General features: G+C 67.6%; 103 protein-coding genes, 3 tRNA genes and 1 pseudogene (2 of these 107 only partly in view). 48 read left to right on the top strand and 59 right to left on the bottom strand.

Features of this window, described 5'->3' with window-relative positions; translation table 11 throughout:
- The 4 genes from V8Z74_RS08330 to V8Z74_RS08345 form a co-directional block, all read left to right on the top strand.
- A protein-coding gene (locus tag V8Z74_RS08330; protein WP_066477771.1) for a rhodanese-like domain-containing protein crosses the window boundary here: on the top strand, positions 1-387 show its 3' portion. The gene continues 21 nt to the left of window position 1, outside the view; 387 of the gene's 408 nt are visible here — the last part of the coding sequence; its start codon lies off the left edge, out of view; it ends in the stop codon at positions 385-387.
- Between the two features lie 105 nt (positions 388-492).
- A complete protein-coding gene (grxC, locus tag V8Z74_RS08335; protein ID WP_066477772.1) occupies positions 493-750 on the top strand; it encodes a glutaredoxin 3 in 258 nt (85 codons plus the stop codon).
- Positions 751-909: 159 nt separating this feature from the next.
- Complete coding sequence (secB, locus tag V8Z74_RS08340; protein WP_066477781.1) at positions 910-1365, top strand: protein-export chaperone SecB; 456 nt, start codon at positions 910-912, stop codon at positions 1363-1365.
- A 77-nt stretch (positions 1366-1442) separates the two neighbouring features.
- Positions 1443-2456, top strand: a complete 1014-nt coding sequence (locus tag V8Z74_RS08345) for an NAD(P)H-dependent glycerol-3-phosphate dehydrogenase (RefSeq protein ID WP_066477783.1) — start codon at positions 1443-1445, stop codon at positions 2454-2456.
- A 105-nt stretch (positions 2457-2561) separates the two neighbouring features.
- On the opposite strand, the gene V8Z74_RS08350 is transcribed toward V8Z74_RS08345, so the two are convergent.
- Together V8Z74_RS08350 and lysA are read right to left on the bottom strand one after the other, a co-directional pair.
- Positions 2562-3449, bottom strand: a complete 888-nt coding sequence (locus V8Z74_RS08350; protein ID WP_349708850.1) for a DMT family transporter — start codon at positions 3447-3449, stop codon at positions 2562-2564.
- Positions 3450-3552: 103 nt separating this feature from the next.
- Complete coding sequence (gene lysA / locus V8Z74_RS08355; RefSeq protein ID WP_349708851.1) at positions 3553-4800, bottom strand: diaminopimelate decarboxylase; 1248 nt, start codon at positions 4798-4800, stop codon at positions 3553-3555.
- Positions 4801-4906: 106 nt separating this feature from the next.
- Here lysA and V8Z74_RS08360 point away from each other — a divergent pair, with 106 nt between their 5' ends.
- On the top strand, positions 4907-5824 hold the full coding sequence (locus tag V8Z74_RS08360; protein ID WP_349708852.1) for a LysR family transcriptional regulator: 918 nt from the start codon (positions 4907-4909) through the stop codon (positions 5822-5824).
- A 100-nt stretch (positions 5825-5924) separates the two neighbouring features.
- Here V8Z74_RS08360 and V8Z74_RS08365 read toward each other — a convergent pair whose 3' ends face one another.
- From V8Z74_RS08365 to V8Z74_RS08385, 5 genes are all read right to left on the bottom strand, one after another.
- Positions 5925-6620: an amino acid ABC transporter permease gene (locus tag V8Z74_RS08365; protein ID WP_349708853.1), complete on the bottom strand. Its 696-nt coding sequence runs from the start codon at positions 6618-6620 to the stop codon at positions 5925-5927.
- Positions 6617-7372: an amino acid ABC transporter permease gene (locus V8Z74_RS08370; protein ID WP_349708854.1), complete on the bottom strand. Its 756-nt coding sequence runs from the start codon at positions 7370-7372 to the stop codon at positions 6617-6619. The genes V8Z74_RS08365 and V8Z74_RS08370 overlap by 4 nt, the downstream gene beginning before the upstream one ends.
- Before the next feature lie 232 nt (positions 7373-7604).
- Positions 7605-8429, bottom strand: a complete 825-nt coding sequence (locus V8Z74_RS08375) for an ABC transporter substrate-binding protein (protein WP_349708855.1) — start codon at positions 8427-8429, stop codon at positions 7605-7607.
- A gap of 251 nt (positions 8430-8680) precedes the next feature.
- Positions 8681-8911: a DUF3079 domain-containing protein gene (locus V8Z74_RS08380; protein ID WP_349708856.1), complete on the bottom strand. Its 231-nt coding sequence runs from the start codon at positions 8909-8911 to the stop codon at positions 8681-8683.
- 78 nt (positions 8912-8989) lie between these two features.
- Positions 8990-9439, bottom strand: coding sequence for a MaoC family dehydratase (locus V8Z74_RS08385; protein ID WP_066477799.1), 450 nt, complete (start codon positions 9437-9439; stop codon positions 8990-8992).
- A 60-nt stretch (positions 9440-9499) separates the two neighbouring features.
- Here V8Z74_RS08385 and V8Z74_RS08390 point away from each other — a divergent pair, with 60 nt between their 5' ends.
- Positions 9500-9889 (top strand): hypothetical protein, encoded by a 390-nt coding sequence (locus tag V8Z74_RS08390; RefSeq protein WP_157081971.1) that lies wholly within the window; start codon positions 9500-9502, stop codon positions 9887-9889.
- A gap of 130 nt (positions 9890-10019) precedes the next feature.
- On the opposite strand, the pseudogene panC reads toward V8Z74_RS08390, so the two are convergent.
- Together panC and panB are read right to left on the bottom strand one after the other, a co-directional pair.
- Positions 10020-10879: pseudogene (gene panC / locus V8Z74_RS08395) on the bottom strand (pantoate--beta-alanine ligase).
- Positions 10880-10925: 46 nt separating this feature from the next.
- Positions 10926-11810 (bottom strand): 3-methyl-2-oxobutanoate hydroxymethyltransferase, encoded by an 885-nt coding sequence (gene panB, locus V8Z74_RS08400; RefSeq protein WP_349708857.1) that lies wholly within the window; start codon positions 11808-11810, stop codon positions 10926-10928.
- Positions 11811-12040: 230 nt separating this feature from the next.
- Between panB and V8Z74_RS08405 the strand changes: the two genes are divergently transcribed.
- The 8 genes from V8Z74_RS08405 to yiaA all read left to right on the top strand — a co-directional run bounded on the left by V8Z74_RS08405 (position 12041) and on the right by yiaA (position 18306).
- On the top strand, positions 12041-12775 hold the full coding sequence (locus V8Z74_RS08405) for a Crp/Fnr family transcriptional regulator (RefSeq protein WP_349708858.1): 735 nt from the start codon (positions 12041-12043) through the stop codon (positions 12773-12775).
- Positions 12776-12906: 131 nt separating this feature from the next.
- A complete protein-coding gene (locus V8Z74_RS08410; protein ID WP_349708859.1) occupies positions 12907-13221 on the top strand; it encodes a DUF4148 domain-containing protein in 315 nt (104 codons plus the stop codon).
- Between the two features lie 219 nt (positions 13222-13440).
- Complete coding sequence (gene nadA, locus V8Z74_RS08415; protein ID WP_349708860.1) at positions 13441-14625, top strand: quinolinate synthase NadA; 1185 nt, start codon at positions 13441-13443, stop codon at positions 14623-14625.
- 73 nt (positions 14626-14698) lie between these two features.
- The gene (gene pabB, locus V8Z74_RS08420; RefSeq protein WP_349708861.1) at positions 14699-15913 is read left to right on the top strand and encodes an aminodeoxychorismate synthase component I; all 1215 of its coding nucleotides are present in this window, start codon (positions 14699-14701) and stop codon (positions 15911-15913) included.
- Between the two features lie 10 nt (positions 15914-15923).
- Positions 15924-16553: an aminotransferase class IV gene (locus V8Z74_RS08425; protein ID WP_349708862.1), complete on the top strand. Its 630-nt coding sequence runs from the start codon at positions 15924-15926 to the stop codon at positions 16551-16553.
- A gap of 108 nt (positions 16554-16661) precedes the next feature.
- Positions 16662-17243, top strand: a complete 582-nt coding sequence (locus tag V8Z74_RS08430) for a DUF4274 domain-containing protein (protein ID WP_349708863.1) — start codon at positions 16662-16664, stop codon at positions 17241-17243.
- A 26-nt stretch (positions 17244-17269) separates the two neighbouring features.
- Positions 17270-17788 (top strand): hypothetical protein, encoded by a 519-nt coding sequence (locus V8Z74_RS08435; protein ID WP_349708864.1) that lies wholly within the window; start codon positions 17270-17272, stop codon positions 17786-17788.
- The gene (gene yiaA / locus V8Z74_RS08440) at positions 17785-18306 is read left to right on the top strand and encodes an inner membrane protein YiaA (protein ID WP_066477836.1); all 522 of its coding nucleotides are present in this window, start codon (positions 17785-17787) and stop codon (positions 18304-18306) included. Before V8Z74_RS08435 ends, yiaA begins: the two co-directional genes overlap by 4 nt.
- 26 nt (positions 18307-18332) lie before the next feature.
- Here the strand turns inward: yiaA and V8Z74_RS08445 are convergent, their stop codons facing one another.
- The 9 genes from V8Z74_RS08445 to V8Z74_RS08485 all read right to left on the bottom strand — a co-directional run bounded on the left by V8Z74_RS08445 (position 18333) and on the right by V8Z74_RS08485 (position 25468).
- The gene (locus tag V8Z74_RS08445) at positions 18333-19046 is read right to left on the bottom strand and encodes a tRNA-uridine aminocarboxypropyltransferase (RefSeq protein WP_349708865.1); all 714 of its coding nucleotides are present in this window, start codon (positions 19044-19046) and stop codon (positions 18333-18335) included.
- A 90-nt stretch (positions 19047-19136) separates the two neighbouring features.
- Positions 19137-20345 (bottom strand): CynX/NimT family MFS transporter, encoded by a 1209-nt coding sequence (locus V8Z74_RS08450; protein WP_349708866.1) that lies wholly within the window; start codon positions 20343-20345, stop codon positions 19137-19139.
- 110 nt (positions 20346-20455) lie between these two features.
- Positions 20456-20815 carry a 5-carboxymethyl-2-hydroxymuconate Delta-isomerase gene (locus tag V8Z74_RS08455; protein WP_066477849.1) on the bottom strand — a complete coding sequence of 120 codons (360 nt, stop codon included), beginning with the start codon at positions 20813-20815 and terminating at the stop codon, positions 20456-20458.
- A 43-nt stretch (positions 20816-20858) separates the two neighbouring features.
- Positions 20859-21239, bottom strand: coding sequence for an aspartate 1-decarboxylase (gene panD / locus V8Z74_RS08460; RefSeq protein ID WP_066477851.1), 381 nt, complete (start codon positions 21237-21239; stop codon positions 20859-20861).
- A 73-nt stretch (positions 21240-21312) separates the two neighbouring features.
- The gene (nadB, locus tag V8Z74_RS08465; protein WP_349708867.1) at positions 21313-22965 is read right to left on the bottom strand and encodes an L-aspartate oxidase; all 1653 of its coding nucleotides are present in this window, start codon (positions 22963-22965) and stop codon (positions 21313-21315) included.
- 49 nt (positions 22966-23014) lie between these two features.
- Complete coding sequence (locus V8Z74_RS08470; RefSeq protein WP_349708868.1) at positions 23015-23422, bottom strand: 6-pyruvoyl trahydropterin synthase family protein; 408 nt, start codon at positions 23420-23422, stop codon at positions 23015-23017.
- Positions 23423-23560: 138 nt separating this feature from the next.
- The gene (gene queE, locus V8Z74_RS08475) at positions 23561-24199 is read right to left on the bottom strand and encodes a 7-carboxy-7-deazaguanine synthase (RefSeq protein WP_349708869.1); all 639 of its coding nucleotides are present in this window, start codon (positions 24197-24199) and stop codon (positions 23561-23563) included.
- A gap of 119 nt (positions 24200-24318) precedes the next feature.
- Positions 24319-25182, bottom strand: a complete 864-nt coding sequence (locus tag V8Z74_RS08480; protein WP_066477870.1) for a segregation and condensation protein A — start codon at positions 25180-25182, stop codon at positions 24319-24321.
- A gap of 79 nt (positions 25183-25261) precedes the next feature.
- Positions 25262-25468: a DUF3460 family protein gene (locus tag V8Z74_RS08485; protein ID WP_066477872.1), complete on the bottom strand. Its 207-nt coding sequence runs from the start codon at positions 25466-25468 to the stop codon at positions 25262-25264.
- Between the two features lie 188 nt (positions 25469-25656).
- On the opposite strand from V8Z74_RS08485, the gene V8Z74_RS08490 reads away from it, so the two are divergent.
- Both V8Z74_RS08490 and V8Z74_RS08495 read left to right on the top strand, forming a co-directional pair.
- A complete protein-coding gene (locus V8Z74_RS08490) occupies positions 25657-26154 on the top strand; it encodes a hypothetical protein (protein WP_066477874.1) in 498 nt (165 codons plus the stop codon).
- Positions 26155-26356: 202 nt separating this feature from the next.
- On the top strand, positions 26357-27022 hold the full coding sequence (locus tag V8Z74_RS08495) for a YitT family protein (RefSeq protein WP_349708870.1): 666 nt from the start codon (positions 26357-26359) through the stop codon (positions 27020-27022).
- 42 nt (positions 27023-27064) lie between these two features.
- On the opposite strand, the gene V8Z74_RS08500 is transcribed toward V8Z74_RS08495, so the two are convergent.
- From V8Z74_RS08500 to V8Z74_RS08515, 4 genes are all read right to left on the bottom strand, one after another.
- Positions 27065-27376 carry a hypothetical protein gene (locus V8Z74_RS08500; protein ID WP_349708980.1) on the bottom strand — a complete coding sequence of 104 codons (312 nt, stop codon included), beginning with the start codon at positions 27374-27376 and terminating at the stop codon, positions 27065-27067.
- Between the two features lie 104 nt (positions 27377-27480).
- Positions 27481-29628, bottom strand: a complete 2148-nt coding sequence (gene metG / locus V8Z74_RS08505) for a methionine--tRNA ligase (protein ID WP_349708871.1) — start codon at positions 29626-29628, stop codon at positions 27481-27483.
- A 216-nt stretch (positions 29629-29844) separates the two neighbouring features.
- Complete coding sequence (locus V8Z74_RS08510; protein WP_245633360.1) at positions 29845-31071, bottom strand: patatin-like phospholipase family protein; 1227 nt, start codon at positions 31069-31071, stop codon at positions 29845-29847.
- A gap of 124 nt (positions 31072-31195) precedes the next feature.
- On the bottom strand, positions 31196-31759 hold the full coding sequence (locus V8Z74_RS08515) for a restriction endonuclease (RefSeq protein ID WP_349708982.1): 564 nt from the start codon (positions 31757-31759) through the stop codon (positions 31196-31198).
- Between the two features lie 206 nt (positions 31760-31965).
- On the opposite strand from V8Z74_RS08515, the gene apbC reads away from it, so the two are divergent.
- Positions 31966-33057 (top strand): iron-sulfur cluster carrier protein ApbC, encoded by a 1092-nt coding sequence (gene apbC, locus V8Z74_RS08520; protein ID WP_349708872.1) that lies wholly within the window; start codon positions 31966-31968, stop codon positions 33055-33057.
- A gap of 64 nt (positions 33058-33121) precedes the next feature.
- Here apbC and V8Z74_RS08525 read toward each other — a convergent pair whose 3' ends face one another.
- Positions 33122-34006, bottom strand: coding sequence for a LysR family transcriptional regulator (locus V8Z74_RS08525; protein ID WP_349708873.1), 885 nt, complete (start codon positions 34004-34006; stop codon positions 33122-33124).
- A 50-nt stretch (positions 34007-34056) separates the two neighbouring features.
- Here V8Z74_RS08525 and V8Z74_RS08530 point away from each other — a divergent pair, with 50 nt between their 5' ends.
- Positions 34057-35004 carry a DMT family transporter gene (locus V8Z74_RS08530; RefSeq protein ID WP_349708874.1) on the top strand — a complete coding sequence of 316 codons (948 nt, stop codon included), beginning with the start codon at positions 34057-34059 and terminating at the stop codon, positions 35002-35004.
- Between the two features lie 147 nt (positions 35005-35151).
- On the opposite strand, the gene V8Z74_RS08535 is transcribed toward V8Z74_RS08530, so the two are convergent.
- From V8Z74_RS08535 to V8Z74_RS08550, 4 genes are all read right to left on the bottom strand, one after another.
- Complete coding sequence (locus V8Z74_RS08535; protein WP_349708875.1) at positions 35152-35634, bottom strand: low molecular weight protein-tyrosine-phosphatase; 483 nt, start codon at positions 35632-35634, stop codon at positions 35152-35154.
- Positions 35631-36041 (bottom strand): hypothetical protein, encoded by a 411-nt coding sequence (locus V8Z74_RS08540; RefSeq protein WP_349708876.1) that lies wholly within the window; start codon positions 36039-36041, stop codon positions 35631-35633. Before V8Z74_RS08540 ends, V8Z74_RS08535 begins: the two co-directional genes overlap by 4 nt.
- Before the next feature lie 345 nt (positions 36042-36386).
- A complete protein-coding gene (locus V8Z74_RS08545) occupies positions 36387-37382 on the bottom strand; it encodes a Bug family tripartite tricarboxylate transporter substrate binding protein (protein WP_349708877.1) in 996 nt (331 codons plus the stop codon).
- Positions 37383-37384: 2 nt separating this feature from the next.
- Positions 37385-38467: an adenosine deaminase family protein gene (locus V8Z74_RS08550; protein ID WP_066477912.1), complete on the bottom strand. Its 1083-nt coding sequence runs from the start codon at positions 38465-38467 to the stop codon at positions 37385-37387.
- Positions 38468-38537: 70 nt separating this feature from the next.
- Between V8Z74_RS08550 and V8Z74_RS08555 the strand changes: the two genes are divergently transcribed.
- Positions 38538-39452 carry a LysR family transcriptional regulator gene (locus V8Z74_RS08555; RefSeq protein ID WP_349708878.1) on the top strand — a complete coding sequence of 305 codons (915 nt, stop codon included), beginning with the start codon at positions 38538-38540 and terminating at the stop codon, positions 39450-39452.
- On the opposite strand, the gene V8Z74_RS08560 is transcribed toward V8Z74_RS08555, so the two are convergent.
- Positions 39417-40184, bottom strand: coding sequence for a sulfite exporter TauE/SafE family protein (locus V8Z74_RS08560; protein WP_349708879.1), 768 nt, complete (start codon positions 40182-40184; stop codon positions 39417-39419). The genes V8Z74_RS08555 and V8Z74_RS08560 overlap by 36 nt on opposite strands.
- Positions 40185-40261: 77 nt before the next feature.
- Between V8Z74_RS08560 and V8Z74_RS08565 the strand changes: the two genes are divergently transcribed.
- Positions 40262-42799, top strand: a complete 2538-nt coding sequence (locus V8Z74_RS08565) for an ABC transporter permease (protein WP_349708880.1) — start codon at positions 40262-40264, stop codon at positions 42797-42799.
- Between the two features lie 108 nt (positions 42800-42907).
- Here the strand turns inward: V8Z74_RS08565 and V8Z74_RS08570 are convergent, their stop codons facing one another.
- From V8Z74_RS08570 to V8Z74_RS08585, 4 genes are all read right to left on the bottom strand, one after another.
- Entirely contained in the window at positions 42908-44128 is a 1221-nt protein-coding gene (locus tag V8Z74_RS08570; protein WP_349708881.1) for a PepSY-associated TM helix domain-containing protein, read from the bottom strand.
- A gap of 4 nt (positions 44129-44132) precedes the next feature.
- The gene (locus tag V8Z74_RS08575) at positions 44133-46619 is read right to left on the bottom strand and encodes a TonB-dependent receptor (protein ID WP_502879491.1); all 2487 of its coding nucleotides are present in this window, start codon (positions 46617-46619) and stop codon (positions 44133-44135) included.
- Positions 46620-46988: 369 nt separating this feature from the next.
- On the bottom strand, positions 46989-47948 hold the full coding sequence (locus tag V8Z74_RS08580) for a FecR domain-containing protein (RefSeq protein ID WP_502879489.1): 960 nt from the start codon (positions 47946-47948) through the stop codon (positions 46989-46991).
- Positions 47945-48424, bottom strand: coding sequence for a sigma-70 family RNA polymerase sigma factor (locus tag V8Z74_RS08585; protein ID WP_349708985.1), 480 nt, complete (start codon positions 48422-48424; stop codon positions 47945-47947). Before V8Z74_RS08585 ends, V8Z74_RS08580 begins: the two co-directional genes overlap by 4 nt.
- A 306-nt stretch (positions 48425-48730) precedes the next feature.
- Here V8Z74_RS08585 and V8Z74_RS08590 point away from each other — a divergent pair, with 306 nt between their 5' ends.
- On the top strand, positions 48731-49135 hold the full coding sequence (locus V8Z74_RS08590; protein ID WP_349708883.1) for a group II truncated hemoglobin: 405 nt from the start codon (positions 48731-48733) through the stop codon (positions 49133-49135).
- A gap of 112 nt (positions 49136-49247) precedes the next feature.
- On the opposite strand, the gene V8Z74_RS08595 is transcribed toward V8Z74_RS08590, so the two are convergent.
- Positions 49248-50168, bottom strand: coding sequence for a LysR family transcriptional regulator (locus V8Z74_RS08595; RefSeq protein ID WP_349708987.1), 921 nt, complete (start codon positions 50166-50168; stop codon positions 49248-49250).
- Positions 50169-50339: 171 nt separating this feature from the next.
- Here V8Z74_RS08595 and V8Z74_RS08600 point away from each other — a divergent pair, with 171 nt between their 5' ends.
- The 4 genes from V8Z74_RS08600 to V8Z74_RS08615 all read left to right on the top strand — a co-directional run bounded on the left by V8Z74_RS08600 (position 50340) and on the right by V8Z74_RS08615 (position 56519).
- A complete protein-coding gene (locus tag V8Z74_RS08600; RefSeq protein ID WP_349708884.1) occupies positions 50340-51701 on the top strand; it encodes a DUF3100 domain-containing protein in 1362 nt (453 codons plus the stop codon).
- Positions 51702-51751: 50 nt separating this feature from the next.
- A complete protein-coding gene (locus V8Z74_RS08605; protein ID WP_349708885.1) occupies positions 51752-52921 on the top strand; it encodes a M20 aminoacylase family protein in 1170 nt (389 codons plus the stop codon).
- A 23-nt stretch (positions 52922-52944) separates the two neighbouring features.
- On the top strand, positions 52945-54327 hold the full coding sequence (locus tag V8Z74_RS08610) for an L-serine ammonia-lyase (RefSeq protein WP_349708988.1): 1383 nt from the start codon (positions 52945-52947) through the stop codon (positions 54325-54327).
- Between the two features lie 125 nt (positions 54328-54452).
- Positions 54453-56519 (top strand): bifunctional 2',3'-cyclic-nucleotide 2'-phosphodiesterase/3'-nucleotidase, encoded by a 2067-nt coding sequence (locus V8Z74_RS08615; RefSeq protein ID WP_349708886.1) that lies wholly within the window; start codon positions 54453-54455, stop codon positions 56517-56519.
- A gap of 132 nt (positions 56520-56651) precedes the next feature.
- Here V8Z74_RS08615 and V8Z74_RS08620 read toward each other — a convergent pair whose 3' ends face one another.
- The 3 genes from V8Z74_RS08620 to radC all read right to left on the bottom strand — a co-directional run bounded on the left by V8Z74_RS08620 (position 56652) and on the right by radC (position 59017).
- Entirely contained in the window at positions 56652-57548 is an 897-nt protein-coding gene (locus V8Z74_RS08620) for a spherulation-specific family 4 protein (protein ID WP_349708887.1), read from the bottom strand.
- Between the two features lie 135 nt (positions 57549-57683).
- On the bottom strand, positions 57684-58340 hold the full coding sequence (locus V8Z74_RS08625) for a Smr/MutS family protein (protein ID WP_066477952.1): 657 nt from the start codon (positions 58338-58340) through the stop codon (positions 57684-57686).
- Positions 58337-59017 carry a RadC family protein gene (gene radC, locus V8Z74_RS08630; protein WP_349708888.1) on the bottom strand — a complete coding sequence of 227 codons (681 nt, stop codon included), beginning with the start codon at positions 59015-59017 and terminating at the stop codon, positions 58337-58339. The genes V8Z74_RS08625 and radC overlap by 4 nt, the downstream gene beginning before the upstream one ends.
- A gap of 55 nt (positions 59018-59072) precedes the next feature.
- Between radC and V8Z74_RS08635 the strand changes: the two genes are divergently transcribed.
- Both V8Z74_RS08635 and ispH read left to right on the top strand, forming a co-directional pair.
- Positions 59073-59543 (top strand): FKBP-type peptidyl-prolyl cis-trans isomerase, encoded by a 471-nt coding sequence (locus V8Z74_RS08635; protein ID WP_349708890.1) that lies wholly within the window; start codon positions 59073-59075, stop codon positions 59541-59543.
- A 164-nt stretch (positions 59544-59707) separates the two neighbouring features.
- Positions 59708-60697 (top strand): 4-hydroxy-3-methylbut-2-enyl diphosphate reductase, encoded by a 990-nt coding sequence (ispH, locus tag V8Z74_RS08640; RefSeq protein WP_066477956.1) that lies wholly within the window; start codon positions 59708-59710, stop codon positions 60695-60697.
- A gap of 103 nt (positions 60698-60800) precedes the next feature.
- On the opposite strand, the gene V8Z74_RS08645 is transcribed toward ispH, so the two are convergent.
- Positions 60801-61568, bottom strand: coding sequence for a CBS domain-containing protein (locus V8Z74_RS08645; RefSeq protein WP_349708891.1), 768 nt, complete (start codon positions 61566-61568; stop codon positions 60801-60803).
- Between the two features lie 274 nt (positions 61569-61842).
- On the opposite strand from V8Z74_RS08645, the gene serS reads away from it, so the two are divergent.
- The 3 genes from serS (at position 61843) to V8Z74_RS08660 (ending at position 63410) form a co-directional block, all read left to right on the top strand.
- Positions 61843-63165 carry a serine--tRNA ligase gene (gene serS / locus V8Z74_RS08650; protein ID WP_349708892.1) on the top strand — a complete coding sequence of 441 codons (1323 nt, stop codon included), beginning with the start codon at positions 61843-61845 and terminating at the stop codon, positions 63163-63165.
- A gap of 76 nt (positions 63166-63241) precedes the next feature.
- A tRNA-Ser gene (locus V8Z74_RS08655) sits at positions 63242-63331 on the top strand.
- Positions 63332-63333: 2 nt separating this feature from the next.
- Positions 63334-63410 (top strand) — tRNA-Arg (locus V8Z74_RS08660).
- Positions 63411-63479: 69 nt separating this feature from the next.
- Here the strand turns inward: V8Z74_RS08660 and V8Z74_RS08665 are convergent.
- The 3 genes from V8Z74_RS08665 to xsc all read right to left on the bottom strand — a co-directional run bounded on the left by V8Z74_RS08665 (position 63480) and on the right by xsc (position 67430).
- Positions 63480-64511, bottom strand: coding sequence for a YeiH family protein (locus V8Z74_RS08665; protein WP_349708893.1), 1032 nt, complete (start codon positions 64509-64511; stop codon positions 63480-63482).
- The gene (locus V8Z74_RS08670) at positions 64508-65473 is read right to left on the bottom strand and encodes a bifunctional enoyl-CoA hydratase/phosphate acetyltransferase (RefSeq protein ID WP_349708894.1); all 966 of its coding nucleotides are present in this window, start codon (positions 65471-65473) and stop codon (positions 64508-64510) included. The genes V8Z74_RS08665 and V8Z74_RS08670 overlap by 4 nt, the downstream gene beginning before the upstream one ends.
- Positions 65474-65618: 145 nt before the next feature.
- Positions 65619-67430 carry a sulfoacetaldehyde acetyltransferase gene (gene xsc, locus V8Z74_RS08675; RefSeq protein ID WP_349708895.1) on the bottom strand — a complete coding sequence of 604 codons (1812 nt, stop codon included), beginning with the start codon at positions 67428-67430 and terminating at the stop codon, positions 65619-65621.
- A 139-nt stretch (positions 67431-67569) separates the two neighbouring features.
- On the opposite strand from xsc, the gene V8Z74_RS08680 reads away from it, so the two are divergent.
- The 3 genes from V8Z74_RS08680 to V8Z74_RS08690 all read left to right on the top strand — a co-directional run bounded on the left by V8Z74_RS08680 (position 67570) and on the right by V8Z74_RS08690 (position 71218).
- The gene (locus V8Z74_RS08680) at positions 67570-68391 is read left to right on the top strand and encodes an IclR family transcriptional regulator (RefSeq protein ID WP_349708896.1); all 822 of its coding nucleotides are present in this window, start codon (positions 67570-67572) and stop codon (positions 68389-68391) included.
- A 150-nt stretch (positions 68392-68541) separates the two neighbouring features.
- Positions 68542-69519, top strand: a complete 978-nt coding sequence (locus V8Z74_RS08685; protein ID WP_066477980.1) for an AAA family ATPase — start codon at positions 68542-68544, stop codon at positions 69517-69519.
- Position 69520: 1 nt separating this feature from the next.
- Complete coding sequence (locus V8Z74_RS08690) at positions 69521-71218, top strand: cobaltochelatase CobT-related protein (RefSeq protein ID WP_349708897.1); 1698 nt, start codon at positions 69521-69523, stop codon at positions 71216-71218.
- A gap of 192 nt (positions 71219-71410) precedes the next feature.
- Here V8Z74_RS08690 and V8Z74_RS08695 read toward each other — a convergent pair whose 3' ends face one another.
- The gene (locus V8Z74_RS08695) at positions 71411-72832 is read right to left on the bottom strand and encodes an NAD(P)/FAD-dependent oxidoreductase (RefSeq protein ID WP_349708898.1); all 1422 of its coding nucleotides are present in this window, start codon (positions 72830-72832) and stop codon (positions 71411-71413) included.
- 324 nt (positions 72833-73156) lie between these two features.
- Here V8Z74_RS08695 and V8Z74_RS08700 point away from each other — a divergent pair, with 324 nt between their 5' ends.
- From V8Z74_RS08700 to V8Z74_RS08710, 3 genes are all read left to right on the top strand, one after another.
- Entirely contained in the window at positions 73157-73555 is a 399-nt protein-coding gene (locus V8Z74_RS08700; RefSeq protein ID WP_349708899.1) for a nuclear transport factor 2 family protein, read from the top strand.
- Between the two features lie 309 nt (positions 73556-73864).
- On the top strand, positions 73865-74272 hold the full coding sequence (locus V8Z74_RS08705) for a nuclear transport factor 2 family protein (RefSeq protein ID WP_349708900.1): 408 nt from the start codon (positions 73865-73867) through the stop codon (positions 74270-74272).
- 119 nt (positions 74273-74391) lie between these two features.
- Positions 74392-75831 carry an amino acid permease gene (locus V8Z74_RS08710; RefSeq protein WP_349708901.1) on the top strand — a complete coding sequence of 480 codons (1440 nt, stop codon included), beginning with the start codon at positions 74392-74394 and terminating at the stop codon, positions 75829-75831.
- A 40-nt stretch (positions 75832-75871) separates the two neighbouring features.
- Here the strand turns inward: V8Z74_RS08710 and pdxR are convergent, their stop codons facing one another.
- A complete protein-coding gene (gene pdxR, locus V8Z74_RS08715) occupies positions 75872-77395 on the bottom strand; it encodes a MocR-like pyridoxine biosynthesis transcription factor PdxR (protein WP_349708902.1) in 1524 nt (507 codons plus the stop codon).
- Positions 77396-77603: 208 nt separating this feature from the next.
- Between pdxR and V8Z74_RS08720 the strand changes: the two genes are divergently transcribed.
- Both V8Z74_RS08720 and greB read left to right on the top strand, forming a co-directional pair.
- Positions 77604-77680: transfer RNA gene (locus V8Z74_RS08720), tRNA-Arg, on the top strand.
- Between the two features lie 101 nt (positions 77681-77781).
- Entirely contained in the window at positions 77782-78360 is a 579-nt protein-coding gene (greB, locus tag V8Z74_RS08725) for a transcription elongation factor GreB (RefSeq protein ID WP_349708903.1), read from the top strand.
- A gap of 153 nt (positions 78361-78513) precedes the next feature.
- Here the strand turns inward: greB and V8Z74_RS08730 are convergent, their stop codons facing one another.
- From V8Z74_RS08730 to V8Z74_RS08750, 5 genes are all read right to left on the bottom strand, one after another.
- Entirely contained in the window at positions 78514-79842 is a 1329-nt protein-coding gene (locus V8Z74_RS08730) for a lytic murein transglycosylase (protein WP_349708904.1), read from the bottom strand.
- Positions 79843-79964: 122 nt separating this feature from the next.
- On the bottom strand, positions 79965-82220 hold the full coding sequence (locus tag V8Z74_RS08735; protein WP_066478003.1) for a RelA/SpoT family protein: 2256 nt from the start codon (positions 82218-82220) through the stop codon (positions 79965-79967).
- A gap of 103 nt (positions 82221-82323) precedes the next feature.
- On the bottom strand, positions 82324-82527 hold the full coding sequence (gene rpoZ, locus V8Z74_RS08740; RefSeq protein ID WP_066478006.1) for a DNA-directed RNA polymerase subunit omega: 204 nt from the start codon (positions 82525-82527) through the stop codon (positions 82324-82326).
- 18 nt (positions 82528-82545) lie between these two features.
- Positions 82546-83175 (bottom strand): guanylate kinase, encoded by a 630-nt coding sequence (gmk, locus tag V8Z74_RS08745; RefSeq protein WP_066478013.1) that lies wholly within the window; start codon positions 83173-83175, stop codon positions 82546-82548.
- 44 nt (positions 83176-83219) lie between these two features.
- On the bottom strand, positions 83220-84113 hold the full coding sequence (locus V8Z74_RS08750) for a YicC/YloC family endoribonuclease (RefSeq protein WP_083526651.1): 894 nt from the start codon (positions 84111-84113) through the stop codon (positions 83220-83222).
- Between the two features lie 89 nt (positions 84114-84202).
- Between V8Z74_RS08750 and V8Z74_RS08755 the strand changes: the two genes are divergently transcribed.
- The 4 genes from V8Z74_RS08755 (at position 84203) to hemW (ending at position 88083) form a co-directional block, all read left to right on the top strand.
- Positions 84203-85240 carry a serine/threonine protein kinase gene (locus V8Z74_RS08755; protein WP_066478019.1) on the top strand — a complete coding sequence of 346 codons (1038 nt, stop codon included), beginning with the start codon at positions 84203-84205 and terminating at the stop codon, positions 85238-85240.
- A complete protein-coding gene (locus V8Z74_RS08760) occupies positions 85237-86139 on the top strand; it encodes a PP2C family protein-serine/threonine phosphatase (protein WP_349708906.1) in 903 nt (300 codons plus the stop codon). Before V8Z74_RS08755 ends, V8Z74_RS08760 begins: the two co-directional genes overlap by 4 nt.
- Before the next feature lie 106 nt (positions 86140-86245).
- The gene (rdgB, locus tag V8Z74_RS08765) at positions 86246-86845 is read left to right on the top strand and encodes an RdgB/HAM1 family non-canonical purine NTP pyrophosphatase (RefSeq protein ID WP_066478029.1); all 600 of its coding nucleotides are present in this window, start codon (positions 86246-86248) and stop codon (positions 86843-86845) included.
- Positions 86845-88083 carry a radical SAM family heme chaperone HemW gene (hemW, locus tag V8Z74_RS08770; protein WP_349708907.1) on the top strand — a complete coding sequence of 413 codons (1239 nt, stop codon included), beginning with the start codon at positions 86845-86847 and terminating at the stop codon, positions 88081-88083. The genes rdgB and hemW overlap by 1 nt, the downstream gene beginning before the upstream one ends.
- Positions 88084-88148: 65 nt before the next feature.
- Here hemW and V8Z74_RS08775 read toward each other — a convergent pair whose 3' ends face one another.
- The 3 genes from V8Z74_RS08775 to V8Z74_RS08785 form a co-directional block, all read right to left on the bottom strand.
- A complete protein-coding gene (locus tag V8Z74_RS08775) occupies positions 88149-88505 on the bottom strand; it encodes an I78 family peptidase inhibitor (protein ID WP_349708908.1) in 357 nt (118 codons plus the stop codon).
- A 164-nt stretch (positions 88506-88669) separates the two neighbouring features.
- A complete protein-coding gene (locus tag V8Z74_RS08780) occupies positions 88670-90022 on the bottom strand; it encodes an SPOR domain-containing protein (protein WP_349708909.1) in 1353 nt (450 codons plus the stop codon).
- A gap of 72 nt (positions 90023-90094) precedes the next feature.
- Positions 90095-90241 carry a hypothetical protein gene (locus tag V8Z74_RS08785; RefSeq protein ID WP_349708910.1) on the bottom strand — a complete coding sequence of 49 codons (147 nt, stop codon included), beginning with the start codon at positions 90239-90241 and terminating at the stop codon, positions 90095-90097.
- Here V8Z74_RS08785 and V8Z74_RS08790 point away from each other — a divergent pair.
- The 4 genes from V8Z74_RS08790 (at position 90240) to V8Z74_RS08805 (ending at position 94784) form a co-directional block, all read left to right on the top strand.
- Entirely contained in the window at positions 90240-92498 is a 2259-nt protein-coding gene (locus V8Z74_RS08790; RefSeq protein WP_349708912.1) for a hypothetical protein, read from the top strand. The genes V8Z74_RS08785 and V8Z74_RS08790 overlap by 2 nt on opposite strands.
- 105 nt (positions 92499-92603) lie before the next feature.
- A complete protein-coding gene (gene yedE, locus V8Z74_RS08795; RefSeq protein WP_349708913.1) occupies positions 92604-93941 on the top strand; it encodes a selenium metabolism membrane protein YedE/FdhT in 1338 nt (445 codons plus the stop codon).
- A gap of 17 nt (positions 93942-93958) precedes the next feature.
- Positions 93959-94198, top strand: a complete 240-nt coding sequence (gene yedF, locus V8Z74_RS08800; protein ID WP_066483549.1) for a sulfurtransferase-like selenium metabolism protein YedF — start codon at positions 93959-93961, stop codon at positions 94196-94198.
- Between the two features lie 229 nt (positions 94199-94427).
- On the top strand, positions 94428-94784 hold the full coding sequence (locus V8Z74_RS08805) for a DsrE/DsrF/TusD sulfur relay family protein (protein ID WP_349708915.1): 357 nt from the start codon (positions 94428-94430) through the stop codon (positions 94782-94784).
- 112 nt (positions 94785-94896) lie between these two features.
- On the opposite strand, the gene V8Z74_RS08810 is transcribed toward V8Z74_RS08805, so the two are convergent.
- From V8Z74_RS08810 to V8Z74_RS08835, 6 genes are all read right to left on the bottom strand, one after another.
- Entirely contained in the window at positions 94897-95934 is a 1038-nt protein-coding gene (locus tag V8Z74_RS08810) for a DNA/RNA non-specific endonuclease (RefSeq protein WP_349708916.1), read from the bottom strand.
- 147 nt (positions 95935-96081) lie between these two features.
- Positions 96082-99240 (bottom strand): bifunctional diguanylate cyclase/phosphodiesterase, encoded by a 3159-nt coding sequence (locus tag V8Z74_RS08815; protein WP_349708917.1) that lies wholly within the window; start codon positions 99238-99240, stop codon positions 96082-96084.
- A gap of 202 nt (positions 99241-99442) precedes the next feature.
- A complete protein-coding gene (locus tag V8Z74_RS08820) occupies positions 99443-100522 on the bottom strand; it encodes an XdhC family protein (RefSeq protein WP_349708918.1) in 1080 nt (359 codons plus the stop codon).
- A 274-nt stretch (positions 100523-100796) separates the two neighbouring features.
- The gene (locus V8Z74_RS08825) at positions 100797-102092 is read right to left on the bottom strand and encodes a c-type cytochrome (protein WP_349708919.1); all 1296 of its coding nucleotides are present in this window, start codon (positions 102090-102092) and stop codon (positions 100797-100799) included.
- A 23-nt stretch (positions 102093-102115) separates the two neighbouring features.
- The gene (locus tag V8Z74_RS08830; RefSeq protein WP_349708920.1) at positions 102116-104434 is read right to left on the bottom strand and encodes a xanthine dehydrogenase family protein molybdopterin-binding subunit; all 2319 of its coding nucleotides are present in this window, start codon (positions 104432-104434) and stop codon (positions 102116-102118) included.
- Between the two features lie 2 nt (positions 104435-104436).
- A complete protein-coding gene (locus V8Z74_RS08835; RefSeq protein WP_349708921.1) occupies positions 104437-105057 on the bottom strand; it encodes a (2Fe-2S)-binding protein in 621 nt (206 codons plus the stop codon).
- Positions 105058-105444: 387 nt separating this feature from the next.
- On the opposite strand from V8Z74_RS08835, the gene V8Z74_RS08840 reads away from it, so the two are divergent.
- Together V8Z74_RS08840 and V8Z74_RS08845 are read left to right on the top strand one after the other, a co-directional pair.
- Complete coding sequence (locus V8Z74_RS08840) at positions 105445-105954, top strand: hypothetical protein (RefSeq protein ID WP_349708922.1); 510 nt, start codon at positions 105445-105447, stop codon at positions 105952-105954.
- Positions 105955-105970: 16 nt separating this feature from the next.
- A complete protein-coding gene (locus tag V8Z74_RS08845; RefSeq protein WP_349708924.1) occupies positions 105971-107293 on the top strand; it encodes an EAL domain-containing protein in 1323 nt (440 codons plus the stop codon).
- A 152-nt stretch (positions 107294-107445) separates the two neighbouring features.
- On the opposite strand, the gene V8Z74_RS08850 is transcribed toward V8Z74_RS08845, so the two are convergent.
- The 3 genes in view from V8Z74_RS08850 to V8Z74_RS08860 are tightly spaced (at most 44 nt apart) and all read right to left on the bottom strand, a layout consistent with a single transcriptional unit that may run on beyond the window.
- On the bottom strand, positions 107446-108699 hold the full coding sequence (locus V8Z74_RS08850) for a glycosyltransferase (protein ID WP_349708925.1): 1254 nt from the start codon (positions 108697-108699) through the stop codon (positions 107446-107448).
- A gap of 44 nt (positions 108700-108743) precedes the next feature.
- The gene (locus V8Z74_RS08855) at positions 108744-110135 is read right to left on the bottom strand and encodes a sigma 54-interacting transcriptional regulator (RefSeq protein WP_349708927.1); all 1392 of its coding nucleotides are present in this window, start codon (positions 110133-110135) and stop codon (positions 108744-108746) included.
- A 43-nt stretch (positions 110136-110178) separates the two neighbouring features.
- Positions 110179-111652 carry the 3' portion of a pilus assembly protein TadG-related protein gene (locus tag V8Z74_RS08860; RefSeq protein WP_349708928.1) on the bottom strand. The gene runs 383 nt beyond the window's last position, so only the last 1474 of its 1857 coding nucleotides appear in the window; its start codon lies off the right edge, out of view; the stop codon is at positions 110179-110181.

A 111652-nucleotide genomic window follows, 5' to 3' on the forward strand; every position in this document is an offset into this window, starting at 1 on the left:
TGGTACCTGATTCTGATCGCCGCGGCTTCGGGCGTCATGCTGGTGCTGCCCGTTGTACGTGGCGCTGCCGGCGGTTCGCTGTCGGCCGCTGCAGCCGTGCATCTGATCAACCGCGAAAAAGCCGTGGTGCTGGATGTATGCGAGCCCGAGGAGTTCGCTGCCGGCCATGTCAACGGTGCCAAGAATCTGCCGCTGGGCCAGTTCGAGGAAAAGCTGCCTTCCATGGTCAAGAACAAGCAGCTGCCGGTGGTGCTGGTGTGCGCCAAGGGCGCGCGAGCCGCCCGTGCCGAGGGCATCGCCCGGAAGCTGGGCTATGAGAAGGCCCAGGCGCTGGCTGGCGGCATGAAGGCCTGGCGCGATGCCGGCCTGCCGGTTGAGAAAGCGTAAACCGCCCCCAGCTGGTTTCCATCGGGCCTGCCCGATGCCGTGTTTTGAATCGCTGTCCGGGCGCCACGCGCGGGCCGCTGCTATGAAGTCGAGGAAGTTGCCCCCATGCAAGCCGTGAAGATGTACACCACCGCTGTCTGCCCCTATTGCATCCGTGCCAAGCAGATCCTGAAATCCAAGGGTGTGGAGCAGATCGAGGAAATCCGCATCGATGCCGATCCTGCCGCACGCAGCCACATGATGGAGGTCACGGGCCGCCGTACGGTGCCGCAGATCTTCATCGGCGAAACCCATGTGGGCGGCTGCGACGACCTGATGGCGCTCGACGCCAAGGGCGGCCTGGTGCCCCTGCTGCAATCCTGATGCCCGAATGCCGCGGCGCCTGCGAGATCTGCCGACGCCCGCCGGTGCACACTGCATAATGCAAGCTGCTATTTCCCATGGAAGAGCCCGCTGCGACAGCGCGTTGCAGCGGGCCTTTTCATTGCATTGAATCCCTATTCCTGAAAGACCGACCCCATCATGGCCGAACAAGAAACCCCCGTTTTCCAGATCCAGCGCGTGTACCTGAAGGACGTGTCGCTCGAGCAGCCCAATTCGCCCGCCATCCTGCTCGAGCAGGAGCAGCCCAATGTGGACATCCAGCTGGGCGTGGAAGCCACTCCCGTGGCCGAAGGCGTCTTTGAAGTGGCCGTGACCGCGACCGTGCAGACCAAGATCCAGGACAAGACCGTGTTCCTGGTGGAAGCCAAGCAGGCCGGCATCTTCGAGATCCGCAACGTGCCCGAAGACCAGATGGGCGCCGTGATCGGCATCGCCTGCCCGCAGATCATCTATCCCTACCTGCGCGGCAACGTGGCCGACATCGTGACCCGTGCGGGCTTCCCTCCCGTGCACCTGGCCGAAATCAACTTCCAGGCCATGTACGAGCAGCAGCAGGCCGCAGCGGCACAGGCCGAAGGCCAGCTGCCCCAGTAAGCCATCCCGGGCTTGCGACAAGAAAAAGAGGCCCCAGCGGCCTCTTTTGCATTTCGGGCGGGTTAATCTCGGCGGCTATGAAAATTGTTGTCATCGGTGCTGGCGCCTGGGGTACGGCGCTGGCCATCAGCGCGGCGGCGCATGGCGAAGATCGTTCCGTGGTGCTCTGGGCGCGCGACGCAGCCCAGGCACAGGCCATGCAGGCCGAGCGGGCCAACAGCCGCTATCTCCAGGGCGTGCGGTTTCCGGCGGCGCTGGCCGTGGTGCATGGCGATGTCATGGGCCATGTCCACGCGGCCGATCTGGTCGTTCTCGGCACGCCCATGGCGGCACTGCGCGAATGGCTGGGCCGGCTCAAGGATTGCGCGGTTCCCGTGGCCTGGCTTTGCAAGGGCTTCGAGGCCGTGCCGCCCGGCGCACCGGCGGGCGCCTACGGCCTGATGGCGCATGAAATCTGCCAGCAGGTGGCGCCCGGACTGCGCAGCGGCGTGCTCAGCGGCCCCAGCTTTGCGGCCGAGGTGGCGCGCCAGCAGCCCACGGCCCTGGTGGCGGCCAGCCAGCACGCGCAGGTGACCGAGCAGCTGGTGACCGCCTTCCATGGCGGCGCCCTGCGCGTCTATGCCAACAGCGACATCGTGGGCGTGGAAGTGGGCGGCGCCGTGAAGAACGTGCTGGCCATTGCCACCGGGCTTTGCGACGGCCTGCAGCTGGGGCTCAATGCGCGGGCGGCGCTGGTGACGCGCGGCCTGGCGGAAATGACGCGCCTGGGCGTGGCCCTGGGCGCGCGCACGGAAACCTTCATGGGACTGTCCGGCCTGGGCGATCTGGTGCTGACCGCCACCGGTGACCTGTCGCGCAACCGCAAAGTCGGCCTGCTGCTGGCCCAAGGCCGGACGCTGGAACAGGCCGTGGCCTCCCTGGGCCATGTGGCCGAAGGCGTCTACAGCGCACGCACCGTGCTGGCGCGCGCGCGTTTGCTGCAGGTGGAGATGCCGATCGCCGAAACCGTGGTGGACCTGCTCGATGGCCGCATCACGGCAGCCCAGGCCGTGGAGCACCTGATGGGCCGCGACCCGAAGCCGGAGAGCTGATCTTGAAACTGGCGTGTTTCAGGTGCGAGACGGCCAGCATGGGCCGCCCCGCAGCAAAGGCCGTCGTCCCCCTTTCAAGGGGAAGCGGCGAAGCCGCTCAGGGGGTCAACGTAACTCCCTCATGCTGAGCCAGGCGCTGGCCGCGCCGCAGGCCGCGACCATGGCCATGCCGATCACGGCCCATTGGTCGGGGATGTGGCCGTAGACCAGCCAGCCGGCCAGCAATGCGCAGGGGATCTGGCTGTACAGGAACGGTGTGATGGTGGCGGGCTGGGCTTTTTCGTAGGCCTTGAGCAGCATCAGGTGCCCGACCGCGCTGCCCACGCCCATGGCGATGCCGGCCAGCCACAGCGCTGCCGTGTCCGGCAGCTGCCAGGTCCAGGGCAGGGTGGCGCAGGTCAGGGCCAGCGCCAGCAGGCTGGTGTAGATCTGCGTTGTCAGCGGCCGTTCCTTGCCTGCCATGCGGCTGCTGAGCACCTGGTAGGCCGTGTTGGCCGCCAGTTGCAGCACGGGCCAGAACAGTGCCCAGCCGCTGAAATTGGCACCGGGCCGGATGATGACCAGCGTGCCGGCAAAGCCCAGGCCCACCAGCACCCAGCGCAGCGGGCTGACGCGCTGGCGCAGCCACAGCGCGGCCACCAGGGTCAGCGCCAGCGGCGTGAGGGCCACCACGGCGGTGAATTCGGCCAGCGGCAGGTAGCGCAGGCTCAGCATGGCCAGTGCATTGCTCAGGCAAAACAGCACGGCGCGCAGGCACTGGAAGCCGGGGCGCTGCGTGCGAAAGATATCCAGCCCGTGTCTGGCAACGCCGAAACCCACGGTCAATGCCGATTGCAGCACATAGCGCAGCCACAGCGCCATCAGCAGCGGCAGCAGGGCGCCCGCGTATTTGGAGCCGGTGTCCAGTACCGAAAAGCAGGCGCAGGCCAGCACCGTGAAGGCAATGCCCGTCAGCGTGTGCCGGTGGGCCAATGAAGCGGAGTGCTGTGGCATGGAAAAAGCGCGCAGGGCACCCCTGCCGGTGCCCGATGGAGAATGGATTTCAGGCATTTTTTTGCCTGAAACCCTTGCCAGCAAAGCGCTGGCAGCTATCGAATCAGAGGCTCAGTTCCAGTGCCAGCAGTTCCTCCACCGTCTGGCGCCGGCGGATCAGCCGGGCGTCGGTGCCGTCCACCAGCACTTCGGCGGCCAGCGGACGCGTGTTGTAGTTGCTGGACATGGAGCTGCCGTAGGCGCCCGTGTCATGGATCACGAGCAGGTCGCCCACGCTGGCACCGGCCAGCGCGCGCGGCAGCACCACGCCGCCGTCGCCCTGGGTGAACACGTCGCCCGATTCGCACAGCGGGCCGGCCACCACGCTGTCGCGCGCGGGCAGGGCGGCGCCGTCGCGGCGCAGCACGTCCATGGCATGGAAGCTGCCGTACATGGCGGGGCGCATCAGCTCGTTGAAGCCGGTATCGACCAGCACGAAATGATTGCTGCCGGCATTCTTGGTGGCGCGCACCGTGCCCAGCAGCACGCCCGATTCGGCCACCAGGAAGCGGCCGGGCTCCAGCTCCAGGCCCAGCTTGTGGCCCACGATGCTCTCGGCTTGCTTGCGCGCTGCATCCCACAGGCCGTGGTAGTGCGCGGTGTCGATGGTGGCGTCGCCCTTGCGGTAGGGAATGGACAGGCCTCCGCCGGCCGAGATGGCATGCAGGTCATGGCCTGCGGCCTTGGTGCGTTCCACGAGCTTGACCATGGCGCCGCAGACTTCCTGCAGGTGGCCGTAGTCCACGCCCGAGCCGATGTGCATGTGCAGGCCGGCCAGCACCAGGCCGCCGGCGCGGATGGCGGCCAGCGCCGCTTCCAGCTCGCTGTGCCAGATGCCGTGCTTGCTGTGCTCGCCGCCGGTATTGGTCTTGTTGCTGTGGCCGTGGCCGAAGCCGGGGTTGATGCGCAGCCACACGTGGTGGCCGGGCGAGGCCGCGGCCAGCTGGTGCAGCATGTCGATGGAGCCGGCGTTCACGGGCACCTTGTGCTCCACCACGGTGGCCAGCGTGGCCTCGTCCATCACATCGGCGGTGTAGACGATGTCGGCCGGCTCGCCAAAGCCCGGCGTGAAGCCTGCGGCCAGCGCGCGCAGGATCTCGCCGCGCGAGACGGCATCCACCTTCACGCCCTGTTCGCGCATCAGCCGGAGGATGTGGATGTTGGAGCAGGCCTTCTGGGCAAAGCGCACGGTGTCGAAGGCCTGCAGCTGGGCGATGCGCTCGCGGATGGTGGCTGCGTCATACACCCACAGCGGGGTGCCGTATCGATCGGCCAGGGACCAGAGTTGGGCGGGAGTGAAGGGATTGGACATGGCTGTTGGGGATTCCGTCTGATTCGCCGCCCATGGTGCCCATGTCGATGCATGCAGTCCAATGCTTGCTTTTGAGTAGTCTATTCATTATGGATATGCTCTGGGTATGTCAGAACCGCTGCCCGTTCCAGTGCCCGAACGCATCGCCCACCGCCATATCGAGGTCTTCAGAGCCCTCATGCTCACCGGAACGGCCACGGGCGCGGCTTCCATGCTGTTCACCTCCCAGCCCACGGTGAGCCGCGAGCTTGCGCGGCTGGAACAGCTCCTGGGCTATGCGCTGTTCGACCGTTCCCAGGGACGTTTGCGGCCCAATGCCCGCGCCCTGCAGCTGTGGGACGAGGTGCAGCGCAGCTGGGCGGGGCTGGACCGGGTGGTGGAGCGCGCGCTGGAGCTGGGCCGGCCGCACCAGGCCAGCCTGCATGTACTGTGCCTGCCGGCGCTGAGCCATGCGCTGCTGCCCCGGGCCCTGGCGCTGCTGCATGCCGGCCACGGTCCGGTTTCCGTCAGCGTGGCCACGCAGGAGGCGCCGCTGCTGCAGGAGTGGATGGCGGCCCAGCGCTACGACCTGGGCCTTTCCGAACTGGCCGATGCGCCGCCCGGCACGCGCAGCCTGCCGCTGCCGGCGCTGGACGAAGTGGCCGTGCTGCCTGCCGGTCACCCGCTGGCGCAGCACAGCGTGCTCGGGGCCGAGGACTTTGCGGGCGAATCCTTCATCAGCCTGGCGCGCGACGATCCCTACCGCCAGCAGATCGATGCCGTGTTCGCCAGGGCGCGCGTGGAGCGCCAGATGCGGCTGGAAACCCATAGCGCCGTGGCCGTCTGCGCCATGGTCCAGCAGGGGCTGGGCGTGGCCGTCGTCAACCCGCTCACGGCCCGCGCCTGCGCCGGGCCGCAGCTGGTGGTGCGGCCGCTGGCATTCTCGATACCTTTCCAGGTGCACATGCTGCTGCCGCTGCACCGGCCCGCGGTGCCGGAAGTGGACTGGCTGGTCGCGGCCCTGCTGCAGTCCGTCCAGGCCTAGTCTTCTGCATTGAGCCGGATGCCGGGCTCGGCCGGCTTGGCCGGGGGCGACCGGAAACGGCTGGGGACGGTATGCGAGCGGCTCCGGGCCCGGCGTGCGCTCAGAGGTGCTCGGGCCGCAGCCTGGCTGCCACGGCCCCGGCCAGAAGATGGAGCAGCGAGCACAGCAGCCAGTAGATGGCCCCCACGAAGAGAAACACCTCGGCCGGGTTGACCATCAGCCGTGCATTGACCTGGGTGGCGAGAAAGGACAGCTCGCCCACGCCCACGATATAGGCCAGCGAGCTGTCCTTGACCAGCGTGACCCACTGGTTCACGAAAGAAGGCAGCATGACGGCCAGCGCCTGCGGCAGTATCACCATGCGCAGGACCTGCCAGCGCGTGAAGCCCAGCGCCGCGCCCGCATCCCACTGCCCCTGCGCCACGGCGTGGATGCCGGCCGCCACGCCGTGGGCCAGATAGGCCGCGCCGATCAGCGACAGCGCGCAGACCACGGAGAACATGCCGGGCACGTCGAGGCCGAACAGCACGGGCAGCAGAAAGTAGCTCCAGAAGATCAGCATCAGCACCGGTATGGCGCGCAGAAAGCCCAGCACGATGCGCAGCAGCCGCGCCGCGGGGCCGGCGCTGTCCTGGCCCAGGGCCAGGGCAATGCCCAGTACCAGTCCCAGCATGGCGGATACCACGCCCGAGAGGCCGCTCAGCATCAGCGTGAGCAGCGCGCCGCCGGGCGGCCCGTCGGGAAACGTGCCCCACAGCAGGTACTGCCAGTCGTCGGCGAGGGCGGAGAAGTTCATGTGCGCTCCAGGCGGATGCGGCCCCAGCGGCGCCGGTTCTGGAGATGCCGGCCCAGCATTTCCAGGGCCGCGACCAGCGCGATGTAGAGCATGGTGGCAATGCCGTAGACCTGGAAGGACTGGAAGGTCTCGGCCTCGGCCTGGCGCGCGCGGTACGACAGTTCCATCAGCCCTATGGCCATGCCCAGCGAGGTGTTCTTGACGATGTTCATGTACTGCCCGAACAGCGGCGCCACGATCCGGGCCAGCGCCTGGGGCAGCACGATATGCCGCAGCACCTGCGCGCGCCGCATGCCCAGGGACAGGGCGGCCTGCGCCTGGCTGCGCGGCACGCTGCGCAGGCCGGCACGTATTTCCTCGCCCACGTAGGCGGTGGAATACAGCACCAGCCCCCACAGGGCAGCCACAAACTCGAACGACGGCCAGCCGATGCCGAAAGCCCCCAGCTCCAGCCGGTGCGGGCGGTTGAGCCACGCGGCCCACTCTTGCGGCAGCAGTCCCGGCACACCGAAATACCAGAAGAACAGCTGCACCAGCAGCGGCGTGTTGCGAAAGGCGGAAAGGTAGAGGCCGGCCGCCTGGCGCACGGGCGCCAGCGGCGCGGTGCGCGCCACGGCGAACAGCATGCCCAGCAGCGTGGCGGCGGCAATGACCAGCAGCGAGGCCAGCAGGGTGGTGGCCGCGCCATCGAGCAGCCAGCCCCAGTACCTGGCAGCCAGCAGTTGCCGGGGCCAGTCCGTGAAAGCAATCATGGGGAAGGGCAAGCGCCTGAAGATGCTTCAGGCGCTTGAAAAGAAGTCGGATATTCAAAAAGCGTAGCTGCCACCGCTTATCCGGCAATGGTTGCAAGCCATTTCCATATAAAAAATCTTTGGAAGCGGCGAATCCCGAGCCCGCAGGCACCGCGCCAGAGCCGCCTGGCGGCGAAGGTGCGTCCCTGCCGCACCACGCCGCTTTGGAGGCAGGCGCGCAGCGCCTCGGGGATCAGGCTTTGTCTCCGATCCTGAAGTTGCGCTGCAGCGGCGTATTGCTCTGGGGGCCGAACCAGGCGTCATAGATCCGGCCGGCCTGCCCCTTGGATTCGAGGTCCTTGAGCGTGGCGTTGACCCAGTCGGTCAGCGCCGCCTCGCCCTTGGGCAGGCCCACGCCGATGAAGTCGCTGGAGATGGCAAAGGGCGGCACCTCCCATTTGGCGCGTTCCTGCGGATTCTTGATGGTGGCCAGCAGGCCCACGAGCTTGGGGCCGTCCTGGGAGATCGCCTGCACATTGCCGTTGCGCAGCGCGGTGAACGCAAACGGCGTGTCGTCGTAGGCCACCAGCGTGGCCTGGGGGTATTTCTCGCGCAACACGATTTCGTTGGTCGTGCCCTTGTCCACGCCGATGCGCAGGCCGCTGAGCTGCTCGGGCGCACTGAGCTTGCCCTTGGGCACGAGGAACTGCGTGCCCGAGGCGAAGTAGGGAATGCTGAAATTCACCTGCTTGGCGCGCTCCTCGGTGATGGTGAAGTTGGCCAGCACCAGGTCCACCTTGCCCGACAGCAGCAGCGGCACGCGGTTGGCGGGGTTGGTGGGCACCAGCTGCAGCTTCACGCCCAGGCGCCTGGCGAACTCGTGGGCATAGTCCACGTCCAGGCCCACGATCTGGCGCGTCTTGGGGTCGACAAAGCCGAAAGGAGGGTTGGAATCGAAGGCTGCCACACGCAGCACGCCCGCATTCCGGATGTCCTGCAGGCGGTCCGCCCAGGCCGCACCCGAGGCCAGCACCGCGGCGGCGGCAGCGGTTGCGGTGATCAATTTCTTCAGCGCCATAAAACCCGATCTCCCTGATGGAAATGAAAGTCATTGAATCCGGCGCCCTGGTCCAAGCAGGCGTATTGCTGCAAAAACCGGAGCGTTGGAGCTGGCTGAATTGTCGAAATGCAGGTTTAAAACAGAAAAGAATATTTTTCGACGGAGATATATGTTTTAGGTATTAAGGCGGATATTGCGTGGGAATGAAGGCCGCATCGGCATGGCGCCGATCCCTGCGGGTGCGAGCGAGCCACAAGGCCAAAGGGCTTTCAGGCCTGCGCGGATTGCCCGCCGCAGGCGGCTCTGTCCGTGGTGGCCTTGGAGGGCCGCGAAGCCGGCGCAGGCTCCCACTGCGCCCAGCCGTCGCCGCACATTTCCGCAGGGTGCGGCGCGCGGTCCGAGCCGTTGCCGCAAGCCATGGCGTCATGGGCGCCAGATCGGTCGCAGCCCCAGCAGTTGCGCCCGGGATGCGCAGGGTGGAGAGGAAACTTCCTGGCCATGCCCGAGCTTGGCCGGCTGCCGCCGCCCTGGCTTTGCGCTGGCGCAACAGAGCGTCCCTTGAAGCCGTTTCCGAAGGCCTATGCGGGCCGCCTGAAGGCCAGAAGCTTGGGGCGGAAGCGCTGCAGCACTTCGCCGCGCTGGTTCTTGGTCTGGCACAGCAGGCGCACCATGGCGCGGTCCGGGCGGGAGCGCGAGGGAATGATCTCCACGATCTCGGATTCCAGGTGCAGCACGTCGCCGGGGCGCGTGGGCTGGGGCCAGGCCAGCTCCTCCACGCCGCCGCCGATGATGCCGTCGGCCAGGGGAATGCTTTCGGTGACCAGGCGCATGCTGATGGAGGCCGTATGCCAGCCGCTGGCCGCCAGGCCCTGGAAGAAGGTGTTCTGCGCGGCATCGGCGTCGAGGTGGAAGACCTGCGGGTCGAACTGCCTGGCGTAGGCCACGATCTGGGCTTCGTCGAGCGGGTGGTCGCCGCTGACGAATTTCTGGCCTTCGTAGAGATCCTCGAGGTATAGCTTGTCGCTCATCCATGTCTCCCGGATTGGATGCCCGAGTATGCATGGCCGGTCTGCAGGCCGCTGCAGCGCATGCGACTCGCGCTTATGCTCGCGTCCATGGTGTTCGAATTTTCCGATTCCGAGGTTGCCGAGCTGCAACAGACTCCGCAGCAATTGAGCGTGCGCTTTGCCGCGGGCCGGGTGTCCGAGGGGGGCGAGGGCCGATGGATGCCGCTGCTGCTGATATGCGGGCAGCCGGGGCGGGTGGAGATGGAGTCCGGCTGCCTTGGCCGGCTGGCCGGCGGCACGGTGGTGCTGGACGGCGAGCGCAGAACCGCGCTGCCCGTGCCGCTGCAGAGTACGGCATCTTTTGCGCTGGAGCTGGAGTTTGCCAGCGGCGCGCGCTGCCGTGTGCAGGGCAGGGGGCTGGAGCTGCGGGCACCGGCCAGCCGGTGCTCCGTGGATTCCTATCAGTGTTGAGCGAGGGAAAAACTATCCACTGCGCGTGAACTGGGCGCGTTCCAGGCTGGAAACGCCGGGCAGGAGCCGCCCCGCCGAAGGCGCTGTCCCCTTCCGGGGGGAAGGCGCGAAGCGACCCAGGGGGCTTTATCTAGAACTCCAGGTTGTCGATGAGCCGTGTGCCGCCCAGGCGCGCGGCACCCAGGGCCACCAGCTCGCCGGTCGTTGCATCGGCCGGCGGCAGCAGATTGCCGCGCTGGCGCACAGTGAGGTAGTCGGGCTCCCAGCCCTGGGCGCGCAGTGCCTGCATGGCCTGTGCTTCCAGCGCGGCCAGGTTGCCGCCCTGCCGTGCGGCTTCGGCCAGGGTCTTCAGCGCCCTGGACAGCGCAATGGCCTGCTCGCGCTGCGCTTCGCTCAGGTAGCCGTTGCGCGAGCTCAGGCCAGACCGCCGCTCGCGCCTTCGGCGCGTGCCGTCTCGCCGGCAACGATGTCGACGGGCAGGGCGAACTGCTGCACCATGCGGCGTATCACCATGAGCTGCTGGTAGTCCTTCTTGCCGAACACGGCCGTGCCGCCGCCGGTGGTGGCGAACACGGCCTGGAACAGCTTCATGACCACGGTGCAGACGCCGGTGAAGAAGCCGGGGCGGAACTCGCCCTCGAGGATGTCGGCCAGGGCCGGGTCGGGCTGGATCTTGAAGGTCTGGGGCTCGGGGTAGAGGTCGGCCTCGCGCGGGGCGAACAGGATGTCGCAGCCTTCGGCCTGCAGCTTGGCGCAGTCGGCCTCCCAGGTGCGCGGATAGCTGTCGAAGTCCTCGTGCGGCAGGAACTGCAGGCGGTTCACGAAGATGCTGGCCACGGTCACCTCGCCGTGCTGGCGCGCCAGCCGGATCAGCGACAGGTGGCCTTCATGCAGGTTGCCCATGGTGGGCACGAAGGCGGGGCGGCCGCGGCCGGCAAGCGCGGTGGCGAGTGCGGCTCTCAGGTCGGCGATGGTATGGACGATTTGCATGGCTTGAACGGGAAGAACGGAAAAGTCGCGGTGCTGCCTGCCGGGCCTACCAGGCATGCAGTTCGTTGTTGGGGAAGGAGCCGTTCTTGACGGCTTCCACATAGGCCTGCATGGCCCCCTTGACGCTGCCCGCATCCTGCATGAAGTTGTGCACGAACTTGGCCATCTTGCCCAGGTTCACGCCCAGCATGTCGTGCAGCACCAGCACCTGGCCGGCCGTGCCGTTACCCGCGCCTATGCCGATGGTGTGGCAGTGCTGCAGCTCCTCGGTCAGGCTGGCGGCCAGGGCCGCGGGCACCATCTCCAGCACCAGCATGGAGGCGCCTGCATCCTGCAATGCATGGGCATGGCGGCGCAGCGTGTTGGCCGCCACGTCGTCCTTACCCTGCACGCGGTAGCCGCCCAGCGCGTGCACGGTCTGCGGCGTCAGGCCCAGGTGGGCGCAGACGGGAATGCCGCGCTCCACGAGGAATTCCACGGTAGGGGCTGTCCAGCCGCCGCCCTCGAGCTTGACCATGTGGGCCCCGGCCTGCATCAGGGCGCAGCTGCTGCGCAAGGCCTGTTCGCGGCTTTCCGCATAGCTGCCGTAGGGCAGGTCGGCGATCACCCAGGCCGTGCCCTGGGCACGGTGCAGGCCGCGCGTGACGCTGGCCGTGTGGTAGGCCATGTCCTCCAGCGTCACGCCCACGGTGCTGTGCAGGCCCTGGCAGACCATGCCCAGCGAGTCGCCCACCAGAATGCATTCCACGCCGGCGGCGTCGGCCACGGCGGCAAACGTGGCGTCATAGGCCGTGAGCATGGTGATCTTCTCGCCGGCCGCGCGCATCTGCGCCAGCCGCGGCAGGCTGATGGGGCGGCGCTGGGGCAGCGGCGAAGCGGGGGGGATGGTGCCGTAGGGCGTGCCTGTGGCGGTGGCTGCTGTAGCGGACATGGGGTCTCCTTTGTCTTGGTCGGCCAGGAAACGTGCAGGCGCCAGGCCGGGGGCGCTTGCACATTACAGGGCAAATTGCCCGCGAGTCTATGCGATGCGGGGTTGGCATAACAACCGTAAATAGACTGTGCATGGCTGATGCACCGATACTATGCTGTACCGGCGGCTCGGTCCGGCCGCACGGCGTCTGGCGTTATGCGTTCCGTCTTTTCCCGCTTGAGGTCATCGGTATGCCCTTGGATGCGCAGGAATTTCCGTCGGCCTTGCCGATTGCCGCGTCCGTGGCCTGGCAAGGCCTGCGCGGCGTGGACTGGCTGCGGTCGCTGTCGGACGAAAAACTGGCCGTGCTGGCTGCGCAATGCCGGTGGCACCGGCTGCAGCCCGGGCAGATGCTGCATGGCCCTTATACGGACCGGCGCACGTATGTGCTGGTCGGTGGCCTGCTGAGCCTGGGCAGCTGCAGTGCCAGCGGCCGCACCATGATTCTGGGAAACCTGGAGCCGGGGTTCTTCTTCGGTGCATTTGCGCCGCCACAGCCATCGAAGCATGTGCTGGTGCAGGTGCATGCGGTGCAGGAAAGCCTGGTGGCCTCGCTTTCGTCCGAGGAGATGGAAGCGCTGATCATGAGCGAGATTCTGGTCATGCGGGCCATGGTCCAGCATCTGGGCGAGATGACCGGCGTGCTCGCGCGGCGCCTGGTCCGCCAGGGTACGCTGTCGGTGCGCGGGCGCCTGCATGCCCTGCTGCTGGAGCTGGCAGAGCATGCGGGCATCGCGGGCGACCAGGCCCTGCTGGCGCCCGCGCCGCGCCAGAGCGACCTGGCCCTGATGCTGGGCACCAGCCGCGAAGAGGTCGCGCGCGAGATGGCGCGGCTGGTGCGCCAGGGCCTGCTGCGGCGCGAGGGGCGCAACCTGCGCATTTGCCGCGTCGACGGCCTGCGCCTGCTGCTGGATGAGGCGCGCTGACGGCCGGCACCGCGAAATTGCTTTTTGCGTGAGAAAACGTACAGACTATCGCCAGGAGCCGGCACATAGTTCATTCCTTGCCGCGGCGAGGCAGATTTCCTGGCCGCTTCGGCGAGCCGAAAGGAATGAACATGCGCTCCCTCACCAGCTTGTTTGTTGCCGCTGCGGTGGCCGCCGTTTCCGCTGCCGCCATGGCCGAGAATGCCCCGGCATCTGCCGGCGATGGCATGTCGGCCGCCTTCAGAAGCCGTGCCGAGGTGCTGGCCGATCTGGAAATGTTCCAGCGCTCGGGCCTGGGCTATCTGCCATCGCCCACGGGCTATGTGGAATCCGAGCAGAGCGCCGAATACCGCCGGGCCTATGCCGAGTACCAGCGCCTGCTGGCGGGGCCGGACTACCGGGAGGCCGTGGCCAGGTACGAGTCGCAGTCCCCGGCCGGCAGGTGAGCGGAGTTGCCTTGCCTGCGCCCTCCCGCCGCGGCGCGGGCCCGAGCGCGCGGGCCGGCCATGCCATTGGATGGAAATCCGCTGAAGCAGTTTTCCGCCGGAGACGCCGCTTTTGCGGCGCCGGCGGCTTGCGGCTGTCACCTAGGTGACTGTATGCTGCCCGTCTTTCAATCCAGCCGCCATCCACAAAAAGCGGCCCATGGCAACGGAGGAGACCCCATGCTGACAGCGCTGCCTACGCGCTCCCATTCAGACCACCCGGCCGCGCGCAAGACCGTGGAATACGAGCTGCCGCAATGGAACCAGGCCCTGCCGCAGGCCACGGCCTGCACCACGCGCCATGCCTGGGCGCGCGTGCCGGCCGAACCCGCGCCCGCCGAGCGGCAGCGGCTCAAGGACCGTATCCGCACGGAGCTGGCAAAGCGCAACGCGGTGATGGTCTCGCACTTCTATGTGCATCCCGACCTGCAGGACCTGGCCGAGGAGACCGGTGGCATCGTCAGCGATTCGCTGGAGATGGCGCGCTTCGGGCGCGACCATGCGGCGCAGACCCTGGTGGTGTCGGGCGTGCGCTTCATGGGAGAGACAGCCAAGATCCTCTCGCCCGAGAAGACCGTGCTCATGCCCGACCAGGACGCCACCTGCTCGCTGGACCTGGGCTGCCCGGCGGCCGACTTCTCGGCCTTCTGCGACCTGCATCCCGACCGCACCGTGGTGGTTTATGCCAATACCAGCGCCGAGGTCAAGGCGCGCGCCGACTGGGTGGTCACCTCCAGCTGCGCGCTGGAGGTGGTCGCCGCCCTCAAGGAGGCCGGCCACAAGATCCTGTGGGCGCCCGACCGCCACCTGGGCCGCTACATCCAGGAGCAGACCGGCGCGGACATGCTGCTGTGGAACGGCGCCTGCATCGTGCACGACGAGTTCAAGGCCTTCGAGCTGCAGGCGCTGATGCAGGAGCATCCCGGCGCCAGGCTGCTGGCGCACCCCGAAAGCTCGGCCGAGATCGTGGCCATGGCGCATGCCGTGGGTTCCACCAGCGCCATCATCCAGGCCGCCAAGACCCTGGACGCGCAGGAGTTCATCGTGGCCACCGACAACGGCCTGCTGCACAAGCTGCGCCAGCTGCTGCCCCACAAGCGCTTCATGGAGGCGCCCACGGCCGGCAGCAGTGCCACCTGCAAGAGCTGCGCGCACTGCCCGTGGATGGCCATGAACGGCCTGGCCGACGTGCTCAGGGTATTGGAAACCGGGGACAATGCAGTCCACGTGCCTGCCGACCTGGTGAAGCGGGCACGCCTGCCCATAGACCGCATGCTGGGCTTTACCGCGGCCCTCAAGGCCCAGGGCCGGCATGCGGCGGCGGCCCTGGTGCCGCGCCTGGTGCCCCATCTGGGCGCGGCGTGATGCCTGCCTGCTTGCGCCATCCTGCTTTGATAGCGGCTTGCGCTCGCCAGCTCTGCGTTTGAGGCCTTTTCCCTTGTATTCCTCCGTCATCGATTTCTCCAATCCCCGGGATGCCGGGGCCGACCGGCTGCAATGGGGCTTTGCGCCGCCGCTGCAGGTGCTGGCAGCCTATGAGCCGCAGCAGGTTCCGGCCGTGCTCGATGCCGTGCAGCAGGCGGCCGAAGGCGGCCGCTGGTGCGTGGGCTGGCTGGCCTACGAGGCGGCGGCCGGCCTGGACAAGGCCTATGCCGGCGCGGTGCATACCGGCGCGGTGCATGAACCGGGCAGCAGGTCGCCCCTGGCCTGGTTCGGCGTGCACGAGGCACCGGATGCCTTGGGCGCGGACGTTCTGCCGCAGCCGTCGCCGGATGTCCTGCATGTGCAATGGCAACCGGAGCCAGGCGGGCGCGCGCGCTTCGATGCCGACGTGGCCCGCATCCATGAGGCCATTGCCGCCGGCGACTGCTATCAGGTCAACTACACCTCGCCCCTCAAGGGCCGGCTCGGCGGCGCGGAAGGCCTGAGCGCGCGGCAGACCGCCCATGCGCTGTTTGCGCGCCTGCGCCGGGCCCAGCCCGGCGGCTATGCGGCCATGGTCGACGGCGGCGGCATGCAGGCCCTGTCCGTCTCGCCCGAGCTGTTCTTCGACTGGGACGGCGAGCGCATTCTCACGCGCCCCATGAAGGGCACGGCGCCGCGCGGCGCCACGCCGCAGGAGGACGAGGCGCGCATGCAGGCCATGCGCGCCTCTCCCAAGGAGCGGGCCGAGAACGTGATGATCGTGGATCTGCTGCGCAACGACCTTTCGCGCATCGCCGTGCCGCACAGCGTCAAGGTGCCGCGGCTGTTCCATGCCGAGCCGCTGCCCGCGGTCTGGCAGATGACCTCGGACGTGGAGGCCCGCACCCGGCCCGGCATCCGCCTGCGCGATGTCTTTGCCGCGCTGTTTCCCTGCGGCTCGATCACGGGCGCGCCCAAGCGCCAGGCCATGCGCCTGATCCGCGCGCTGGAGCCGGAGCCGCGCGGCATCTATTGCGGCGCCCTGGGGGTGGTGCGGCCCTCGGCCAGGCCCGGCGGCATCCATGCCACGTTCAACGTGCCCATCCGCACCGTGGTGCTGCAGGGGCAGGCACTGCGCTGCGGCATCGGCAGCGGCATCACGGCCAGCGCCACGGCCGAGGCCGAGTGGCAGGAATGGCAGCACAAGCAGCGGTTTCTGGCAGGATTGGCGGCGATCCAAGCGCTTTGAAGAGGAATGAATGGATTTTGAAATTCTGGAAACCCTGGCCCTGAAGGACGGCCGCTGGCAGAACTGGCCGCTGCACTGGGCGCGGCTGCAGATCGCGGCCCAGCACTTCGGCTATCCCTTGCACCAGGCGGCGCTGGAAGCGCAGATGCAGGCGCTGCAACAGCAGAAGGCGGCCGGCGACTGGCGCGTGCGGCTGGCGCTGGATGCGCAGGGACAGGTGCAGATTGCAGCAGAGCCGCTGCAGCCCTCGGCCACGCCCGTGCGGCTGGAGCTGGCGCAGCAGCCGATAGCCAACAGCGTGGCGCAAAGCGATTGGGTGCGCTTCAAGACCTCGCGCCGCGCGCACTACAACGCTTTCCGCCCCCGCGGCGCCCACGTGTTCGACGTGGTGCTGCACAACGACAACGGCGAGATCACCGAAGGCACGCGCGGCAATGTCTGCATGCAGCTGGATGGCCGCTGGGTCACGCCGCCGCTGGCCTGTGGGCTGCTGCCCGGCGTGGGCCGCGCGCTGGCGCTGTCCCAGGGGCGCGTGAGCGAGCGCGTGGTGCGCATCGACGAGGTGCCGCAGATCGAGGGCTGGGCCTTTGTCAACAGCCTGCGCGGCTGGCTGGAGGCACAGCTGATCAGCGCGCATTGACTGCGGCGCGCGTGACACAATGGCCCAAGGCGACGTTGAACGGCTCTTCGCGACGCGCGCGAGGTGCTTGTGCGGCGCTGCCCTCAACCACACAACGGAGACGGCACCATGGAAGACGAGGACTTTGATGCGCTGTATCTCGATCTGATGCAGGAATTCCTGGCCGATGCCAAGCCCGTGCAATGGCTGGCCACGGTCTGCACCATGAACTATGACGGCAACGGGGCGCTGGTGGACTGGATCATCAAGCAGCCCCGGCTGGAGCCGGCGGTGGCCAAGGCGCTGTACTGGTATCTGCAGCCTGCCTACTACCAGCACTATGCGTCGGAGGACAAGGTGCCTGCGATCAACCGCACGGGCTGGCACCAGATCCAGGCGCTGCACCAGCGCTTTGCCAGGGGCGATCTCGCGGCGCCCTCCATAGGCTGGGACCCGCGCAACGACCTGGCATCGCCCACGGGCAATCCCAAGCACCCGGGCTACGACTGGACGGCCGAGGCCGTGCCGGCCAAGGAGGCGGCCTGGACCATTCCCCCGATCATGTTCGAGCCCGTGCCCGGAGAGCAGATCGACATCTATGCCTATTGCGACGACAACGGCTGGGACGAAGGCATGCCGCCCCATGTGCAGGAAGAGCTCAACAGCGCCATCGAGGACGAGTCCGACAGCGATGCCGATATCGATGACTGAACTCCGGCCCGGCCGGCCGCCGGCCCGTGCTTGAGTTTCTGCTGCAGCTGCTGGGCGAATTTTTGCTGCAGGTCGTGGGCGAGGCCCTGGTGGAGCTGGGCCTGCATTCGCTAGCCGAGCCGTTTCGCCAGCCGCCCAATCCCTGGCTGGCCGCGCTGGGCTACATGATCTTCGGTGCCGTGCTGGGCGGGCTCAGCCTGCTCGTGCTGGGCCATCACCTCACGCCCGCGGGGCCGCTGCGCTGGCTCAACCTGCTGTTCACGCCCGTGGCCGTGGGCGCATTGATGGCCGCCATGGGCGCCTGGCGCGCGCGCCGGGGGGGAGCCGCTGCTGCGCATCAACCATTTCTTCTACGGTTTCCTGTTCGCGCTGTCCTGGGCGCTGGTGCGCTTTTTCTTCGCCCGCTGAATGCATTCTGCAGCCCGTCGTGTGGCGCGTTGGAACGCTTTGGGTACCGTTTTGTGATACCTGGTGGTTTTTGGGTGGAAAAACATGTGGGTTGCGGCCACCATCGCGGCACCATAACTTCTGGAGCAAACCGATGAGCACACCGCAACTGCACAGCCACAAGCCTTCCTCGGCCTTTGTCGCCGCCTCCTGGGCCGCGCTGCTGCTGGGCATCGTGGCTTTCATGGCGGGGCTGTGGAATGCGGGCATGCAGCTCAACGAAAAAGGCTATTACTTCGCCGTGCTGGTGCTGGGCCTGTATGCGGCCATCTCGCTGCAGAAAACGGTGCGCGACCGGCTCGAAGGCATTGCCGTCACGGGCATCTACTACGGCATCAGCTGGATGGCGCTGATCATCGCGGTGCTGCTGCTGGGCACGGGCCTGTTCAATGCCGCGCTGCAGCTGAGCGAAAAAGGCTTTTACGCCATGGCCTTTGCGCTGGCCCTGTTCGGTGCGATCGCGGTGCAGAAGAACACCCGCGACAACCTGGCTGACCCGGCCCGCGTGCCCGACGATATGGGCAGCGCCAAGCGCAACGCCAAGGCCGAGCGCACTGCGGCGGCCGAAGCTGCCCGGGCCATCGAAGCCGTGCAGCAACTGGAATCGAACCGATGAAGTGAAGCCCGTTTGCGGCAACGGATTCAAAAGCCTGCAGGCTGCCCCTGCAGGCTTTTTGCCTGGGGGTTCCGGTTTGCGTCCCGCATGGCGGCCTGCCGGGCCATGAAGTCCGAGAACACCGATTGCAGCCGTGCGTGCTGCGGCGCGCCGTCGGTCCAGCCCTGCAACCGGCCCAGGGCCAGAGCGGTGGCTTCGAAGGTGGACAACTGCCCCGGCAGATGCGCCTTGCGGATCGCATAGCGACCGGCCGGCACATCCTGCAGGGCCAGGCGCGGCAGGGACTGCAGAGCCGGATTCGCATAAAGCATCTTGCGGCTTTTGCGCCAGGTTCCGTCGAGGACGACCAGGCGCAGCCCTGATGGCGCGCAGGGCCAGGGCGTGGGCAGCGGCGCCGCGGCGGCAAGCCCGAGGGCCGCGTCCTGCAGCCCCGTGTCGGGGTAGAGCAGCACGCTGTGGCGCGGTCCGGCGCCTGCGGTTTCGTCCCAATCCCCGTACAGGGCCTGCCGCAGTGCGGCTGCATCGAAGCATTCGCCCACCAGAAGCCGGCTGTGCGGCAGGCACAGGTGCAGCAGATGGCCCGTGCCCTTGGCTTCGTGCACTTCCATGGGGTGCATGAGGATCAGCACCTGAACCTCGTGCGGCACGGCCCGGGCCAGCGCGCAGACGCAGGTGCGCAGCGCGCGCCGGCATTGCGGGCAGCGCAGGCGGGTGGCGGTAGGGCTATCGGAAGTGCTCATGCAATCGCAGCGGCCGGCGCATGGCTGGCAAGGTTTTCAGATGAATGGCAGCCAAAATATCAGTTGTAACCAGCGCAGCCAGCTATGGTTTCAGGAGTTCGAGGTCTGCACCTGCAGGTTGCGGCCCGCGCCCCAGCCGGCGATTGCCGTGGCAATGCACAGCAGCACGACCAGCCAGACCGAGGACAGATAGCTGCCGGTCATGCTGCGCAGCACGCCCACCAGCAGCGGGCCCCAGGCCGCCAGCGCATAGCCCCAGCCCTGAGCCATGGCCGACAGCCGGGCCGTGGTGTGCATATTGCCGCTGCGCATGACGATCAGGCTCAATGCCAGCGCGAACGAGCCGCCCTGGCCCAGGCCCAGCAAAACGGCCCAGGCCCACATGGGCGCGCCCAGCGGCCCCCACAGCAGGCCCAGGAAGGCCGCGAGGATCATGGCCGACAGGGCCAGGGCAAAGCCGCGCTGGTTGGGCAGGCGCGCGGCCAGCGGCGGCGTGAACAGACTGGCCACCAGCTGCATGAGGATGGAGGCTGCCACCAGGTAGCCGGCAGTCTCGCTGGCGATGCCGCGCTCGCGCAGGATGGGCGCAAGCCACCCCATGACGATATAGGCCAGCGCCGACTGCAGGCCCATGAACAGCGTCACCTGCCAGGCCAGGGCCGAGCGCAGCAGGCTGCCCGCATGGGCGGCGGCATCGGTCTTCACGGGCGCGGCACGCAAGGCCTGGGGTGCCCAGACCAGCAGCGCCAGCAGTGCCAGCCCCGCCCAGGCGGCCAGCGCCGGGGCCCAGGCGCCGCCGAACCAGTGCATCTCCATGGGCACGGTGAAGGCTGCGGCCGACGAGGCGCCTGCGCACACGGCCAGGGTGTAGAGGCCCATCATCAGCGCTGCCCGGGTGGCAAAGCTGCGCTTGATCAGCCCGGGCAGCAGCACATTGCCCATGGCGATGCCGGCGCCGGCCAGCACGGCCGACGCAAAAAGGGCCGCAATGCTGCCCACGGCGCGCAGCAGCGTGCCACCGGCGATCAGCAGCAGAGCGAGCAGCAGCACGCGCTCGGCGCCGAAGCGGCGCGACAGCGCCGGCGTGGGCAGCGAGAACACGCCCAGGCACAGAATGGGCAGCGTGGTCAGCACGCTGGCGCCCGTGGCGGACAGGCCGGTGTCGCGCATGATCTCGGGCAGCACCACCGAGAGGCTGCCGAACACCGGGCGCAGATTGCAGGCGATGAGGATCAGGCTCAGGGCCAGCAGCCAGTGCGTGGAACGGGTGGCGGTAGAAGGTGTGTGCGGCGCGGTCATGGTCGCCGGACTTTATCCGATGCGCCGCCGCGCTGCCGGACAGGACAAAAAGCGATGCCCGCCGGCACGGGGCGCGGCGGGCAGGGCCAAGGGCGCGGGTCGCGCAGCGATTACAGGCGGCCCTTGAAATAGGTGGCCTTGTCCATGTCGGCCACGTCCACGCTGAGCTGGACCATGATGCCCGCGGGCTGGGGCACGAGGCGGCGCAGCACGGCGGCCAGGCCGTCCGACATTTCCTTCTTGGCCTGCTCGGTGCGGCCGGCCATGAGCTGCAGCTGCACATGCACGAAGCCGCGGTTGTCGGGCTGGTTGCCGATGTAGAAGTCCGACAGGCGTGCGATGCGGGCCTTGACGTCGGCCTCGTCGGCCACCGTGGGATGGGCGCAGACCACGGCGTTGAGTTCGCGCATCAGCTCGCGCTCGTTCAGGCCGGTGAGGTTGTCGGTGTATTCGATGTGCAGGTGGGGCATGGTGGTCTCTTGCGGGGAAGGGAAGTGCGGCGCGCGGGTGCGCTCAGAGCATCTGGGTGGGCACCTTGTGGCGCAGCTCGACCTTGCGGTTTTGCGCGTCCACGAAGACCAGCTGGGGCTGGTGCTCGGCCACGTCATTTTCGTGCACCTGGGCGAAGGCGGCGATGATGAGCAGGTCGCCCACGGCGGCGCGGCGCGCGGCCGAGCCGTTGACCGAGATCATGCCGCTGCCGCGCTCGCCCTTGATCGCATAGGTCACGAAGCGTTCGCCGTTGTCGACGTTCCAGATATGGACCTGTTCGTTTTCGGCGATGTTGGCGGCGTCCAGCAGATCCTCGTCGATGGCGCAGGAACCTTCGTAATGCAGCTCGCACTGCGTGGTTTTGACGCGGTGGATCTTGGACTTGAGCATGGTGCGGAACATGTTGTCTCTCTCTGTGCCCGGCGGGGCTGGTGGTTGCTAGGAAATTCTCGCGAGTCTATGCGATGCCGGCCGCTCAGCGTGCGGGCGGCACCAGGATGGTGGGCGCCGCGGGCGCGGCCGTCTGCGGCCAGTCGCGGCTGAAGTGCAGGCCGCGGCTTTCGCGGCGCAGCCGGGCCGAACGCACGATGAGATCGGCCACCTGCACCAGGTTGCGCAGCTCCAGCAGCTCGCGGCTGACGTGGAAGCGGGCGTAGAACTCGTCGATCTCGCCCTGCAGCAGCGCAATGCGCCGCGCCGCGCGCTCCAGGCGCTTGTCGGTGCGCACGATGCCCACGTAGTCCCACATGAAGCGGCGCAGCTCGTCCCGGTTGTGGGTGATGACCACGCGCTCGTCGGCGTCGCTCACGCGGCTTTCGTCCCAGGCGGGCAGCGGCGGCAGCGCGGCGCCCGCTGCGGCGGCCTCGTTGATGGCCTGCACCGCCGCGCGCGCGAACACCATGCATTCGAGCAGGGAGTTGCTGGCCAGGCGGTTGGCGCCATGCAGGCCGGTGCAGGCGGTCTCGCCCAGGGCGTAGAGGCCGGGCAGGTCGGTGCGGCCCGCCAGATCGGCGAGCACGCCGCCGCAGGTGTAGTGGGCGGCGGGCACCACCGGGATGGGCTCGCGCGTGATGTCTATGCCCAGCCCGGCGCAGCGTGCCTTGATGTTGGGAAAGTGGGCCTGCAGGAATTCGGGGCTCTGGTGCGAAATGTCCAGGTGCACGCAGTCCAGGCCGTGCTTCTTCATTTCGAAGTCGATGGCGCGGGCCACGATGTCGCGCGGCGCCAGTTCGGCGCGCCCGTCGTGCTGCGGCATGAAGCGCGTGCCCCCGGCCGATTCGGGCAGCAGAAGCCGTCCGCCTTCGCCGCGCACGGCCTCGCTGATCAGAAAGCTCCCGGCCTGGGGATGGCACAGGCTGGTGGGGTGGAACTGGATGAACTCCAGGTTGGCCACGCGGCAGCCCGCGCGCCAGGCCGCGGCGATGCCGTCGCCCGTGGCGGTTCCGGGATTGGTGGTGTGCAGGTAGACCTGGCCCGCGCCGCCCGTGGCCAGGATGGTGTGCGGCGCGCGAAAGCTGCGCACGCGGTCTCGGGCCTCGTCCAGGGCATGGAGGCCCAGGCAGCGGTCGGGGCCGGCCAGGCCCAGCCTGCGGGCGGTGATCAGGTCCACCAGCGTGTGCTGCTCGAACACCGTGACATGGGGCGTGGCGCGCAGCTGCGCGAGCAGGCTGGCTTGCACGGCCGCGCCCGTGGCATCGGCCGCATGGACGATGCGCCGAGCACTGTGGCCGCCTTCGCGCGTCAGGTGCAGCGCGCCGGGCTGGCCGTCCTCTTCCGAAAAAGGCACGCCCAGGCTGCGCAGCCAGGCAATGGCGGCAGGCGCGTTCTCCACCACGAAGCGCGTGGCGGCCAGGTCGCACAGGCCGGCACCGGCCACCTGCGTGTCCTGCACATGGGCGTCGAAGCTGTCGTCCTCGGCCAGCACGGCCGCGATGCCGCCCTGGGCCCAGGCACTGGCGCCGTCATTGAGGCCTTGCTTGGTGAGCAGGGCCACGCGCCGCGTGGGCGCCAGCTGCAGCGCGGCGCTCAGGCCGGCCAGCCCGCTGCCCACGATGAGTACATCGAAATCCAGTGCCTGCTCGGCAGGCGAAACGTTCTGGCTGCGGGAGTCGGTCGAGGAGGTCGGCATCGGGGGCATGGCAGGGGGGGGCACTGGCCATTGGATGAGCGTGGAAGGGTCAGATACTGGAGGCGTCCGTGCCGCCTGCGGCGTAGTCGCTGGCGCTCAGGTCGAGCACACAGCCGTCGCCGATGCTGTCGCGCCATACGCGCACGCGGCTGGGCGCAGGCTGCAGGTCGGCCAGGGACTTGGCGATGAACAGGCTCAGGTTTTCCAGCGTGGGCTTGCCCAGGCCGGGAATCTCGTCGAGGAAATGGTGGTCCAGCTGCTCGCGCAATAGCGCGAGCCGGGCGCGCAGATGGCCCAGGTCGATGACCATGCCGTTGTCGGGATTGCGCGGGCCGGTCACGCTGACTTCGGCCCAGTAGGTGTGGCCATGGATGCGGCGGCTGCCTTCGGTTTCGATGGCGCGCTCCAGCGTGTGGGCGGCATCGAAGAAAAAGCGCTGGTGAACGGTAAATTGCATATCAGTTAGCCATGGCGCTGCGCAGGAAACCGGCGCGTACGAACACCAGGAACAGCGGGCAAGGAGCGCCCCGCAGCGAGGCTGTCGTCCCCCTGCAAGGGGGAAGGCGTGTAGCGACTCAGGGGGTGTTTCATTGCTTCAGCGGATGCCGGTGAGCTTGTGGGTCTGCAGGCTCAGGCGCCATGCCGGGTGCTGCAGGCATTGCGCGATGCAGGCCGCGGTGTTGTCGGCCTGCAGGGCGTTGTCCATGGGCTGCAGAAAGTAATGGGCGAAGTCGGTGCCGGCGACGATGGCCTCCAGGTCGAAGCCCGGCTGGGGCCAGACCAGCTTGAGCTCCTGGCCGCTGCGCTGCACCCATTCGGCGCCGGCCTTGGGGCTGATGCACAGCCAGTCGATACCCTCGGGTGCGGCCACCGTGCCGTTGCTTTCCACCGCAATGCGGAAACCGCGTGCATGCAAGGCATCCACCAGGGCCGCATCGACCTGCAGCAGCGGCTCCCCGCCCGTGAGCACTACCATGCGGTGCCGGCTGTCCTGCGCGGGCCACTGCGCGAGGATGCGCTCGGCCAGTTCGTCGGCCGTGGCGAACTTGCCGCCCAGCGTGCCGTCCGTGCCCACGAAGTCGGTATCGCAGAACCGGCAGACGGCGCTGGCGCGGTCCTGCTCCCGGCCGCTCCAGAGGTTGCAGCCCGCAAAGCGGCAGAACACGGCCGGCGTGCCCGCCTGGCCGCCTTCGCCCTGCAGGGTGTAGAAGATTTCTTTGACGCTGTATGTCATGCCTGGGTTTGCGCTTCAGGAGCTGTTGGGTGCAGGAAGTGGGCGAATGTAAGTCCTGACTGGCGTTGACTGCAGCGCAGGCATGAAAAGCAGGGTGGGTGGCCGGGGTATCTGCGGACTCAGACGGGGGTATAGGCCAGGCGCACGTAGATAGGGGCGAAGGCCTCGGCCTGGGTGATCTCGATCAGCGTTTCCTTGGCCAGCTCCAGCATGGCGATGAAGGTCACGACCAGCACGGTCGAGCCCTTCTCGGGATTGAAGATGCGCTCGAACTCCACGAAGCGCTGGCCCTGCAGCTGCTTGAGGATCTGGCTCATGTACTCGCGCACCGACAGCTCCTCGCGCGTGATCTTGTGGCTTTGTACCAGCTTGGCGCGCTTGAGGATGTCGCGCCAGGCGGCCTGCAGCTCGCCGACCTCCACGTCGGGAAAGCGCGGCTGCAGGCTTTGCTCGATATAGACCGTGGCCTTGAGGAAGTCGCGTCCGTACTGGGGCAGCTGGCCCAGTTGCTGGGCCGCGAGCTTCATCTGCTCGTACTCGAGCAGGCGGCGCACCAGTTCGGCGCGCGGGTCTTCGGCCTCCTCGCCATCCTCCTGCTTCTTGGGTGGCAGCAGCATGCGCGACTTGATCTCGATCAGCATGGCCGCCATCAGCAGGTATTCGGCCGCGAGCTCCAGGTTGCGGCTGCGGATCTCGTCCACATAGGCCATGTACTGGCGCGTCACATCCTGCATGGGAATGTCGAGGATGTTGAAGTTCTGCTTGCGGATCAGGTACAGCAGCAGGTCCAGTGGGCCTTCGAAGGCTTCGAGGAAGACTTCCAGGGCATCGGGCGGGATGTACAGGTCCTGGGGCAGTGCGAACAGGGGCTCGCCGTACAGGCGCGCCAGGGCCACCTGGTCGACCAGGTCCTGCGAGGCATCCGGCGGGAGTCCGGCGCCGCTGGCGGCGGCCAGGGCCTGGGGAGGGCGCGGCTCGTTCATGGGCTGCTATGCACAAAGGAGCGCATGGCGCATGCTGCATCGGCGCTGCAGGCCAATTCCATTCGGAGCCGCCAACCGGTCAGGACGGGTTGGTCTGGTAGACGTAGGGCTTCTGGTCCACGCGGCCGGCGCGCAGGTCTTCCCAGACTTCCTGGTTCACGTTCTTGTCCCACAGCAGCGCACGGCCGGCGACCTGTTGCTCGGACAGCCCGGGATTCTGCTTTTTCAGATCGTTGAGGAAATTGGTGGTGTCGGAACGGTAATCGGGGCGGCGGAAGAAGGACATATGCGTAAAACCTCTCAGAACCGCGGATTTTAGCCGGTTGCGCGTGCGGGGGCAGGCAGCGGCCCTTTGGCGTTGCGGCGGCCGCCGCACCGGCAGCGGTTTTGACAAGCGTTTGCAGACGGGCGCGCAGCCCGGACGCGGATGCTGCCAGAATCGGCCTGTGTCCGGCACTTTTGTGATGCATGCCCATGAATATTTTTTCCCGTCTGGCCCTCGCTGCGGTGGCCGTCTTCGGCGCACTGGCACTGGCTGGCTGCGATCAGCAGAAGATCAAGGAACTGGAGGAAGGCCTGTCCACCGAGGCCGATGTGCGCGAGCGCTTCGGCGATCCCGAGCGCATCTGGCCCGAAGCCGACGGCTCGCGCACTTTCGAGTACAACCGCCAGCCCGCGGGCACGCGCAACTACATGATCACCATCGGCCCCGACGGCAAGATGAGCGCGCTGCGCCAGGTGCTGGCGCCGCACAACTTCGAGAAGATCGTGCCCGGGCTGACCCAGGAGCAGGTGCGCCGCATGCTGGGCAAGCCGGCGCGGGCCATCCCCTACGCGCTCAAGCAGGAGACCGACTGGGAGTGGAACTGGATCGATCCGCCCACGCGCCAGATGGAGTTCATCGTCACCTTCGGGCCCGACGAGCGCGTGCTGCGCAGCGGCAGCCACGAGAAGCTGCACGACGGCCCCTGAGCCCGGTGCCGCTGCCTGTTGCGGCCAGCCTACAGAGGTTGCTGCAATGCACAAAAATGCCGGGTCCAGCACCCGGATCTCTACCAGGGAGAGTCGGTAGTTCGTAAAATCCGGCCAGCGCAATCAGGGTATACCTTGATGCACTGCTGGTCCAGGCCTCACACGGGCGCTGGGTGCTTGCCTTGCTGTCACCACCCCCGACATGTCCACACCGCTATCGACCGCTGCGGCCTCCGCCCTGGAGCCTGCAGCTTCCGCCTCCGTCCCGCCGCCGGCCCTGCGCCATGGCCGCTTCGAGGATGCCCAGGCCCTGTTCACGGGCTCGCTGTTCGTTTCCATCACCATGATGCTGTTCGCCCAGGCCGGCCTGCTCACGGGCAGCACGGCGGGCATCGCATTCCTGCTGCACTATGTGACGGGGCTGCCGTTCGGCGCCATCTTCTTCGTGATCAACCTGCCGTTCTACTGGTTCGCCTGGAAGCGCATGGGGGCGGAGTTCACGGTCAAGACCTTTGTGTCCGTGGCCATGCTGGCGCTGATGGCCGACGTGGGGCCGCGCTTCATCCATATCGATTACCTGAACCCGCTGTATGCGGCCGTCGCGGGCGGCCTGCTCATGGGCTCGGGCTGCCTGTTCCTGGCGCGCCACCATTCCAGCCTGGGCGGAGCCACCATCGTCTCGCTCTATCTGCAGGACCGTTACGGCATCCGCGCGGGCAAGGTGCAGATGATGATCGACTGCACCGTGGTGCTGCTGGCGCTGTGGATCGTGCCTTTCGAGCGCGTGGCCTACTCGGTGCTGGCTGCCGTGATCATGAGCATGTTCCTCTGGATCAGCCACAGGCCCGGGCGCTACCAGGGCAATTGAGTTGCGATCTCCAGCGACCTGGAGAAACGGGCGCAGGCCTGCTCAGGGCGAATCCGGCGCGTACTCTGCCGGGTCGCGCGCATTGCTGGCCCCTGGTCCGGGCCGGTAGGGATGGTTGGGGTCGCTTTCCCGGTATCTGATGCTCACGCCGCTGTTGTCGGCTTTGTCGTCCGTCACGGCGTCATAGGCCTTGCCCACGCCTTTGCCCACCAGCTTGGCCGTGCCCACGGCCGCATCGGCCGCCACGCCCACGGCCGTGGCCGTGACGCTGACGGCCGCAGCGCCCACGCTCACCACGGTGCAGCCCGAAAGCGCACAACACAAAAAAGCCCCTGCCAGCCATGGCTTGCAGATGCTTGATCCATCCCTGTCCTGCAGGAGGGACACCAAGCAAGGGCCGCCCCGCAGCGAGGGTGTCGTCCCCCTATGGGGGAAGGCGCGAAGCGACTCAGGGGGCATCAATGGATTCTCATGCCCGGTGTGGCGCCGGGGAAGGGCTCCAGCACATAGATGCCGGGCTGGGCTTTCTCGTCGGCGTGGCTGGCGGCCAGCACCATGCCTTCGGAAATGCCGAACTTCATCTTGCGCGGCGCGAGGTTGGCCACCATCACGGTGAGCTTGCCCTGCAGCTGCTCGGGCTGGTACATGCTGCTGATGCCGCTGAACACATTGCGTGTCCTGGGCTGGCCGCTCTCGTCCTTTTCACCCACATCCAGCGTCAGCTGCAGCAGCTTGGTCGAACCTTCCACGGCCTTGCACTCCAGAATTCTGGCGATGCGCAGGTCCACCTTGGCAAAGTCCTCGATGCCGATGGTCTCGGCCAGGGGTTCGCCGCCGGGGGCATGGGGGTCGATCGCGGGCTCGGCTTTTTTCGCTGCCTTCTTGTCGGCCTTGGCGGGCTCGGCCGCAGCTGCGGCCTGGCCGGCGGGCGCTTCGAACAGGGCTTCGAGCTGCTTGGGGTCGACGCGCTGCATCAGGTGCTTGTATTCGCCGATCTGGTGGTCCTGGCCCAGGGGTTGGTCCACGTCGGCAAAGCTTTCGGGCGGCACGATGAGGAAGTTCGCCACTTCGGCGGCCACGCCGGGCAGGATGGGCTTGAGGTAGATGGTCAGGATGCGGAAGGCTTCGATGCAGGTGGAGCACACATCCTGCAGGCGCGCCTCCATGCCTTCCTTCTTGGCCAGTTCCCAGGGCTTGTTGGCGTCCACATAGCTGTTGACCTTGTCGCACAGCAGCATGATCTCGCGCGCGGCGCGGGCCGTGTCGCGGGCCTCGTAGGCTGCCACGATGGCGTCCTTTTGCTCGCGCAGCTGGGCCAGCAGGGCCTGGCCGTCCTCGCTGACGGCGCCCAGCCTGCCGCCGAAGCGCTTGGCGATGAAGCCCGCGGCGCGGCTGGCGATGTTCACGTACTTGCCGATCAGGTCGGAGTTGACGCGCAGCATGAAGTCTTCGGGGTTGAAGTCGATGTCTTCGTTCCTGCCGTTGAGCTTGGCGCCCAGGTAGTAGCGCAGCCACTCGGGGTTCATGTTCAGCGCCAGGTACTTGAGCGGGTCCAGGCCCGTGCCGCGGCTCTTGCTCATCTTCTCGCCGTTGTTCACCGTCATGAAGCCGTGCACGCAGATGCGGGTCGGCGTCTTGCGGCCGCTGAACTTGAGCATGGCGGGCCAGAACAGCGTGTGGAAGGTGATGATGTCCTTGCCGATGAAGTGGTACTGCTCCAGGGCCGGGTCGGCCATGTAGGCGTCGAAGTCCTCGCCGCGCCGGTTCAGCAGGTTCTTGAGCGAGGCCAGGTAGCCCACGGGCGCATCCAGCCAGACGTAGAAGTACTTGCCCGGCGCGTCGGGAATCTCGATGCCGAAGTAGGGCGCATCGCGCGAGATGTCCCAGTCGTCCAGGCCTTCGCTGGTGCTGCCGTCGGGATTGGTGCGCACGCCGAACCATTCCTTGATCTTGGCGGCCACTTCGGGCTGCACGTGCTGGCCGTTCTGCGTCCACTCGGTCAGGAACTCCACGGCGCGCGGGTCCGAGAGCTTGAAGAAGAAGTGCTCCGAGGTCTTGATGACGGGCTTGGCGCCCGACAGGGCCGAGTACGGGTTGATCAGGTCGGTGGGCGCGTAGACCGAGCTGCAGACCTCGCAGTTGTCGCCGTACTGGTCCTTGGCGTGGCAGCGCGGGCATTCGCCCTTGATGAAGCGGTCGGGCAGGAACATGTTCTTCTCGGGGTCGAAGAACTGCTCGATGGTGCGCGTCTCGATGAAGCCGGCCTTCTTGAGGTCCAGGTAGATCTGTCTGGACAGCTCGTGGTTCTCGGGGCTGTCGGTGTTGCTCCAGTTGTCGAAGGCGATGTGGAAGCCGTCGAGGTACTGCTTGCGGCCCGCGGCGATGTCGGCCACGAACTGCTGGGGCGTCTTGCCAGCCTTCTCGGCCGCGATCATGATGGGCGCGCCGTGGGCATCGTCGGCGCCCACGAAGTTGACCGCATTGCCCTGCATTCGCTGCGCACGCACCCAGGTGTCGGCCTGGATGTATTCCATGATGTGGCCGATGTGGAAGTTGCCGTTGGCATACGGCAGGGCGGTGGTGACGAAGATTTTGCGTGCGGTCATGGGAAAAACTGCTTTCACGGTGAACCCGGCATTTTAGAAGCGCGCGCCGCAGGCCGCCGGCTGCCGGGTCTTGTCAGGGGCGGCGCGGCTGTCGGCCTCCGCGGGATGCTCCTGAAAAAGAAGCTGCCCGCGCGTGATCTGGTTGAAGATCAATGAATATCCATGCCCAATCCAATGGACGGAAGGCGCTAGGTGCTCCTGATTGGGTAGCGTGGCTCATTCGTCCGGTGCCGGGGCCGCCGGGACATGCCGGGGCCCGGGCCAGCCCAGGAACTCGGCGATCTCGCCGCTGCGCGCCAGCGCGTCGCGCCGCCCCAGCGCCAGCAGCTCGCGCGTGTAGCTTTGCTCGAACAGAAGATAGCTGGCCAGCGCGCCGTCGCGCATGGCGTCGCCCGCGTGGCTGCGCACGCCCAGCGTGCTCAGCAGCGCGCGCACCGACAGCGGCAGCTGGTCGATATGGCGCGTGGCAATGTCGTCCACGGGTTCGGACGGCGTGATGCTCAGCACCTCGATGGGGCGCAGCTGGCTGTGCACGCGCTCGGCCGGCGAGATCAGCGCCAGCGTCTGGTTGATGCGCTCCGCGCGCTCTATGTCCACGTTCAGCGTGTCCAGGAAGATGCTCGACAGCGCATGGCCGGCCACCTGGGCCAGCGTGGGGTAGCCGGCATCGGCCACGGGCTGCTCGCCCGGCTGGCCGCGCCGCCGGCCCGGGTCGATCACCATGATCTTCTGCGCGCCCAGGTGGATGGCCGGGGCCAGCGGCGCCGTCTGGCGCATGGAGCCGTCGCCGAAATATTCCACATGGCCGTCCAGCGGCAGGGCCACGGCCGGAAAGAGAAAGGGCAGGGCGGCCGAGGCCAGCAGGTGCTCGCGGCCCAGCTGGGCCGGCACGGCCCGGCGCTGGTTGCGCACCCAGGGACTGAGCGCCTGCCGGGTCTGGAAGAAGGTGACGTGCTGGCCGCTGCTGTAGCTCGAGGCCGTGATGGCCAGCGCATGCAGATGGCCGTCGACCACGAGCTGGGGCAGGCGCTCGAACGGCATGAGATCGCTGGCCAGCAGCTTTTCCAGCGGCGTGTTGTCCAGCAGCGAGCGCGGCCGCGTCATGCCCCAGCGGGCCAGGGCCCAGCCCAGCGACAGCAGGGTGAGCCAGCGTGCGCCGCTGCGCAGCACGCTCAGGGAGTCGGCACGGTAGATGTCCTCGGTGTGCATGTTGCGCCAGACATGGGCCATGCGCCGCACGGCGCTGTCGAAGTGGTCGCAGTGGCAGGCCAGGGCCGTCACGTTGATGGCGCCCGCCGAGGTGCCGGTCAGCACGGGAAAGGGGTTGGGGCCGTGGCGCAGGCCGCAGTCGCGGCGGATTTCGGCGATCGCCTCGAGCACGCCGACCTGGTAGGCGGCGCGCGCGCCGCCGCCGCTGAGCAGCAGGCCGGTGCGCGCGATCATGGAGGACGGCGCGGAGGCTTCGGCGGGGGGATTTCCCGGGACGGGCAAAGAGGGAATGCTTGCGGCCACCATGGCCGCAGTGTGCCTGCAATGGCCACCCCTGTCCTGGGGCGCTTCCCCGGGGTCAGCGCTTTGGCTTGGCGATCAGCGTCGCCAGCGCAGTGCGGTCCAGCACCATCACGCCATGCTCGGCCGCCCAGGTGGCCGCATTGCCGCCCAGGGGCTGCATGGCGACGTAGACGCTGGCGCCCGCCTGCTGGCGCCGGGCTGCCTCGGCCAGCTCGCGCAGCGGCTCCACGCCGTGGCTGGCCGCCTTCCAGCGCCTGGCGCTCACCACCAGGGCCTGGCCGTTGCGCTCCAGCAGCAGGTCGGCTCCGGCCATGTCCAGGCGCTGCACGGTATAGCCCTCGGCCTGCCAGGCCGCTTCCAGCTGGGCGCAGAAGTCGCTCCAGGACTGCTGGCGCAGCGTCTCCTCGATCTGCGCCAGGCGCGCCGGGCTGGGCGCGCGCATCTGCCTGTAGAACGCCATGCAGCCCACGATGAAGAACGGGAAGGCGCCCAGGGCGGCGAACGGCGAGATGTCCTTGGGAAATACGGCCAGCGACACCAGCGCCACGGCGGCGCAGATCGCAAAGCTGATCCACCAGCGCGAGCGCAGCAGGATTGCAAACAAGGAGTTTTCGGCCATCTTCAGTTTCACGGACTGTCTCTCTATCGGTATCTGTGGGGCGGCGCCGGCGGGGCGCAAGGCAAGCCCGCATTGTCTCTCGGGCGGCGGCGCATGGCCGCGATCCCTGTGCGCGGCGGCGGAGATCGCCGGCACGCACTAGGGTTGGAAGCGTTCGCTAGACTATCCCTCATCCGAGAAATCACCAGAACAATCCTCCACAAGCAATGGCAGTTACTGAACAAGCGCTCCTGGCCGCACTCTCCGGCGTGCTCGATCCGCATACGGGCAAGGACTTCGTGAGCACGCGCGCCGTGCGCAATCTGCAGATCGCCGGCGGCGATGTGTCCTTCGAGGTGGAAATGGGCTATCCGGCCCGGAGCCTGCAGCCCGCGCTGCGCAGCCAGTTCATCGCGGCGGCCAGGACGGTCGAAGGCGTGGGCAATGTCTCCGTCAACATCGCCACCAAGGTCGCGGCCCATGCGGTGCAGCGCGGCGTGCAGCTGCTGCCGGGCGTGAAGAACATCATCGCCATCTCCTCGGGCAAGGGCGGGGTGGGCAAGAGCACGACCACGGCCAACCTCGCGCTGGCGCTGGCCGCCGAGGGCGCGCGCGTGGGCATCCTGGATGCCGACATCTACGGCCCCAGCCAGCCCATGATGATGGGCGTCTCCGGCAAGCCCGAGAGCACGGATGGCAAGACCATGGAGCCGCTCGAGAACCACGGCGTGCAGGTCATGTCCATCGGCCTGCTCGTCAACAACGACCAGGCCATGATATGGCGCGGCCCCATGGCCACGCAGGCGCTGGAGCAGATGCTGCGCCAGACCAACTGGAAGGACCTGGACTATCTGCTGGTGGACATGCCGCCCGGCACCGGGGACATCCAGCTGACCCTGGCCCAGCGCGTGCCCATGACGGGCGCCGTGGTCGTGACCACGCCGCAGGACATCGCGCTGATCGACGCCAAGAAGGGCGTACAGATGTTCGAGAAGGTGGGCGTGCCCATCCTGGGCCTGGTGGAGAACATGGCGGCCCATGTCTGCACCCAGTGCGGCCATGTGGAGCACATCTTCGGCGCCGACGGCGGCAAGAGGATGGCGGCCGAGCAGCACATCGACTACCTGGGCGCGCTGCCCCTGTCGCTGCAGATCCGCCTGCAGGCCGACAGCGGCAGACCCACGGTGGTGGCCGAGCCCGACAGCGAGGCTGCCCAGGTCTACAAGAAGGTGGCACGCGACCTGGCCGTGAAGGTGGCCCTCAAGGCGAAGGACTTCACGAGCAAGTTTCCGACCATCACGGTGAGCCAGGGCACCTGAGCCCGGCGGCCCGCCCCTTGGCCTCTTGAAGAACAACGCCCGCTATCTGCGGGCGTTGCCGCATCTAGCCGAAGCGCTTTTTCTTGGCCATCTCGCGCGCCAGCGCCACAAAGCCGGCCGCGGCCGGCGACAGGCGCTCCAGGCTGCGCACGGCCAGGCCCGTGACGCGGCGCTGGCGCGGCGAGAGGCTGCGGTAGACCATGCCGGCCGGCGGCTCTGCGGGTACGGCCAGCCGCGCGGCGATCGCGGTCGCCTGCCCCTGGGCCACGAAGCCCAGCATCGAGGACATCTGCTCGAAGTGGTAGATCGCATCGGGCTGGGCGCCGGCTTCGGCCAGGAAGCGGTCGATCTGCACGCCCGAGCCGGCCGAGGTGCGGATGAAGGACTCGCCCTGCAGGTCCGCGGCGCGGATGCTGCGCTGGCCCGCAAGCCGGTGTGCGGCCGGCAGCAGGGCCACCAGCTCGTCCTCGACCAGGGGGATGGTCTCGAAGCGCTCGTCGGGCAGCACCACGAAGCCGATTTCCACGCGCCGCTCCAGCAGCCACTTGACCACGGTGTCGTCGTTCTGCTCGTCCACCTGGACTTGCACGGCCGGCTGGCGGCGCCGATATTCGGCAAGCAGCTGCGGCAGCAGCCGCAAGGAAGAGGTCGCGCCGAACGAGGCCACGCGCAGCGTGCCGCGCGCCATGCCGCGCTCGGCATCGGCTTCCTGGCGCAGCGCCTCTTTCTGCTGCAGGATGTCGTTGGCGCGCTGCAGCAGGCGCGTGCCCGCATCGGTCAGCGAGGAGCTGGGGCCTTCGCGCCGCACCAGCTGGACCTGAAGCTCTCCCTCCAGCGCGCGCATGGCGTGGCTGACGGCGCTCTGGGTAATGCCCAGCAGCGCGGCCGCACGTGAAAAACTGCCGGCGCGCGCCAGCGCCGCGAACACTTCGAGTTGGGTGAATGTCATGAATGTTTGCTCATTTGTCTATGAGGCTGCATGAAGACATAGTACGCGCCATGATGACCCGTGATTCCTTTGGCCCGCACCTGCGGCTTGTCGGCATGGCCCTGCTCTGGGGCGCTTCCTGGCCCGCGGGCCGCGTGATCGCCCAGAACATGCCGCCGCTGGCTGCGGCCAGCCTGCGCTTTGTGCTTGCCGTCATGGTGCTGCTGCCCTGGATGTACTGCGCCGGCGGCTTTGCCGGCCTCAAGGGCTGGAGCGCGAGGCGCTGGCTGGGCATGGCAGCCGCCGGCGCCACCGGCGTGTTCGGCTATGCCTCGTTCTTCCTGCTGGGCCTGCAGCATGTGCCGGCCGGCAAGGCGGCGCTGGTCATCACGCTCAATCCCGTGGTCACGCTGCTGCTGGCCGTGTGGCTGTTTCGGGAGCGCATCAATCGCGTCATCGCCTCGGGCATGCTGCTGGCGGCGCTGGGGGCCGTGGTCGTCATCTCGCACGGCCGGCCGCTGGAGATCCTGCAAGGTGCCGTGGGCACCGGCGAGGCGCTGATCCTGGGCTGCGTGGCCTGCTGGGTGTCGTACACGCTGATCGGCCGCTGGCTGCTCACGGGCGTGGATGCGCTTTCGGCCACGGCCGTCACGTCCACCGTGGGCGCCGTGCTGCTGCTGGCCGCCAGCCTGGTCGTGGAAGGGTCTGCGGGCCTTGCCGCCGCCCTTCACGGCACCTGGCAGGCCTGGATGGCCCTGCTATTCCTGGCCTTTGGCGCCACGGCCCTGGCCTATGCCTGGTATTTCGACGGCGTCAAGGCCCTGGGCGCGGGCGCGGCCTCGGGCTATATCACGCTGGTGCCGGTGATCGGCGTGGTGTTCTCTGCCCTGCTGCTGGGCGAGGAGATCGATGCCTCCATGCTGGTGGGCGGCGCCATGGCCGTGGCCGGCACGGTGGTCATGAACTGGGGGCGCAGGCCGGCAGCAGCGGCCCTGTCCACGAGGCGGGTGGCGGGTTAACTCCCTCGCTGCCGCAAAGCGCGCGTATCCGCCTGCCCGGGCATGGGCGCATGCGCCATGGGCAGGAACACGACCGCGCCCAGGCTCACAGACCTGCTGGCCATCTGAGCGCTTGCATATGCGCCTGGCGCGGACCGGTGGGGCCGCCTAGGCGCGCGTCACGGAGGCGAGCACGCCCGCGCAGGCGTCTTCCACCAGGTCGAGCACATGCTCGAAGCCCTGGACGCCCCCGTAGTAGGGATCGGGCACTTCGCGGTCGGTATGGGTGCGGCAGAAATCGGTCAGGCGGCGCAGGCGCGTCAGCCGCTCGGCGGGGCACAGGCGGCGGGCGGCGGCCTCGTTGGCGCCATCCATGACCAGTACCAGATCGAAATCGTCGAAGTCGCTGGCCTGCAGCTGGCGCGCGCGCTGCGGGCTCAGGTCGTAGCCGCGTTTTCGGGCATGGGCCTGGCTGCGCGCATCGGGCGCTTCGCCCACGTGGTAGCCATGGGTGCCGGCGGAGTCCACGGCGATGCGGTCGGACAGGCCGGCATCGGCCACCATTTTCTCGAGCACGCCATGGGCCGTGGGGCTGCGGCAGATGTTCCCCGTGCAGACCATGAGCACGCGAAACGGACGGCCGGCAGTCATGGCTGGCCCTCTTGCTCGCGGGCCTTGAGATGGGCAGCCAGCTGAGCCTCCAGTCCACCGATCTGCAGCTGCAGCTGGCGCAGGCTGCTTTGCATGGTCAGGCCCAGCAGGCGGCGCATGGCTTCGAAGAACAGCACCATGAACAGCACGACCGGCAGAACGCCCCAGCGCAGCCACGGCGATGCATGGTTGGCCCAGGCCACGATGCAGACCGCCACGGCCATGGCGACGGCCAGGTAGTTCCACTTTCTGGAGCGCTGCATCTTCAGCGCGTATTGCTGTGCGGTGTTTTCGAGTTGCTGGCCCGTGGCCTGGAGCCTGGCCAGCGATGCCTGGACTTCTTCCAGGCTTTGGGGGATGGGTGCGTTGTCGGAAGGCATGGAGCCATTGTAGGAAGTGCGGGTCACCTCCAGGCTCCATGCCTTAGAACGTGTTGACGATCTCCTCGCGCCGCGACAGCGGCCTTGCGGGATGGGATGCTAGGGGGCGGCCCCCCGCGCCCAATACCGCAGCAATAGCCGTGCTATTGCGAGGATTGGCGCGGCCGGCTAGGCAACGACGCAGACCGCCCCTGACCCGGGCGGCCGCAAAGCCGATGTCCCTAAGGGTTGGAGCGCAATCGGGCGATTTCTTCGCGCTGTCTCTGGCCTGCACCCCGGTGCAAGCAAGAGACAACGCTTCGAACTCATCCCGATTGCGCTCCAACGCGGCTGCGTAGAGATCGTAAATACGTTCTTGGTCGATTGCGGTGCTCAATCTGCCGAGATATGGGCGTTCTTGACGATTTCCGCGTAGCGCGCCTGCTCCTTGCGCACGAAGGCGCCGAAGTCCGCCGCGCTGCCGCTGGCCGCCACGGCGCCCTGCTCGGCGAGCTTGGCCTTGATATCGGGCGCGGCGAGCACGGCATTGAGTTCCTGGTTGAGCCGGGCGACGATGGGCGCGGGCGTACGGGCCGGCGCGAAGATGCCGGACCAGGACACCATCTGGTAGCCCTTGAGCGCCGGGGTCTCGCCGACGGTGGGCACCTGGGGCAACTCGGGCAGACGCTTGTCCGAAGTCACGGCCAGGGCCTTGAGCTTGCCGGACTGGATCTGCGGAATGGCTGTCACGCTGATCAGCATGGCCAGGTCCACCTGGCCGCCGACCACGTCGGTCACGATCTGGCCGCCGCCGCGGTAGGGCACGTGGACCAACTGCATCTTGGCGCGTTCGCTCAGCCGCTCGGTCGCCAGGTGCAGGATGGTGCCTATGCCCGAGGTGGCATAGCTGATCTTGCCGGGCTGCTGCTGGGCCAGCCTGGCCAGTTCGTCGAGGTTGCCGGCCGGCAGGCTGCTGCGGGCCACCAGCACCATGGGCGCCGTGTTGACCATGGCCACGGGCGCCAGGTCCTTGAGCGCGTCGTAGCGCACGGCGGCCGGGTTGACGAGCTTGGCGATGGCGATGGGACTGTCCGCGCCCATGACCAGGGTGTAGCCGTCGGCGGCCGCATGCACGCCCTTGTTGACGCCGATGGCGCCGCCGGCGCCGGCCACGTTGTCGATGACCACGGACTGGTGCAGGCGCTCGCCGAGCTTCTGTGCGACCAGGCGGGCCGTCACGTCCACGCTGCCGCCGGCGCTGAAGGGCACGATCAGCGTGATGGGCCGCGCCGCGGGCCAGGCGGGATCGGCGGCATGGCCGGCGCCGGCACACAGCGCAAGGCTGCAGAAGAAGGCGGCGAGTGGGAAGGATTTCTTGAACTGGAACATGGTCAGGCCTGTGCGGTGGAAAGATGGGTGGCGCGCTGCGCGTCGAACTCGGCGCTCCACTGGCGGCGCAGTTCGGCTTGCTCGGCAGGGGTGATCCAGGCGGCGTCTATGCCGTTGAGCATGAAGCCCTTGAGATCGTCAATGGAAAAACCGAAGTCGCAGACCATCTTGCTCCAGGCGCCCGTGGGATCGACATGGTGCAGCGTGGGGTCGTCGGTATTGGGATGCACGCGCAGGCCCAGGCCCGGCATCTGGCGGATCGGGTGGTCCAGCGCCCAGCGCTCGGGCGGGAGCGTGCGCAGATAGTAGGAATTGGTGGGCACCACCGTGAACACGATGCCCCTGTCGGCGCAGCGCCGGGCCAGCTCCGGGTTGTCCACCACGGTGTAGCCGTGGTCGATGCGGTCCACCTGGAGCACGTCCAGCGCGGTCTGGAGATTGTTCCAGGGCAGGCCGAATTCGCTGGCGTGGGCCGTGGTCTTGAGGCCGCTCCGGCGGGCCAGCGCATAGGCGTCCACGAACAGCTCGGGCGGGCGCTCGTTCTCGCGGTAGTCGATGCCTATGCCGGGCACCTCGTCATGGCGGTGGGCGAGCATCCATTCGACCATCTCGACGGCGGCCGCGGCCGGTGCCTCGCGGTCGATGGACGGCACCAGGCGCCCGCGTATGCCGCAGTCCTTGAGCGCATCGGCCGCGCCGGCCAGGATGGCGGCCTGGGCGGTCTCGTAGCGCATGCCCGAGCACTGCACCGTGCCCGTGGGGTTCCAGAAGAACTCGGCATAGCGCACGTTGTGCGCGGCCGCGTCCTGCAGGTATTCGTAGGTGATGCGGTGCAGGTCGTCGCTCGAGCGCAGCAGCCACTGGTCCAGGGCGCGCAGCACGCGCAGCACGCCCACGGGCTTTTCGCCACGCGTGTAGAAGGCCTCGATTTCCTCCAGCGTCAGCGGCGCCCTGGCGCGCTGCACGAGGTCGATAAAAGTGTTCTTGCGCACGGTGCCCAGCAGGTGGCAGTGCAGCTCCATCTTGGGGATGGCATGCAAAAAGGCGGACAGCTCGGGTGTGGCGCAGGTGGGGGCAGCATTCATGGCCCGCATGCTAGGCCGGCAGCAGCCATAAATAAAATGATTTAATTTGATAGGTCTATCCAGGTGATTTATGGCAAACCTGCATGTGCCCAGCCTGCGCCAGTTGCGGGCCTTCCTGGCCGTGGCGGAAAGCGGCAGCTTCAGCCAGGCGGCCCAGCAGCTGTCGTTGAGCCAGCCTGCGGTCTCGGCCAGCATCCGCGAGCTGGAGTCGCTGCTGGGCGCGCGCCTGATGGACCGCGGGCCGCATCACATGGCGCTGACCGAGGCCGGCCGCACGCTGCTGCATGAGGCGCAGTGGCTGGTGGCCAGCTTCGACCGCGGCGTGGGCCGGATGCATGCCGTGCTGGCCGGCGGCCAGCAGACCGTGCGCATTGCCTGCCTGCCTTCGGCCATGCACCTGCTGGCGCCGGCCCTGGCGCAATGGCAGCGGCAGCAGCCGCAGGTGCGAGTGGAAATCTCCGATCCCCTGCATGAGGAACTGATCGCCCAGCTGCGCGGCGGCGCCGTGGACATGGGCATCACCACCGAATTGGACATGCCGGCGGGGCTGCACACCACGCCGCTGATGGAGGACGAGCTGGTCGTGCTGCTGCCGCCGGGCCACCGCCTGGCGCAGGATGGCGGGCCGCTGCGCTGGCGCGCCTTGCGCGGCGAACGGCTGGCCCTGTTCGCGCGCGGCAGCACCTACGAACTGGCCGTGGCCACCCTGCGCCAGCAGCGCATCGCCCTGGACGAGGCCATGCGCATGCGCTACAGCGAGTCGCTGTACAGCCTGGTGCAGGCCGGCCATGCGGTGGGCGTGATCTCGCGCCTCTACACCCAGGGCGTGGCCACGCCCGCGCTGCAGGTGCGGCGCCTCACGGCGCCCGTGATCGGCCGGCGCCTGGCCCTGATGGTCAATGGCGAGCCCGGGCAGCAGCGGCCGCCGGTGGCCGCCTGCCGGGCCTTTCTATGCGAGCGCCTGGGCGCCCAGGCGCAGCCATAGCTTGGGGAGGGCGGAGACCAGCAGGGCCAGGCCCGAGAAGGTCAGCAGGCCCAGCACGATCTGGCGAAAGCGCATGTCGCTGATGCCGATGTAGACGCGCGTGCCGATGAAGCTCGGGATCAGCATGGCCGGCAGCACGGTGGCGAACCAGGGCCACATGGACCGGGTGACGATGCCCGAGGCCAGATAGGTGCCCATGGTGACCAGCAGCATGGACAGGTTGAAGTTCTGGATGATGGCGCGCTGCACGTCGCGCTCATAGCCGCGCAGCGTGCACCACAGCGTGGGCAGGGTGCCGGTGAAGCCGCCGATGCCGCCCATGATGCCGCCGGCCAGCCCGACCGCGCCGTCGGCCAGCCGCCCGTCGGCCGCGAGCCGGGGCAGGCGCTGCGACAGCAGCATGGCCGGGCACCACAGCACCAGCAGCAGCCCCAGGACGAGGCGGAACCAGTCCATGTCCAGGCGCGGCAGCAGCGACACGCCCAGCGGAATGCCGGCCAGGCCGCCGAGCAGAAAGGGCGCCAGCTGCCGCCAGTCGAAGCCGCGGCGCACGGAAAAGGCCGCGACCAGCTGGCCCGTGAGCGCACCGAACACGGCCAGCGTGGCGGCCAGCCGGGGCTCCAGCACCCAGGCCCAGAACGACATGGCCACCATGCCGAAGGCAAAGCCCGACAACCCCTGCACGAATCCCGCGACGGCGGCGCCCAGGGCGACAACGATGAATATTTCCATGGCCTTCCTCTTTCCCGCATTGTGTGCGGATTCCGCGCAACCGCCGGGGCAAGCGCGCCTCGGTTATCGTGCGGGGCATGCATGAATCTTCTGTCTGGACTCTGGGTTGGCGCAGCCTGTGGCGCGATGTGCGCGCGGGCGAGCTGCGCCTGCTGGCCGTGGCCGTGCTGCTGGCCGTGGCGGCGCTGACCTCGGTGGGCTTTTTTGCCGACCGCCTGCAGGGCGGCCTGCAGCGCGATGCGCGCCAGCTGCTGGGCGGCGACGTGGTGGTGGTCAGCGACAATCCGGCACCCGCCATCTTTGGCGAGCATGCCCGCGCGCAGGGCATGCAGACCGTGGCTTCGGCCAGCTTTCCGACCATGGCGCGGGCCGATCAGGCCAGGGGTGGTGCCAGCCAGCTGGTGGCGCTCAAAAGCGTGGAGCCCGGCTATCCGCTGCGCGGCGTGCTGCATCTGAACCAGGGACCGGGCCAGCCGGATCTGGAGGTCAGGGCGATTCCCGAAAGCGGCCACGCCTGGGTCGATGCCGCGCTGCTGGAGGCGCTGGGCCTGAAGCTCGGCGATGAGCTGCTGCTGGGCGATGCGCGCTTTCGCCTCTCCCACGTCATCGCCATGGAGCCCGACCGCGGGGCGGGCTTCATGAGCTTTGCGCCGCGCGTGATGATCAGCGGCGCTGACCTGCCCGCCACGCGCCTGGTGCAGCCGGCCAGCCGCATCACCTACCGCCTGGCCGTGGCCGCAGCGCCCGAAGCGGGCCGAGCGGGAGAGCTGGCCGCGCAGCGCTATCTGGCCTGGGCCCAGGAGCAGGCCAGGGCCGGGCACGGCCTGCGCATAGAGTCGCTGGAAAGCGGCCGCCCCGAGATGCGCCAGACGCTGGACCGTGCCGAGAAATTCCTGAGCCTGGTGGCGCTGCTGGCCGCGCTGCTGTCGGCCGTGGCCGTGGCGCTGGCCGCGCGCGGCTTTGCCAACAGCCATCTCGATGCCTCGGCCATGCTGCGCGTGCTCGGCCAGAGCCAGCGGCGCATTGCCGGCGCGTATGCGGTGGAGTTCGTGCTGGCGGGACTGGCGGCCAGTGCCGCCGGCGTGCTGCTGGGCTGGGCCATCCACCATGTGTTCGTGCTGATGGTGGCGGGTCTGGTGCAGACAAGCCTGCCGGCCGCCGGCATCTGGCCCGCGCTCATGGGGCTGGGCATGGGCATGACCCTGCTGCTGGCCTTCGGGCTGCCGCCGGTGCTGCAGCTGGCCCAGGTGCCGCCGCTGCGCGTGATGCGGCGCGACCTGGGCAGCCTCAAGCCGGCGTCGCTGTCGGTGCTGGTGGTGGGCGTGGCCGGCTTCGCGGGCCTGCTCATGGCCGTGAGCCGCGATCGGCAGCTGGGCCTGATCGCCGTGGGCGGCTTTGCCGCCGCCGTGCTGCTGTTTGCGGCACTGGCCTGGCTGGCCGTCGGGCTGCTGCGGCGGCTGGTCAACGAGGCCACTGCGCCGCGCTGGCTGGTGCTGGCCACGCGCCAGGTCTCGGCGCGGCCGGCCTATGCCGTGGTGCAGGTCAGCAGCCTGGCCGTGGGCCTGCTGGCCCTGGTGCTGCTGGTGCTGCTGCGCACCGACCTGATTGCCAGCTGGCGCCAGGCCACGCCGGCCAATGCGCCCAACCGCTTCGTGATCAATGTGCAGCCCGACCAGGCCAGTGACTTCCAGGCCGCGCTGGCCCGTGCCGGCGTGCGCAGCTACGACTGGTATCCGATGATCCGCGGGCGGCTGGTGGCCGTCAACGGCCGCGAGGTCTCGCCCGACGACTACGCCGAGGACCGGGCCAAGCGGCTGGTGGACCGGGAGTTCAATCTATCGACGACCACGGTGGCGCCTGAGCACAACCAGATCGTGGCCGGGCGCTGGTCGCCGGGCGAGGCCGGCGCCGTCAGCGTGGAAGAGGGCATTGCCAAGACGCTGGGCCTGCACATGGGCGACGTGCTGCGCTTCGACATCGGCGGCGAGCTCAGCGAGGCACGCATCACCAGCCTGCGCAAGGTGGACTGGGGCTCCATGCGCGCCAACTTCTTCGTGATCTATCCGGTGCAGCACCTGGACAACGTGGCCGTCACCTATCTGGCGGCCTACCGGGCGCCCGAGGTGGCGGGCTTCGACAATGCGCTGGTGCGCGAGTTTCCCAACATCACCAATGTGGACCTGAGCAGCACGCTAGCCCAGGTGCAGCGCGTGATGGACCAGGTGATCCGCGCCGTGGAATTCCTGTTCGGCTTCACGCTGGCCGCGGGCCTGGTGGTGCTGTTCGCGGCCGTGACGGCCACGCGCGAGGAGCGGGCGCGCGAATACGCCATCATGCGCGCCGTGGGCGCCCGCGCCGGACTGCTGCGCCAGGTGCAGAGCGCGGAGCTGGCGGGCGTGGGCCTGATGGCCGGTTTCCTGGCCAGCTGCGTGGCGCTGGCCGTGGGCTGGGCGCTGGCGCGCTGGGTATTCGATTTCAGCTGGAACGTGCTGTGGTGGGTGCCGCTGGTCGGTGCCCTGGCCGGCGCGGTGCTGGCCTGGCTGGCCGGCTGGTGGGCGCTGCGCGAGGTGCTGCAGCGCCCGGTGATGACGACGCTGCGCCAGGCGGCGGAGTGAAGCCCGCGCGGCAGCAGATGCGTTGAAGCATTCTGAATAGCGGCCATCGCCTTTCCAGCAACAAATACAGAGTGATTCATGTCTGGATTCATTGTGGGACAGGCGGTGTCAGCTCTTCTTTTTGAAGGTCCAGCGCAAGACTCCCGCGATGCACAGCGCGGCCGTTCCCAGCCCCGCAAGGCAGATGAGCACGCGCCCGGGCAGGCCCCAGAGCTTGCCCGAATGCAGCGGATACATCCAGACCAGAAAGCGGTCGGCGCCGGTGCCGCTGGGGTAGCCGAAGCGCGCCAGCAGGCTGCCGCTGCGGCTGTCGATGAAGATCTGCTCGTAGCGCACGCGCCAGGCCGCCTCGCGCAGGCCCGGCTCCTTGAAGGCGATGCGGTACGCGCCCTGCTGCGGCAGCGGCGCCAGGTACCAGGGCTGGTAATGCCGGGCCTCGGCGGGCAGCAGGCTTTGCGCCTGCTCCAGGGCCTGGGCGGCGGACAGCTGCGCGCCGGCCGGCAGCCGGCCATCGGCTTGCCGCCCATCGCGCTGCGGCAGCCGGGCGAGCGGGTGGGGCGTGATGTGGCCGAAAAGGCTGACCACAGGCTTGAAGACCTCGTTGCCCAGGTTCAGGTAGATGCCGGTCAGCGCGCTGCACAGGGCCAGGGGCAGCAGCCACAGGCCGAGGGCGCGGTGCAGGTCGTTGACGAAGCGAAAGCGCGGGCCTTTCCACGGCATCTGCCAGGCCGGCCGCCAGCGCGCCAGGTAGGCGCGCTGGCGCGTGCCCCGCGGCAGCGCCGCCGCCCTGCCTCTTTGCCGCGCGGGCAGGGTGAGATACAGCCCCGCCAGACTCAGGCCCAGCCACGCGATGGCGGCGCCGCCCAGCAGGCGGTTGCCCAGCCGGCCCGGCAGCGTGAGCGTGCGGTGAAAGCGGTTGAGCCAGGGCATGAGATGGGCGCGGTCGCCCTGCCAGGCGCCCCACTGGCGCCGGCCCAGGATGCGGGCCGTGGCCGGATCGACGAACAGCCTGTCGAAGCTCGGCGCCGCCGCCGCCGGCCCGCCCGCCTGCGGGCGTGGCGCGACATGCACTTCGCGCGCCTCGCCCGGCGGCGTGTCCAGCGGCATCTGCGCCACGCGCACCTGCGGCTCCTGCGCTTCGATGCGGGCGATGAGCGCATCCACCGGCATGGCCTGCTGCAGGTTGCCCGTGCGAAACAGCTGCGGGTTGAGCAGCCGGTCCAGCTCGTGCTCGAAGGCGATCAGGCTGCCCGTGATCGCGCTGATGCACAACAGGCCGGCGACGGTCAGGCCGCACCAGCGGTGCAGCCGGCGAAACAGCGCCTTCACCGCGTCACCATGTGTGGGCGTAGCTGATCTTCAGCACCGCGCCGGCCGCGGGCAGGCGGCTGGTGTTGTTGTTGCTGCGCAGCAGCTGGCTGTAGAGCGGGAAGTAGTGGCGGTTGAACAGGTTCTCCACGCCGAAGGAGACGCGGTTCTTGGCATCCAGGCGCCACTGGCTGATCAGGTCCACCGTGGTGTAGCCGCTGGTGTCGTAGCGCCCGAAGCTGGTCCTGCCCTGCAGACGGTAGTCCTTGGAGGCGTAGGAGGTCAGCTGCACCCTGTGGCTCCAGCTGGCGCTGGGCCGGTACTGGGCATAGGCCGTGACCTTGAGCGGCGGTATGCGGTAGCCCGTCATGTCCTGGGCACTGGCGGCGCCCTGCAGGCGCTCGCGGCCCGCCATCCAGGTCAGGCTGGCACCGGCGCTCCAGCGGTCGTCGTCGCTGTAGTAGTCGAGGCCGCCTTCGATGCCGTGGATCTTCTCGCGCGTGCGCAGCAGCGTCAGGCCGTTGTTGAAGCTCTGCACGGCGCCCAGGTCGGACTGCGACTGGAAGACGCTCAGATTGGCCATGACGTTGGAGAACTTGCCGCGCCAGCCGATTTCGTAGGTATCGGTCTTGATGGCCTGCAGGTTGGAGTTGCCGATGTTGAAGGCCGGCGTGGCATTGCGCACCACCACGCCGATGTCGGGCAGCTCGAAGCCCTGGCTGTACGAGGCGTAGAACTCCTGGCCCTTGGCCGGCGTGTACACGGCACCCAGGTTGTAGGTCCAGGCGCTGTACCTGACCGTGCCGCCGGCCACGGACTGGGGATCGGGCACGCGCGACTGCGAAAGTGGCGTGAAGTCGTTGAAGCTGGCCTGGGCGCGGTCGTAGCGCACGCCGCCCTCGGCCGACCACCGGTCGCTGAAGCGGTGCTGCAGCTGGGCAAAGGCGCCGATGCTGCGCGTGGTCACGGGCGGCATGTAGGTCAGCCGGCCGGTCTTGCGGAACACCAGGCCGCCGCTGGCGTCGTAGGCCCGCGGATCGAACACGTCGATGGGCATGTCGGTGCGCTCATGGTTGAAGTCGGCGCCCCAGATCAGCAGGCTGCTGCGGTCCTGGCCGAACGGCGTCTTGACGGTCAGGCGGCCGCCGAACACGTTCGAGTTCTGCATGGACTGGTCCACGTTGGCGCCGCGCACGGGCACGGCGCGGGCGTCGAAGGGGGCAAAGCGCGTGTAGAAATCGCGGTAGTAGAGCTGGGCGGCCAGCGTGCTGCCCGCCAGGTCGCTGTTCTCGTAGTCCAGGCCCAGCATGGTGTTCCTGATCTGGTTCTGGTCGGCCAGCTCCAGGCCCTTGATCGGCTTTGCCGAGGCCATGCCGGGGGGCAGCCGGGCCACCGAAGGGTCGGAGGCATAGGACGTGTCCTGGCTGGCGTTGTAGTGGCTGGCCGACAGCTGCAGGCGCTGGCGCGCATCGAGCTTGAAGCCGACCTTGGCCGAGGCGTTGTAGATGCTGGAGTCGAACAGGTCGCCCTGGCTGGGCTCGGGCGCGATGCGTGCGCCCCGTGCATCGTAGGAGCCGCCGTTGTGGCGGGCGCCCAGGCTCACCGAGTAGTCCACGCTCTCGTTGCCGCCGGACAGGTAGTGCTGCACTTCCGCGCCCAGGCCGGCCGCGCGCGGGCGCGACAGCGGGGCGGTGCCGGTGACCACGGTCTCGGCCTGCACTTCGCCGCTGGGGCGCTTGGTGCGGATGGAGATGATGCCGCCGGCCGCGCCGCTGCCATAGATGGCGCTGCTGCCGCGCAGCACCTCGATCTGCTCGATGTCCGCAGGGTTGATGTTGGCCAGGTTCCTGGAGGAGTCGCGGTTGGTGTTCAGCGGCACGCCGTCGACGAGGATGAGCATGTTGCGCCCGCGCAGCGTCTGGCCATAGTCGGTGATGGTGTGGCTGGAATCGGCCATGCCGGGCACGGCCTTGCTCAGCACGGTGGCCAGGCTGTCCGAGCCCTGCCTGAGCTGCTGCACCTCCTCGCCTTCGAGCACCGTGACCTGGCGCGTGGGGGCCACCAGGTTGTTCTGGGTGCGGGCCGTGACGGTGACGGCCGCCAGCTCGGCGCCATCGCCTGCCCGCGTATCCCCGCCAGAACCGGCACCTGCGCCCACGCCGGCGGCGGCCTGGAGCGTCGCGGCCTGCGCACCGGCCTGCGCGGCTTCCAGCACATAGTTGCCGGGGCCGGCCTGGCGCGCCCTGAGCCCCGTGCCCTGCAGCAGGCCGGCCAAGCCGCCGTCAACGGAAAAGCGCCCGGACAGGCCCTGGGTGCGCAGCGAGCCCAGCCGGTCGGGGTCCAGGCTCAGATTGATGCCGGCCTGCGTGGCAAAGGCCATCAGCGCCGGACCCAGCGGGCCGGGCGGAATCTGGAACGACGTGGAGGCGTGAGCCTGGGCCGGCACGGGCTCCCCCGCCTGCGCCGCGCCCAGCTGCAGGCCCAGCGCGGCGCCGCCGATGAGGGCCGTCATGGCGGCCTGCGCCACCCGCCGCCGTGGCGGCAGGACGGAAGGGGCGCAGGGCAGGGAGCCGGGGGAGGAAAGGCGGATTGCGGGCATAGGTTCGATCCTGGTCGCTGTTAAATGAAAGGCTTCACTGCACATGACAGGCGAGCCGCAAAAACCGGACAGCGGAGGACAAAAAAAATCTGCAGTCGGGCCGCCTAGGCCAAAACGGAGAAGCCGTACAGGCCCCCTGGGGACGTAGCGCCACCGCACGCAGCGTGACAAACCTGGCCTTGGACATGTTTTGCCGCCGGGCCGCCCCAAGGCAAAACGGCGAAGCCGTACAGGCCCCCTCGGGGGGCAGCGCCGCCGCACGCAGTGCGGCAAGCGTGGGGGCTATTCCCCCGTCACAGTCACCCAATAGCGCGTGCGGCTGCGCACGTTCACCGGCAGGGTCTGGGCCAGCAGCTCCAGAATGCGGTCCGTGTCCCGCAGCTGGAAGGCGCCCGAGACGCGCAGCTCGGCCACCTGCGGATCGCACAGCAGCAACCCCTCGCGGTAGCGGCCCACCTCGGCCAGGAAGTCCTGCAGCCGCATGCGCTCGGCATACAGCATGCCGTGGGTCCAGGCGTCGGGCGCGGCGGCGAGGGGGGAGGGCGTGGCGGCCGTGCGCGCATCGAACGCCAGCTGCTGGCCGGCCTGCACGATGACGGAGCTGCCCGAGCGTGCCGGCGTGACTCGCACCGCGCCCTCCAGCACGGCAAGCCTGGTCCTGCCCTGCTGCCTGCGCACGATGAACCGCGTACCCAGGGCCTGCATGCGGCCTTCCTCGGTCTCGACCACGAAGGCCCGGGCGGCGTATGCGGGCGTGTGCGCGGTTTCGACCAGGATTTCCCCGGCATGCTGGCCCACCCGCCGGGCCTGGGCGTCGAAGCGGACGCTGATGGCCGAATCGGTGTTCAGAAGAACCCGGCTGCTGTCGGCCAGGGTGATGGAGCGGCTCTCGCCCCTGGCGGTGCGGTAGTCGGCGCTCCAGACCTGCCAGGGCAGGTGGCGCCAGCCCAGCCAGCCGAGCGCGGGAGTGGCCAGCAACAGCGCGGCGTGGCGCAAGGCCTGGCGGCGTTTGCTGCGCCGGCGCGGACGGTTGAGCACCGCCATGCCCAGGGCAGGGGGCAGGCTGCCCAGGCGTTCCTGCAACTGTTCGGCGCACAGCCACACCTGCTCGTGCGCGGGGCTGCGGCTGCGCCAGCGCGCCAGCTCCTGCCGCTCGGCGGCGCTGAAGCTGGAGGAATGGCTTCGGGCCAGCCAGTGCGCGGCCTCGTCAAGCAGGCGGGCGTCCACGGGCCCCATGCTCATGCCTCCAGCATGGCGCGCAGGCACTGCCGGAAGCCCTGGGCCATGTAGCGCGTCACGGTGCGCACGCTCAGTTCCATCTGCGCCGCGATGTCTTCATAGGACAGGCCTTCGAGCTGGGACAGCAGAAAGGCGGTGCGGACCGGAGGCGGCAGCTCGTCGAGCAGGGCGTCCAGCTCCTCCAGGGTTTCCAGCAGCATGGCGCGCGCCTCGGGGGAAGGAGCCGTGGGCTCGGGCAGCAGCTGAAGCGAGGCTAGGTAGGCCTGCTCCAGCGAATGGCGCTCCAGGTGGTTGATGAGCAGCCGCTTGGCCACCATGGTCAGGTAGGCGCGGGGCTCGCGCAGGTCCTGCAGGGCCTGGGCCCGGGTTGCCGTGCACAGGCGGGCGAAGGTGTCCTGCGCGATGTCGGCCGCATCGCAGCGGTTGCCCAGCTTGCGCTGCAGCCATGCCACCAGCCAGGGGTTGTGCTGCAGGTACATGCTGCCCAGCGTCTGGCGGCTGTCACTATCGGCGGGTATGGACACGGGAAAATCGGTTGGCGTCAAAGATGGCCGGATTCTACATAAATGATATTTATTCTCATTATTGATATGCCATGCTCCGGCCATCCGGCTATTGCCTTGCGGCAACGCAGGCCAAGCCGGTCGGGGGACAATGCCGCAGCGACCGTATCCGTCAGCACTTGCGCAGACATGCGGGCGCCGAGGCGCCAAGTGCCTCTCCATGAGACACATGCCCTGCCCGAAACTGATTTGCGCAAGTCGCATTCCATTGCCCCTCACACCATGCAGATTGAAGAAAAGCCGCCGTTCGCCACGCCCTACGAGTGGATTGGCGGGGAAGAGAAGGTCCAGCAGCTGGTCACGCGCTTTTACGACCTCATGGACCTGGAGCCCGCCTATCGCGAGCTGCGCGCGGTCCACGGCAGCACGCTGGACGATGCGCGCCAGAAGCTGTTCTGGTTTCTCTGCGGCTGGCTGGGCGGCCCGGACCACTACCAGAGCCGCTTCGGCCATCCGCGCCTGCGCATGCGCCACATGCCGTTTTCCATCGGCATCCAGGAGCGCGACCAGTGGGTGGCCTGCATGGACCAGGCCATGGGCGAGACCGGCGTGCCCGAGGCGTTGCGTGTGCGACTGAAGGCCAGCTTCATGAATACCGCCGACTGGATGCGCAACCGCGGCGTTTGAATCTTTTGCTATTGAAAATATAGCTTCCTGCGCATGCCAGGCAATGGGTTGTAGCCAAAAATTTTGGCATCCACGCCTGGCGTGACGCCATGCTGCACGGCGCTGGCAGGGCTCAGGCCAGCGCGCGGTGCTTGATATCGGCCACGATGCGCTGCAGCAGCACGCCGGCGGCCGGCGGCAGTTGCCGGCCCTGGCGGGTGACGACCTTGGCCTGGCCCTGCGACAGCAGCGGATTGGCCATGGGCAGGGCCACGACGCGCTCGCCGCTGATCTCGTAGGCCGGCATGGGCATGCGCGCGCCCAGGGCATAGCCGAGGCCGGCGGTCACGAAATGGGCGATGGCGTTGAACGAGGTGGTGGTCAGCGCGGGCTGCAGGCGCAGGCCCTCGCTGATTTCGGCGGCCTCGATGTGCTGGCGCACGCCGAAGCCCCGGTGCAGCATGGCGCCCGGATAGGGCACCAGGTCGGCCAGGAGCAGCGGGCGCTGCAGCTGCGTCAGCGGATGCGCCTGCAGCACCAGGGCCTCGATGGGCTGGGGATGCGAGTGGTGGGTACGCAGCCGCTCGTCAAGCGGCGGCTGGAAAACCAGGCCGATATGGGCATGCTGCTCGACGATGCGCTCCACGATGTCGTCGGTACTGCCGACCTCGATGTCCACCGTGATCCCCGGGTATTCGGCCATGAAGTCGCGCAGGCTGTGGCGCATGAGCCAGTCGATGAAACCCTCGCCGGCCACGATGTCGATATGGCCGCGCTCGAGCTTGCGGATGCTGTCGAACTGCGCGAGCAGCTGGCGCTGCTCGCTGTTCTGACGGCGCTGGTAGTCGGCCAGCAGCAGGCCAGCCTCGGTGGGCACCACGCCGCGGCCGTGGCGCTCCAGCAGGCGCGCGCCGCATTCCTGCTCCAGCAGACCGATGGCGCGGCTCACGGCCGAGGGGTCCATGTCCAGGGCTTCGGCCGCGCCGCGCACCGAGCCGTGCTCCAGCACCTGCATGAAATAGCGCAGGCGGCGGGAATCCAGGGTGTCTTGCAGGGCGGGGGGCATGGCGTGTCGGCTTGCTGCGTTGCATTCAATGCAACAAATATCCCGATTTTGCATCATTGATGCAACAAGACAGGACGATGACACTTTGGCGCTGTCAATGCAGCGCGGGGCTGCCTGGCAAGTGTCCACTATCTTACCTCACGATATAGGGAAAACCCTATGAATTCTGTCGCAGCATCTTCCTCCGGTGTGGCAGGGCATGGCGATGCGCCGGCCCGGGTCACGGGAGCCGGCAAGCTCCGCCTGGCGCTCACCGTCCTCGCCATCGTCGCGCTGGCGGAATCCATAGGTTCGGCCAAGTTCAAGCTGGGCCCCGGGCAGGTGGTGCTGATGCCCATGCTGTGGGCGCTGCTGATGGCGGCGGTCTGGGGCGTGGCGCAGCGGCGCCTGCCGGGCGCGCTGCGCATAGGCACCGGCCTGCAGAGCCTGGCGGGCGCCCTGCTCAATGCGGCGCTGATGCTGTTCGTGGTCAAGCTCTCGCTCACGGTGGGCGCGGCCCTGCCCATGGTGCGGCAGGCCGGCTGGGCGCTGTTCTTCCAGGAGTTCGGCCATGCTTTCGGCACGCTGGCGCTGGGCCTGCCGCTGGCCCTGCTGCTGGGCATCAAGCGCGAGGCCGTGGGCTCCACGTTCTCGGTAGGCCGCGAGGGCAACATCGCCATCATCAGCGAGAAGTACGGCATGGCCTCCCCCGAAGGGCGCGGCGTGCTGGCCGAGTACATCACCGGCACGGTGCTGGGCGCGGTGTTCATCGCGGTGCTGGCGGGTTTCATCGCCAGCCTGCACATCTTCGATCCGCGTTCGCTGGCCATGGGCGCCGGCGTGGGTTCGGGCAGCCTGATGGCGGCGGCGCTGGGCGCGATCAGCGCCCAGGTGCCGCCTGAAGCGGTGCCCCAGGTGACGGCCATTGCGGCGGCCTCGAATCTGCTGACGTCGGTGGCGGGCTTTTACTTCACGCTGTTTCTGTCGCTGCCGGCCTGCTCCTGGCTGTACGGCAAGCTCGAACCCGTGCTGGGCCGCATGACAAGGCGGGGCCGCCAGCCCCTGCAGGAGTCGGCGCCCGACATGGCCGGCTCCGCCCCCGCGGCGCACGGTCTTTCGCTGGGCGATACGGCGCTGGCCTGGCTCGTGATGGCCGGCGGCGTGGCGACCGGCAATGCGCTGTCGTACAAGGTGCCGGTGCTGGTGTCGCTGGAGGGCATGCTCGTCATGGTGCTCATCGTGGCCGTGGCCGAGATCGCCAAGCGCCTGCTGCCGCGCATGCCGCTGCTGCTGGTGCTGTCCATCCTGGCGACCGTCATCGGCGTGCCCGGGCTGCTGCCCTTCAGCGACGCCGTGCTGGCCTTCACGGGCAAGCTCAATTTCATGGCCTTCACGACGCCGGTGCTGGCGCTGGCGGGCTTTTCGGTCGCCAAGGACCTGCCGCTGTTCCGCCGCCTGGGCTGGCGCATCGTGGTGGTGTCGCTGACCGCCACCGCGGGTACCTTCCTCGGCGCCACGCTGATCGCCGAATTCTTCCATTGACGCAGCCGTTCGCGCTGCGCCTTGCCCCTCATCCGAACGAGGACACAAGCATGTACAGAGAACCCGAGATTTCCGAAGACATCCGCCAGAGCATGGTGGCCTGGCGCCGCGACATCCATGCCAACCCCGAAACCGCCTTCGAGGAAAGCCGCACGGCCAACGTGGTGGCCAATGCGCTGGCGCTGATGGGCATTCCCGTGCACCGCGGCCTGGCCGGCACGGGCGTGGTGGGCACGCTCGCCAACGGCGACGGCCCGAGCATCGCGCTGCGCGCCGACCTGGATGCGCTGAACATGCAGGAGCTGGGCGCGCAGGCCCATGCCTCGCGCTGCGCCGGCAAGATGCACGCCTGCGGCCATGACGGCCACACGGCCATGCTGCTGGGCGCGGCCGCGCACCTGGCGCAGCACAAGCCCTTCCAGGGCACGGTGCACTTCGTGTTCCAGCCCGCCGAAGAGAACGAGGGCGGTGGCCGCGTGATGGTCGAGCAGGGCCTGTTCGAGCAGTTTCCCGCCGACGCGGTCTACGGCATGCACAACATGCCCGGCCTGCCGCGCGGCCAGTTCGCGATCCGCACCGGCGTGATGACGGCCTTTCTCGACACCTTCGAGATCACCGTCACGGGCAAGGGCAGCCATGGCGCCATGCCCGAGACCGGCATCGACTCCGTGGTGGTCGCGGCGCAGCTCGTGAATGCGCTGCAGACCGTCGTCAGCCGCCGCACCAAGGCCACGGACTCGGCCGTGGTCAGCGTCACGCAGATCCATGGCGGCGACACCTGGAACGTGATCCCCGAGCAGGTCGTGCTGCGCGGCACGGTGCGCACGCTGGACGCCGGCGTGCAGGAAAAGACCGTGGCCGCCATGCGCCAGATCTGCGAAGGCGTGGGCCGCACGCATGGCGCCACGGTGGCGCTGGACTACCGCTACGGCTATCCGGGCGTGATCAACACGGCCGCCGAGACCGATGCGGCCGTGGCTGCCGCCGCCACTCTGGTCGGCGCCGACAAGGTGCACACCGACATCCAGCCCACCATGGGCTCGGAGGACTTCGCCTTCATGCTGCAAAAGCGCCCGGGGGCCTATATCGTGATCGGCGCGGGCGAAGGCCCCAACGATCCGCCGGTGCACAACCCGTACTACGATTTCAACGACAACATCCTGCCGCTGGGCGCGGCCTACTGGGTGGAGCTGGTGAAGAAACAGTTGCCCGTGGCCTGACAGCCCGCCGGCTTGTGGAGGTGGTGATGCTTTCCGTGTTCGACATCTTCAAGATCGGCATCGGCCCGTCCAGCTCCCACACCGTGGGGCCCATGCGCGCGGCGCTGATGTTCGCGCGCTCATTGCAGGAACGGGGGCTGCTGCAGCGCACGGCCCGCGTGCAGGTGCAGCTGTTCGGCTCGCTGGGCGCCACGGGCCGCGGCCACGCGACCGACCTGGGCGTGCTGCTGGGGCTGATGGGCGAGGCGCCCGATACCGTGGACCCGGCCAGCGTGGCGCCGCGCGTGGCCGCCGTGCGCACCGGGCAGGGACTGGCGCTGTTGGGCAGCCGGCGCATCGCGTTCGACAGCCGCGAGGACATCGCCTTCCTCGGCGAGCGCAGCTTGCCCGAGCATCCGAACGCCATGCGTTTGGCGGCCTTCGACACCGAGGGCGCGCTGCTGCGCGAAGCGCATTACTTCTCTGTCGGCGGCGGCTTCGTCGTCGAGGGCGGCGCCACGGCGCCTGCGGGCACCGGGCATGTCGTGCGCCATCCCTACCCGTTTGCCAGCGGCGACGAGCTGATCGCGCTCGCGCGGCTGGAAGGCCTCTCGATTGCCGAGCTGGTCATGGCCAACGAATGCGCGTGGCGCTCCGAGGCCGAGGTTCGCACCGGCCTCACGCATATCTGGCAGGTGATGCAGGACTGCGTGCGCCGCGGCTTCGGCCAGGACAATCCCGAGGCCCGGGCGCCGCTGCCCGGCAGCCTGCACATGCGCCGCCGTGCGCCCGAGCTGTACCGCAGCCTGTCGACCGGCGACGGCGCCGATCCGCTGGCCGCCATGGACTGGGTCAATGCCTATGCCATGGCCGTCAACGAGGAGAACGCGGCCGGCGGGCGCGTGGTGACGGCGCCCACCAACGGCGCGGCCGGCATCGTGCCGGCGGTGCTGCACTACTACACACGCTTCGTGCCCGGCGCCGGCGAGCGCGGCGTGCAGGATTTCCTGCTCACCGCCGGAGCCATCGGCATGCTCTACAAGGCCAATGCCTCGATCTCGGGCGCCGAGGTCGGCTGCCAGGGCGAGGTGGGCGTGGCCTGCTCCATGGCGGCCGGCGCATTGGCGGCGGTGCAGGGCGGTACGCCGCAGCAGGTGGAGAACGCGGCCGAGATCGGCATGGAGCACAACCTGGGCCTGACCTGCGATCCGGTCGGCGGCCTGGTGCAGATTCCCTGCGTGGAACGCAACGCCATGGGCGCCGTCAAGGCCATCAATGCCGCGCGCATGGCGCTGCGCGGCGATGGCAGCCACTATGTCTCGCTCGATACCGTGATCCGCACCATGAAGCAGACCGGCGAGGACATGAAATCCACCTACAAGGAGACGTCGCTGGGCGGCCTGGCGGTCAACGTGGTCGAGTGCTGAGACAGGGCCGTTGCGGCGCGCGGCGGCCAGGCGGAGTGCCGGGGCAGCGCGGCGGCCCGGCGATGTCACGGCGCTGTCAAAGCCCGCATGGACACTCGGTGGCTTTCTGACTCCAGCCGAATCTCATGCCGCTGCGACATCTGCATTCCCTGAATCGTTATTTTCTTTCACGCCGGCTCGCGCTGGGCACCCTGGCCAGCGCAGCCCTGCTGGCCGCCTGCGGCGGCAGCGACAGCGCCGATGCGGCAGGCGCGGGCCAGCCGGCCACGGCCACCCTGGCCGTGCTGGAAACCACGGACCTGCACTTCAATGTGCGCAGCTACGACTACTTCAAGCTGGCCGAGGACAAGACCTACGGCTTCGAGCGCACTGCCACGCTGGTGCGCCAGGCGCGCAAGGAATTCGCCAACACGCTGCTCGTGGACAACGGCGACACCATCCAGGGCACGGCCCTGGCCGACTACGAGGCAGAGGTCAAGCCCATTGCCTGCAGCCAGCAGCTGTCCATGTACAAGGCCATGGGGGCGCTGGGCTTCGATGCGGGCACGCTGGGCAACCACGAATTCAACTACGGCCTGCCGTTCCTCAACCAGGTGCTGGGCGGCGGCATGGAGGTCGATGGCGTCGATGCCGCGCAAAAATGCGCGGGCAACGGCTATCCGGCCGTGCTGGCCAATGTCTACAGCAGCAAGACCGGCAAGCCGCTGGTGCAGCCCTATGCGCTGCTGCAGCGCACGCTGGTGGCCAGAAGCAGTGACGGCAAGGAGGTCCGGCTGCCGATCAAGATCGGCGTGATCGGCTTCACCACGCCCGGCATCATGAGCTGGGACAAGCGCCACCTGGACGGCAAGGTCTATACCGAAGGCGCGGTGGAGAGTGCGCAAAAGTATGTGCCCGAGCTGCGTGCCAAGGGGGCGGACATCGTCGTGGCGCTGCTGCATGGCGGGCTGGACGGCAGCGCATATTCCCCGACGATGGAAAACCCGGGCCTGTACCTGTCCAGGGTGGCGGGCATCGACGCCATGGTCATGGGCCACCAGCACAGCGTGTTTCCCGATCCGTCGGCCAAGCCGGCCTTCAGCCAGGCCGGCGTGGACAATGCGGCCGGCACCATCAACGGCGTGCCCGCCGTCATGGCCAGTTCCTGGGGCAAGGCGCTGGGCGTGATCCAGCTGGCGCTCCATTGGGACGGCAAGGCCTGGAGCGTGGACAAGAGCGGCAGCAAGAGCGAACTGCGCAATATCCAGGCCAAGGATGCCGCGGGCGCCAATGTGTTCGTCGATGCGGACCCCGCGGTGGCGCCGCTGATCGAAAGCCAGCACCAGGCGGCCATCCAGTACGTGAAGACGCCGATCGGCAGCACGGATTTCCGCATGAGCACGCTGTTTGCCGATGTGGGCGACCCCGGTGCCATCCAGATCGTGAACCAGGCGCAGCAGGCCCATGTGGCCGAATACGTGCAGGCCAACCTGCCGCAGTACGCGCAGCTGCCCGTGCTCTCGGTCAGCGCGCCGTTCAAGTCCGGCTTCCAGGGCGGCAAGGACTTCACCGACGTGGCCCAGGGTCCTCTGGCCATCTACAACGCGGCCGACCTGTACCTGTATCCGAACACGGTGTACGCGGTCAAGGTCAACGGCGCCGACATCAAGGACTGGCTGGAGGCCGCGGCCCAGCGCTTCAACCGCATCGACGTGAACAATGCGCAGGACCAGCAACTCATCAGCAGCTTCCCCGGCTACAACTTCGACATGTTCACCACGCCGGACGTGCAGTACGAGATCGACGTGACCCAGGCCAAGGGCAGCCGCATCAGGAACCTGAGCTACAAGGGGCAGCCCATCGACCTCCGGCAGGAATTCGTGATCGCCACGAACAACTATCGCGCCACCAGCGGCAAGAGCTTCATTGCCAAGCTGGACGGTTCCTCGACCATTTGGGCCTCGCCCGATGCCAACCGCGACGTGGTCATCAAGTACGTGCGCGCGCATCCGCAGGTGACGCGCGCGGCCAACGGCGCGGCCAGGAGCTGGCGCTTCACGCCGGTGAAAACCGCAGGCAACGTGGTGTTCAGCTCGGGCCCGGATGCCATCTCGGTGGCCCAGGCGGCCGGCCTCGACGGCGTCTCGCTGCTGGCGGCCGACGACGGCTCCGGCAAGGGCATGTCGGTCTACAGGATCGACCTGTCCAGATAACCGCCGCGTTCACGCTCTGCCTGGCCCTGGCGGCGGCAGAGCGGATGGCGCCGGCTCGCCACGGAAAGGCCCGGGCCCTGCAGTGCAGGGGCCGGGCCTTTGTCTCTGCCGTCGTTGGGCGGGGCAGGCGAATCAGCAGGAGGGCAGGGGCTGGTTCTTGTTCAGCGCATCGACCGAGCCCAGCAGTTGCGTCCAGTAGGACGGCAGGGCGGCCCAGGGGTTGCCGACGTCGGTGCGGGGGTCATATTCCAGCGATGTCACATACGCCAGGCCGGTGTGGGTGCGTGGCAGATCGGCGGTTTTCAGCGTGTTCTGCATGACGGCGCAGGTGGGCGCGTTGTGCACCAGCATGGCCTGGGCCGTCGTGGGCCTGTCATAGACCCAGGTGCTCTGGGGCTGCGGGTTGATCTGGCGGTAATCCGTTTCAAGGCCTTCGAAGGTGACCAGGGCATCGGTAATGCCTGCATACGCACCGTCGGGAAAGGTGCCGGGATTGCCGATGACCTGCAGGTCTGCGCTCTTGCCTTTGATGTACTCGTAAATCTCGCGGTAGAACGCCAGCTGGTCGCTCTTGGCGGCCATTTCGTCGAGGAAGAAGCCGCTGACGCCGGGGTAGAGCCTGAGGTAGTTGTCGACGTTGGCCTTCACTGCGCCCATGGAGCGGCTGCCATAGCCGGTGGCGACATAGCCCACCACGCGGCCGCCTTGCGCCCTGAAGGCATTGATGGCATCGGTGAACTGGCTGTTGGCCTGGGTGAAGTTGCCGTTTTCCGGATTCAGGATGGCCGTGATCTTCACGTCCGGATAGGCCTTCGCGCCCCTGGTGATGTCGTCCCAGCCGGGACTGGGATTGAAATAGGCGGGCACCAGCACCTGCATGGGCGTGTGTTGGGCGGTGCTGCTTTCCGCCCGCGGCGCGGAAGTTGCCGGGGCGTCCGAGCCATCGCCTCCTCCGCAGCCTGCCAGCGCCGCGGTCAGGGTCAAGAGGCTGGCGGCCAGGCGCAGCGGGGGCAGTGAAACAGGGGGCATGGCAATTTTTCCGGAGGGCTATGGGCGAGGCAAACCCGCGATTGTGTCAGGCGCCCCTGTTAGCCGGATGCAAGAATCTTGAGCAAGTGTGTAGGGTGGGGGCGCCGGCCCGTGCATGCGGGGCCGACATGGCGCTCAGGGCATCCGGCGCTTGCCCGGCTGCAGCAGCACCACCAGCGCGCCGGCGCCGCCGTCCAGTGGGCGGGCCTGCACAAAGGCCAGCACTTCCTTCTTCTGCACCAGCCAGCGCTGCACCTTGGCCTTGAGCACCGGCGTGCGGCCCGGCGAGCCCAGGCCCTTGCCGTGGACGATGCGCACGCAGCGTATGCCGGTGCGGTGGGACAGGCGGATGAACTGGCCCAGCGCCTCGCGCGCCTCGTCCGAGCGCAGGCCGTGCAGGTCCAGCTGGCGCTGGATGCTCCAGTGCCCGCCGCGCAGCTTTCGCGTTACATCCAGGCCGATGCCCGGGCGCCGGAAGCTGAGCTGGTCGTCCACGTCGAGCAGGGTGCTCACGTCGAACTCGTCGCTCATGGCCTCGCGCAGCACCTTCTGCTCGTCGATGGCCAGCTGCAGGGGGAGCGGCGCGGGTGCGGGATCCTGAAAGCTCACCTCGTTGCGCGCGCGCAGCGGCCGGACCTTGCCGACGGTGAGCGCAAACAGATTGCGCTCGCGTTCGCGCGCCGCGCGGGCTTCGGCCTGCGCCCGGGCCAGGGCTTCGGCCTGCTCGCGCGCGGCCCTGAGCTGGCGCGAGATGCCGGCCAGGTCCTGCAGGCTGTGGCGGGCGTGGTTCAAAGCAGGCCCTCCTCGGCCATGGACAGGGCGGCGCCGGGCGCCACGATGACATGGTCGAGCACGCGTACGTCGATCAGGGCCAGGGCCGATTTGAGCGTGGCCGTCAGCGACCGGTCGGCGCTGCTGGGCGCGACCTGGCCGCTGGGATGGTTGTGCGCCAGGATGACGGCTGCGGCCTGGTGGTGCAGCGCGCGCAGCACGACTTCGCGCGGGTAGACCGAGGTCTGCGTCAGCGTGCCCCTGAACATTTCCTCCAGCGCCAGCAGGCGGTGCTGGCTGTCCAGGAACAGCACGGCAAAGACTTCATGGGGCTTGGCGGCCAGGTGCAGCTGCAGAAAGTGCTTGACCGCCTGGGGCGAGGAAAAAACCTCGCGCTCGCGCAGCTGCTGGGCCGTGGCGCGCCGCGCCAGTTCCAGCACGGCCATGAGTTCGGCCCGCTTGGCCGGGCCCAGGCCCTTGACCGCGCTCAGATCCCGGTAGCTGGCGGCCAGCAGGCCGGCCAGCCCGCCTGCGCCCGGCAGCTGCAGCAGCTCCTGGGCCATCTGCAGCACCGACTTGCCCGCCATGCCCGTGCGCAGGATGACGGCCAGCAGCTCGGCATCCGAAAGCGCGGCCGGGCCCCGCTGTGCGAGCTTCTCGCGCGGCTGGGCATCCAGGGGCAGGTCTTTGATGGGCATGGGGGTGGGGGTATGGGGGATTTTCTACAATGCGGGCCAGTTTATCGGGACTTTCATGACCACAAGCGCAACCTCTTCCGAACAGCCTGTTGTCCAGGCCGGCTCCTTTCTCACGCTGCACTACCGCCTGGCCGGCCCGGCCGGCGACGTGATCAACACCTTCAACGACAAGCCCGCCACGCTGTCGCTGGGCGCGGGCGAGCTGTCCCCCGCGGTCGAGGAGCGCCTGCTGGGCCTGCCCGAAGGCACGCACACCACGTTCGAGCTGCCCGCGGGCGAGGCCTTCGGCGAGCGCAACCCGGACATGATGCAGTGGGTGGCGCGCAAGCTCATGAACGAGCTGGGCGACCCGCACGAGCAGTACGCGGCCGGCGACGTGGTGCAGTTCCCCACGCCCGACGGCTCCGGCAGCTACGCCGGCGCCGTGGTGCAGGTGCGCGAGGACGGCGCCGTGCTGTTCGACTTCAACCACCCGCTGGCCGGCCAGCCGGTGACGTTCGAAGTCAAGATCATCGGAGTGCTGTGACATGGCGCACCCCCTGAGCTGCTGTGCAGCTTCCCCCTTCAAGGGGGGCGACGGCCTTTGCTGGGGCAGCCCCTGCTGCGGGGCGACCCTTGCTGGCCGTCCCGCGCTTCGGGTGCGCCAGTGTCATGCTGTGCGAGTGGTGCGCAGCGCCCGGGGGTATTGAAATGGTAGGAGCCAAGGAAGTCCTGCTGGCCGAGCCGCGCGGCTTCTGCGCGGGCGTGGACCGTGCCATCGAGATCGTGGAGCGGGCGCTGGCCAAGTTCGGCGCGCCCATCTACGTGCGCCACGAGATCGTGCACAACACCTTCGTGGTCAACGACCTCAAGTCCAAGGGCGCCATCTTCATCGAGGAGCTCGACGAAGTGCCGCCCGGCGCCACGCTGGTGTTCAGCGCCCACGGCGTCTCCAAGGCCGTGCAGCAGGAGGCCGAGCGCCGCGGCTTTGCCATCTTCGACGCCACCTGCCCGCTGGTCACCAAGGTGCATGTGGAAGTGGCCAAGCTGGCCAAGGAAGGCTACGAGTTCCTGATGATCGGCCACAAGGGCCACCCCGAGGTGGAAGGCACCATGGGCCAGCTGTCCGAAGGCATCCACCTGGTGGAAGACGAGGCCGATGTGGCCCGCGTGCAGCCGCGCCAGACCGAAAGGCTGGCCGTGGTCACCCAGACCACCCTGAGCGTGGACGACGCCGCCGGCATCAAGGCCGCGATCCGCGCGCGCTTTCCGAACGTGCGCGAGCCCAAGCAGCAGGACATCTGCTACGCCACGCAGAACCGCCAGGACGCCGTGAAGATCCTCGCGCCCCAGGTGGACCTGGTCATCGTCGTGGGCAGCCCCACCAGTTCCAACAGCAACCGCCTGCGCGAGCTGGCCGCCCGCCTGGGCACGCCGGCCTACATGGTGGACAACGCGGGCGAACTGCGGGAGGAATGGTTTGCCAATGCGGCGCGCGTGGGCCTGACGGCCGGAGCTTCCGCGCCCGAGGTGCTGGTCGACGAAGTCATCGCCCGCATCAGGCAGCTGGGCGCCGTGGCCGTGCGCAAGATGGATGGCATCGAGGAAACCGTGAAGTTCCCGCTGCCCAAGGGCCTGAAGATCGACACCGCCACGGGGCTGGAGATCGCAGTGCGCAAGGCCCCCGAGACGGGCCGCTGATTTCATAGCGCCTTGCGCAGGCTGTATCTGGACTTCAAGGCTGAAACGCCTTGAAATGTCCATATGGCTGGCGCAAGGCGCTTTGCTATCGATAGCGCACGGATCAGCTCCAGAGATCCAGCGGCGGATCGGCCGCCACGGCCTGGAGGATGTCGGAGCGGCTGACAAAGCCGATCAGCGCGCCGCTCTCGTCGGTCACGGGCAGGCCCGGCAGGCCGGTGTCGAGCAGGGCGGACGCCACGCGGCGCAGGTCGGTGTCGGGGGAGACGGCCGGCACGGGCGACAGCATGACCTCGCGCACCGGCCGGCGCGCCAGCGCAATGGCCTGGGCAATCGCGCCGGGCTCGGGCAGCAGGTCCAGCGGCGCCATGTCGGCGCGCAGCAGCAGGCCGATCACGCGGCCCTGCTTGTTGAGCACCGGGGCCTGGGCCACGCCATGCTCGGCCAGCTGCTGCCAGGCGTTGTTGACCACGGTGTCGGGCTCCACGGCCACGGGGCGCACGCTCATCACGTCGGCCACATGCTGCAGCGGCCGGCGTTCGGGGTGCAGGCTTTTCGTGGTGGACAGATAGGCATTGACGGCGCCCTGGCCGGCGGTGGGCGGGCGGGGGCTGTCCGCGGGCGCCAGCTGCGCCGGCTGCCGCGGAGCCGGTGCCGCGTCGGGGGCGGCTGCGTTCCCGTCGGCGCGGTCCAGGGCCTGCCGGAAGTTGCGCGCCGTGCTGCCCATGCCGCTTGCCGCGCCGCTGTCCGGGCCGCCCGCGCGGGTGCGCAGGGCCTGGGGCCTGTCCGTGTGCCGGATGGCGCCGACGGGCGAAAGATGCGGCGCCGCATTGCGAACCATCTGGCCATTGGGGCCGAAGACAAAAAACATGGCAACTCCTCAAAGCCTGCATCTAGGACCTGTTCACATAACCCTCGCGGTCGCGCAAGCCAGGCACAGGCGTCAATGCTGGGCGCGCGACGCCGTGCGGGTGTCATCCCGCACAAGGAGTGCAACGCCGCAGACGCCCAAGGCTGCACAACGCGATCCACGTGCGTTATGTGAACAGGTCCCAGGTATTCATCGGCATCCGGTGCCGCAACTGTAACCAGGGGCAAATCCCGCAGGCGAGCCGGCGCGCCCGGACGCTCTAAAATCGCGCCCTATGCTCGATATCCTTCTTCTTCGCAAAGACCTTGATTCCGCCGTCGCACGGCTGGAGACCCGCAAAAAGCCGCAGGCGTTCCTGAATGTGGAGGCTTTCAAGTCTCTGGAAGCGGAACGCAAGGCGCTGCAGACCCGCACGGAGGAGCTGCAGTCCAGGCGTAACCAGCTGTCCAAGCAGATCGGCATGCTGATGGGCAAGGGCGAAAAGGATGCCGCCGAGGCCGCCAAGGCCGAAGTGGGCGCCATGAAGACCGAGCTGGACCAGTCGGCCGCGCGCCTGGACCAGATCCAGGCCGAGCTGCAGGCCATGCTGGTGGCCGTGCCCAACCTGCCGCACGAAAGCGTGCCCGTGGGGGCCGACGAGCAGGACAATGTCGAGGTGCGCCGCTGGGGTACGCCTCGGGCCTTCGACTTCGAGGTCAAGGACCATGTGGACGTGGGCACGCCGCTGGGTCTGGATTTCGACTCGGGCACCCGGATCACGGGCTCGCGCTTCACGGTCATGAAGAACCAGATCGCGCGCCTGCACCGCGCGCTGGCGCAGTTCATGCTGGACCTGCAGACCGAGGCGCACGGCTACACCGAGTGCTACGTGCCCTACATCGTCAACAGCGACTCGCTCAAGGGCACGGGCCAGCTGCCCAAGTTCGAGGGCGACCTGTTCGCGGCCAAGAAGGGCGGCCAGGACGGCGAACCCGTGCCCGACAACGCCGCGCTGTACCTGATCCCCACGGCCGAAGTGCCGCTGACCAACCTGGTGCGCGATACCGTGCTGGCCGAAGACCAGCTGCCGCTGAAGTTCACGGCCCACAGCCCCTGCTTCCGCTCCGAAGCCGGCAGCTACGGCCGCGACACGCGCGGCATGATCCGCCAGCACCAGTTCGACAAGGTCGAGATGGTGCAGATCGTGCATCCCGAAAAGAGCTACGAGGCGCTGGAGGAGATGACCGGCCACGCCGAAGCCGTGCTGCAGAAGCTGGGCCTGCCTTACCGCGTGGTCAGCCTGTGCACGGGCGACATGGGCTTTGGCGCGGCCAAGACCTATGACCTCGAAGTCTGGCTGCCCGCGCAGAACACCTACCGCGAGATCAGCTCGGTCTCCAACTGCGAAGCCTTTCAGGCCCGCCGCATGCAGGCGCGCTTCAAGAATGCCCAGGGCAAGAACGAGCTGGTGCACACGCTCAACGGCTCCGGCCTGGCCGTGGGCCGCACACTGGTGGCCGTGCTGGAGAACTACCAGAACGCCGACGGCTCGGTGACCGTGCCCGAGGCGCTCGTGCCCTATATGGGCGGCCAGACGCTGCTGAAGACCGGCGCCTGAAGCTGCAGCGCAGCAAAAAATGCCGGAGTTTTCCAAAGCGGCTGAAATTCTCTGCTAGAATTTCAGCTTCGACACAGGAGAGGTGGCAGAGTGGTCGAATGTACCTGACTCGAAATCAGGCGTACGTGCAAGCGTACCGTGGGTTCGAATCCCACCCTCTCCGCCAATGCGGCTGTAGCTCAGCTGGATAGAGTACTTGGCTACGAACCAAGGGGTCGTGGGTTCGATTCCTGCCAGCCGCACCAAACGACAAGCCCCAGAACTGCAAGGTTCTGGGGCTTTTTCGTATCTGCGCTTGGCGTGGGAGGCTGCGCTCAGCGCATCTGTATCGCGACCAGCACGAAGGCGGCCATCCAGACGGTCTCGACCACCAGCAGCATGAAGGGGCGCCAGCCGGCCTGGGCCAGCTGCCGGAACGAGGTCTTGATGCCCAGTGCCGCAATGGCCAGTACCAGGCAGTGGCGCGACAGGTCCGTGAGCTGCAGCTGCACGGCTTGCGGCACCCAGCCCAGGGAGTTGATGCACACCAGCGCCACGAACACCCAGAGGAACCAGGGCACCAGCGACGGCTTGCTGCCGCTGTGCTGCTCGGCGGCCGCTTCGCGCTGGCGCTTGAACAGCGCCGAAACCGTCACCACCACCACGGTCAGCATGGCCACGCGAAACAGCTTGACGATGGTCGCGTAGTCGCCCGTGGCCTGGTCGATGGTGTAGCCGGCGCCCACCACCTGGGCCACGTCGTGGATGGTGCCGCCGATGAACAGGCCGGCCAGCTCGGGCGGCAGGTTCAGGGCCCGGGCGATCAGCGGATACGCCACCATGGCGACCGTGGACAGCACGGTCACCGTGACCACCACCATCAGCGTGAAGCGGTCGCTTTCCTTGTCGCGCGGCAGCACGGACGAGATGGCCAGCGCGGCCGAAGCCCCGCAGATGGCCACGGCGCCGCCGGACAGCACGCCCTGCGGCCGGGTCATGCCCAGCCGCCGGCCCAGCCAGTAGCCGCAGGCAATGGTGGTGACCACGGCGGCGATGACCGTCAGCGCCGTGGACCAGCCCAGGCCGGCGATCTGGGTCGCGGTGATGCGCGCGCCCAGCAGGCCCACGCCCAGGCGCAGCACGCCGCGCGCGCAGAACTCGATGCCGGGCCGGGCGCGCGCATCCTGGCTCAGGAAGTGGAAGGCCACGCCGAAGAACAGCGCATACAGCAGCTGCGGGCCGCCATGCAGCGTGGACACGAAGGTGGCGGCCAGCGCGATCACGCCGGCCAGCGCGGTGCCCGGCAGCAGGTGAAGGCCGGCAAGCCAGGGCTGCGCAGCCTTGACGGCGGAAGGGCTCTGGCTCATGGCTGCTCCCCGGCGGCGGCCAGCACGGCCAGCGCGCAGGAGGCGATGCGGCTGGGCACCGAATCGGAGCGGCTGGTCAGCACCACGGGCACGCGCATGCCCAGCACGATGCCCGCGCATTCGGCGCCGGCCATGTAGACCAGCTGCTTGTAGATCATGTTGCCGGCTTCGAGGCCGGGCGCCAGCAGGATGTCGGGGCGGCCCGCGACTTCGGAAACGATGCCCTTGTGGCGGGCCGAGCGCAGCGAGATGGCGTTGTCGTAGGCCAGCGGGCCGTCGAGCATGGCGCCGCTGATCTGGCCGCGGTCGGCCATCTTGCACAGCGCGGCCGCATCGATGGTGCCGGGGATCGCGGGATTGACGGTCTCGACCGCCGACAGCACGGCCACGCGCGGCTGCGCGATGCCGATGGCGCGGGCCAGGTCGATGGCGTTCTGGGCGATGTCGCGCTTGTCCATCAGCGTGGGAGAGATGTTGACCACGCAGTCGGTCATCAGCAGCGGGCGTTCGTATTCCGGAAGGTCCATCACGAAGACATGGCTGGCCCGGCGGCTGCCGCGCAGGCCGGCTTCGCGCGCCACGGCTGCGGCCAGCAGCTCGTCGCTGTGCAGGCTGCCTTTCATCAGCGCGCGGGCATGGCCGCTGCCGCACAGGGCGGCCGCCCGGGCGGCGGCGGCGCGCGGCTCGTCTTCGGTCTCATGGATGGCAAGGCCGTCCAGCGGCAGTCCGGCGGCTCTGGCTGCGGCCTCGATGCGCGCGCGCGGGCCGACGAGCAGCGGCGTGACCAGCCCGTCCTGTGCGGCCAGCAACGCGGCCTGGAGGGAGCCCGCATCGCAGGGGTAGGCCACGGCCACCGGCAGGGGGCCCAGGGCGCGGGCCCGGTCGAGCAGCCGCTGCAGATGGGGGCGGGGCGTGGCCGGCGCATCACCGGCGGCCACGGCAAGGGAAAGTGGGGGGACCATGAAAGCTCCTGCTGGAAAGTACATGCCCCGGCGCGGCCCATCCCGGGGACACCGGGGACGGGTGTGGGCGGACCCGCCGCCCCGCACCGGGGGGGCCGCCCCCTCGCGCAGAAAGAGGGGGCGGCGCGAAGCGCCTCAGGGGGTGTCAGACATAGTCCTTGTACTTCTCGAGGAAGCGCACGGGCTTGCTCAGCGCATCGCGGCGGAAGGGATCGCCGAGTTCGCGGGTGCACATGATCTCGATGACGCAGGTCTTCTTCTGGTTCATCTGCAGGTCGATGGCCTTTTGCAGCGCAGGGCCTACATCCTCGATGCGGTCCACGATGATGGCCTCGGCGCCCATGGCCTGGGCGATGCCGGCGAAGCTTTCGCTTTCGAGTTCGCCCGCGACGAAGCGGCGGTTGTAGAAGTCCACCTGGTTCTTCTTCTCGGCGCCCCACTGGCGGTTGTGGAAGACCACGGCCGTGACGGGAATGTCGTGGCGCACGGCGGTCATGATCTCCATCATGCTCATGCCCCAGGCACCGTCGCCGGCATAGGCGATGGCCGGGCGGTCCGGCGCGGCGCACTTGGCGCCGATGATGGTGGGCAGCGCGTAGCCGCAGTTGCCGAAGCTCATGGGCGCGAAGAAGCTGCGCGGCTCGTCGAAGCGCAGATAGCTGTTGGCCACCGAGTTGATGTTGCCGATGTCGGTGGACACCATGACGCGCGCCGGCATGGCCTTTTCCAGCTCGCGCAGCACCTGGCGCGGATGCAGGTAGCTGCCGCCCGTGGGCGTCTTCTCGCCCTTGGCTTCCTCGATCATGTCCAGGCTGTAGGGATCGCGCTCGTGGGTCCAGCCGTCGAGTTCCTTTTCCCAGGCATGCTTTTCGGTGGCGATGATGTCGGCGCGCGCGCCCTTGGTGGCGTCGCTTTCCAGCGTCTCGGTCGCCAGGCGCCGCACGAGTTCGGCGGCCACGGCCTTGGCGTCACCGTGGATGCCCACGGCGATCTTCTTGACCAGGCCCAGATTGGTGTGGTCGGCCTCGACCTGGATGATCTTGGCAGTCTTGGGCCAGTAGTCCATGCCGTGCTGGGGCAGGGTGCCGAAGGGACCCATGCGCGATCCCAGCGCAATCACCACATCGGCCTGGGCGATGAGCTTCATGGCCGCCTTGGAGCCCTGGTAGCCCAGCGGGCCGGCCCACAGCGGATGCCTGGCGGGGAAGGCGTCGTTGCGCAGATAGCCGGTGGCCACGGGGGCGCCCAGGCGCTCGGCCAGTTGCTTGGCTTCTTCCACCGCATCGCCCATGACCACGCCGCCGCCGGCCAGGATCACCGGGAACCTGGCGGTCTTGAGCAGCTCGACGGCCGCCTGCAGGCTTTGCTCGCCGCCGTGGCCGCGGTCCACGCGCATGGGCCTGGGAATCTCGCACTCGATCTCGCCGTAGAAATAGTCGCGCGGAATGTTCAGCTGCGTGGGGCCCATCTCGGACATGGCGCGGTCGAAGCAGCGGCCCGTGAATTCCGCCATGCGCTTGGGATTGCAGACATGGCCCTGGTACTTGGTGAACTCCTGGAACATGGGCAGCTGGTTGGCCTCCTGGAAGCCCCCCAGGCCCATGCCCATGGTGCCGGTCTCGGGCGTCACGATCACCACCGGGCTGTGCGCCCAGTAGGCGGCGGCGATGCCGGTGACGCAGTTGGAGATGCCGGGGCCGTTCTGGCCGATGACCACGCCGTGGCGGCCCGAGACGCGGGCATAGCCGTCGGCCATGTGGGCCGCGCCCTGTTCGTGCACCACGGGAATCAGGCGGATGCCGGCCGGCGCAAAAATGTCCATGGCGTCCATGAAGGCCGAGCCCATGATGCCGAACATCTCGGTCACGCCGTTGGCGACGCAGGTCTCCACGAATGCTTCCGACGGCGTCATCTTCTGCACGCCCTGCCCCACCTTACGATTGTCTGCTGTAGTCATACCGCTTGTCTCCTTTAGAAAAATTGGAACTTTAAGTTCCGAAAAAAGAAATCACGACGCAAGTCTAGGCACTTCCGCGGCCTTGTGTCAAACAAATTTCTTTTTTCGGAACAAATTGACTCAAAAAACGAAAGAAAATATGATGACCCACGCTATGAACACAACGGACAAGGCCACGGCGCGCATCGATGGCGATACCCCCAACCTGCGGCTGTTCGCGCTGCTGGAGGCCATCGCCTGCAAGGACGCGCCCTTCACGCTGCAGACCATGGTCGAGGAGACGGGGCTGCCCAAGCCCACCATGCACCGCATGCTCCAGCAGCTCGAAGGCGCGGGCATCCTGCAGCGCGAGGGCAACGGGCGCCACTACGGCACGGGCCGGCGCCTGATGCGCCTGGCCGAAAGCGTGCTGCTGAACAACACCACGCACGGCGCGCGCCACGCGGTGCTGGCGCAGCTGGTGCGCGACATCGGGGAAAGCTGCAACATCACGGCCTTCTCGGGCAGCGAGGTGCTGTACCTGGACCGCGTGGAAACGCCCGCGCCGCTGCGCTTTTACCTGCATCCGGGCTCGCGCGTGCCCGCGCACTGCTCGGCCACGGGCAAGCTCTTCCTCAGCCAGATGGCGCCCGCGCAGCGCCGGCGCCTGCTGTCGGCCGTGGAGCTGGAGTCGTTCACCGCCAACACGCTGACGGGCTTCGAGGCCCTGGAGCGTGAGCTCGATCAGGTGCGCGAGCAGGGCTATGCCTTCGACAACGAGGAATTCCTGCCCGGCCTGCTGTGCCTGGGCGTGCTCGTGCCTTCGCCCCAGGGCGCCTCGAACATGGGCCTGGCGGTGCAGGCGCCCATCATGCGTTTCTCGCGCGAGCGGGCGCTGAGCTTTCTTCCCAAGCTGCGCGCGGCGGCCGAGGCCATTGCGCGCATCAACGACGAACTGCCACCGGGAGCCGACGATGACTGATGTGCATCACCCCCTGAGCGGCTGCGCCGCCTCCCCCTCTCTCGCTTTGCGGGAGGGGGACGACGCCCTCGCTGCGAGGCGGCTCTTGCTCGGCGTCTCTGACTTGATGTGTGCCAGTTTTATTTTGCATAGCCAAGGAGAGTGGAAGTGATGCAAGAACCGACGCGCATGCTGAGCGTGCGCGATGCCTTCGGCATCGACACCGACCTCGAGGTGCCGGCCTTTGCCGAGCGCTGCGAGCATGTGCCGGCCATCGACGCGGCCTACCGCTTCAATCCGCAGGCCACGCTGGCCATTCTTGCGGGCTTTGCACACAACCGGCGCGTGGTCGTCCAGGGACTGCACGGGACCGGCAAGTCCACGCATATCGAGCAGGTGGCCGCGCGGCTGAACTGGCCGTGCGTGCGCGTCAACCTGGACGGCCACATCAGCCGGCTCGACCTCGTGGGCAAGGACGCCATCGTGCTGGAAGAAGGCAAGCAGGTGACCCGCTTTCAGGAGGGCATATTGCCCTGGGCGCTGCAGCGGCCCGTGGCCCTGGTCTTCGATGAATACGACGCGGGCCGGCCCGATGTGATGTTCGTCATCCAGCGCGTGCTCGAGCGCGACGGCAGCTTCACGCTGCTGGACCAGAAGAAGGTGCTGCAGCCGCATGCGCACTTCCGGCTGTTTGCCACCATGAACACCCTGGGCCAGGGCAACCTCTCGGGCCTGTACCACGGCACGCAGCTGCTCAACCACGCCCAGCTCGACCGCTGGAACCTGGTCACCAGCCTGGACTACCTGCCGCCTGCCGAGGAGGCCGCCATCGTGCTGGCGCGCGTGCCGCAGCTGGCCACGCCCCCGGGGCGCGAGCAGGTGGCGGCCATGGTGGCGCTGGCCGCACTCACGCGCAAAGGCTTTGCCGTGGGCGATCTGTCGCTGCTGATGTCGCCGCGCACCGTCATCACCTGGGCCGAGAACACGCAGATCTTCCACGACCTGCGCCTGGCTTTCGAGCTGTCCTTCCTGAACAAGTGCGAGCCGGCCGAGCGCGCCATCGTGGCCGAGTATTTCCAGCGCTGCTTCGGCAGCGAGCTGGCGCGGCATGGCGAAGCTGCGGATGCCGGCCTGCTGCAGGCGCACTGACATGCAGGCACCTGCAGCCACGCAGGCCTCGCTGGCCCAGATGGAAGTCTGGGGCGGGGCGCTGCTGCGCGCCGTCACGGGCGATGCCTCGCTGCAGTGGAGCGGCCAGACCCTGTACCGGGGAACCGACCCCGTGGCCCTGCCCGCCGCGCATCACAGCGATGTGCCAGCGCAACTGGCCGACCAGCGCGGCCTGCTCGACGGCGCGGGCCTGCGCCTGCGGTTCAGCGATGCGGCGCTGCACCGGGCCCATCTGCCCGCAGACCCCGTGGAGCGGCTGGTGTTCGAGCTGCTCGAGCAATTGCGCGTGGAAAGCCTGGTGCCCGCCTCCTGGCCCGGCGCGCGCGCCAATCTGCAGGCGCGCTTCGTGCACTGGTGCCAGTCCTTTGCCGATTCGGGCCTGACGGAAAGCAGCCTGGGCATTCTGCTGTTCACCGTGGCGCTCACGGCCTGGAGCCGGCTGACCGGGCATGAGCCGCCGCATGCGCTGTCCGACCTGGCCGAGGCCACGCGCGCCGCGCTGTCGGCCGAGATCGGCGGCCAGTGGCCGCTGCTGCGCCGCCACCGGGCCGACCAGCAGGCCTTCATCGCACCCGCGCTGGCCGTGAGCCGCTGGGTGGGCCGGGCCGTGCGCGCCGCGCAGCAAGAGGCGCCGCGCGGGACCGGCCAGCCGCGGCGGCGCAGCGGCTTTGCGCTGCCCCTGCATTTCGAATCCCAGTCGCCCGAGGCTGCGCCCGTGGCCCATACCGGCGACAGCCGGGCCTGGGCCAGCACGGCGCAAAGCTACCGGGTGTTCACGCGCGCCTACGACCGCGAGGCCCAGGCGGCCGAACTGATCCGCGCTGCGCAGCTGGCCGGCTTGCGCGCGCAGATGGACGAGGAACTGGCGCGCAGCGGCCTGCACGCGGGGCGGCTGGCGCGATGGCTGCAGCAGCGCCTGGCCAGGCCGCGGCGCGAAGGCTGGCATTTCGGGCTGGAGGACGGGCATCTGGACGGCAGCCGGCTGGCGCAGCTGGTCGGCGATCCGCAGCAGCGCGCCGTCTTCAAGGACGAGGCGCAGCGCCCGGTCAGCGATGCCGCGGTGGGCATTCTCATGGACTGCTCGGGGTCGATGAAGGCCCATGCGCGCCAGCTCTCGCTGCTCGTCGACGTGCTGGGCCGTGCCCTGTCCATGGCCGGCGTGCCGGTGGATGTGCTGGGCTTTTCCACGCTGGCCTGGAACGGCGGGCGGGCGCGGCGCGACTGGCAGCGCGCGGGCCGGCCCGAATTCCCGGGGCGGCTCAACGAGCGGCTGCACATCGTCTTCAAGGACGCGGCCAGGCCATGGCGCCACGGCCGCCATGGCATTGCGGCGCTGCGCAAGCCCGATCTGTTCCGCGAGGGCATGGACGGCGAGGCCGTGGAATGGGCCTGCGGGCGGCTGCTGCAGCGGCCGCAGGCGCGGCGCATCCTGCTGGTCATCTCCGACGGCTGTCCCATGGACACGGCCACGCACCAGAGCAACGACGCCCACTACCTGGACCAGCACCTGCGCCAGGTCGTGGCGCACCACGAGCGCGCGGGCGATGTGCGGATCTGCGCACTGGGCGTGGGACTGGACCTGGGCGTGTTCTACCGCCGGCGCCTGGCCGTCGATCTCGATGCGCGCATCGACGAGGCGCTGCTGCAATCGGTGGCCGAACTGATCTGCCGGCCCTGAGCCATTGTCGGTGAACCTGCTAAAAGCGGAGCGGCTTGCGCTTGCCATGCATGATTTCTGCAATGAAAAGTCATTGAATTCTTGAATTGGCAGGCACTCAATGCTCCTGTTTTCAAAGCCCGCGCATAAAAAAGAAGCCGGCCATCCGGTCCGGCTTCAAGCAGCAAAAAAGGCCTGCCGTCCGGCGGCGGTTCAGAGCTTTTCGTCGCGCAGGTAGTACCAGTGGTACAGAAAGCGCTGGCCCAGGCGGCGAAACGGTGCGAAGGCCGGCGAGCGCACGGTGTTGAACAGATTGGGGTATTCGAGCTCGGAGTTGTAGATGGGCAGCTCGAAGGCCTTGCTGTGGCGCCCCGCGATGCGCTCGGCCATGCGCCGGCCCGCATGGGCCGAGAACGACACGCCGTTGCCGCCGTAGCCCACGGCGTAGAAGATGCTCTGCTGCGGATCGGGCTGGAACACGCGCGGCATCATGTCGTGGCTCACGTCCACCCAGCCCCACCAGGAATAGTCCACCTCGATGCCCTTGAGCGCCGGGAACTTGCGGTGCAGGCCGTCCACCAGCTTGGCCATGTGCACGGGGTTGGGCGCGTCGGCGCCGGTGACGGCGCTGCGGCTGCCGATCTGCACGCGGTTGTCGGGCAGGCGGCGGTAGTAAAAGCGCAGCGTGCGCGTGTCTGTGATGACCTGGGTGGTCTTGAAGCCCGTGGCCTCCAGCTCCTGCTCGGTCAGCGGCCGCGTGACCAGCGAGTTCGAGAGAATCGGCATGATCTTGGAGCGCAGGCTGCCGTGCAGGCCGTTGCTGGTGTAGCCGCCCGTGGCAAAGCCCACGGCGCGGGCGCGCACCGTGCCGCCCGGCGTGCGCAGGTGGTGCACGCCGTTGCGCGTCTCCACGCCGAGCACGGGGCTGGCCGGATGCACCTTCACGCCCAGCTGGCGGGCCTTGCGCAGGTAGCCGAAGGCCAGCTTGAGCGGATGCACGCCGATGCCGTCGGGCTCGTGCATGGCGCCGTGGCTGTCGGCATCGTTCACATAGTCGCGGCGCACTTCCTCGGGGCTGAGCATGCGCGCGTCGTAGCCGAAAACCTCGCGCATGATGCGGGTCTCGTTGCGCAGGAAGTCCAGCTTCTTGTCGCGGTGGGCGATGTAGAGATGCCCGCCGGGCTGGGGCTCGCATTCGGGGAACTCGGCCACCAGGTCCTTGAATGTCTGGAAGCCCTCGCGGATCTCGGCGTCGAGCCTGAGGGCCACGTCCTTGCCCCAGCGCTCTATCCATTGCGAGCGGTACAGGCGGCCGCTGGCGTTCTGGCCCTGGCCACCGTTGCGGCTGGTGCAGCCCCAGGCGGTCTGGTTGGCGTCCAGCACCACGGCGCGTATGCCGTGCTCGCGCGCCAGGAAGAGGGCGGTGGACAGGCCCGTGAAGCCCGAGCCCACGATGGCCACGTCCGCATCGATGTCGCCGCACAGCGGGCCGTCGTCCTCGGGCGGGCGTCCGGCCGTGCCCACCCAGTAGGTGGGGGCGTAGCCCGTGCCGTGGCCCGGCGTGGCGGCGACCAGCGGGTCGTACTGCGGGTCGTAGGGGGTGAGGTAGCTCGGGCTGATGTCCTCGGCTTTCATGCGTATGTCTCCTGTGGCCGCGCCGTGGCGGCGCCGGTGTTCTTGATGCAAGGGCAATCGCATCAGCGCGGCCCTCAAGCACGGTCCGGCTGGTGGATGGGAGACAGCTTATCCAGCGTCCGGGCCCGGCCGTTAGCGCCAGCGGCAAGGTTTCGATAGAGCCAGAAACCGGCACCAGGCCGCGCTGGACTTAACGATTGGGTCCTGCTGGCTCTAACCGGAATGCAGGAGGCTGCCTACCATGGCTTCGGCACCTTGAGTGCCTTGCGCGTTCGCGCGCGATGCCGCACGGGTGCCGCCACCATTCAACGACAAGGAGACCGCATGACCCGCACCACCACCCCGCCCGACGCCCGCTTTCTGGCGGAATTCGCCGCCGCCTGGAACCGCCACGACATCGAGGCCCTGATGGACTTCATGGCCGAGGACTGCGAGTTCCACGCCGTGGCCGGCCCCGATTTGATGGGGCGCAGCTTCATCGGCCGCGAGGCGGTGCGCGAGGGCTTCCAGATGGCCTGGCAGGCCTTTCCCGATGCGGCCTGGATCGATGGCGAGCATTTCGTGCACGGCGACCGCGGCGTGTCGGAAAGCACGTTCCAGGGCACCAAGGCCGACGGGCTGCGCGTGCAGGCCCGCATGGTGGATGTGTTCACCTTCCGCGACGGCAAGATCGCCGTGAAGAACGCCTACCGCAAGGACCGTCCGCCCGTGCCGGCCGCCTGAAGCGCCAGCGCACCCGCAGCCGTCCTGGCGGCTGCCAATACCAGCTTTGCCGGCCGGGGCTTCATGCCCCGGCCGATGTTTTTTCGGGGTCCACAATGGCATGGAATCCGCTTTGCTGGAACCAGCCGCCGGGTTTTGATGGAACCAGCCGCTGCATGGCGCCAGACAGGGGCATCTGGTCCTAACGATAGGCCGCAACTGGTTCTAATCATTCGCTTCCTCGCTACCTACCATGGCTCATCGACAACGTGATGACAGGGTGCAGCGCACAGCACCAAGCACCCGGGCAAAACCATGACAGGAGACGATATGACCAGCACTGCTTCCCCGCCCGCCACCCCGCCCGACGCCCGCTTTCTGGCGGAATTCGCCGCCGCCTGGAACCGCCACGACATCGAGACCCTGATGGGCTTCATGGCCGAGGACTGCGAGTTCCACGCCGTGGCCGGCCCCGACCTGATGGGACGCAGCTTCATCGGCCGCGAGGCGGTGCGCGAGGGCTTCCAGATGGCCTGGCAGGCCTTTCCCGATGCGGCCTGGGTCGATGGCGAGCATTTCGTGCACGGCGACCGCGGCGTGTCGGAAAGCACGTTCCAGGGCACCAAGGCCGACGGGCTGCGCGTGCAGGCCCGCATGGTGGATGTGTTCACCTTCCGCGACGGCAAGATTGCCGTGAAGAACGCCTACCGCAAGGACCGTCCGCCCGTGGCCGCCTGACGGCCCGCACCACGAATCGCTGGATCGACCATGGCCCGGGCCTGCGCACGCAGAGCCGATACCGAAAGACGAGAGCCGTGGCGCCTGACATCCCGAGTCAGAAGCACAGGAGACATTTCATGATTGGAAATCAGCACGCTCCCTCGCCGGAGCTCTCGCACGGCCTGAAACAGCGCCACATGACCATGATCGCCCTTGGCGGCGTGATCGGCGCAGGCCTTTTCGTCGGCAGCGGCGTCGTCATCAAGTCCGCCGGCCCGGCGGCCATTCTTTCCTTCCTGATCACCGGCCTGCTCGTGGTGCTGGTGATGCGCATGCTGGGCGAGCTGGCCTGCGCCATGCCCGGCGGAGGCTCGTTCTACGAGTATGCCCGCGAGGCCTGGCGCGACCGCCCGGCGATCGGCCAGCTGGCGGGCTTTCTCACCGGCTGGATGTACTGGTACTTCTGGGTCATCGTCGTGGCCATCGAAGCCGTGGCCGGCGCCGACCTGGTGCGCTACTGGCTGCCCGACGTGCCCAGCTGGAGCATCAGCCTGGTGCTGCTGGTCCTGCTGACGCTGACCAATCTGATCTCGGTGAAGTCCTTTGGCGAGTTCGAGTTCTGGTTCGCCTCCATCAAGGTGGCGGCCATCGTGGTCTTCCTGTTCGTGGCCGGCGTCTACGTGCTGGGCCTGACGCCGGGCTCCCAGGGCATGCATGTGGCCAACCTCACGGCCAACGGCGGCTTCATGCCCAACGGCTTCGTGCCCGTGCTGACCGGCGCGGTGGCGGCGACGGGCTTTTACTTCGGCGCCGAGATCGTGACCATTGCCGCGGCGGAAACCGCCGAGCCCCAGAAGGCCGTGGTCAAGGCCACGAACTCCGTGATCACGCGGGTCATGGTGTTCTACGTGGGCTCGCTGCTGCTGGTGGCCTGCCTGGTGCCGTGGAACGACGGCGGCATCGCCACGCCCTATGTGAGCGCGCTCAACGCCATGGGCATTCCGGCCGCCGCGCAGATCATGAACGCCATCGTGCTCACGGCGGTGCTGTCGGCGCTGAACTCGGGGCTGTACGCTTCCTCGCGCATGCTGTTTGCCCTCACGCGCCGTGGCGATGCGCCGCAGGCACTGGCCAAGGTCAGCCGCAAGGGCGTGCCGGTGCGCGCCACGCTGGTGGCCACGCTGTTCGGCTATGGCGCGGTGGTCATGTCCTATGTCTCGCCCGACCAGGTCTTCGCGTTTCTCGTGAACTCCTACGGCACCGTGGCCATCTTCGTCTACATCCTGATCGCCATCTCCCAGCTGCGCCTGCGCTACCGCCTGGAGCGCGAGGCCCCGCATCTGCTGAAGGTGCGCATGTGGTGCTTCCCGTACCTGACCTGGCTGGCCATCTTCGGCATGCTGTCCATCGTGGTGGCCATGGCCTTCATCCCCGAGCAGCGCACGCCCCTGGCGCTGGGCATTGCGAGCCTGTGCATTCTGCTGCTGGCCTACGGCGTGCGCCAGACCATGCGCAAGGGCGTGATTCCCGACGGTTTTTTCGATGAGTTCGTGCAGCCCGAGCTGCGCAAGAACTGAAGCCGGGGCCTGCTGAAAAGCAGGCCCGCGCACGGCACGGCTACAGACTGCGCATGGCATCGGCCAGGGCCTGAACGCCCTGGCCGATCTTGTTGGCGGGTATGGACTGGTAGCCCAGGCGGATGAAATTGCCCGGCCTGCGCGTGGAGCTGAAGAACACATCGCCGGGCTCGATGAGCACACCCAGCTTGGCGGCGCGCCGCGCCAGCGCCTGGGCCGGCACCTGGGCCGGCAGCTGCACCCAGCAGGAGCCGCCGCCGCGCACGGGCGTGATGCGGCAGTCGGGCAGATGCTCGGCCATGGCATCGACCAGCGCCGCATGGCGCTCCTTCTGCGCCTGGGCCAGGCGCCGCAGCTGCGCCTCGTAATGCCCCAGCGAGATGAACATGGCCAGCGTTCTCTGGATGAAGGTCGAGGGGTGGCGGATCATGAGGCGGCGCAGCGCGCGCAGCTCGCGGACCAGCTCGGGCGCGGCCACGATATAGCCTATGCGCAGGCCGGGGGCCAGGCTCTTGGAGAGGCTGCCCACATAGATCACGCGGTTGCTGCGGTCCAGGCTCTTGAGCGCGGGAATGGGATGGTCGTCGAAGCTGCTCTCGCTCTCGTAGTCGTCCTCGATGAGGATGAGGTCGTGGGCCTGGGCCATGTCGAGCAGGGCTTCGCGCCGCTCCAGCGGCATGGTCACGCCCGTGGGGCACTGGTGGCTGGGCGTCACGTACAGGTAGTCGAGCTTGCGCAGCCGGCTGCCCAGCGGCATGCCTTCGGCATCCACGGTGATCGGAATGACCTGCGAGGTGCGGCTGCTGAAGATGTTGCGCGCATCCGGATAGCCGGGGTCCTCGATGCCTACGGTCGAGCCTTCGCGCATCAGCAGATCGGCCACCATGTACAGCGCATGCTGGGCGCCGACGGTGATGATGATCTCGTCGGGCGAGGCCCAGACGCCGCGGCGCGGCAGGATCTTGGCCTGGATCTGCTGGATCAGGCTGTCGTCGTCGCGTGCGATGAGGTCGGGCGCCCATTGGTGGATGTCCATCACGCTCAGCGCCTTGAGGCAGCATTCGCGCCAGGCCGCGGTGGGAAACAGCTCCTTGTCGAACTGCCCGTAGAGGAAGGGGTAGGGAAAGCGCTGCCAGTCCTCTTCCTTGATGATGCTGCGCTGCTGGCTGGGGCGCAGCCACAGGCGCTGGGACCAGTCGGTATGGGCTTGCGGCGCGGCATCCCGGGCGCTACGGGCCGCCGTGCCCGTGGGCCGGCCCTGCAGGACGTCGGGGTGAATGAAATGCCCCTTGCGCGGCTGGCTCAGCAAAAAGGCTTCCTCGGTCAGCTGCTGGTAGGCCAGGATCACGGTGATGCGGCCCACCTGCAGCTGCCGCGCAAGTTCGCGGCTGGAGGGTATGGGGTCGCCGGGCGTGAGCACGCCGGCCAAAATGGCATCGACCAGCATGGCGCGGATCTGGCTCTGCAGGCTCTGGCCGGGCTTGGCGCTGCGGCGAAACAGCTGCTCCCACATGGCGGCGGAAGGCGGATTTCTGGGGGCGGCGTGCGGTGAACTGGTTGTCATGTCTCTTGGAATCCCTGCCAGTCTGGAGGTGCTGGCTTGCATGGAACCAATATATAGCGCGCCGATCCCCCGTGCTGGCCGGGGCCATCGTGCGGGCGCAACGGCACGCCTCCTGAAACGGCGGCCCTGGCGCTTCTGGACCGGGATGTACAGTTTTTTTGAGAAATTTCCCGGAGGGCTCAAAAATAAGGTTAGAATACGAGGCTTAGCGGCTGTAGCTCAGCTGGATAGAGTACTTGGCTACGAACCAAGGGGTCGTGGGTTCGATTCCTGCCAGCCGCACCAAACGACAAGCCTCAGAACAGCAATGTTCTGAGGCTTTTTCGTATGGGGTCGTCCCCTGGGCTCGGTCCATGCATGCCGTGTTCTGTGTGAAGATCGGTGCCATGAGCAAGGCTTTCACCAAGGAATCCGATGGCGACGACGAGGATGACGTCGGCGCGCTGCCGCCCTTGCCCGCGGGCGGCAAGAACTACATCACACCCCGGGGTTTCCAGCGCCTCAAGGACGAGTTGCTGGACCTGATCGACAACGAACGCCCCCGGATCGTCGAGATCGTGCACTGGGCTGCCAGCAACGGCGACCGCTCGGAAAACGGCGACTACCTGTACGGCAAGAAGCGCCTGCGCGAGATCGACCGCCGCATCCGCTTTCTGACCAAGCGGCTGGAGATCGCCGAAGTGGTCGACCCTTCGGTCCATGCGGGCAGCGAGCAGGTGTATTTCGGCGCCACGGTCACCTATGTGGACGACGAGGGCGTGGAGCGCACCATCACCATCATGGGCATCGACGAGGCCGACAGCGCGCAGAATCAGGTCAGCTGGATCGCCCCGGTATCGCGCGCGCTGCTCAAGGCGCGCGTGGGTGACGAGGTGGCCTTGCCCACGCCCGCAGGCGTGCGCATGCTGGAGATCCTGGAGGTCGCCTATCCCGAGCCCGGCGGCGGAAATCCGGGCCCGGCCTGAGCCCCGGGCCATGAAAAAAGCGCGGACTCTCAGAGCCAGCGCTTTTTTTCATGGCTGCCTGCTCAGGCAGATCCACGCTTTCAAGGCATCGATGCAATGAAGTCAATAGCCGTCAGGCGCAGGGTGCTCTGCTATCGATAGCGGATGCATGCGTCATTGCGCACTGGTTTGCTGCAGCTTCTGCAGCAGCTCCTGCGTCGGGTAGCCGTCCGCCGGCAGGCCCAGGCTTTGCTGGAACTGGCGCAGCCCGGCGCGGGTGGCGGGGCCCATCACGCCGTCGGCGCTGCCCGCATCGAAGCCGCGCGCATTGAGCGCGTTCTGCATGCTGCGCATCTGCTCGCGCGACAGCGGTGCCAGCTCGCGCGGCCAGTCGGCCAGCACGCCGGTGCCGCCGGCCAGTTGCTGGGCCAGCAGGCTCACGCCCAGCGCATAGTTCACCGAGTTGTTGTAGCGCAGTATGGCGCGGAAATTGGAGCCGACCATGAAGGCCGGCCCGCGTGCCCCGGCCGGAGCGATCACGCTGGCGCCTGCCATGGCCGGCAGCTCCTGGCCGCTTGCGGCCTGCACGCCCTCGGCGCCCCAGGCGCCGCTGTTCTGGCGCGTGCTCAGCTCGGCCCGCGCATAGTCGAAGCCGGCGGGCAGGCGCACTTCCACGCCCCAGGGCTCGCTGCCGTTCCAGCCCGAGTTCGCCAGGTAATTGGCCGTGGAGGCCGTGACATCGGGTATGGAGCCCCAGATATCGCGGCGGCCGTCGCCGTCGGCATCGACGGCGTATTGCAGATAGACCGAAGGCAGGAACTGCGTATGTCCCATGGCGCCGGCCCAGGAGCCGATCATGCGCTCGGCATCGATGTCGCCGTTGTCGATGATGCGCAGCGCCGCGATCAGCTCGCGCTCGGCCCATGCGGCGCGGCGGCCGTCGAAGGCCAGCGTGGCCAGGGCATCGACGACCGGGTAGTTGCCGAAATTGCCGCCGTAGTTGCTCTCCATGCCCCAGATGGCGGCGATGACGGGAGCCGGCACGTCGTAGCGCTGGCTGGCGGCCTGCAGCGCCCTGGCATGCTGCTGCATCTTGGCGCGGCCGTTCTTGACGCGCAGCGGCGAGACGGCGCTGTCCAGGTACTGCCAGGGCGTGCGCGTGAATTCGGGCTGGGCGCGGTCCAGGTGGACGATGCGCTGCAGTCGGACATGGGGCAGCACGGTGCGCACAGTGCGTTCCGAAATGCCGGCAGCCAGCGCCCGGGGGGCGAATGCCTGCTTCCACTGGGCAAAGCTGGCGGCTTCGGCACGCGGAACGTCTTCTTCCGGGACTGGCGCGGGCGCCGGGGCGGCAGGGGCCGTGGCGGCCGGCGTGGCCGGAACTGCGGCGGGAGGGGGTGGCGCCGTGGCGCAGCCAGCCAGCATGGCGGCCACGGCCAGGGCACCGCTCAGCAGGCCGCGCTGCGCCGGCGCGGTGGGGAAGGCGTCAAAGGTGTTGGGCATGGCCCATTGTCGCCTGACGCAGGCCGCTTGCCGGGACTGCGGCAGTCAGGATGTGCCCGCAGAATGCAACAAAATCTCTCGGCCGCATCATGGACCGGGCGCGGCGGGCCGGGCTCCGTGGGTCAGGCCATGACGCGGGTGGCGCGCACCACGGAATGCACGCGGCGCAGATTGCGCAGAGCGGTCTCGAGCTGCTGGTTGTTGTGCACGGAAATCACGAAGCGCAGATCGGTGGTGCCGACCGCGCCGTCGTCGGCCATTTCCACACGCGAGATGTCGGCCTCCGCATTGGACAGCTCGGCCGCCACGCGGGCCAGCACGCCCTTGCTGTTCTGCACGGTGACGACGATGCCGGCCTCGAACGGGCGGGTGATGTCCTCGGCCCATTCCACGGTGATGAAGCGGTCGTTGTCCTTTTCGCGCAGCTTGATGGCATTGCGGCATTGCGCATGGTGCACGATCAGGCCCTGGCCGCCCAGGTAGCCGACGATGGGATCGCCCGGCACGGGACGGCAGCAGTGTGAATAGTGCACCGAGCTGCTTTCCTCGCCGTTGAGCGTGACGGCGCCATGGAAGGGGCGGTTGGTGGTGTTGAAGCGCTCCTGGGTGATCAGCAAGGCATCGGGGCGCACGCCGTGCTTGGTCATGAAGGAGGTCATGCGCGCGGCCACCAGCGAAGGGATGCGGCGGCCCATGCCGATGTCCACCAGCAGGTCGTTGGCCGTGCGGTTGCCGGTGATGCGCAGGATTTCGTCCCAGACGCCCTTGTTGGCCTCGTCCTCGGGTGGAATGGTGTCTATGCCCTCGGCGCGCAGCGCCTGGGTCAGCAAGGTGGTGCCCAGCTGGGCGGCTTCGGTCTGGGCGGCGCTCTTGAGGTAGGAGCGGATCTTGGAGCGCGCGCGGCCCGTCTTCACGAAACTGAGCCAGCCGGGATTGGGCTTGGCGTCCTCGGAAGTGATGATCTGGATCACGTCGCCGCTCTTGAGCTCGGTGCGCAGCGGCACTTCCTCGTCGTTGATCTTGGCGGCCGTGGTGTGGTTGCCGACCTTGCTGTGGATGGCATAGGCGAAGTCCACCACCGTGGCGCCGCGCGGCATGGCCATGATCTCGCTCTTGGGCGTGAACACGTAGACGGCATCGGGGAACAGGTCCACCTTCACATGGTCCCAGAACTCGGTGGCGTCGCGCGTCTCGTTCTGGATGTCCAGCAGCGACTGCAGCCATTGCGTGCTCAGCTGGTCCGAATCATGGCCCTGCTGCGCCTTGTAGAGCCAGTGGGCGGCCACGCCGGCCTCGGCCACGATGTTCATCTCCTCCGTGCGGATCTGGAATTCGATGTTGACGCTCGACGGGCCGACCAGCGTGGTGTGCAGCGACTGGTAGCCGTTGCTCTTGGCGATGGCGATGTAGTCCTTGAAGCGGCCCGGCATGGGCTTGTACTTCTGGTGCAGCACGCCCAGCGCGGTATAGCAGTCCAGCGTCTGCGGCACGATGATGCGAAAGCCGTAGATGTCGGTGACCTTGGCAAAGCTCAGCTGGTTCTTCTGCATGCGCTGGTACAGCGAGTACAGCGTGCTTTCGCGTCCCATCAGGCGCGCCGGCAGGCCGCGGCGCGTGAATTCGGCGTTGACCTCCTCCTGCACGCGCTGCACCAGGTCGCGGCGGCGCATGCGCGAGCGGTTGATGGCCTTTTCCAGCGTGGCATAGCGCCAGGGGTGCAGATGCTTGAACGACAGGTCCTGCAGCTCGCGGTAGGTCTGGTTCAGGCCCAGGCGGTGGGCGATGGGCGCGTAGATTTCCAGCGTCTCGGAGGAGATGCGGCCCCATTTGCTGCGCGGCATGTCGCCCATGGTGCGCATGTTGTGCGTGCGGTCGGCCAGCTTGATGAGGATGACGCGCACGTCGCGTGCCATGGCCAGCAGCATCTTGCGGAAGGACTCGGCCTGGTTTTCCTCGCGGGTGTTGAACTGCAGCTTGTCCAGCTTGGTGAGGCCGTCCACCAGATCGGCGACATCGGCGCCGAAGCGCTCCACCAGGTCGGCCTTGGTCACGCCGCAGTCTTCCATGGCGTCGTGCAGCAGCGCGGCCATCAGCGCGGGCGCGTCGAGCTTCCAGTTGGCGCAGATGCCGGTGACGGCGATGGGATGGGTGATATAGGGGTCGCCGCTGCTGCGCCACTGGTCGGAATGGGCGCGGTCCGCATACAGATAGGCTTCTCGCACGCGCGCAATGCTGTCGGCATCCAGGTAACCCAGGTGCGCGAGCAGGCTTGTGAAGGCGCTGGCGGACACGTCGGCAGCCTGCTCGGCGGACATGCGCCCGGGCTTGGCTGCCGGCGGTGTGAGGGTTGCAGAGTTCGAGTTCTGGGCCGCGGTCATGTCCTAAATGTAGCGTGCATGCAGCGATGGGGCGCCGGCGGACATAAAAAAGCACCGACTAGCGGTGCCTTTAGGGTCCGGTGTGGTGCGGCAGCGCAACAGCTCAGCCCGGCACCTTCTTCAGCATCTCGAGGCCGACCTTGCCTTCGGCAATCTCGCGCAGGGCCGTGACGCCGGCCTTGTTCTTGGTCTCGATCTTGGGCGTGTGGCCCTGATTGAGCATGCGGGCGCGGTAGGTTGCGGCCAAAACGAGCTGGAAGCGATTGGGGATTTTTTCCAGACAATCTTCAACGGTGATGCGTGCCATCAGGAACTCCGGGATACGTCAGTTGGATTCGGGAATGTTGAGCGACTCGAAGGTCTCGGCGCGCAAGCGCCGCTGGGCCGCATATTTGAGGCGCTGGGCGTGGATGATCGCCTTCAGATCGAAAAGCGCGCTCTCGAACAATTCGTTGATTATAACGAAGTCGAATTTGGACACCTGGGCCATTTCCTCGGCGGCGTTCTTCAGGCGTAGCTCGATGACTTCGGGCGCGTCCTCGCCGCGGTTTTCCAGGCGCGCGCGCAGCTCTTCCCAGCTCGGCGGCAGGATGAAGATCAGCACGGCATTCGGAAATGCCTGCTTGACCTGCAGCGCGCCCTGGAAATCGATCTCCAGCAGCACGTCGGCGCCGGCCTGGATGCGCGCTTCGAGCGACTTCTTGGCCGTGCCGTAGCGGCGGCCGTGCACATTGGCCCATTCGACGAAGGCATTGTTGGCCACCATGGTGTCGAATTCGGAATCGGGTACGAAATAGTATTCGCGGCCGTGCTTTTCCTGCCCGCGCGGCGCGCGCGTGGTGTGCGAGACCGAAGGATAGACGCGGGCGTCGAACTCGCGCAGCGCGCGCACAAGGCTGGATTTGCCGGCGCCGCTGGGCGCCGACACGACAAAAAGATTTCCGGGATGATCCATGACGGTGTGCGTAGAGGGGAGGTTACGCATGGGAGATAGCTGGCTTACTCGATGTTCTGCACTTGTTCGCGCATCTGCTCGATCAGGACTTTCATGTCCACGCTGATGCGCGTGAGCTCCAGCGTGGCGGACTTGGAGCCCAGGGTGTTGGCTTCGCGGTGCAGCTCCTGGATCAGGAAGTCCAGGCGCTTGCCGATGTCGCCGCCCTTCTTGAGCAGGCGCTCGAGCTCGTCCAGGTGGGAGGCCAGGCGGGTGATCTCCTCGGCTACGTCGATGCGGATGGCAAAGGCCGTGGCTTCGGCCAGCGCGCGCTCCTGCGCGGCTTCGGGCGCCACGGCGCCTTCGCCCAGGGCCATGGCGTCCTTCCAGCGTTCGAGGAATTTCTGGCGCTGCTGCTCCACGAGCTGCGGGACCAGGGGCGCGGCCTGCTTGGCCAGTTCGCGCAGCTGGGAGATGCGGTCCAGCAGCATGTCGGTCAGGCGCTTGCCTTCGCGCTCGCGGGAGGCCAGCAGCTCCTCGACGGCCTGCTCGGCCAGCGCGGGAACGATGGCGCTCCAGTCGGTGGCCGGGCCGCTGCTGCCGCTGCACAGGCGCAGCACGTCGGCTACCGACAGCTCTCGGGCCTTGGGCAGCCAGGCCTGGACGGTATCCTGCAGGCCGACCAGGCGCTGCAGCTGGGCGGACGAAGGGGTGGAAAGCGTATGGCTGGCGTCGACGTCGATGGCGGCGCGAACTTCTACCTTGCCGCGCTTGAGGCGCGCTGTCAGCAAGGTGCGCAGAGCCGGCTCATGGGCGCGCAGTTCGTCGGGCAGGCGGAAGGACAAATCCAGAAAGCGGCTGTTGACCGCACGGATCTCAAGGCCCAGGCGGCTGTTTCCCTCAGGCGCTTGACCACCCTCAGCGGATGCGCTGTGCTGGGCACTGGCGTATCCGGTCATGCTGTAAACTGGCATTGGACTTTTGATGGATGCTTGCAATTGCGCGATTATCCGGGTTTCGCATCATCCTTGGGGTTTACCGGTAAAAAATGTCTACCAAGATTAAGCCAGCGCCCTTGCCGCCTGGCAGCGCGATAGGTGGTTACCGGGTGGTGCGCAGGCTTTCTTCGGGAGGGTTCGGCATTGTCTACCTGGCTCTGGATTCCGAGGGCAAGCAGGTAGCGATCAAGGAATACCTGCCGGCCTCGCTGGCCACCCGGGCGCCGGGCGAGCTGCAGCCGGCCGTGGCACCAGAAAAACTTTCGCTGTACCGCCTCGGGCTCAAGAGCTTCTTCGAGGAAGGGCGCTCCCTGGCCCAGATCTCGCACGCCTCCGTGGTGAGCGTGCTCAATTTCTTCCGCGAGAACGAGACCGTCTACATGGTGATGAACTACCTGGAGGGGGCAACCCTGCAGGACTTCATCGTCACGGCGCGCGAGCTCAAGACCGGCAAGGTGTTCCGCGAATCGACGATCCGCTCCCTGTTCGACGAGGTGCTGCGCGGCCTGCGCATCGTGCACCAGCACAAGATGCTGCACCTGGACATCAAGCCGGCCAATGTCTTCATCACCAATGACGACAAGGCCGTGATGATCGACTTCGGCGCCGCGCGCGAAGTGCTGTCCAAGGAGGGCAACTTCGTGCGCCCCATGTACACGCCCGGCTTTGCCGCGCCGGAGATGTACCGGCGCGACGCCATGCTGGGGCCCTGGACCGATATCTACGCGATCGGCGCCTGCATCTATGCCTGCATGCAGGGCACGCCGCCGCACGAGGCGCCGCAGCGCCAGGAAAAGGACCGGCTGACGCAGTCGCTGGCCCGGCTGCGCGGCGTGTACTCGGACAATCTGATCGAGGTGGTCGAGTGGTGCATGGCGCTGGATCCGCTGTCGCGCCCGCAATCCGTATTCACGCTGCAAAAGGAGCTGAGCCGCGAGGGCGAGCGCCGCTACACCAAGCTGGGCGTGGGCGACCGCGTGCGCATGCAGCTGGACACCCTGGTCACCGACGCCAGGAAGAACCTGCAGAAGATCAGCGGTGCCGGGGCCCTGCCCGGCGCTGGCGGCGGCACCGGGCGCAAGTCATGAAATTTTCCGTATTCCAGCTCAGCCGCCGCGGCGGCCGCCACATCAACGAAGACCGCATGGGCTACTGCTACACGCGCGAAGCCGCGCTGTTCGTGCTGGCCGACGGCATGGGCGGCCATCCCGACGGGGAGGTGGCGGCCCAGATCGCCCTGCAGGTGGTATCGGCCCAGTTCCAGCAGAAGGCCCGGCCCGCGCTCGAGGAGCCGCGGGCGTTCCTGGAGGAAGCCCTGCTGCAGGCGCATCGCCAGATCCTGCGCTATGCCAGCGGCAAGGGCATGATGGACACGCCGCGCACCACGCTGGTCGCGGCCGTGGTGCAGGACGGCTGCGCCACCTGGATCCACTGCGGCGATTCGCGCCTGTACTGGCTGCGCGACGAGGAGCTGCTGGAGCGCACGCGCGACCATTCGTACGACGAGATGCGCAAGGTCTCGCCGCTGGTCAACCCGTCCAACCGCAACGTGCTGTTCACCTGCCTGGGCTCGCCGTCCAAGCCGATCTACGACGTCAGCGAATCCCGGCCCCTGGCGCAGGGCGACCGGCTGCTGCTGTGCTCGGACGGCCTGTGGAGCAGCGTGCAGACGCCGCAGTTGCTGCAGCTCATGCACCGGCGGCCCGTGGCCCAGTCGGTGCCGGCGCTGGTGGATTCGGCCCTGCGCCGCGCAGGGGATGCGAGCGACAACGTCACGGCCATCGCCATGGAGTGGGAAACTCCGAATGCGCAGGAAGCCACGGCCATCTCCACCCAGGAGATCGAGGACGACGCCTTCGAGTCCACCATCCAGATGGGCTCCCTGGACACACCCGAGGACGAGCTGGACGACGAGGCCATCGAGCGCTCGATTGCCGAGATCAACGAAGCCATCCGCCGCTCGGCCGAGCGCCTGGTCAGGCGCTGAGCCCTGGCGGCGCGCCGCCATGCCGGGAACCGGCCGGGCTTTCGAAGAATCATTGAAACCATAGCTGAGAGCGCAGGCGCTGCAAGCGTCTGCCTGGATTTTGATCATGAAAATTGTGTTGGCCTCCAACAACCGCGGCAAGCTGGCCGAGCTGCAAGCCATGTTTGCGCCCCTGGGCGTGGAACTGATCCGCCAGGGCGATCTGTTCGAGGGCGAGGCGCCCGAGCCCTACGGCACCTTCGTGGAGAACGCCCTGTCCAAGGCCCGCTTTGCGGCCGAGCGCACGGGCCTGCCCGCGATCGCCGACGATGCCGGTCTGTGCGTGGATCATTTCGGCGGCCTGCCGGGCGTGGACACGGCCTATTACTGCACGCAGTTCGGCTACGAGAAAAGCGACGACAACAATGTGCGCGCGCTGCTGGAACAGATGCAGGGCGTGGAAAACCGCCGCGCGGCCATGGTCAGCACGCTGGTGGGCGTGCGCAGCCCCAGGGACCCCGAGCCGCTGATCGCGGTGGGCCGCGTGCAGGGCCTGATCACGACCGAGCGCCGCGGCACGCAGGGCTTCGGCTTCGATCCCGTGATGTTCATCCCCGAGGTGGGCATGACGTTTGCGGAAATGGCCCCCGAACTCAAGCATGCGCACAGCCACCGCGGCCGTTCCTCGCAAGCCATGCTCGCCCTGGTGAGAGATCGCTGGCTGTGATGATCCCCATTCAGCCTCAAGCCTCCGAAGCGGCCGAGGCCGCCGTGCAGCGCGATATCCAGCACTACATGCGCCCGGGCACGCTGCAGCTGGGCAGCCTGCCGCCGCTGTCGCTTTACGTGCATCTGCCCTGGTGCCTGAAGAAATGCCCGTACTGCGACTTCAATTCGCATGCCTGGAGCAAGGGCGACGCATTGCCCGAGGACCGCTATATCGATGCGCTGATGGCCGACCTGGAAAGCGCGCTGCCGCTGATCTGGGGGCGCACGGTGCACAGCGTCTTCATGGGCGGCGGCACGCCCAGCCTGTTCTCGCCGCAGGCCATCGACCGGCTGGTCGCGGGGCTGCGCGCGCGGCTGCGCATGGAGCCCGATTGCGAGATCACCATGGAGGCCAACCCCGGCACTTTCGAGAAGGACCGTTTCAAGGCCTTCCGCGCGGCCGGCATCAACCGCCTGTCCGTCGGCGTGCAGAGCTTCGACGACCGCCATCTGCAGGCCGTGGGCCGCGTGCACGATGCGGCGCAGGCCAGGGCGGCCGTGCGCGAGGCCGCCGACAACTTCGAGACCTTCAACATCGACCTGATGTATGCGCTGCCCGGCCAGACGCTGATGGACCTGCAGCGCGACGTGGACACGGCCCTGTCGTTCGCGCCGCCGCACCTGTCGATCTACCACCTGACCATCGAGCCCAACACCTATTTCGCCAAGTACCCGCCCGTGGTGCCCGAGGACGACACGGCCTACGACATGCTGGATCTGATCACCGCGCGCACCGGCGCGGCCGGCATGCAGCGCTACGAGGTCTCGGCCTATGCCCGGCCCGGCCACCAGTGCTTCCACAACACCAATTACTGGCAGTTCGGCGACTATCTGGGCATAGGCGCCGGCGCGCACAGCAAGCTCAGCTTTGCGCACCGCATCGTGCGCCAGGTGCGCTTTCGCGATCCGGCGCGCTACATGGACATGGCGCTGGCCGGCACGCCGCTGGCGCAGGACAGCGAAGTCCGGCGCGCCGACCTGCCGTTCGAGTACATGCTCAACGCGCTGCGCCTGCGCGGCGGCTTTGCGCTGCAGGAGTTCATGGAGCGCACCGGCCTGCCGCTGTCGGCCATCGCCGGGGGACTGGACCAGGCCCAGGCCAAGGGCCTGATCACGCGCGAGCTGGGCCGCGTGGTGCCGACCGAGCGCGGCTTCGACTTTCTCAGCGATCTGCAGGCATTGTTTCTTGCGGACTGACGAGGCCGCGAAGCCAAGAAAAAAGGACGCCTGGAGCGTCCTTTTTTTTTGTCTGGACCACTGGTTCAGCCGCAGCGCGCCGCCGTGATCTGGCCTGCGCTGTTGACGATGAGGTTGAGCCGCTCCTGGTTGTATTCCATGGTCGCGGGCTGGTTCTCGCCGAGCACGCGGGCCACATAGGAGCCGGACTTCTTGCGCGCGGCTTCCACGGTGGCGGCGGTATTACTCTTGCCCACGAAGGACTGGGCGGCCTGGGCGTTGCAGACCTGCAGCGGGCGCGGCGGCTGCGAGGGCTGGCCGCCACCCGAGCCGCCCATGTTGGCGCAGCCTGCGGCCAGCAGCGCAAGCGCGCCCAGGGCGGCGGCCCATGCCGCACGGGATGCCTTGCGGGGCTGCTGGGAAGGGATGAAGCGAGATGGCATGAATGCTCCTTGAATCGCGGACAGGATCGAAGACCCCGAGCTTAGTGGGCCTGGGCGGCCGGTGCTGTCAGCATTGTTTGCAAGACGCCTTGCGCGCAAAAGCATAAAAAGGGAGCGGCTGGCGCTTGCTGCTCCGTCATTCCAAGACGGATATGCATTGAAAATCAGGATTTGACGGCGCTGCCAGCTCTCTTTTCATGAGCGTCAGGGCTTGCATATTGAAACACCGTCGGCTCCAGCTTGTGCGCGCGCAGCTGCCGGGCGGCCTTCTCGGCCTGCCTGGCCGAGGCAAACGGGCCGGTGCGGATGCGCGTGACTTCGCCCTTGTTGCTGTGCAGCGTCTGCGCCATGGGCGTGAGCCCGGCGTCCTGCAGCAGCGCCGCGGTGCGCTGCGCATTGGCCTGGTCGGAGAACACGCCCACATTCAGATAGAAGCGCCCGGGCTGCAGCTGTGCCGCAGGGGCTTGCGCACCGGCCTGGGCGGGCTCGGGTGCTGCGCCGGCCTTCGCCGGTTGCGGCACGGGCGCCTGGGCCTTGGGCGGGGCGGATGGGTGTTCCGGCTGCGGTTTCGATGCGGGGGCGGGATCGGGCGGCGGTTCTGCCGCAGCCTGTGGCGCGGGCTGTACGGCAGGCACTGCAGGCGGTGCGGGCTCGGCATCTGCCGTGGCAGGCAGGGGCACTGGTGAAGGAGCCGGCGCCGGGGCCGATGCGGCAGGTAGGGCGGCGGGAGCCGGGCTGGCAGGAGAGGGCGCAGTTGGCGGCGCGGCATGCTGCTGCGCCGTCAGCCAGGCCAGGCCGGCGCCGGCCGCCGCGGCGATCGGCAGTGCGGCGACCAGTCCGGCCAGGATCTGCTGGCGGGGCGTGCCGGCCTGTGCGGCCAGCTTCTCGTGCGCTTGGGCGACGGTGGCCGAGCCCGTGATGGCGCGCAGTGTCTGCGCGCGGACCTGGCGCCACAGCCAGCCATTGCCCATGAGCCCGGGCACGACCACGGCGGCCAGCCATAGCGCGGCGGCCACGCCATAGGCCATGGGCGCAGGCATGGACGGCCGGATGCCCCACCACCAGGCAAGCGCCGCCACGGTCACGCAGCCCAGGTAGCGGCCGGCTTCGGTCCACAGGCCGCGCCAGCAGCACCAGGCCAGGGTGAAAAAACCGGCGGCCGCATTCCAGCTGGGCAGTCCCTTGTCCAGCGCGTCGAAGCGCGCGAACTGGCGCAGGTAGTAGGCGCGCGAAGAAGCACGCGTGCGCGGCCCCAGGCGGCTGGCATAGAGCTGGGGCAGCAGCCCGGTTTCCTCGTCGTAGGGCGGGCCGGCGGGGGCATCGGATGCCCCTGGCGCGCCGCCCTGCGTGCTGTGCTGCAAGGCATAGGCAGCGGCCGCAAAGGCACCGGCCACCGAGGGCGGCAGGCGCGAGGTGCCGGACGCCCCGCCGGATGCTGCGGCATGGGCGTCGGCAGCCGTGCCGGAGGCAGGGGGCTGCGAAGAGGCGAGGGAGACGGTGTCCGGAGCGGAGGCCATGGGCGCAGATTGTGGCATGCCGCCATGGCGCCGCCATCGGGGCCGCCCGCAGGGTGGCGGCCGGCAAGCCCTTCAGGATTTCACAAATGTCACCAATTCGGCGGCCGAAATGACTTTTAAACTCTTCGCCTTTTGTAGCACGCGCCCATTGCGGAACATGCCCGGGCGCGCGATGGACAGGGTCAACAGGGCGACATGCCCGGGAGTTTGGGTTTTCATGCAGCAGCAGTACGAGTGGCAGTTCTTCCGCGCCGGCGAGGTGGATCAGGTGGTGATCCGCACCGGCCAGGACATTGCCCACATAGGAGAGCTGGACCAGAAGCTGTGGGTGGCGCTGGCCTGTCCCACGCGGGGCATCGAGTTCGACAGCGCGACGCTGGATCTGATCGATACCAGCAAGGACGGGCGCATCCGCCCGCCCGAACTGGTGGCCGCCTGCGAGTGGGCCGTGTCCTGCGTGCGCGATCCGCAGGTGCTGGCCGATGGCGGTGATGTGCTGCAGCTGGCCAGCATCAACGCCGACACCGAGCAGGGCGCACTGCTGCTGGCCGAGGCGCAGCGGGTGCTGGCCCTGGCCGGGAGCCCCGAGGCCACGTCGCTGACGCTGGCCCAGGTGCAGGAGCGCCTGGCTTCGCTGCAGGCCCTGCGCTTCAACGGCGACGGCGTGATCAGCGCCGCCACGGCCGGGGGCGACGAAGCGCTGGCCGCGCTGATCTCCCGCATCCAGGAAACCTATGGCGCCGTGGACGGCTGCGATGGCGTGCCCGGCATCGACCGCGCCAAGGCCGAGGCCTTTTTTGCCGATGTGCAGGCACTGCAGGCCTGGTTTGCCCAGGCCGCCGAGCTGGGCTGCCATCTGCAGCCGCGGGCGCGTGCGCTGGCTGCGGCCGAGGCCGTGAATGCAGTGCAGGCCAAGGTGGACGACTTCTTTGCGCGTGCGCGGCTGGTGGAGTTCGATCCCCGGGCGCAGCTGCCGCTCAATCCCGCCGAAGAGGGCTATGCGGCCCTGGGCCAGAGCGTGCTCAGCGGCAGCTCCGAAGCGATTGCGGCGCTGCCGCTGGCTTCCGTCACCGGCGAACGCCGCCTGCCGCTGGTGCAGGGCGTCAATCCCGCCTGGGCCGCTGCGCTGCAAGTCCTGCGCGAGCAGGCGGTGGAGCCGGTGTTCGGCCAGGCGCTGACGGTGCTGGACGAAGCGCAGTGGGAGCAGCTCAAGGCCAGGCTGGCCCAGTGCCAGCAATGGCTGGCCGCGTGCCCGGCCACGCCGCTGGGCGCGCTGACCGAAGTACAGGTGCAGGAACTGCTGGACAGCGGCCTGCAGGCCGCACTGATGGCCTTGCTGGAGCAGGACGAGGCGGAGAAGGAGCACAGCCTGCAGGCGCAGGCGCTGGAAAAGCTGATCCGCCTGCAGCGCGACCTGCTGGCGCTGCTCAACAACTTCGTTTCGTTCTCCTGCTTCTACCGCCGCGAGGGCGCGGCCTTCCAGGCCGGCACGCTGTTCCTGGACGGGCGCAGCTGCGACCTGACCGTGGAGGTGGCCGACGCGGGTGCGCACGCGGCGCTGGCCGCCATGGCCAAGACCTATCTGGCCTATTGCGAATGCCGGCGCGGCAGCGAGAAGAAAACCATCGTGGCGGCCTTCACGGCCGGCGATGTGGATTTCCTGTTCGTGGGCCGCAACGGGGTTTTCTACGACCGTGCCGGCAACGACTGGGACGCCACCATCGTCAAGCTCATCGACAACCCCACCAGCATCGGCCAGGCGTTCTTCTCGCCGTACAAGAAGTTCCTGCGCATGGTGGAGGAGCAGGTGGCCAAGCATGCGGCGGCCAAGAACGACGTGGTCAATGCCAGCCTCGGCGACAGCGCGGCCAGGCTCGCGACGGCGCCCAGGGACCTGGCGCCTGCGCCCGCCGCGGCCGCGCGCAAGACGGACGTGGGCACGGTGGCCGCCATCGGCGTGGCCCTGGGCTCGCTGAGCGCCGTGGCGGTGGGCATCTTCGGCAAGTTCATCGAGCTGGGCCCGTGGATTCCGGTGGCCCTGCTGGGCATCATCCTGGCCATCTCCGGCCCCAGCATGATGATCGCCTGGCTCAAGCTGCGCCAGCGCAGCCTGGGCCCGATCCTGGATGCCAGCGGCTGGGCCATCAACGGCCGCATGAACATCAACCTGAGCTTGGGGCGCAGCCTGTCGCAGACGGCCAAGGTGCCCTTGAACGCGCGCCGCAGCCTGGCCGATCCCTATGCCGACAGGCACGGCCTGCGCAACACGCTGTGCGCGCTGGCCGTGCTGGCCGCGGCCCTGCTGCTGGCCTGGCGCATGCACTGGCTGGACGGCGTGCTGCCGGCGGGCTGGCAGCACGGTGCTTCCACCGCCGCGGCTGCGGCCACGGCCGAGCCGGCGCCGGCCGCCTCTGCTGCACCCGCTGCACCCGCTGCAGCGGCTCCGGACGCCGCAGCGGCACCCGCTTCTAAGTAAGGCAATTTGATAAGGCAAGTTCTTCGCCGGCACGATGGCGGACCTGCCGGCGGATAATGGCCGCTCATGTGAGCCGAGGGTCCGCAAGGGCCGGGCTCGCAGCCCATGGATGGGCACCTTTTGGTAGCCGTTCACCAGAACCTTGAAAGCGCAGAAATCTCCGTGGTTTTTGCGTTTTTTCTCTGGTGCTTCGGAAAATGCGCCGCGCCCACCCGCGCGGCGGGAAAGCAAGGCATGAGCTGGCAAGACTTCAAACACCAATACCTGGTGCGCTTCTGGTCGCCCGTACCCGCAGTGATTGCGGCAGGCGTTCTCTCCGCGTACTACTTCGGCATCACCGGCACCTTCTGGGCCGTGACCGGCGAATTCACCCGCTGGGGCGGGCATATTCTGCAGTTCCTCGGCGTGGACCTGTCCGGCTGGGGCTACTTCAAGGTCATCGGCCTGCAGGGCACGCCGCTCACGCGCGTCGACGGGGTGATGATCATCGGCATGTTCGTGGGCTGCTTCTCGGCCGCGCTGTGGGCCAACAATGTCAAGCTGCGCCTGCCCAACCACCGCATCCGCGTGTTCCAGGCCATCGTCGGCGGCATCATCGCGGGCTTTGGCGCGCGGCTGGCCATGGGCTGCAATCTGGCGGCCTTCTTCACGGGCATTCCGCAGTTCTCGCTGCATGCCTGGTTCTTCGCGATAGCCACGGCCATCGGTTCGCTGGCAGGCGCCAAGGTCAGCCTGCTGCCCGTCTTCCGCATTCCGGTGAAGCTGCAGAAGGTCAGTGCGCCGCAGCCGCTGGGCCGGCGCGAAGCCCAGGCCCGGCACCGCTTTCGCATCGGCATGGCGCTGTTCCTGGCCTTCGTGGTCTGGGCCGTGGCCAAGGTCTTCGACGCGCCCAAGCTGGGTTTTGCCGCGCTGTTCGGCCTGGCCTTCGGCCTGATCATCGAGCGTGCGCAGGTCTGCTTCACCTCGGCCTTCCGCGACCTGTGGATCACGGGCCGCACGCAGATGGCCAAGGCCATCATCGCGGGCATGGCCGTGGGCACCATCGGCATCTACAGCTATGTGCAGCTGGGCATGGACCCCAAGATCTTCTGGGCCGGACCGAACGCCGTGATCGGCGGCCTGCTGTTCGGCTTCGGCATCGTGCTGGCCGGCGGCTGCGAGACGGGCTGGATGTACCGCGCCGTCGAAGGCCAGGTGCACTACTGGTGGGTGGGCCTGGGCAACATCATCGGCTCCACGCTGCTGGCGCTGGTCTGGGACGACATCGCGCCCGTGATCGCCGTCAACTACGACAAGGTCAACCTGCTGCGGGAGCTCGGCCCCCAGGGCGGGCTGCTGGCCACCTATGCGATGCTGGGCGTGGCGCTGGCCCTGGTGCTGTGGTGGGAAAAGCGCTTCTTCGCCCAAAAGCAGCGTGCGGCCGCCGCGCTGCAGGCAGCCTGAACAACCAAGGAATCCTCATGAGCCAACCGCAATACGTGCCCGATTTCCGCCTCGACATGGTGGGCGAGCCCTGTCCCTATCCCGCCGTGGCCACGCTGGAGGCCATGCCCCAGCTGCTGCCCGGCCAGATCCTGGAAGTGGTGTCGGACTGCCCGCAGTCGATCAACAACATTCCGCTCGACGCCAAGAACCACGGCTACGAGGTGCTGGAGATCCAGCAGGACGGGCCGACCATTCGGTACCTCATCCGTAGATGAGGTTGCTCCCCCGAAGCGGCTTTGCCTGGGCGGCCCCGCCGCTTTCCCCTAGCCGGGCGCTCTCTTTCCCCTAGCCGGGCGCTCTCTTTCTACGCGCTGCGCGCTACGGGAGGGGGACGATGCCTTCAGCTAGGCGCCCCCGCCGCGAGGCGGCTCTTGGTCGGCATCTCTGAGTTGGGTCGTGCCGGGTTAAGCGCTGTGCTCTGAATCACCGTTCGAGAATTTCGCCATGACACAAAAAATCGTTGTGATCGTCCATGCCGCGCCTTATGGCAGCGAGCGCTGCCTGTCCGCCCTGCGCGTGGCCATGGCCTTGCGCGGCCACGATGCGCGGCCCGAGGTCAAGCTGTTTCTGATGTCCGACGCCACCGTGGTGGGCCTGCCCCATCAGCACGACGGCGCGGGCAGCGGCCTGCAGGCCATGGTCGAGCAGCTGGTGGCCGAGGGCGTGACCCTCAAGCTGTGCCGCACCTGCGCGCTGGCGCGCGGCCTGGCCGAGCTGACCCTGATCGGGGGCGTGGAAATCGGCACGCTGCCCGAGCTGGCCGACTGGACGCTCGAAGCCGACAAGGTCCTCACCTTCTGACCGGTACCCTCAAAAAAAGAGAGCTGCCTGCGCCCGCTCCTTCTCGTCATCGTGGATGAATCCATGCCAACGATCGGGATGAAAGGCGCCGGCAGCTCATTTTTTATGAGCATCAGGCGCGGGGCAAGCGCACGTTGGCCAGCAGCGGCATGCCCGTGCGGCGCGTGAATTCCTCGTAGCTGATCGGCGGACCCATGCGGGTGTCGGCGCTGTTGGCCTGCCAGTAGACCCAGCTGCGGCCCGTGGTGGCGTCGTAGACCAGCTTGAACAGGTAGTCCGGCACATGCACCTGGTTGGCGCCGATGGTCTGGACCGGGCCGCTGAACACCGGGCCCGTGAACACGAACACATCGCCCTGGGCGCGCAGGGCGTACTTGCGCGTGTCCTCCTCCACCTTGGCCCACACGCCGGCGTTGTGCACCTGGTTCTGCGGCACCATGTTGGCCAGGCTGAAGCTCTGGGCCATGGCCTCGGGCGAGGCCATGTCCGCGGCCGGCGCCATGTGGCCGCGCGAGAAGCCCGAGCGCTTGTAGTCGTCGAGCTCCGAGCGTTCCATGCGCGGCAGGCGCGCATCCGCATAGAACTTGTCGGTGCGCTGCAGCCCCTGGCCCTGCAGCAGCTGCTGGCGGTTGAGGCGTTCGGCCACGAAGACCGGCGTCTTGGTCAGCCCGCTGTGCAGCACGGCAAAGCCGCTGAAGCACAGCTCGCGCTGCTGGGGCTGGACCTGCAGCGACGGCGCGCGGCCGCCGGGAAAGAACTGCGGGCAACTGGCGAAGGAAGTGGCCGACGAAGCGGCCGTGCGCGTGGGCTGGCCGGCCGTGGTGCCCGACGGCCTGTGGTGGCCCGCGCTTGCCGTGCCCTGGCCGGCGTGGCCTGGTGCAGGCCGGTGCGTGTTGCCGGTGTCCGCAGGCCAGCCGGATTTGCGCAGGCTTTCGAGCGCCGGAATATGGATGGCCGAAAGCGCGGCGGCGCCGAGCTGGCCAAGGCTCCAGTGCGGGTTGAAGCTGCAGCTGGCAATCTGGAAGCTGGCCAGCGCCGCGGCCAGCGCCGAGGCGGAAAACTTCTGGAAGCGGCTGAAACCCGAGCGGGTTTTCTTCTTGGCGGAACTGCGCTTGCGCGCTGGCGTATTTTTGTTCTTGGCGGTCGTCATGCAGTCGGCGATGGTACGCCGACAATGCCTTTGAAAATCGCTGCTGCGCCTTTGCAGACGCAGTTTGTTGCTATGGTTATGAAACCGTGTGTTTCATCGGCCGCCGCGGGGTGCAGGCGGCGCACAGCCCGGCTGCGGCATGCTCCGTCAGCGGGCCCCGCTTTCGCGCAGCCGGGCCTGGACGGGCAGCCCGTAGGTCAGCGGCAAGGCCCCGAAGCGCTCGGCCGAAACGGGCGGGCTCAGCAGGTAGCCCTGCCAGGCATGGCAGCCATGGGCCTGCAGGAACAGGCGCTGCGCCTCGGTTTCCACGCCTTCCGCGATCACATGCAGGCCCAGGCTGGTACCCAGCGCGACGATGGTGCGCGCAATGGTGGCATCGTTGGGATCGGTGAGCACGTCGCGCACAAAGCCCTGGTCGATCTTGAGCTGGTCCAGCGGCAGGCGCTTGAGATAGGACAGCGAGGAGTAGCCGGTGCCGAAGTCGTCCAGCGCAAACCCCACGCCATGGGCCTTGAGCTCGCCCATCTTCCGGATGGTGTCCTCGAGGTTGTCCAGCAGCAGTCCTTCGGTGAGCTCCAGCTTGAGCTTGTGCGGGCGTGGGCCGGCGCTGGCCAGCGCGGCCAGCACCTGGCCGACGAAGCCCGGCTGGCGGAACTGGCGCGGGCTGACGTTGACGGCCAGCGTGAGATGGGCCAGCCTGGGCTCCTGCGCCCAGGTGGCGAGCTGCCGGCAGGCGGCCTGCAGCACCCATTCGCCCAGCTGCAGGATCAGCCCGGTTTCCTCGGCCAGCGGAATGAAGACCGCCGGGGAGACGTAGCCTTCGCGCGGATGGCGCCAGCGCAGCAGCGCTTCGCAGCCGCAGACGGAGTTCCCCTGCACCTGGGGCTGGTAGAACAGCTCGAACTGGCCGGCGGCAATGCCGGCGCGGATGTCCGCCACGAGCCGGGCCCGCGCCCGCACCACGGCCTGCAGCTGCGGGTCGTAGAACTCCAGCGCATTGCGTCCCGTGGCCTTGGCCTGGTACATGGCCAGGTCGGCGCGCTTGAGCAGGTCGGAGATCTGTTCCTGCGCTCCCGAGAAGACCGTCACGCCGATGCTGGCCGTGGCATGGAAGGCCTCGCCCTCGAGCGGATAGGGCTCGCGCAGCAGGGCCAGGATGCGCGAGCCTTTTTCCCGCGCCAGCGCCTGGGCCTGTCCGGGGCTGTCGGCCAGGTCCTCGAACACGACCACGAACTCGTCGCCGCCCAGGCGCGCCACCATGTGGCGGCCGGCAGTCCCGTTGCGCAGCCGGCGCGCCACCTCGCACAGCAGCGCATCGCCCTGGTCATGGCCGCGCGTGTCGTTGAGTGTCTTGAAGTTGTCGATGTCCAGCAGCAGCAGCGCCCCCCAGCCGTTGCGGTGTGCCTGGGCGTCGAGCACCTGCTGCAGGTGGTCGCGCAGCATGCGGCGGTTGGGCAGATGCGTCAACGGGTCGTAGTAGGCCAGGTGGCGGATCTTGTCCTCGGCGGCCTTGCGCTGGCTCAGGTCCACCATGGTGACCAGGTAGTCTTCATCCAGCGCGATGCCGGCGATCTCCACCAGTCGCATCTGGCCGTTCTTGCAGCGGATCTCGTATTCGCGGGCGGGAATGTGGCCGTTGTTCTGGCGCGCCTGCATGCAGTCGGCGAGCCAGCTGCGGCGGGCGTTCTCGCGCACCTGCGGATCGGGATAGACCTGGCGCCACCATGCCTCGGCATTCGGTATGTCCTCGACGCTGTAGCCGCAGATCTGGACATTGCAGTCGTTGCTGAAGGTAAAGCGGCCGTCCTCTCGCACGATGCTCAGTCCCACGGGCAGATGGCGCAGGATGTTGCGCAGATAGCGTTCGCTGTCGCGCAGGGAGTCCTCGAGCAGCCGGCGCGCCGTGATGTCCTGGACCACGGCAATGTAGTACAGGCCTTCCTCGTCCTGGGCGCCCATCGACGAGACCGAAAGGTCGATCCAGATTTCGCGCCCGTCCTTGCGCCGCAGGCATTTTTCGAGCTGGTATTCGCGAATCTCGCCGGACTTGAGCCTTTCCAGCTGTTCCAGGTCCCTGTCCAGGCCCTGGACATGGGAAAGGTCCAGGAAGCTCATGGCGTAGAGCTCTTCCAAGGTATAGCCGAGGATGGTGCTGTAGCGCTCGTTCATGCGCACGGCCCGGCCCGTGGCCATCTGCACCTGTGCGACGCCGACGGCCGCCTGGTTGAAGATGGCGCGCAGGCTGCTTTCGCTTTGCTGCAAGGCCTCGCTGGAGATTTCCGCTTCCTGCAGGGCCTGCATGCGCAGGCGCACCAGCAGCGTGACGAGGGCCGCAAGCAGCAGGGAGATCGCCATGCCCATGCCCGCGATCCAGTGGGGTGCGAATTTTTCCGTCGTGGACAGCGCCACGCCCATGGGCCTGAACACCAGGCGCCAGCGCCGGCCATGCAGCTGCAGCTCCTGTGTCTCCTGCGGTCCGGCAGCGGGCCAGTCCGCAGAGGCATACAGCGGCTGGGGCGGCGCATGCGGCCGGCCCATGGGCCCTGTGTCGTCGATGCGCACCGCGACGTTGTTGAGAAAGCCGTTGGCATGCACGGCGCGGACCATGTCGGCGACACGGATGCTGACGGCCGCCGTGCCGAGGAAGTCTTCGCTGAGGCTGGCGGCATTGCCGGTCTTGAAGACCGGTGCCCTGAGCACGATGCCGGTGGGAAGATCGCTTTCCTGCACCAGCGTGAACGGCGCCGACAGGGCGGTGCGGCCGGTGCCGCGCGCCACCAGCTGGGCTTCGAGGTTGGCCGGCTGCGACGTGATGTCCAGGCCCGGCACGCCGCTGTTGCCTTCCATCGGCCACACATATTCGTTGATGTGGTAGTCGGCATGCCAGTAAGCGGGATGCACGGGATTGAACGCCTCGCCCGCCGGGGCCTGTGCGCGCCGCCGCAACTCGAAAGCGCTCAGTTGCTCCAGCGGAACCCAGCGCGCGAACGAGAGGTTCTTGATTTCAGGATAGTGGCGCTGGAGATTGCGCTCGGCCACGATGCGGTCGAATTCGCGCCGGCTCAGGTGGGGCTTGAGCAGGAACAGGTCCCGCAGGCCGTTGACGACTTCCGTATAGGCATTGAGGCGCTGCGAAAGGGCGTTGGACGAGGCGCGCACCTCTTCGGTGAACCGCAGCTGTGCCAGCGTCTCGCTGGATTTGCGCTGCAGATGAGCGAGCCAGAAAGTCAGAGCCAGTCCCAGCACGGCCACTGCAATACCTGGCAGCCACTGTGTTCGTGCGCGTCTGGAAGTAGGGACTGTCATGGGCAGGGTGCCGCAGCATACGGCGCGCGGACAAGGCCTGTGTCTGGAGCTTTTGTTTCATTGTGACACTTTGATTGTATTTTGATACATATGTAGATACCCCAACCCGCAAGCTGCCAGGAGCTGCGCCCGTGCTGGCGGCCCCATGAAAAAAGCCCTGCGGGTCAGGGCCGGCAGGGCTTGCAACATCCAGGGTCGTGCCTCAGTGGCGCCGGGCCGTCGCCTCGGGATCCAGGATCTGCGGCAGCGCGCATTGCAGGCCGCTGTCGCTCATGGCGATGTCGTGTTCCTGCTTGGCGGTTTCCACCGACATTTCGCGTGGCAGGGGCACGCCGTTCTTGACGGCCAGGATTTCGGCCATCACGCTGACGGCGATCTCGGCGGGCGTCTTGCTGCCGATGTACAGCCCGATGGGGCCGCGCAGCCGGGCCAGCGAGACCTCGGTCTCGCCGAAGTGCTCGATCATGCGCTCGCGCCGCGTGTGGTTGTTGCGCCGCGAACCGATGGCACCCACATAGAAGGCGGGGCTGTGCAGGGCTTCCAGCAGGGCCAGGTCGTCGAGCTTGGGATCGTGCGTGAGCGCAACAATGCAGCTGCGCGCATCGGGCCTGAAGGCCGTGACGGCATCGTCGGGCATGTCCGTGATCTTGTGGACCTGGTCCACCGACCAGCTGCCCATGTATTCCTCGCGCGGGTCGCACACCGTGACCGTGAAGCCGTTGAACAAGGCCATGGTGGCCAGGTATTCGGCCAGGGCGCCGGCGCCGATGAGCAGCATGCGGTAGCCGGGGCCCAGGTGGTTGACCAGCGTGTGGCCGTCGAACTCCAGGGCTTCGGGCTGCCCGGCCGCCTGCAGCGTGACGGCGCCGGTTTCGCAATCCACACGGCGCTCCACCAGCGAGCCGCTTTCGAGCCGGTCGACCAGCTGCTGCAGGCTGGCCGCGTCGGGGTTGAATTCCAGCAGCAGCTCCAGCGTGCCGCCGCAGGGCAGGCCGAAGCGGTGGGCCTCGTCGGCGCTCACGCCATAGCGCACCAGCTGGGGCGTGCCCTCGGGAATGCCGGCACCGCCCAGTGCCCGCGTGTGGCGGGCGATCAGGTCGTCCTCGATGCAGCCGCCCGATACGGAGCCGATGGCACGGCCGTCTTCGCGCAGCGCCATCATGGAGCCGACGGGACGCGGGGACGAGCCCCAGGTGCGCACCACGGTGGCGAGCAGCGCGCGCTGGCCGGCCTGGCGCCAGTCGCGCAGGGCCTTGAGCACCATGACGTCGATATTGTCCATTTGGGGTCCTTTGTCGCAGGGGCCGCAGCAGTGCAGCGGCGGGGCAGTCCAAGGCATTTTCCCTCAGCCCTGATGGCCTGTGCAGGTGGCGGCCCACCGGCCCTGAGGAGAGCATGTCTGCCGCCGGAGTGTTCGCTGTACGGCCGGGCAATGCAAGAAAAAAGGCCTTTCCGCCAACCCCAGTCTTGGCCGCAGCTGCGGCAGGGGAGCGGAAAGGCCGGCTGCGCTGCCCCTGACTGGCCATCGGCCGGCGCGGGGCAGGGCCTGCCAGGGATCAGTGCGCGGCCGTCTGCTGGCGCAACTGGCCCACCTTGGCCGGCAGATCCTTCCACTCCTGCAAGCCGTACTGCGCGCGCATGGTGTTGAGCAGCGTGGCGATCTGGGCGTCGCTCAGGTTGTGGCGGAAGGCCGGCATGGTTCCCAGGTCGGGGTGGGCAGGTTTCTGTATGCCCTCCAGCACGGACAGGATGGCGTTGTCGGGCGAGGCGGCATGCAGGCTGGTGTTCAGCGCCAGTTGGGGGCGCACGCCGAAGGTGCTGCCCGAAGGATCGGCACGGTGGCAGCCCATGCAGGCGCCCTGGTAGAGGCGGTAGCCTTCGGCGTCCAGTGCCAGCTTCGGGGTGGCGGTCTTTTCCCGGATCAGCGCCTGGGCGTCGCCGGCAGGCGCCTTGGCGTCGCGGTAAGACATCAGATAGGTGGCAATCGCGTTCAGGTCCTCGTCCGACTGCTGCGACAGGCCATGGGCCACGGGCGCCATGGGGCCGGCCGCCACGCCGTGGCGCGGCGAGAAGCCGTTCTTCATGTAGGTCACCAGGTCCGCATGCGTCCACGGCAGGGGCGAGGGCGACTTCGCGGTCAGGGCCGGCGCATCCCAGCCTTCGGCGCTGCCGCCGGCGAAGTGGAATTCGCCGGTCTTCTCGGCCGCCAGGCCGTTGCGCGGCGTGTGGCAGGCGCTGCAGTGGCCCAGGCCTTCGACCAGGTAGGCGCCGCGGTTCCATTCGGGCGCCTGCGTTTCGTCGTCCTTGACCACACCGGGCTTGAGATACAGCCAGTTCCAGGCGGCAATGCCGCGGCGGATGTTGTAGGGGAAGTCCAGCGCGGTCTTGGGCGGCGTGTTCTGCACCGCCGGCTCGCTCATCAGGTATGCATAGAGGGCCTTCATGTCCTCGTCGGTCACGCGGCTGAAGGCCGTGTAGGGGAAGGCCGGATAGAGGTAGTTGCCCTCGCGGTCCACGCCATGGCGCATGGCGCGCTCGAAGGCTTCGAAGCTCCAGCTGCCGATGCCGGTCTGCGCATCGGGCGTGATGTTGCTGGTGTAGATGGTGCCGAAGGGGCTGGGCATTGCCAGGCCGCCGGCATTGCGCTGGCCGCCGGCAGCGGTGTGGCAGACGGCGCAGTCGCCCATCTCGGCCAGCAGCTTGCCCTTGGCGATCTGCTGGGGCGAGAACTCGGCCGTGGGAATGCCGGCCTGCGGAGCGATTTCGCCCTGGTGGGTAAGCGCCAGGCCGGCTGCGGCCAGCACGGCCACGAGGGCCACGCCGCCGGCAACGATTTTCTTGAACGTTCGCATGGTTGTGTTCTTTGTCTTGTGGGTCACTTGGACGAAGCGGCAGCCGGTGCTGCAGCCTTGGCGGCCTTGAGCGCTGCCAGCACGCGGCTGGGCGTGAACGGCACTTCGAACAGCCGCACGCCGGTGGCGTCGAAGATGGCGTTGCCCACGGCGGCGGCGCTGGGCACGGAGGCCGATTCGCCGGCGCCCATCGAGGGCTCGTCGGGACGCTCGACCAGCAGGGAGTCGATCTCGGGCAGCTCGTCAAAGCGCAGGATGGGGTAGCCGCCCCATTCCAGCGAGGTCACGCCCTGCTTGTCGAAGGTCACGAACTCCTTGAGCACGCGGCTGGTGGACTGCACCACGTTGCCGTGCACCTGGTGGCGCACGCCGGCGGGATTGACCATGGCACCGGTATCCTGGGCGACAAAGACTTTGTCCACCTTGACTTCGCCGGTCTCGCGGTCCACGGTCACATCGACCACCCAGGTCGCCCATGCCGCGCCATAGCCCGGGAACTTGCTGTGGAAGTAGCGGGCATAGGCAAAGCCGCGGCCCTTGACCAGGCGCTGGTCCGCGGGAGCCGGGTTGCGGTGGGCCGGGCCTTCCACCCAGCCGCACTGCTTCCTGGCTTCCTGGATCAGCGCCACGGCGCGCGGATCCTTGAGATAGCGCAGGCGGTACTCGATGGGGTCGGCCTTGGCCAGGTAGGCGCATTCGTCGATCCACGATTCGTGGGCGAACACATTGGGCAGGGCCGAGACACCGCGCATCCACGAGGCGCGCACGATGGGCACGGCGTCCTGCGAGATCACGCGCATCTTGGGGTATTCGTACTGCGGAATGGCCGTGCGGTCGCCCATCTGCTGCGGATCGACCTTGGCCGAGACCTTGCCTGTCAGGATCAGGGCCAGCGCAGACGCGTTGTTGGACGGGTAGCAGGTGCGCAGCTCGTAGGCCGCCACGTTGTTGTGCTCGTCCAGGCCGCCGCGGATGCGGATCAGCTGGCCCGTGCCCTTGGGCTCCCAGCCGGCTTCCTGCTCGCGCATCAGCTGCACGCGCACGGGCTTGCCCACGGCGGCGGCCAGCAGCACGGCGTCGGAGGCCACATCGTCGGCGCAGTTGCGGCCGTAGCAGCCCGAGGCTTCCATGCGGGTGACGTTGATGTTGTCGGCCGCCACATCCATGAGCTTGGCCACGTCGTTGCGCACGTCATGCGGGTTCTGCGACCCGGTCCAGACCTGGATCCTGCCGCCGCTCACTTCGGCGACGGCGCAGGAGGGACCGATGGAGCCGTGGATGTGATAGGGCCACACATACTCGCGCGCCAACGGGGTCTTGGCCTGCTCCAGGGCTTGCAGCGAGCCTTCGTCCTCGCGCAGCATGCGGTCGGTCTTGGGATGGTCGGCCAGCGTCTTGTGCAGGCCGGACAGCGACAGGTCGGGCAGGCCGGCCCATTCCTTCCACTGCACCTTGAGCTGGCGCATGGCGGCAATGGCCTGCTCCTCGCGCTCGGCCACCACGCCCACGAAGTCGCCCTGGACCACGACCTTGACGATGCCGGGCAGGTGGGCAATGGACTTCTCGTCCACCGACACCAGGCTGGAGCCCAGCGGGGCCGATGCATCGGCGCCCGTGTAAGGCGGGCGGATCACGCGGCCGTGCAGCATGCCGGGCACGCGCAGGTCATGGATGTAGGTGAGCGCGCCCAGCACCTTGTTGGGAATGTCCACGCGCTGCACGCTCTTGCCGATGTATTCGAAGCCCGACTTGCGCAGCTCGATCTTGTCGTCGATGGGCAGCTGCAGGTCCTGGCCCTGCACCAGATCGCCGTAGCCGATGCGCTTGCCCGCGCCGAGCACGAAGCCTTTTTCGGTGGTGAGGCGCTCGGCGGGCACGCCCAGCTTTTCGCTGGCCAGCTGGATCAGCAGCTGGCGCACCTGGGCCGCCGCCTTGCGCATGGGCAGTGAGGAGACCTGGATGGTGTTGCTCGCAATCGTGGGGCCCAGGTCCGGCGTGCGGGCCGTGTGGCCCAGCACCATGGTCACGGCGGCAAAGTCCACATGCAGCTCGTCGGCCACCAGTTGGCCCAGGGCGGTGCGCACGCCGGTGCCCAGGTCGACGTGGCCGTTGTAGGCCGTCACCGAGCCATCGGCGCCGATGGCGATGAAGCTGTCCACCAAGTTGGCGGCCGGCACCGGGAAGGGGCCCTTGGCTGCTGCTGCTGCTTCAGGAGCGGTCTGCGCCATCAGCAGATGGCCGCCGGCAACGGTGCCGACCATGAGCATGCCCCCGGCCTTGAGCAACTGGCGGCGGGTGAGCTGGGCGGGATGGGAGGCCTGGTTCGAAGCGAAGAATTTCATGATCAGGCAGCCTTCGCGACGGTGGAAGAGGAGGATGCGGCGGGAATTGCCGCGCTGCGGCCCTGGGCGATCAGCTCGCGGGCACGAGCCGCGGCCTGCATGATTTCCACGTGGGTGCCGCAGCGGCACAGGTGGCCGGACAGCGCCTGCTTGACCTCGTCGTCGCTGGCCTGGGGCTTGTGGTTGAACAGGCCTACCAGCGCCATGATCATGCCGTTGGTGCAGTAGCCGCACTGCGCAGCCTGCGCATCGATGAAGGCCTGCTGCACCACATGCAGCGTGTAGGTGCGGCGAGGCTGGGCATCGCTCTTGTCGCCATGGCCTGCGGCGCTCACGTCCAGCACGGCGCGGTCGTGCAGCGCCTGCTCGCCGGCGGCCTTGCTGGCTTCGGGCGACAGTCCTTCCAGCGTCGTGACCTGCTTGCCTGCCACCACGCTCACGGGCACGGAGCACGAGCGCGCCACCTTGCCGTCGATCAGCACCGCGCAGGCGCCGCATTCGCCCAGGCCGCAGCCGAACTTGGGGCCGTTGAGCTGCATGTCATTGCGCAGCACATAGAGAAGAGGAGTGTCGGGAGTGGCGCCCTGGGCGTCCACTTCTTGACCATTCAGGGTGAATTTCATGGCAACAAGGAGCGTGGGTTCTGGGAAGGATTGTCTTATATGTATAGTCAATTATAAGACCTATCAAAAAAATGTCAGGACAACCCGAAATGCCGTGCGGACCCGCCGGCGCGCTGTAGAGAAAAGCGGGCGTGCAGGCAACGTCCTTCCATGTTCCGTTGTGGTGGTCGTTACATCCTGCTGTTACGTGACACCAACCGTAACAGCGCCCGCATCCATCAGGCACAGTCTCCTACCCTTTCCATATAAATCAATGACTTGGGAGGAGGGTGGCAGGCAGGCCCGCGCGGTGCGGCAGATGGCATGCATGTTGCAGCGGAATACACAAGGGGCTGTCGCGGTGACCGTCCCCCGTGTGTTTTCCGCTTTCCGGCCCCAGGAGGTTCCATGTCCGCCCTCTCCGCATCTCTTCCCAGCACGCAGCCGCGCATGTGGGCGCAGGTCGAAAAGTCTTGCCTGAAGCCCGGGAGGTCTTCCGTGGTCTCTTTATCTCCCTCCGCACCGTTGAGCGACGAAGGTCTCAATGCCATGCTGATCCAGTGCAGCCCGGATGTGCAGATCATGCGCCACGGCCGGTTGCTGGCCGCAGAAGTCGGCCAGGTACTGAAATTGGGCGATCGGGTGGTCGTACCCCCGGCAGGACATGCGCAGGCCGTCTTTCAGGAGCAGGAAGGCCAGGCCGTGCTCGGCACCTTCGAGGGCGGGTGCGATGCGTCGCTGGTCTATTTCAGCAAGAAGAACGGCGCCTGCTCGGTGGTGTTTGACGTATTCGCCGGCAAGGTCGAACTTTCCCTGTCGTCCATCAGCGAAGGCCGATTGGGTGGTCGAAAGGCTGCTCATGCGGGGCGCAGGGCGGTTGGCTTCCACTGCTATTCCAAGTCCATCGCCGGCCGTTGAGCAGGAGGCGCAATCCATGCGAAACGATCACCAGAATCTGGGCAAGGTATCCCGGGAATACATGGTCTGGCTTTGCAATCTGGAGGAGCTCAGGCTGGTGTACGGGCCCGAGTTGCAGCAGCAGGCACTGGAGGTGGCCGTGGAGCGCCTGCAGAGGCAGGGGCTGTCGGCGCGACTGGCGGAGCCGAAAGGCTGCTCTCTGCTGGCGTCGGAGTCGCTTTGCCCGACCGAAGGCGCGGAGACCGAGGACCAGGCACAAGACCGGCTGGAGCGCATCTGCTCGGCCATCGGCCGCGAACCCGTGACGCTGGGCGCTAAAAAGGCCTACCTGCAGGTCGAGGCGCAGGCCCTGGGCGGTATTTCCCTGCACAGCATGAGCGAACTGCATGGGCGCTCGCGTTCGGTCGCCTGCCGCAGGCAGCAGCCGGCAGCCAGAAACCTGCGGCCCAGATGGCGCCAGGACTACCAGCAGGACATGTACCTGGCATGCCGCCTGCTGGATGACCTCAGGCTCGGCATCCTGGCGGTGGCGTTCCAGCCCGTGGCCGCACTGAACTCCGCGGGACCGGGGCCGTCGATGTATTACGAATGCCTTTTGCGGCGCAATATATCGGCCGAGAGTGACGGCTATGGGGTGCCGGACGCCATCCAGGCGCTGGAGCGGCTGGGCCTGGTGGAGCGCCTGGACCGCAGCGTGTTGTGGACTGCACTGGATGCACTGGTTGCCAATCAGGAAGTCAGCCTGGGCTGCAATGTTTCGGCCCGATCGTTTGCCAGTGCAGCCTGGTGGACCGAGGTGCTGGTCTACCTGGAGGAGCACCCGGGCGTGGCGCAGCGGCTGGTGGTGGAAATCACGGAGACCAGCAGTTTCCCCGACGAGAAAAGCGCGCAGGCGCTCATACGCCATCTGCAGATACTGGGTGTTCGCGTGGCGCTGGACGATATCGGCACGCAATGCGGTTCGCTCGACATCCTGGACAAGGTGCGTGCCAACATCATCAAGCTCGACAAATCCGTGCTGGAAAAGGCTGCAGGCGGCCAGCCCACGATGAAAATGCTGCAAAGCGTGGTGGGGGTTTGCACGGACCGCGGCGTGAGCGTGATCGTGGAAGGCATCGATTCGGCGGCCGCGCTGGATACCGCGTTGGGTGCAGGGGCCAGCGGCGCCCAGGGCTATTTCATTGCGCATCCGTCGTTGCATCTGCACGGCCTGTTCGACCAGATACTGCATGTGCCCGATGTCCTGCTGCAGATGGATGCCGCGGCCTATGACTGGGCCCATATGCTGAACTGGAGCCGCCCGGACAGCTCCACCATGCCCGGGCAGAGAATGGCCTGAAGCCGCGCGGGCCGCGCATCGGGCAAACCACAGCAGGCCGCTGTGGTTTTTTCATAGCTGCATGCGCTTTTCCTGCAAGGGATTCAGTAGTATTCCGCACTGAAATACTTCAGGATATTGCGCTGATAGCTCCTTTTTCAGGAGCAATATTTCTATCTCTGGCGTACCCGGGCCCGGCGCTGGGCCATCGCAAGGTGGAACAGCTCCATGAAGCGCGGCGCCACATTGGAGATATGGAAACGCTTTCCGGTCTCTATGGCCGCCCGGGCATAGCGCTCGCGCCGGGCCGGATCGGCCCTGAGCTGGCGGATGGCGTGGATCCAGGCATCGTCGTTGTCGGGCAGCAGCAGGCCGTTGACATCGTGTTGCACCAGCTCCGGCACAAAGCCCCAGTTCGACCCCAGCACGCAGCCGCCGCGTGCCAGGATTTCCATCAGGCCCCAGTTGGCAACGCCATAGCGCAAGGGGTAGAGGAACAGGTCCACGTCGGCCAGCATGCGGGAGAACTCCGCATACGGCAGATGCCCGGGAAACTCGACAACCTGAGCCGCGGGATACACCTTGAGCAGGTGCTCCTGGAAGCTGGCCACCTTGTTCTGGTAGCGGCGCTGCACCCATTGCTGCTCGTATCCGTAGGTGACGGCCTTGGCATCGCCGATGGCAATGAAGCGGGTGTTTTCGCCATCACCCTCGCGCACCATGCGGTCCACCAGGCGGATGTAGGTCTCGAACCCTTTGGCGCTGGACAGGTCCCGGGCGGAAAACGCGATCGTGAAGCGCTTGCCTTCCTGCGCCGCGGCGGCATTGTTTTGCAGGGGCGGCTGGATGTCGAAGCCTTCGAACTGGACGGCAATCCGCTCCTGCAGCAGCGGCGGGAACATCGAGCGCGCATGCGCGCTGGGCACGATGGTCAGGTCGCTGCACAGCACCTGGTGGTAGTGCAGCATCTCGGTGTTGCGGTCGGCCAGGCGCTGCGACATGTCGGGTGGATAGGCTTCATCCCAGCCGTGGGCCAGATAGCTCGGGAATTCGATATAGCTGGCGATGGCCGCATCCAGCTCGTCATACAGCCAGTTGGGCGAAGCCCACAGGGAGTGCGCCACCACGAGGTCGATGCGCTTTCCCTTTTCCTTCTCGAACGCCAGCAATGCCTGCAGCATGCCCTTGCACAGGCGCGCGGAGCGCTCGACCTTGCTCGAGTAGTAATAGCTTTGCGGCCCCATGATGTCCCCGTCGGGCCTGAAGGCAATCAGATGGTCCACCGTGGCGGCATGGCGTTCGACATGCCCGGGCATGGTCATGAACCAGCTGTCTGCCATGCCCTGGGCACGCAGGTGGCTGCACAGCAGGCTGTACTGGCTGGGGTAGACCGCACTGATGAAGACGATGACGGGTTTTTCCTGCATGGTCGGATGGGGCTATGAAGTCAAGACAAGGTGGGGCTGGGCATTCAGCCGGGCATCGGAACCTCGGGCTCTCCGTCGCTGATCTGGTACTTGCGCATCTTTTCCCACAACACCTTGCGGCTGATGCCCAGATGCTGGGCCGTGTTCTGCCGTTTCCAGTCATTGGCGCTGAGCGCCGCGATGATGCGGTTGCGCTCGTCCATGTCCCAGTTGCTGCGGTTGGCCAGCAGGGTTTCTCCGCCGGTTTCCGGTGGGAAAGTGCTGGCAGAAAGGCTCTGGGCATGCTTGAGGATGCGCTCGGTGGCTCCATCGGCGGCCCAGTCGCGCGTCTGGCGGGCGGCGACGCCGATACGCTCGGCCAGGTTGCGCAGCTCGCGCACGTTCCCGGGAAAGTACATCTGCGCCACGGCATCCAGGATGAAGAACGGCGGATCGCCCAGTTCGGCCATCATGTCCTCGCCGACGACCTTGCGCAAAATGCTGTGGAAGATGGCCAGCTTGTCCGGCTCGCCGCGCTCTTCCAGGCTGGGGATCTGCAGTTCGATCACGGCCAGGCGAAAGAACAGGTCGGCGCGGAACTTGCCCTCATGCACCAGCTCGCGCAGCGGCTTGTTGGTGGCAGCCACCAGGCGAAAGTCCAGCCGCACCGGCGAGGCTGAGCCCAGCCGCGTGACCGTGCGTTCCTCCAGCACGCGCAGCAGCTTGACCTGCTGGTACAGCGGCAGGTCGGCAATCTCGTCGAGGAACAGCGTGCCGCCGTTGGCCTGCTCCAGAAAACCCTTGTGCGCCGTCACCGCGCCCGTGAAAGAACCCTTGGCATGGCCGAAGAACAGCGACTCGAAGAGACCATCCGGAATCGCGCCACAATTGACCACTATGAACGGCCCCTGGCCGTAATGCGAGTTGCGCTCGTGCAAGCGTTCGGCAATGCGCTCCTTGCCCACCCCGGTCTCGCCGACGATGAGCACGCTGTGTTCGCAGTCGGCAAAAGTGTCCACATCGTTGAGCAGGCGCTGCATGCAATCGGCCACGGCGATGATGTCGTCGGAGCGCTGCACCTGCCGCTGGTTGCTCTGCATGCGCCGCAGTATGCGTATCAGCATGGCGCGCAGTTCCGCCCCGGTGAAGTCGAACGGCAGCACATGCGAATACTCCATGGCATAGCTGCCCGGGCTGGCTTCGCGCTGGCTGGCACTGACCCACAGGACCGGCATGCCGAAGGTGCCTTCCACCCCCTGGCGCGTAAAGCGTGCGCCTTCGAGCACCGTGACGCTGACCACGGCAATCGCATTGCCCAGCTCGCTGGGGTCGGCAGGCAGGGTAAGGCCATCGGCGCGGATCACGTCCACGCCCAGATTGAGCATGCAACGCTCCACGCGCTCGGCAATATCGGCTTGGCCTTCCCAGACATAGATGACCAATTCGTCCAGATTCACGGTATCTCTCTTTTTCGGATGGTATGAAGAATGTTCTGTTTGCTCACTCGACGAGCTGTGCCGGATTGCAGGCAATGTCGTGCAGTTGTACGTCGGCATAGCCGATCTGCACGCCGAGCAACTGGAGCAAAGGGCCCAGCACGGAATCGAGCAGTGCAAGGATGGGATCGAGCACGACTCTGACGATGGGAAGCAGTCCGCCGACAATCTTGACGACGTTATTGACCAGACCATTCAGGATTTCCGTTAGGAAATCCAGCTTGATATTCAGTAGCTTGAGGCCAGATGTATCCAGCTCCACATCAAGAAGGTTCTTGCCAAGCGCGTTGCCTATGGATTGGCCAATTTGCTGTCTGGATCCGGCAGTTTTTGTCAGAGCGGCCGCCTGATCGCTATAGGGCTTGTCCATGGCGTACTCGTACTCCAGCAACTGATAGGAATTGGTGTTCTCGATGGGAACATCCAGCTTTGCCATTACTTTGACTGGAGCATCCAGAATTTTGAGAATGTCCAGCAATGCGCTTGCCTCCACTCGCAGATCAAGCAGATGGAAACGATCCTTTTTCAGGTTCGTCCAGGCTTGTGTTGTATTGGTCATGGCTTCTGGCATATCTGCCAGCGATATATAGGCCAACCCTGGTTTCGTACCGATACGGGCTTTGTGCGTACTGGCTTTGACATGGCACATGATCTCTTCCAGGCGTGCGTCTGCCGAGCCAACTTCCAGGTTTACTGGCAATTCCAGCAAAGCACCAGTTGATGGCATGGACACCTTCAGATGTATCAAAAGCAGGTTCAGATCCAGCAGGTTGTTGTCCTTGCTCAAGGCGGTCAGAGCCTTCAGCTTGATGAGCGCGCGAATCTGTCCGTTATGTGCCTTGGTGATGTATTGACCAGTAGCTTTATCTATGCCAGCCCTTCCTGACGCAATGGTGGGAGGCTCGATGATTTTGACTTGGACCGTGGCATCGGCCACTGGCTTGAGGTTCAGTATGGTGCCGGGAATACTGATGGCGGAATCCTTGTTCGCCACCTGCAGGCCTACCATCAGAATGTCCAGAAGGCTGGTGTTGGCCTGCAGACCCGCAAGAGGGTCGTTGGAGTCGACCCCCAGTTCAAGCAGGCCTTTCTGGATGCCGTTCTTGAGCAGATTCAGTCGCAATCCGTTCAGGTCGACAGGCAAGGCCAGACCGAGCAGTTTTTCCAATGCGTTGATGCCCACGTCTGCAGTGCTTTCACCGCTGCGCGCTGCTGCCTGGATGCTGGCTTGCAGCAGCGTTTTCAGGTCGACGGTGGTTCCCAGCAATTCGTCATAGCTGCCGGCGCCGAGATTCAGCGCCTCCGTCAACCACAGAAGATTCACTTTGGAGTTGGCCAAGCCCTGATAGTCGGCAAGGCTCAGATTGATCTTGGTGCCCAGGAGCGAGGAAAGGAGCGCGTTAAGCAGGCCGTCGTTGAGTTTGACCACACCCGCGCCCACGGAGAAGGTCGCTGTGGCGTCGCTGGGTGGAAGCGCT

It is taken from the genome of Comamonas sp. w2-DMI (assembly GCF_040187735.1).
Lineage (GTDB): Bacteria > Pseudomonadota > Gammaproteobacteria > Burkholderiales > Burkholderiaceae_C > Comamonas > Comamonas terrae.

Excerpts from the sequence above, each read along its gene's own strand:
- V8Z74_RS08690 (WP_349708897.1), top strand. The coding sequence starts at position 69,521 with ATGCAGGCACCTGCAGCCACGCAGGCCTCGCTGGCCCAGATGGAAGTC.
- V8Z74_RS08705 (WP_349708900.1), top strand. The coding sequence starts at position 73,865 with ATGACCAGCACTGCTTCCCCGCCCGCCACCCCGCCCGACGCCCGCTTT.
- V8Z74_RS08830 (WP_349708920.1), bottom strand. The coding sequence starts at position 104,434 with ATGAAATTCTTCGCTTCGAACCAGGCCTCCCATCCCGCCCAGCTCACC.
- V8Z74_RS08700 (WP_349708899.1), top strand. The coding sequence starts at position 73,157 with ATGACCCGCACCACCACCCCGCCCGACGCCCGCTTTCTGGCGGAATTC.
- V8Z74_RS08360 (WP_349708852.1), top strand. The coding sequence starts at position 4,907 with ATGTCAGAACCGCTGCCCGTTCCAGTGCCCGAACGCATCGCCCACCGC.
- V8Z74_RS08470 (WP_349708868.1), bottom strand. The coding sequence starts at position 23,422 with ATGCAATTTACCGTTCACCAGCGCTTTTTCTTCGATGCCGCCCACACG.
- V8Z74_RS08820 (WP_349708918.1), bottom strand. The coding sequence starts at position 100,522 with ATGGACAATATCGACGTCATGGTGCTCAAGGCCCTGCGCGACTGGCGC.
- V8Z74_RS08665 (WP_349708893.1), bottom strand. The coding sequence starts at position 64,511 with ATGAGCCAGAGCCCTTCCGCCGTCAAGGCTGCGCAGCCCTGGCTTGCC.
- pdxR (WP_349708902.1), bottom strand. The coding sequence starts at position 77,395 with ATGACAACCAGTTCACCGCACGCCGCCCCCAGAAATCCGCCTTCCGCC.
- gmk (WP_066478013.1), bottom strand. The coding sequence starts at position 83,175 with ATGGATCATCCCGGAAATCTTTTTGTCGTGTCGGCGCCCAGCGGCGCC.
- V8Z74_RS08835 (WP_349708921.1), bottom strand. The coding sequence starts at position 105,057 with ATGAAATTCACCCTGAATGGTCAAGAAGTGGACGCCCAGGGCGCCACT.
- V8Z74_RS08775 (WP_349708908.1), bottom strand. The coding sequence starts at position 88,505 with ATGCCATCTCGCTTCATCCCTTCCCAGCAGCCCCGCAAGGCATCCCGT.
- radC (WP_349708888.1), bottom strand. The coding sequence starts at position 59,017 with ATGCCCATCAAAGACCTGCCCCTGGATGCCCAGCCGCGCGAGAAGCTC.
- V8Z74_RS08730 (WP_349708904.1), bottom strand. The coding sequence starts at position 79,842 with ATGCCCAACACCTTTGACGCCTTCCCCACCGCGCCGGCGCAGCGCGGC.
- V8Z74_RS08515 (WP_349708982.1), bottom strand. The coding sequence starts at position 31,759 with ATGGCCGAAAACTCCTTGTTTGCAATCCTGCTGCGCTCGCGCTGGTGG.
- V8Z74_RS08485 (WP_066477872.1), bottom strand. The coding sequence starts at position 25,468 with ATGTCCTTCTTCCGCCGCCCCGATTACCGTTCCGACACCACCAATTTC.
- yedF (WP_066483549.1), top strand. The coding sequence starts at position 93,959 with ATGAGCCAACCGCAATACGTGCCCGATTTCCGCCTCGACATGGTGGGC.
- xsc (WP_349708895.1), bottom strand. The coding sequence starts at position 67,430 with ATGACTACAGCAGACAATCGTAAGGTGGGGCAGGGCGTGCAGAAGATG.
- V8Z74_RS08450 (WP_349708866.1), bottom strand. The coding sequence starts at position 20,345 with ATGACCGCGCCGCACACACCTTCTACCGCCACCCGTTCCACGCACTGG.
- V8Z74_RS08605 (WP_349708885.1), top strand. The coding sequence starts at position 51,752 with ATGTACAGAGAACCCGAGATTTCCGAAGACATCCGCCAGAGCATGGTG.
- nadA (WP_349708860.1), top strand. The coding sequence starts at position 13,441 with ATGCTGACAGCGCTGCCTACGCGCTCCCATTCAGACCACCCGGCCGCG.
- serS (WP_349708892.1), top strand. The coding sequence starts at position 61,843 with ATGCTCGATATCCTTCTTCTTCGCAAAGACCTTGATTCCGCCGTCGCA.
- grxC (WP_066477772.1), top strand. The coding sequence starts at position 493 with ATGCAAGCCGTGAAGATGTACACCACCGCTGTCTGCCCCTATTGCATC.
- V8Z74_RS08635 (WP_349708890.1), top strand. The coding sequence starts at position 59,073 with ATGACCACAAGCGCAACCTCTTCCGAACAGCCTGTTGTCCAGGCCGGC.
- V8Z74_RS08695 (WP_349708898.1), bottom strand. The coding sequence starts at position 72,832 with ATGAAAGCCGAGGACATCAGCCCGAGCTACCTCACCCCCTACGACCCG.
- rpoZ (WP_066478006.1), bottom strand. The coding sequence starts at position 82,527 with ATGGCACGCATCACCGTTGAAGATTGTCTGGAAAAAATCCCCAATCGC.
- lysA (WP_349708851.1), bottom strand. The coding sequence starts at position 4,800 with ATGTCCAATCCCTTCACTCCCGCCCAACTCTGGTCCCTGGCCGATCGA.
- V8Z74_RS08825 (WP_349708919.1), bottom strand. The coding sequence starts at position 102,092 with ATGCGAACGTTCAAGAAAATCGTTGCCGGCGGCGTGGCCCTCGTGGCC.
- V8Z74_RS08495 (WP_349708870.1), top strand. The coding sequence starts at position 26,357 with ATGTCCACACCGCTATCGACCGCTGCGGCCTCCGCCCTGGAGCCTGCA.
- V8Z74_RS08600 (WP_349708884.1), top strand. The coding sequence starts at position 50,340 with ATGAATTCTGTCGCAGCATCTTCCTCCGGTGTGGCAGGGCATGGCGAT.
- V8Z74_RS08565 (WP_349708880.1), top strand. The coding sequence starts at position 40,262 with ATGCATGAATCTTCTGTCTGGACTCTGGGTTGGCGCAGCCTGTGGCGC.
- nadB (WP_349708867.1), bottom strand. The coding sequence starts at position 22,965 with ATGCCGACCTCCTCGACCGACTCCCGCAGCCAGAACGTTTCGCCTGCC.
- V8Z74_RS08710 (WP_349708901.1), top strand. The coding sequence starts at position 74,392 with ATGATTGGAAATCAGCACGCTCCCTCGCCGGAGCTCTCGCACGGCCTG.
- V8Z74_RS08685 (WP_066477980.1), top strand. The coding sequence starts at position 68,542 with ATGCAAGAACCGACGCGCATGCTGAGCGTGCGCGATGCCTTCGGCATC.
- V8Z74_RS08590 (WP_349708883.1), top strand. The coding sequence starts at position 48,731 with ATGCAGATTGAAGAAAAGCCGCCGTTCGCCACGCCCTACGAGTGGATT.
- V8Z74_RS08560 (WP_349708879.1), bottom strand. The coding sequence starts at position 40,184 with ATGGAAATATTCATCGTTGTCGCCCTGGGCGCCGCCGTCGCGGGATTC.
- V8Z74_RS08780 (WP_349708909.1), bottom strand. The coding sequence starts at position 90,022 with ATGGCCTCCGCTCCGGACACCGTCTCCCTCGCCTCTTCGCAGCCCCCT.
- V8Z74_RS08755 (WP_066478019.1), top strand. The coding sequence starts at position 84,203 with ATGTCTACCAAGATTAAGCCAGCGCCCTTGCCGCCTGGCAGCGCGATA.
- V8Z74_RS08620 (WP_349708887.1), bottom strand. The coding sequence starts at position 57,548 with ATGCCCCCTGTTTCACTGCCCCCGCTGCGCCTGGCCGCCAGCCTCTTG.
- V8Z74_RS08405 (WP_349708858.1), top strand. The coding sequence starts at position 12,041 with ATGCCCTTGGATGCGCAGGAATTTCCGTCGGCCTTGCCGATTGCCGCG.
- V8Z74_RS08760 (WP_349708906.1), top strand. The coding sequence starts at position 85,237 with ATGAAATTTTCCGTATTCCAGCTCAGCCGCCGCGGCGGCCGCCACATC.
- V8Z74_RS08575 (WP_502879491.1), bottom strand. The coding sequence starts at position 46,619 with ATGACGGCCCTCATCGGCGGCGCCGCGCTGGGCCTGCAGCTGGGCGCG.
- V8Z74_RS08815 (WP_349708917.1), bottom strand. The coding sequence starts at position 99,240 with ATGACAGTCCCTACTTCCAGACGCGCACGAACACAGTGGCTGCCAGGT.
- queE (WP_349708869.1), bottom strand. The coding sequence starts at position 24,199 with ATGACATACAGCGTCAAAGAAATCTTCTACACCCTGCAGGGCGAAGGC.
- yiaA (WP_066477836.1), top strand. The coding sequence starts at position 17,785 with ATGAGCACACCGCAACTGCACAGCCACAAGCCTTCCTCGGCCTTTGTC.
- V8Z74_RS08385 (WP_066477799.1), bottom strand. The coding sequence starts at position 9,439 with ATGAGCGACAAGCTATACCTCGAGGATCTCTACGAAGGCCAGAAATTC.
- V8Z74_RS08580 (WP_502879489.1), bottom strand. The coding sequence starts at position 47,948 with ATGAGCATGGGGCCCGTGGACGCCCGCCTGCTTGACGAGGCCGCGCAC.
- V8Z74_RS08380 (WP_349708856.1), bottom strand. The coding sequence starts at position 8,911 with ATGGCCAGGAAGTTTCCTCTCCACCCTGCGCATCCCGGGCGCAACTGC.
- V8Z74_RS08790 (WP_349708912.1), top strand. The coding sequence starts at position 90,240 with ATGCAGCAGCAGTACGAGTGGCAGTTCTTCCGCGCCGGCGAGGTGGAT.
- V8Z74_RS08550 (WP_066477912.1), bottom strand. The coding sequence starts at position 38,467 with ATGAATGCTGCCCCCACCTGCGCCACACCCGAGCTGTCCGCCTTTTTG.
- V8Z74_RS08645 (WP_349708891.1), bottom strand. The coding sequence starts at position 61,568 with ATGTTTTTTGTCTTCGGCCCCAATGGCCAGATGGTTCGCAATGCGGCG.
- V8Z74_RS08510 (WP_245633360.1), bottom strand. The coding sequence starts at position 31,071 with ATGATCGCGCGCACCGGCCTGCTGCTCAGCGGCGGCGGCGCGCGCGCC.
- panD (WP_066477851.1), bottom strand. The coding sequence starts at position 21,239 with ATGTTCCGCACCATGCTCAAGTCCAAGATCCACCGCGTCAAAACCACG.
- metG (WP_349708871.1), bottom strand. The coding sequence starts at position 29,628 with ATGACCGCACGCAAAATCTTCGTCACCACCGCCCTGCCGTATGCCAAC.
- rdgB (WP_066478029.1), top strand. The coding sequence starts at position 86,246 with ATGAAAATTGTGTTGGCCTCCAACAACCGCGGCAAGCTGGCCGAGCTG.
- V8Z74_RS08365 (WP_349708853.1), bottom strand. The coding sequence starts at position 6,620 with ATGAACTTCTCCGCCCTCGCCGACGACTGGCAGTACCTGCTGTGGGGC.
- V8Z74_RS08785 (WP_349708910.1), bottom strand. The coding sequence starts at position 90,241 with ATGAAAACCCAAACTCCCGGGCATGTCGCCCTGTTGACCCTGTCCATC.
- yedE (WP_349708913.1), top strand. The coding sequence starts at position 92,604 with ATGGATGGGCACCTTTTGGTAGCCGTTCACCAGAACCTTGAAAGCGCA.
- ispH (WP_066477956.1), top strand. The coding sequence starts at position 59,708 with ATGGTAGGAGCCAAGGAAGTCCTGCTGGCCGAGCCGCGCGGCTTCTGC.
- panB (WP_349708857.1), bottom strand. The coding sequence starts at position 11,810 with ATGTCCGCTACAGCAGCCACCGCCACAGGCACGCCCTACGGCACCATC.
- V8Z74_RS08375 (WP_349708855.1), bottom strand. The coding sequence starts at position 8,429 with ATGGCGCTGAAGAAATTGATCACCGCAACCGCTGCCGCCGCCGCGGTG.
- V8Z74_RS08850 (WP_349708925.1), bottom strand. The coding sequence starts at position 108,699 with ATGCAGGAAAAACCCGTCATCGTCTTCATCAGTGCGGTCTACCCCAGC.
- secB (WP_066477781.1), top strand. The coding sequence starts at position 910 with ATGGCCGAACAAGAAACCCCCGTTTTCCAGATCCAGCGCGTGTACCTG.
- V8Z74_RS08840 (WP_349708922.1), top strand. The coding sequence starts at position 105,445 with ATGTCCGCCCTCTCCGCATCTCTTCCCAGCACGCAGCCGCGCATGTGG.
- V8Z74_RS08805 (WP_349708915.1), top strand. The coding sequence starts at position 94,428 with ATGACACAAAAAATCGTTGTGATCGTCCATGCCGCGCCTTATGGCAGC.
- V8Z74_RS08545 (WP_349708877.1), bottom strand. The coding sequence starts at position 37,382 with ATGTTCCAGTTCAAGAAATCCTTCCCACTCGCCGCCTTCTTCTGCAGC.
- V8Z74_RS08530 (WP_349708874.1), top strand. The coding sequence starts at position 34,057 with ATGATGACCCGTGATTCCTTTGGCCCGCACCTGCGGCTTGTCGGCATG.
- apbC (WP_349708872.1), top strand. The coding sequence starts at position 31,966 with ATGGCAGTTACTGAACAAGCGCTCCTGGCCGCACTCTCCGGCGTGCTC.
- V8Z74_RS08585 (WP_349708985.1), bottom strand. The coding sequence starts at position 48,424 with ATGTACCTGCAGCACAACCCCTGGCTGGTGGCATGGCTGCAGCGCAAG.
- greB (WP_349708903.1), top strand. The coding sequence starts at position 77,782 with ATGAGCAAGGCTTTCACCAAGGAATCCGATGGCGACGACGAGGATGAC.
- V8Z74_RS08345 (WP_066477783.1), top strand. The coding sequence starts at position 1,443 with ATGAAAATTGTTGTCATCGGTGCTGGCGCCTGGGGTACGGCGCTGGCC.
- V8Z74_RS08555 (WP_349708878.1), top strand. The coding sequence starts at position 38,538 with ATGGCAAACCTGCATGTGCCCAGCCTGCGCCAGTTGCGGGCCTTCCTG.
- V8Z74_RS08410 (WP_349708859.1), top strand. The coding sequence starts at position 12,907 with ATGCGCTCCCTCACCAGCTTGTTTGTTGCCGCTGCGGTGGCCGCCGTT.
- V8Z74_RS08390 (WP_157081971.1), top strand. The coding sequence starts at position 9,500 with ATGCGACTCGCGCTTATGCTCGCGTCCATGGTGTTCGAATTTTCCGAT.
- V8Z74_RS08350 (WP_349708850.1), bottom strand. The coding sequence starts at position 3,449 with ATGCCACAGCACTCCGCTTCATTGGCCCACCGGCACACGCTGACGGGC.
- V8Z74_RS08445 (WP_349708865.1), bottom strand. The coding sequence starts at position 19,046 with ATGAGCACTTCCGATAGCCCTACCGCCACCCGCCTGCGCTGCCCGCAA.
- V8Z74_RS08370 (WP_349708854.1), bottom strand. The coding sequence starts at position 7,372 with ATGATTGCTTTCACGGACTGGCCCCGGCAACTGCTGGCTGCCAGGTAC.
- V8Z74_RS08670 (WP_349708894.1), bottom strand. The coding sequence starts at position 65,473 with ATGGTCCCCCCACTTTCCCTTGCCGTGGCCGCCGGTGATGCGCCGGCC.
- V8Z74_RS08525 (WP_349708873.1), bottom strand. The coding sequence starts at position 34,006 with ATGACATTCACCCAACTCGAAGTGTTCGCGGCGCTGGCGCGCGCCGGC.
- V8Z74_RS08615 (WP_349708886.1), top strand. The coding sequence starts at position 54,453 with ATGCCGCTGCGACATCTGCATTCCCTGAATCGTTATTTTCTTTCACGC.
- V8Z74_RS08480 (WP_066477870.1), bottom strand. The coding sequence starts at position 25,182 with ATGAACGAGCCGCGCCCTCCCCAGGCCCTGGCCGCCGCCAGCGGCGCC.
- V8Z74_RS08735 (WP_066478003.1), bottom strand. The coding sequence starts at position 82,220 with ATGACCGCGGCCCAGAACTCGAACTCTGCAACCCTCACACCGCCGGCA.
- V8Z74_RS08430 (WP_349708863.1), top strand. The coding sequence starts at position 16,662 with ATGGAAGACGAGGACTTTGATGCGCTGTATCTCGATCTGATGCAGGAA.
- V8Z74_RS08845 (WP_349708924.1), top strand. The coding sequence starts at position 105,971 with ATGCGAAACGATCACCAGAATCTGGGCAAGGTATCCCGGGAATACATG.
- V8Z74_RS08810 (WP_349708916.1), bottom strand. The coding sequence starts at position 95,934 with ATGACGACCGCCAAGAACAAAAATACGCCAGCGCGCAAGCGCAGTTCC.
- V8Z74_RS08425 (WP_349708862.1), top strand. The coding sequence starts at position 15,924 with ATGGATTTTGAAATTCTGGAAACCCTGGCCCTGAAGGACGGCCGCTGG.
- V8Z74_RS08455 (WP_066477849.1), bottom strand. The coding sequence starts at position 20,815 with ATGCCCCACCTGCACATCGAATACACCGACAACCTCACCGGCCTGAAC.
- V8Z74_RS08680 (WP_349708896.1), top strand. The coding sequence starts at position 67,570 with ATGATGACCCACGCTATGAACACAACGGACAAGGCCACGGCGCGCATC.
- V8Z74_RS08535 (WP_349708875.1), bottom strand. The coding sequence starts at position 35,634 with ATGACTGCCGGCCGTCCGTTTCGCGTGCTCATGGTCTGCACGGGGAAC.
- V8Z74_RS08490 (WP_066477874.1), top strand. The coding sequence starts at position 25,657 with ATGAATATTTTTTCCCGTCTGGCCCTCGCTGCGGTGGCCGTCTTCGGC.
- V8Z74_RS08750 (WP_083526651.1), bottom strand. The coding sequence starts at position 84,113 with ATGACCGGATACGCCAGTGCCCAGCACAGCGCATCCGCTGAGGGTGGT.
- hemW (WP_349708907.1), top strand. The coding sequence starts at position 86,845 with ATGATCCCCATTCAGCCTCAAGCCTCCGAAGCGGCCGAGGCCGCCGTG.